This window comes from Fredinandcohnia quinoae, from assembly GCF_022427965.1.
GTDB classification, from domain to species: domain Bacteria; phylum Bacillota; class Bacilli; order Bacillales; family Bacillaceae_L; genus Ferdinandcohnia; species Ferdinandcohnia quinoae.
The window spans coordinates 1-89897 of record NZ_JAKTTI010000014.1 but is presented as its reverse complement, the minus strand read 5'-3'; the positions used below and the strand labels follow the sequence as shown (position 1 = coordinate 89897).

The 89897-nt window shown below is 37.3% G+C and carries 79 protein-coding genes, 1 tRNA gene and 1 other RNA gene; 66 read left to right on the top strand and 15 right to left on the bottom strand.

All coding sequences use genetic code 11. The annotated features are described in order from the left end of the window. Nucleotides 1-381: 381 nt before the first annotated feature. The 21 genes from uvrB to MJG50_RS10630 all read left to right on the top strand — a co-directional run bounded on the left by uvrB (nucleotide 382) and on the right by MJG50_RS10630 (nucleotide 23817). A complete protein-coding gene (gene uvrB, locus MJG50_RS10730) occupies nucleotides 382-2361 on the top strand; it encodes an excinuclease ABC subunit UvrB (protein WP_240255610.1) in 1980 nt (659 codons plus the stop codon). A gap of 7 nt (nucleotides 2362-2368) precedes the next feature. Then, nucleotides 2369-5242 (top strand): excinuclease ABC subunit UvrA, encoded by a 2874-nt coding sequence (gene uvrA, locus MJG50_RS10725; protein ID WP_240255608.1) that lies wholly within the window; start codon nucleotides 2369-2371, stop codon nucleotides 5240-5242. A 179-nt stretch (nucleotides 5243-5421) separates the two neighbouring features. Beyond that, nucleotides 5422-6528 (top strand): DUF4097 family beta strand repeat-containing protein, encoded by a 1107-nt coding sequence (locus tag MJG50_RS10720; protein WP_240255606.1) that lies wholly within the window; start codon nucleotides 5422-5424, stop codon nucleotides 6526-6528. Nucleotides 6529-6572: 44 nt separating this feature from the next. Then, entirely contained in the window at nucleotides 6573-6935 is a 363-nt protein-coding gene (locus MJG50_RS10715; RefSeq protein ID WP_240255604.1) for a phage holin family protein, read from the top strand. Nucleotides 6936-7059: 124 nt separating this feature from the next. After that, nucleotides 7060-7995 carry an HPr(Ser) kinase/phosphatase gene (hprK, locus tag MJG50_RS10710; protein WP_240255602.1) on the top strand — a complete coding sequence of 312 codons (936 nt, stop codon included), beginning with the start codon at nucleotides 7060-7062 and terminating at the stop codon, nucleotides 7993-7995. A gap of 50 nt (nucleotides 7996-8045) precedes the next feature. Next, nucleotides 8046-8858, top strand: a complete 813-nt coding sequence (lgt, locus tag MJG50_RS10705) for a prolipoprotein diacylglyceryl transferase (RefSeq protein WP_240255600.1) — start codon at nucleotides 8046-8048, stop codon at nucleotides 8856-8858. A 16-nt stretch (nucleotides 8859-8874) separates the two neighbouring features. Then, complete coding sequence (locus MJG50_RS10700) at nucleotides 8875-9819, top strand: nucleoside recognition domain-containing protein (RefSeq protein WP_240255598.1); 945 nt, start codon at nucleotides 8875-8877, stop codon at nucleotides 9817-9819. Continuing rightward, nucleotides 9809-10477: a pyrophosphatase PpaX gene (gene ppaX / locus MJG50_RS10695; protein WP_240255596.1), complete on the top strand. Its 669-nt coding sequence runs from the start codon at nucleotides 9809-9811 to the stop codon at nucleotides 10475-10477. The genes MJG50_RS10700 and ppaX overlap by 11 nt, the downstream gene beginning before the upstream one ends. Beyond that, complete coding sequence (locus MJG50_RS10690) at nucleotides 10474-10998, top strand: acyltransferase (protein WP_240255594.1); 525 nt, start codon at nucleotides 10474-10476, stop codon at nucleotides 10996-10998. The genes ppaX and MJG50_RS10690 overlap by 4 nt, the downstream gene beginning before the upstream one ends. A gap of 142 nt (nucleotides 10999-11140) precedes the next feature. Then, entirely contained in the window at nucleotides 11141-13171 is a 2031-nt protein-coding gene (locus tag MJG50_RS10685; protein WP_240255592.1) for a methyl-accepting chemotaxis protein, read from the top strand. 173 nt (nucleotides 13172-13344) lie between these two features. Further along, entirely contained in the window at nucleotides 13345-14517 is a 1173-nt protein-coding gene (locus tag MJG50_RS10680; RefSeq protein ID WP_240255590.1) for an ATP phosphoribosyltransferase regulatory subunit, read from the top strand. Next, nucleotides 14517-15146, top strand: coding sequence for an ATP phosphoribosyltransferase (gene hisG / locus MJG50_RS10675; protein ID WP_240255588.1), 630 nt, complete (start codon nucleotides 14517-14519; stop codon nucleotides 15144-15146). The genes MJG50_RS10680 and hisG overlap by 1 nt, the downstream gene beginning before the upstream one ends. A gap of 24 nt (nucleotides 15147-15170) precedes the next feature. Further along, nucleotides 15171-16442: a histidinol dehydrogenase gene (gene hisD, locus MJG50_RS10670; protein WP_240255586.1), complete on the top strand. Its 1272-nt coding sequence runs from the start codon at nucleotides 15171-15173 to the stop codon at nucleotides 16440-16442. 77 nt (nucleotides 16443-16519) lie between these two features. After that, nucleotides 16520-17104, top strand: coding sequence for an imidazoleglycerol-phosphate dehydratase HisB (hisB, locus tag MJG50_RS10665; RefSeq protein WP_240255584.1), 585 nt, complete (start codon nucleotides 16520-16522; stop codon nucleotides 17102-17104). Beyond that, entirely contained in the window at nucleotides 17105-17740 is a 636-nt protein-coding gene (hisH, locus tag MJG50_RS10660; RefSeq protein WP_240255582.1) for an imidazole glycerol phosphate synthase subunit HisH, read from the top strand. After that, entirely contained in the window at nucleotides 17737-18474 is a 738-nt protein-coding gene (hisA, locus tag MJG50_RS10655; RefSeq protein ID WP_240255580.1) for a 1-(5-phosphoribosyl)-5-[(5-phosphoribosylamino)methylideneamino]imidazole-4-carboxamide isomerase, read from the top strand. Before hisH ends, hisA begins: the two co-directional genes overlap by 4 nt. After that, entirely contained in the window at nucleotides 18471-19229 is a 759-nt protein-coding gene (gene hisF / locus MJG50_RS10650) for an imidazole glycerol phosphate synthase subunit HisF (protein ID WP_240255578.1), read from the top strand. The genes hisA and hisF overlap by 4 nt, the downstream gene beginning before the upstream one ends. Continuing rightward, on the top strand, nucleotides 19226-19846 hold the full coding sequence (gene hisIE / locus MJG50_RS10645; protein ID WP_240255576.1) for a bifunctional phosphoribosyl-AMP cyclohydrolase/phosphoribosyl-ATP diphosphatase HisIE: 621 nt from the start codon (nucleotides 19226-19228) through the stop codon (nucleotides 19844-19846). Before hisF ends, hisIE begins: the two co-directional genes overlap by 4 nt. A 208-nt stretch (nucleotides 19847-20054) precedes the next feature. Further along, complete coding sequence (locus MJG50_RS10640; RefSeq protein ID WP_240255574.1) at nucleotides 20055-21545, top strand: tetratricopeptide repeat protein; 1491 nt, start codon at nucleotides 20055-20057, stop codon at nucleotides 21543-21545. A 137-nt stretch (nucleotides 21546-21682) separates the two neighbouring features. Further along, nucleotides 21683-22627 (top strand): thioredoxin-disulfide reductase, encoded by a 945-nt coding sequence (trxB, locus tag MJG50_RS10635; protein ID WP_240255572.1) that lies wholly within the window; start codon nucleotides 21683-21685, stop codon nucleotides 22625-22627. 107 nt (nucleotides 22628-22734) lie between these two features. Continuing rightward, nucleotides 22735-23817: an ABC transporter ATP-binding protein gene (locus MJG50_RS10630; protein WP_240255570.1), complete on the top strand. Its 1083-nt coding sequence runs from the start codon at nucleotides 22735-22737 to the stop codon at nucleotides 23815-23817. Nucleotides 23818-23951: 134 nt separating this feature from the next. Here the strand turns inward: MJG50_RS10630 and MJG50_RS10625 are convergent, their stop codons facing one another. Both MJG50_RS10625 and potB read right to left on the bottom strand, forming a co-directional pair. After that, nucleotides 23952-24734 carry an ABC transporter permease gene (locus tag MJG50_RS10625; protein WP_240255568.1) on the bottom strand — a complete coding sequence of 261 codons (783 nt, stop codon included), beginning with the start codon at nucleotides 24732-24734 and terminating at the stop codon, nucleotides 23952-23954. Between the two features lies 1 nt (nucleotide 24735). Beyond that, nucleotides 24736-25563, bottom strand: a complete 828-nt coding sequence (gene potB / locus MJG50_RS10620; RefSeq protein ID WP_240255618.1) for a spermidine/putrescine ABC transporter permease PotB — start codon at nucleotides 25561-25563, stop codon at nucleotides 24736-24738. A 361-nt stretch (nucleotides 25564-25924) separates the two neighbouring features. On the opposite strand from potB, the gene MJG50_RS10615 reads away from it, so the two are divergent. The 7 genes from MJG50_RS10615 (at nucleotide 25925) to MJG50_RS10585 (ending at nucleotide 35868) form a co-directional block, all read left to right on the top strand. Then, entirely contained in the window at nucleotides 25925-27199 is a 1275-nt protein-coding gene (locus MJG50_RS10615; RefSeq protein WP_240255566.1) for an NAD(P)/FAD-dependent oxidoreductase, read from the top strand. Between the two features lie 139 nt (nucleotides 27200-27338). Next, complete coding sequence (locus MJG50_RS10610; RefSeq protein ID WP_240255564.1) at nucleotides 27339-28421, top strand: C45 family autoproteolytic acyltransferase/hydrolase; 1083 nt, start codon at nucleotides 27339-27341, stop codon at nucleotides 28419-28421. Nucleotides 28422-28483: 62 nt separating this feature from the next. Next, complete coding sequence (locus MJG50_RS10605; RefSeq protein WP_240255562.1) at nucleotides 28484-29908, top strand: NAD-dependent succinate-semialdehyde dehydrogenase; 1425 nt, start codon at nucleotides 28484-28486, stop codon at nucleotides 29906-29908. Between the two features lie 188 nt (nucleotides 29909-30096). Next, a complete protein-coding gene (locus tag MJG50_RS10600) occupies nucleotides 30097-31662 on the top strand; it encodes a GNAT family N-acetyltransferase (RefSeq protein WP_240255560.1) in 1566 nt (521 codons plus the stop codon). A gap of 65 nt (nucleotides 31663-31727) precedes the next feature. After that, entirely contained in the window at nucleotides 31728-32786 is a 1059-nt protein-coding gene (locus MJG50_RS10595) for an ABC transporter substrate-binding protein (RefSeq protein WP_240255558.1), read from the top strand. Between the two features lie 226 nt (nucleotides 32787-33012). Further along, nucleotides 33013-34470, top strand: a complete 1458-nt coding sequence (locus MJG50_RS10590; protein WP_431307272.1) for an aldehyde dehydrogenase family protein — start codon at nucleotides 33013-33015, stop codon at nucleotides 34468-34470. 18 nt (nucleotides 34471-34488) lie between these two features. After that, on the top strand, nucleotides 34489-35868 hold the full coding sequence (locus MJG50_RS10585) for a putrescine aminotransferase (protein WP_240255554.1): 1380 nt from the start codon (nucleotides 34489-34491) through the stop codon (nucleotides 35866-35868). Nucleotides 35869-36029: 161 nt separating this feature from the next. Here the strand turns inward: MJG50_RS10585 and speB are convergent, their stop codons facing one another. Next, nucleotides 36030-36971 (bottom strand): agmatinase, encoded by a 942-nt coding sequence (gene speB, locus MJG50_RS10580; protein ID WP_240255552.1) that lies wholly within the window; start codon nucleotides 36969-36971, stop codon nucleotides 36030-36032. A gap of 170 nt (nucleotides 36972-37141) precedes the next feature. On the opposite strand from speB, the gene MJG50_RS22325 reads away from it, so the two are divergent. From MJG50_RS22325 to MJG50_RS10535, 9 genes are all read left to right on the top strand, one after another. Continuing rightward, a complete protein-coding gene (locus tag MJG50_RS22325) occupies nucleotides 37142-37393 on the top strand; it encodes a biotin/lipoyl attachment domain-containing protein (protein ID WP_240255550.1) in 252 nt (83 codons plus the stop codon). A 337-nt stretch (nucleotides 37394-37730) separates the two neighbouring features. Further along, the gene (locus MJG50_RS10570; RefSeq protein WP_240255549.1) at nucleotides 37731-39869 is read left to right on the top strand and encodes a sigma 54-interacting transcriptional regulator; all 2139 of its coding nucleotides are present in this window, start codon (nucleotides 37731-37733) and stop codon (nucleotides 39867-39869) included. A gap of 114 nt (nucleotides 39870-39983) precedes the next feature. Beyond that, nucleotides 39984-41330: a 4-aminobutyrate--2-oxoglutarate transaminase gene (gene gabT, locus MJG50_RS10565; RefSeq protein ID WP_240255616.1), complete on the top strand. Its 1347-nt coding sequence runs from the start codon at nucleotides 39984-39986 to the stop codon at nucleotides 41328-41330. 213 nt (nucleotides 41331-41543) lie between these two features. Next, nucleotides 41544-42959, top strand: coding sequence for an NAD-dependent succinate-semialdehyde dehydrogenase (locus MJG50_RS10560; RefSeq protein WP_240255614.1), 1416 nt, complete (start codon nucleotides 41544-41546; stop codon nucleotides 42957-42959). Nucleotides 42960-43377: 418 nt separating this feature from the next. Next, a complete protein-coding gene (locus MJG50_RS10555) occupies nucleotides 43378-43836 on the top strand; it encodes an NUDIX hydrolase (protein ID WP_240255547.1) in 459 nt (152 codons plus the stop codon). 12 nt (nucleotides 43837-43848) lie between these two features. Beyond that, nucleotides 43849-44742 (top strand): RNase adapter RapZ, encoded by an 894-nt coding sequence (rapZ, locus tag MJG50_RS10550; protein ID WP_240255545.1) that lies wholly within the window; start codon nucleotides 43849-43851, stop codon nucleotides 44740-44742. Then, the gene (locus MJG50_RS10545) at nucleotides 44739-45704 is read left to right on the top strand and encodes a gluconeogenesis factor YvcK family protein (protein ID WP_240255543.1); all 966 of its coding nucleotides are present in this window, start codon (nucleotides 44739-44741) and stop codon (nucleotides 45702-45704) included. Before rapZ ends, MJG50_RS10545 begins: the two co-directional genes overlap by 4 nt. A gap of 28 nt (nucleotides 45705-45732) precedes the next feature. Continuing rightward, nucleotides 45733-46674, top strand: coding sequence for a DNA-binding protein WhiA (gene whiA, locus MJG50_RS10540; RefSeq protein ID WP_240255541.1), 942 nt, complete (start codon nucleotides 45733-45735; stop codon nucleotides 46672-46674). A gap of 180 nt (nucleotides 46675-46854) precedes the next feature. Beyond that, complete coding sequence (locus MJG50_RS10535; protein ID WP_240255539.1) at nucleotides 46855-47112, top strand: HPr family phosphocarrier protein; 258 nt, start codon at nucleotides 46855-46857, stop codon at nucleotides 47110-47112. Between the two features lie 40 nt (nucleotides 47113-47152). Here MJG50_RS10535 and clpP read toward each other — a convergent pair whose 3' ends face one another. Continuing rightward, nucleotides 47153-47740: an ATP-dependent Clp endopeptidase proteolytic subunit ClpP gene (clpP, locus tag MJG50_RS10530; RefSeq protein ID WP_240255537.1), complete on the bottom strand. Its 588-nt coding sequence runs from the start codon at nucleotides 47738-47740 to the stop codon at nucleotides 47153-47155. A gap of 226 nt (nucleotides 47741-47966) precedes the next feature. On the opposite strand from clpP, the gene MJG50_RS10525 reads away from it, so the two are divergent. Beyond that, nucleotides 47967-48038 (top strand) — tRNA-Arg (locus MJG50_RS10525). Nucleotides 48039-48107: 69 nt separating this feature from the next. On the opposite strand, the gene MJG50_RS10520 is transcribed toward MJG50_RS10525, so the two are convergent. Both MJG50_RS10520 and MJG50_RS10515 read right to left on the bottom strand, forming a co-directional pair. Beyond that, a complete protein-coding gene (locus MJG50_RS10520; protein ID WP_240255535.1) occupies nucleotides 48108-48731 on the bottom strand; it encodes a DUF4352 domain-containing protein in 624 nt (207 codons plus the stop codon). 34 nt (nucleotides 48732-48765) lie between these two features. Next, entirely contained in the window at nucleotides 48766-48945 is a 180-nt protein-coding gene (locus MJG50_RS10515) for a hypothetical protein (protein WP_240255533.1), read from the bottom strand. Between the two features lie 156 nt (nucleotides 48946-49101). Here MJG50_RS10515 and rpoN point away from each other — a divergent pair, with 156 nt between their 5' ends. The 8 genes from rpoN to eno all read left to right on the top strand — a co-directional run bounded on the left by rpoN (nucleotide 49102) and on the right by eno (nucleotide 57940). Beyond that, nucleotides 49102-50415, top strand: a complete 1314-nt coding sequence (rpoN, locus tag MJG50_RS10510) for an RNA polymerase factor sigma-54 (RefSeq protein WP_240255531.1) — start codon at nucleotides 49102-49104, stop codon at nucleotides 50413-50415. A 39-nt stretch (nucleotides 50416-50454) separates the two neighbouring features. Then, nucleotides 50455-50688 carry a glutaredoxin family protein gene (locus MJG50_RS10505; protein WP_240255612.1) on the top strand — a complete coding sequence of 78 codons (234 nt, stop codon included), beginning with the start codon at nucleotides 50455-50457 and terminating at the stop codon, nucleotides 50686-50688. Between the two features lie 158 nt (nucleotides 50689-50846). Next, nucleotides 50847-51866: a sugar-binding transcriptional regulator gene (locus MJG50_RS10500; protein ID WP_240255529.1), complete on the top strand. Its 1020-nt coding sequence runs from the start codon at nucleotides 50847-50849 to the stop codon at nucleotides 51864-51866. 43 nt (nucleotides 51867-51909) lie between these two features. Beyond that, nucleotides 51910-52917: a type I glyceraldehyde-3-phosphate dehydrogenase gene (gap, locus tag MJG50_RS10495; RefSeq protein ID WP_240255527.1), complete on the top strand. Its 1008-nt coding sequence runs from the start codon at nucleotides 51910-51912 to the stop codon at nucleotides 52915-52917. A gap of 107 nt (nucleotides 52918-53024) precedes the next feature. Then, nucleotides 53025-54209 carry a phosphoglycerate kinase gene (locus MJG50_RS10490; RefSeq protein ID WP_240255525.1) on the top strand — a complete coding sequence of 395 codons (1185 nt, stop codon included), beginning with the start codon at nucleotides 53025-53027 and terminating at the stop codon, nucleotides 54207-54209. A 49-nt stretch (nucleotides 54210-54258) separates the two neighbouring features. Continuing rightward, nucleotides 54259-55023 carry a triose-phosphate isomerase gene (gene tpiA / locus MJG50_RS10485; RefSeq protein WP_240255523.1) on the top strand — a complete coding sequence of 255 codons (765 nt, stop codon included), beginning with the start codon at nucleotides 54259-54261 and terminating at the stop codon, nucleotides 55021-55023. Beyond that, nucleotides 55016-56551, top strand: a complete 1536-nt coding sequence (gpmI, locus tag MJG50_RS10480; protein WP_240255521.1) for a 2,3-bisphosphoglycerate-independent phosphoglycerate mutase — start codon at nucleotides 55016-55018, stop codon at nucleotides 56549-56551. Before tpiA ends, gpmI begins: the two co-directional genes overlap by 8 nt. Nucleotides 56552-56647: 96 nt before the next feature. Beyond that, nucleotides 56648-57940 carry a phosphopyruvate hydratase gene (gene eno, locus MJG50_RS10475; RefSeq protein ID WP_240255520.1) on the top strand — a complete coding sequence of 431 codons (1293 nt, stop codon included), beginning with the start codon at nucleotides 56648-56650 and terminating at the stop codon, nucleotides 57938-57940. Nucleotides 57941-57997: 57 nt separating this feature from the next. On the opposite strand, the gene MJG50_RS22145 is transcribed toward eno, so the two are convergent. After that, nucleotides 57998-58132, bottom strand: a complete 135-nt coding sequence (locus MJG50_RS22145) for a hypothetical protein (protein ID WP_275695576.1) — start codon at nucleotides 58130-58132, stop codon at nucleotides 57998-58000. Between the two features lie 167 nt (nucleotides 58133-58299). Here MJG50_RS22145 and secG point away from each other — a divergent pair, with 167 nt between their 5' ends. From secG to ssrA, 6 genes are all read left to right on the top strand, one after another. Further along, nucleotides 58300-58533, top strand: coding sequence for a preprotein translocase subunit SecG (secG, locus tag MJG50_RS10470; protein ID WP_240255519.1), 234 nt, complete (start codon nucleotides 58300-58302; stop codon nucleotides 58531-58533). A 173-nt stretch (nucleotides 58534-58706) separates the two neighbouring features. Further along, complete coding sequence (locus MJG50_RS10465; protein ID WP_240255517.1) at nucleotides 58707-59447, top strand: alpha/beta hydrolase; 741 nt, start codon at nucleotides 58707-58709, stop codon at nucleotides 59445-59447. Nucleotides 59448-59459: 12 nt separating this feature from the next. After that, a complete protein-coding gene (gene rnr, locus MJG50_RS10460; protein WP_240255515.1) occupies nucleotides 59460-61853 on the top strand; it encodes a ribonuclease R in 2394 nt (797 codons plus the stop codon). A gap of 1270 nt (nucleotides 61854-63123) precedes the next feature. After that, complete coding sequence (locus tag MJG50_RS10455; protein ID WP_240255513.1) at nucleotides 63124-63576, top strand: HIT family protein; 453 nt, start codon at nucleotides 63124-63126, stop codon at nucleotides 63574-63576. A 122-nt stretch (nucleotides 63577-63698) separates the two neighbouring features. Continuing rightward, nucleotides 63699-64166 (top strand): SsrA-binding protein SmpB, encoded by a 468-nt coding sequence (gene smpB, locus MJG50_RS10450; protein WP_240255511.1) that lies wholly within the window; start codon nucleotides 63699-63701, stop codon nucleotides 64164-64166. Between the two features lie 341 nt (nucleotides 64167-64507). Then, nucleotides 64508-64846: a transfer-messenger RNA gene (ssrA, locus tag MJG50_RS10445) on the top strand. 370 nt (nucleotides 64847-65216) lie between these two features. On the opposite strand, the gene MJG50_RS10440 is transcribed toward ssrA, so the two are convergent. The 4 genes from MJG50_RS10440 to MJG50_RS10425 form a co-directional block, all read right to left on the bottom strand. Next, the gene (locus tag MJG50_RS10440) at nucleotides 65217-65624 is read right to left on the bottom strand and encodes an LAGLIDADG family homing endonuclease (RefSeq protein ID WP_240255509.1); all 408 of its coding nucleotides are present in this window, start codon (nucleotides 65622-65624) and stop codon (nucleotides 65217-65219) included. Between the two features lie 301 nt (nucleotides 65625-65925). Further along, complete coding sequence (locus MJG50_RS10435) at nucleotides 65926-67137, bottom strand: DUF2812 domain-containing protein (protein WP_240255508.1); 1212 nt, start codon at nucleotides 67135-67137, stop codon at nucleotides 65926-65928. Continuing rightward, complete coding sequence (locus tag MJG50_RS10430; RefSeq protein ID WP_240255506.1) at nucleotides 67121-67465, bottom strand: PadR family transcriptional regulator; 345 nt, start codon at nucleotides 67463-67465, stop codon at nucleotides 67121-67123. The genes MJG50_RS10435 and MJG50_RS10430 overlap by 17 nt, the downstream gene beginning before the upstream one ends. Before the next feature lie 152 nt (nucleotides 67466-67617). Next, a complete protein-coding gene (locus MJG50_RS10425) occupies nucleotides 67618-68880 on the bottom strand; it encodes a helix-turn-helix domain-containing protein (RefSeq protein WP_240255504.1) in 1263 nt (420 codons plus the stop codon). A 150-nt stretch (nucleotides 68881-69030) separates the two neighbouring features. Here MJG50_RS10425 and MJG50_RS10420 point away from each other — a divergent pair, with 150 nt between their 5' ends. Beyond that, a complete protein-coding gene (locus MJG50_RS10420) occupies nucleotides 69031-69789 on the top strand; it encodes an SDR family NAD(P)-dependent oxidoreductase (RefSeq protein ID WP_240255502.1) in 759 nt (252 codons plus the stop codon). 227 nt (nucleotides 69790-70016) lie between these two features. Here the strand turns inward: MJG50_RS10420 and MJG50_RS10415 are convergent, their stop codons facing one another. Continuing rightward, the gene (locus MJG50_RS10415) at nucleotides 70017-70832 is read right to left on the bottom strand and encodes a MurR/RpiR family transcriptional regulator (RefSeq protein WP_240255500.1); all 816 of its coding nucleotides are present in this window, start codon (nucleotides 70830-70832) and stop codon (nucleotides 70017-70019) included. Between the two features lie 158 nt (nucleotides 70833-70990). On the opposite strand from MJG50_RS10415, the gene MJG50_RS10410 reads away from it, so the two are divergent. The 4 genes from MJG50_RS10410 to MJG50_RS10395 all read left to right on the top strand — a co-directional run bounded on the left by MJG50_RS10410 (nucleotide 70991) and on the right by MJG50_RS10395 (nucleotide 74758). Continuing rightward, nucleotides 70991-71848, top strand: coding sequence for a DUF8171 family membrane protein (locus tag MJG50_RS10410; RefSeq protein ID WP_240255498.1), 858 nt, complete (start codon nucleotides 70991-70993; stop codon nucleotides 71846-71848). Then, a complete protein-coding gene (locus MJG50_RS10405; protein ID WP_240255497.1) occupies nucleotides 71845-73548 on the top strand; it encodes an ABC transporter ATP-binding protein in 1704 nt (567 codons plus the stop codon). The genes MJG50_RS10410 and MJG50_RS10405 overlap by 4 nt, the downstream gene beginning before the upstream one ends. Further along, entirely contained in the window at nucleotides 73536-74399 is an 864-nt protein-coding gene (locus MJG50_RS10400; protein WP_240255495.1) for an energy-coupling factor transporter transmembrane component T family protein, read from the top strand. Before MJG50_RS10405 ends, MJG50_RS10400 begins: the two co-directional genes overlap by 13 nt. A 158-nt stretch (nucleotides 74400-74557) precedes the next feature. Further along, nucleotides 74558-74758, top strand: coding sequence for a hypothetical protein (locus tag MJG50_RS10395; RefSeq protein ID WP_240255493.1), 201 nt, complete (start codon nucleotides 74558-74560; stop codon nucleotides 74756-74758). Nucleotides 74759-74772: 14 nt separating this feature from the next. Here the strand turns inward: MJG50_RS10395 and MJG50_RS10390 are convergent, their stop codons facing one another. Next, nucleotides 74773-75537 (bottom strand): protein kinase domain-containing protein, encoded by a 765-nt coding sequence (locus MJG50_RS10390; RefSeq protein WP_240255491.1) that lies wholly within the window; start codon nucleotides 75535-75537, stop codon nucleotides 74773-74775. A gap of 439 nt (nucleotides 75538-75976) precedes the next feature. Here MJG50_RS10390 and MJG50_RS10385 point away from each other — a divergent pair, with 439 nt between their 5' ends. The 7 genes from MJG50_RS10385 (at nucleotide 75977) to MJG50_RS10355 (ending at nucleotide 84259) form a co-directional block, all read left to right on the top strand. Next, the gene (locus MJG50_RS10385) at nucleotides 75977-76675 is read left to right on the top strand and encodes a response regulator transcription factor (protein ID WP_240255490.1); all 699 of its coding nucleotides are present in this window, start codon (nucleotides 75977-75979) and stop codon (nucleotides 76673-76675) included. Between the two features lie 29 nt (nucleotides 76676-76704). Next, on the top strand, nucleotides 76705-77685 hold the full coding sequence (locus MJG50_RS10380; protein ID WP_240255488.1) for a sensor histidine kinase: 981 nt from the start codon (nucleotides 76705-76707) through the stop codon (nucleotides 77683-77685). Nucleotides 77686-77804: 119 nt separating this feature from the next. Then, complete coding sequence (locus MJG50_RS10375) at nucleotides 77805-78569, top strand: ABC transporter ATP-binding protein (protein WP_240255486.1); 765 nt, start codon at nucleotides 77805-77807, stop codon at nucleotides 78567-78569. Continuing rightward, entirely contained in the window at nucleotides 78559-80523 is a 1965-nt protein-coding gene (locus tag MJG50_RS10370) for an FtsX-like permease family protein (RefSeq protein ID WP_240255484.1), read from the top strand. The genes MJG50_RS10375 and MJG50_RS10370 overlap by 11 nt, the downstream gene beginning before the upstream one ends. Nucleotides 80524-80678: 155 nt before the next feature. Beyond that, a complete protein-coding gene (locus tag MJG50_RS10365; protein WP_240255482.1) occupies nucleotides 80679-80957 on the top strand; it encodes a CD3324 family protein in 279 nt (92 codons plus the stop codon). A 251-nt stretch (nucleotides 80958-81208) separates the two neighbouring features. Continuing rightward, nucleotides 81209-82264: a serine hydrolase domain-containing protein gene (locus MJG50_RS10360; protein ID WP_240255480.1), complete on the top strand. Its 1056-nt coding sequence runs from the start codon at nucleotides 81209-81211 to the stop codon at nucleotides 82262-82264. A 36-nt stretch (nucleotides 82265-82300) separates the two neighbouring features. Beyond that, nucleotides 82301-84259, top strand: a complete 1959-nt coding sequence (locus MJG50_RS10355; RefSeq protein ID WP_240255478.1) for a S9 family peptidase — start codon at nucleotides 82301-82303, stop codon at nucleotides 84257-84259. Between the two features lie 145 nt (nucleotides 84260-84404). Here the strand turns inward: MJG50_RS10355 and MJG50_RS10350 are convergent, their stop codons facing one another. Beyond that, entirely contained in the window at nucleotides 84405-85622 is a 1218-nt protein-coding gene (locus MJG50_RS10350; RefSeq protein ID WP_240255476.1) for an MFS transporter, read from the bottom strand. Nucleotides 85623-85734: 112 nt separating this feature from the next. Here MJG50_RS10350 and MJG50_RS10345 point away from each other — a divergent pair, with 112 nt between their 5' ends. Further along, a complete protein-coding gene (locus tag MJG50_RS10345; RefSeq protein ID WP_240255474.1) occupies nucleotides 85735-87462 on the top strand; it encodes an ABC transporter substrate-binding protein in 1728 nt (575 codons plus the stop codon). A gap of 48 nt (nucleotides 87463-87510) precedes the next feature. On the opposite strand, the gene MJG50_RS10340 is transcribed toward MJG50_RS10345, so the two are convergent. After that, complete coding sequence (locus MJG50_RS10340) at nucleotides 87511-88518, bottom strand: ketoacyl-ACP synthase III (protein WP_240255472.1); 1008 nt, start codon at nucleotides 88516-88518, stop codon at nucleotides 87511-87513. 283 nt (nucleotides 88519-88801) lie between these two features. On the opposite strand from MJG50_RS10340, the gene MJG50_RS10335 reads away from it, so the two are divergent. Further along, nucleotides 88802-89782 carry a nuclease-related domain-containing protein gene (locus MJG50_RS10335; RefSeq protein ID WP_240255470.1) on the top strand — a complete coding sequence of 327 codons (981 nt, stop codon included), beginning with the start codon at nucleotides 88802-88804 and terminating at the stop codon, nucleotides 89780-89782. Nucleotides 89783-89897: the final 115 nt, after the last annotated feature.

Here is an 89897-nt window from a genome sequence, read left to right as displayed (position 1 = left end):
TAACGCCGAATTAATCTCGCTAACGCCGGATTAATTGCCGTAACGCCGAATTAATCTCGCTAACGCCGGATTAATTGCCGTAACGCCGAATTAATTACTGTAACGCCGAATTAATCTCGCTAACGCCGGATTAACTGCCGTAACGCCGAATTAATCTCGCTAACGCCGAATTAACTGCCGTAACGCCGAATTAATCTCGCTAACGCCGAATTAATTACACCAACGCCGAATTAATCTCGCTAACGCTGAATTAATTTCACCAATACTTAATCAATTCTGCAAAAAGTTAAAAAAATCGAATGCCAGTTCGTATTTTTGTTTGAATTTTGTTATTTTGTGGTACAATGTTTGTAGAAATCTATTTCTGAATGGAGGATTTGTGTGAAGGATCAATTTGAGTTAGTCTCAAAGTATTCACCACAAGGAGATCAGCCAAAAGCAATTGAGCAGTTATTAGAGGGTCTTAAGGAAGGAAAGAAGCACCAAACATTACTTGGTGCAACTGGCACTGGTAAAACCTTTACTATCTCTAATGTGATCAAGGAAGTCAATAGACCGACATTAATTATTGCACATAATAAGACACTAGCTGGACAGCTGTATAGTGAATTTAAAGAATTCTTTCCGAATAACGCGGTTGAATATTTTGTTAGTTATTATGATTATTTCCAGCCAGAGGCTTATGTTCCATCATCTGATACATTTATTGAAAAGGATTCAAGTGTTAATGATGAAATTGATAAGCTAAGGCATTCAGCTACATCAGCTTTATTTGAACGTCGTGATGTTATCATTATCGCCAGTGTTTCATGTATTTACGGATTAGGTTCTCCGGAAGAATATCGGGAAATGGTTGTGTCATTACGTTCGGGATTGGAAATGGATCGGAACCAACTTTTACATAAATTAGTTGATGTACAGTATGAACGAAATGACATCGATTTCCGTAGAGGTACATTCCGAGTGAGGGGCGATGTTGTTGAGATTTTCCCAGCATCTCGTGATGAACACTGTGTTCGAATCGAATTTTTCGGTGATGAAATCGACCGAATTCGAGAAGTAGACGCACTTACTGGAGAAATACTTGGAGAGCGTGAGCATATCGCGATTTTCCCGGCATCCCACTTCGTAACTCGACAAGAGAAAATGGAGATTGCGATTAAAAATATTGAAGCTGAATTAGAAGAGCAGCTAAAGGATTTACGGGATAACGGTCAACTACTCCAAGCACAGCGACTAGAACAACGAACAAACTATGATTTAGAAATGATGCGAGAAATGGGATTTTGTTCAGGGATTGAAAACTATTCAAGACATCTAACGTTGCGGGAAGCAGGATCAACCCCATATACATTAATGGACTATTTTCCTGAAGACCTCCTAATTGTTATCGATGAGTCACATGTTACACTTCCACAAATTCGTGGAATGTTTAATGGTGACCAAGCAAGAAAACAAGTGTTAGTTGAACATGGTTTTCGTTTGCCATCGGCATTAGACAATAGGCCTCTGAGATTTGAAGAATTCGAAAAACATATAAATCAAATTGTCTATGTATCAGCAACACCTGGCCCATATGAAATCGAGCATACACCGGAAATGGTTGAACAAATTATTCGCCCAACAGGATTATTAGATCCTCCAATTGATGTACGACCAATCCAAGGTCAGATTGATGATCTATTAGGTGAAATTCAATCCCGTGTTGCCCGTAATGAACGTGTTCTCATTACGACATTAACGAAAAAAATGTCAGAAGACCTGACCGATTACTTAAAAGAAATTGGTATTAAGGTAAATTACTTACATTCAGAAATAAAAACATTAGAACGGATAGAAATAATTCGAGATCTAAGAATGGGTAAATACGATGTTCTTGTCGGAATTAACCTACTTAGAGAAGGATTGGATATTCCTGAAGTATCACTTGTAGCTATTCTTGACGCTGACAAAGAAGGCTTCCTACGCTCTGAGCGCTCACTTATCCAAACGATTGGCCGTGCTGCAAGGAATGCAAATGGTCAAGTTATCATGTATGCAGATAAAATCACCAATTCAATGGAAATTGCAATTAATGAAACGAAGCGTCGTCGTGAAACCCAGGCTGCCTATAATAAAGAGCATGGTATTACACCACAAACGATTCAAAAAGATATACGCGATGTCATTCGTGCAACGCAAGCCGCTGAAGATACAGCTACATATGAAACGACACCTAAGCTTACTGGATTATCGAAGAAGGAAAGAGACAAAGTTATTTCAGAAATGGAAGTAGAAATGAAGGAAGCGGCGAAAGCACTGCATTTCGAGCGAGCTGCAGAATTGCGCGACCTCATACTCGAGTTAAAAGCGGAAGGATGACAAATAGATGGCTATGGAAAATATTATCGTCAAAGGAGCAAGAGCACATAATCTTAAAAACATTGATGTAACGATTCCAAGAGATAAGCTCGTTGTGATAACGGGCCTTTCTGGATCTGGTAAATCTTCGCTTGCCTTTGACACGATTTACGCTGAAGGACAAAGACGTTATGTAGAATCACTTTCAGCATATGCCCGTCAATTTTTAGGACAAATGGATAAGCCTGATGTTGATTCAATTGAAGGTCTTTCGCCAGCGATTTCAATTGATCAAAAGACAACTAGTAGAAATCCACGATCAACTGTCGGAACAGTTACCGAAATTTATGATTATTTACGTTTATTATTTGCCCGAGTAGGGCGCCCTGTCTGTCCAAACCATCATATTGAAATTACATCCCAAACAGTTGAACAAATGGTTGACCGGATATTGGAATACCCAGAACGTACAAAGCTTCAAGTGCTAGCTCCTGTTATATCAGGGAGGAAGGGTGCTCATGTTAAGGTTTTTGAAGATATTAAAAAGCAAGGCTATGTAAGGGTCAGAGTAGATGGCGAGATTATGGATCTATCCGATGAAATTGAGCTTGAAAAAAACAAAAAGCATTCAATCGAAGTTGTTATAGATAGAATCGTCGTTAAAGAAGGTGTGGCAGCACGACTCGCTGATTCATTGGAAGCAGCACTTAAGCTTGGTGAAGGGAGAGTATTGATCGATGTTATCGATCAAGAGGAGCTTATGTTTAGTGAGCTCCATGCTTGTCCACATTGTGGATTCTCGATTGGTGAATTAGAGCCTAGAATGTTCTCTTTTAATAGTCCGTTTGGAGCTTGTCCGGATTGTGATGGGCTAGGTTCTAAACTTGAGGTAGATGTAGACCTTGTAATTCCAAATTGGGATTTATCATTGAGGCAGCATGCAATTGCTCCGTGGGAACCAACGAGCTCACAATATTACCCGCAGCTCTTAGAAGCAGTCTGCAACCATTATGGAATTGATATGGATATGCCAGTAAAGGATGTTCCGAAGCATTTAATGGATAAGCTTTTATATGGAAGTGATGGAGAAGAGATCTTTTTCCATTATGAAAATGATTTTGGTCTGACTCGTGAGAATTATATTGTATTCGAAGGTGTTCTTCGTAATGTAGAAAGACGGTTTAAAGAAACGAGTTCAGATTATATTCGGGAACAAATGGAAAAATACATGGGACAACACGATTGTCCAAGTTGTAAAGGCTATCGTTTGAAAAAGGAAACTCTTGCTGTCCTCATTTCAGGTAAACATATTGGTCATGTTACAGAGTTTTCAATTAATGAGGCGTTTGAATTTTTTACAACGATTGAGCTGTCTGAAAAGGAAATGCAAATTGCGAACATGATATTTCAAGAGATAAAAGAAAGACTTGGTTTTCTTGTAAATGTCGGACTTGATTATTTAACATTAAGTCGCGCTGCAGGTTCATTATCAGGTGGTGAAGCACAACGGATTCGATTAGCGACTCAAATTGGTTCACGCTTAACAGGTGTGTTATATATTTTAGATGAACCATCAATTGGACTTCATCAACGTGACAATGATCGTCTTATTGATACTTTGAAAAAAATGAGAGATATTGGTAATACATTAATCGTTGTTGAACACGATGAGGATACGATGCTTGCTGCTGATTACTTAATTGATATTGGACCTGGTGCGGGTATACATGGTGGAGAAGTTATATCTGCCGGTACCCCAGAGAAAGTCATGTCAGATCCAAACTCATTGACAGGACAATATTTAGCAGGGGGAAAATTCATCCCTCTACCAATCGAGCGCCGAAAACCAGACGGGCGCTATATCGAAGTTATTGGTGCAAAGGAAAATAACTTAAAAAATATATCGGTCAAATTTCCACTTGGTACGTTTATTGCTGTAACCGGTGTTTCAGGGTCTGGTAAGAGTACACTTGTTAACGAAATTCTCCATAAGACACTAGCGCAAAAGCTTAATCGTGCAAAAAGTAAACCAGGTGAGCATAAGACAATCAAGGGTATCGAACACTTAGAAAAAGTAATTGATATTGATCAATCACCGATTGGTCGTACACCAAGATCAAATCCAGCAACATATACCGGAGTCTTCGATGATATTCGAGATGTATTTGCATCAACAAATGAGGCAAAGGTTCGAGGTTATAAAAAAGGACGTTTCAGCTTCAATGTGAAGGGCGGGCGATGTGAAGCTTGCCGTGGTGATGGGATTATCAAAATCGAAATGCACTTTTTACCTGATGTGTATGTTCCGTGTGAAGTATGTCATGGAAAAAGGTATAACCGTGAAACACTAGAGGTGAAGTATAAAGATAAAAGTATTTCTGATATTTTAGATATGACGGTGGAGGATGCAGTTACATTTTTTGAAAATCTACCAAAAATTAAACGTAAACTCCAGACAATCTTTGATGTTGGTTTAGGCTATGTTAAATTAGGTCAGCCCGCCACAACATTATCAGGAGGAGAGGCGCAACGGGTTAAGCTGGCGTCTGAGCTTCACCGAAGATCTGCCGGGAAATCTTTTTATATTTTGGATGAGCCAACAACAGGACTACATGTTGATGATATTTCAAGACTTTTAAAGGTGCTTCAGCGATTAGTGGAAAACGGAGATACAGTTCTTGTCATTGAACATAATTTGGATGTGATAAAAGCAGCTGATTATCTAGTTGATCTAGGGCCAGAAGGTGGGGACAAGGGTGGAACCATCATTGCGACTGGAACCCCTGAGGAAATTGTAAAGGTAGAGCAATCACATACTGGGCGTTATTTGAAGCCTGTCTTGGAAAGGGAACGCATTAGAATGAAGGACCTCATACATGAAAAGGAAACAGTAACAAAATAAGTGAAACAGAAATCTCGAGGTGTTAATGCTGCCTCGAGATTTTCTACGTCTTGAGGCGTATTTTTAAGATTGAGTGATGAAGAAGTGAAACCATTCCCTTGATTATTCGTATAAATAGTCATTAGGGAAATGAATGAATGCTGAAATAATAGTAAAGTAAAATAAGGGAGGAAATGTTAATGATAGAGGAACAAAAACGAATACTAAAATTGGTTGAAGATGGTAAGTTAACAGCGGAAGAAGCAATTTTATTAATTGAAAAGCTGTCCAATGTAGATTCTGGGATGAACCAAGCAGAAAAAGAAGCAGAAATAAGAACCGAGCTTTCAGCTAAGGTTGATTATGAGCATACAAGACAGGGCAGTTCCTTTGATCAGAAGGCGACATCTGTTAAAAATAAATTCATGGATTTTGTTGACAGTGCATTTAAGAAAATTAAGGATATGGATTTGGATTTTAACTTTGGCGATGCGATTGAAGTAAAACATATCTTTCAGCATTCAAATGTCAATCTTACTAAGATCGACTTAGATGTCGCTAATGGTAGTATTACAATCATTCCTTGGGGAGAAAAAGATGTTCGAATTGAATGTGACGCTAAAGTGTATAAGATTGAGAATCAAGTGCGTGCACGCAAAGCATTTTTAGAGGATGTTCGGTTTTCGATTGAAGACGGTAAGCTTCTTTTTTTAATCCAGCAAAAACAAATGAAAGTTAATGCTAAAATTTATGTTCCGAATGAAAATTATGAAAATGTAAAAGTTCGGATGTTTAATGGACCAATAAATGGGGAAAATTTAGTCGTACAGGATTTTAGAGCTAAAACTGCTAATGGTGCTGTTACTGTTACAAATTTTGTGACTACTTCAATGGAGGTTGAAACAGCAAATGGTCATATAAAGGCAGAAAATATTGAGAGCAAAGAATTTGAAGCAGAAACGATAAATGGTACGGTTACAGTAGGTGGCCGCTTTGAAAAAGTTGACCTTCAAAGCTTTAATGGGAATATTACTTGTTCTTTAGCAGAAGACAGCTGTCATACAGCATATATTAAGACAACTACAGGAACCATACATGTTTTTGTATCGGATGCATATGAAGTGGATGGAGAGTTGAAGTCAAACTTGGGAAGCTTTAAAGCTGAGCTACCTGTCATGTCAATCATTGAAGAAAAGAATGATATCGTTCAAAAATCTTTACGTTTCAAGGCAAATCAAGATAAGGGTAATAAGCTTTATCTATTTGCTGAAACGAAAACAGGCTCAATTGAGATTAAGCCAATTTAAGGTCTTATTGTTTCGGTTCCAGAAAAAGGGGATGTCTATCGTTAATGAAGTGGATTGCAAGCATTATCGTAAATAGCATAATTCTTATTGTGGTTGCAGGATATGTTGATACATTTCATTTAGAGGGTATCGGTGCTGCTGTAATCGCAAGCATTATCTTATCGGTTTTAAATGTAATTGTAAAACCAATCTTGATTATTTTTACGTTGCCTGTAACTGTTTTAACACTTGGTTTGTTTTTATTTGTAATTAATGCAATCACCTTAATGTTGACACAATCATTAATGGGCGATTCCTTCGTCATTGAGGGGTTTGGTACAGCAATTTTAGCTGCAGTGATTATCTCTATATTAAATTTACTTATCCAAAAAGTTATTATCGAACCACTACAAGAAAAGAAAAAATAAGACGGGGCCATAGTGCCTCGTTTTTATTTTTCAATAAGAAAAGTTTTGGAGTCGGACAGAATAATGCTAAAATATAGAGAATGCATCTAACAAGTAATGTACTTGCTTCAAAGGAGGAAAAAATGTGCCTAAAGTTCGCACAATTGATCTGATTGAAAAATTTAATCTTGAGCTCGTTAGTGGTGAAGAAGGGGTTAATCGTCCCATTTCGATGAGTGATATTTCAAGACCTGGAATTGAGTTAGCTGGCTTTTTTGCTTATTACCCAGCTGAACGAATCCAAATATTAGGGAAGACGGAATTGTCCTTTTTTGAAAAACTACCTCAAGATGAAAAAGAGATTCGAATGGAAAAGCTTTGCACTGATATTACACCAGCCATTATCATTTCGCGCGATTTAGAGGTTCCCGAGGAATTAATTATTGCTTCCGAACGCGAATCTGTTCCAGTCTTAAAATCACCGGTGAAAACAACGCGCTTATCTAGTCGTCTTACTAATTTTTTAGAAAGTAAGCTGGCTCCAACTACAGCCGTTCATGGTGTCCTTGTTGATATATATGGTGTCGGTGTTTTAATTATTGGAAAAAGTGGCGTCGGTAAAAGTGAGACCGCGCTTGAACTTGTGAAACGTGGCCATCGTCTCGTTGCAGATGATTGTGTAGAAATTCGTCAAGAGGATCAAGACACATTAGTCGGAAACGCACCAGAACTTATCGAACATTTATTGGAAATACGTGGGCTAGGGATTATTAATGTAATGACATTGTTTGGCGCGGGTGCAGTCCGAAGCAATAAGCGGATTACTCTTGTGATTAGTTTGGAACTATGGGATCAAAACAAACAATATGATCGACTTGGTCTTGAAGAAGAAAAAATGAAAATTATTGATACAAATTTAACGAAATATACGATTCCAGTAAGGCCAGGACGAAACTTAGCTGTTATCATTGAGGTGGCTGCAATGAACTATCGCTTGAAGCGAATGGGATTGAATGCGGCTGAACAATTCTCTAACCGTTTGACATCAGCAATCGAATATTCTGACCAAGAAGAATTGTAAGAAATAGAGGCTTTTTAATATAAAATACATAATTTGAGGGAGTTGAGAATGTGGAAAATATTGAACCTTTAAATCCGGTCTTTTTAAAGCTTGGGCCATTATCGATCCAATGGTATGGTCTAATCATTGGTCTTGGTACATTATTAGCACTATATTTGGCAATTAAAGAATCAAATCGTCGAGGAATGCATAAGGATACTTTTATGGATCTCGTATTATTCGCAGTACCGATTGCAATAATATGTGCGCGTATTTATTATGTTATTTTTAAATGGGACTATTACTCGCAAAATCCAGGAGAAATCATTGCAATTTGGCATGGTGGTATTGCGATACATGGGGCCCTCATTGGGTCTGTTGCAACAGCAATTGTATTTGCAAAGGTAAAAGGTTTGTCTTTTTGGAAAATCGCTGATATTGCAGCACCGAGTATTATTTTAGGGCAGGCAATCGGGCGTTGGGGAAATTTCATGAATCAAGAAGCTCATGGCGGTCCAATCGCAGAAAACAGTATTCAAACGTTCTATAATATTTTACCTGACTTTATAATGGATCAAATGTATATTGAAGGTACGTATTACCACCCAACATTCTTATATGAATCACTCTGGAGCATCGTTGGGTTTGTTATTTTGCTATTATTACGTAAAGTGAACTTAAGACGAGGAGAAATGTTCTTATCATATGTAATTTGGTATTCGATAGGACGTGCATTTGTTGAAATGCTGCGCACAGATAGCTTAATGCTAGGGGATTTTCGTGTAGCAGTTTTACTATCAATAGCTCTCATCGTTGGCTCGATTGCATTAATTATTTTTAGAAGAGCAAAAGGATATTCAAAGGAAAGATATTTAGACAACTAGAAGGGAGAGGGGAAGCTTGCTAGGGACAATCAAAAGGGGATTTTTTGTTGGACTAAAAACAACTTGGACGCTTGGGAAAATTATTTTTCCGGTAACATTACTTGTTACATTGCTTCAGTATACACCAGTTTTAGATTGGGTCATTCGCTGGATTTCTCCTCTTATGGGGTGGTTTGGACTATCAGGTGATGCAACGATACCACTCGTGTTAGGAAATTTTTTGAATTTATATGCTGGGATAGGCGCTATTTTAACATTGGATTTAACTGTTAAAGAAGTCTTTATTTTAGCTGTAATGCTATCATTCTCGCATAATATGTTTATCGAATCTACTGTAGCCGCCAAGGTTGGAATTAAAATGTGGATTATCGTTGTGGTACGGCTAGGGCTTGCACTTGTGTCTGCATTCGTTATCAATTTAGTATGGAGTGGTGGAGGAGAACTAGCGAAATATGGATTTGTACCATCTGCTGGTGAAAAAGCTTCGGGTTGGTTTAATATATTCGTAGAAGGGGTTGAAAAGGCCTCAATCGGAATTATTCAGCTTGCTGTAATTGTGATCCCTCTCATGATAGGGATTCAAATCTTAAAGGATTTAAAATGGTTGGATGTGTTTTCAAGGTGGATGTCGCCGATTACAAGAGCACTTGGGATGAAGGAAAATACGTCAACGACATTGGCAGCAGGAATTATGTTTGGCTTAGCTTTTGGAGCGGGTGTTATGATTCAGGCGGTTAAAGAGGATAATGTAAGTAAGAAGGATTTAACGCTTGCGTTCATTTTCTTAGTGGCATGTCATGCAGTGATTGAGGATACGCTTATTTTCATTCCATTGGGAATACCGGTTCTTCCATTATTACTTATCCGACTTGTGACAGCCACGGTACTAACAATGATTGTAGCATTCATCTGGAAGAGGGTAGAGCGAAATAGCAGAAAGGAACCTTTATATGGCAATTAATACACTTTTATTTGATTTAGACGGAACACTAATTGATACGAATGAGCTCATTATTGCGTCTTTTTTGCATACATTAAATGAATATTATCCTGAAAAGTATACACGGGAAGATGTGTTGCCATTCATTGGACCAACATTACGTGAGACATTCTCATCAATTGATTCTGATCGTGTTGATGAAATGATTACGAAATATCGTGAACATAACCATGCCCATCATGATGAGCTCGTTACTGAATTTGAAGGTGTATACGAGACGATGAAGGCTTTGACTGAAAAGGGCTACAAGCTGGGAATTGTAACAACAAAGATGAGAAATACAGTGGAAATGGGCTTGAAGCTTACGAAGCTCGATCAATTTTTTGAGGTAGTTGTTACACTTGATGATGTGAAAAATGCAAAACCTGATCCGGAACCAGTTCATCTAGCGTTAAACTTATTGGGAGCGCGTGCTGATGAAGCAATTATGGTCGGTGATAATTATCATGATATTCTTGCTGGGAAAAATGCTGGAACATTATCAGCGGGAGTGGCTTGGTCATTAAAGGGGAAAGAGTATTTGGCATCGTTTGAACCTGATTTTATGCTTGAGCATATGAGTGACTTGCTTGGGATTGTTGGTGGTGTAACCGATCAGAGTGAGGCTTCTGGGAAGTGAGAAGGACGAGTAGATATCCCGTTTCTGGTGCAAACTCACTTTGGCATGTATATAAAACGGTGCCATTCTGGAAGGTTGTTCGAAATTTCATTGTCATTCAACTTGCTAGGTATACGCCTTTTTTAGGATTGAAAAATTGGTTATATCGGACTTTTTTAAGAATGAAGATTGGGGATCAGACATCATTTGCACTAATGGTCATGCTTGATGTGATGTTCCCAGAGAAAATAAGTGTTGGGCGAAATACGGTTATTGGATATAATACAACAATATTAGCTCATGAATATCTTATTAAGGAGTATCGCTTAGGGGATGTGAAGATTGGTAGTGAAGTGATGATTGGAGCAAATTCAACCATCTTACCTGGAATTGAAATTGGTGATGGTGCGATTGTGTCAGCGGGTACACTTGTTCATAAAGATGTGCCGGCCGGAACCTTCGTTGGCGGTAACCCAATGCGGATTATCTATACAAAGGATGAAATGGATAGACGAATGAAAGAAGATGAAGGACATAACTGATGTGGTTGTGTCTTTTTTTATGTTTATGTGTTAAAAAAATAGTTGTTTTGTACGATATAACTCATGGGTAATTAGTAGTGGTTTGGAAATACATTGCGGAAATATTGGAAGTAGACAACTAGAATGAACAGGAGAGAAAAAGATGCAAAAAAAGAAATCTATGTCAAAGAATAATTTCTTTACAAGAACCTTACAGCGACAAATTGTATTGCCTTTTATGGCGACAATCATCATCGCAGGTGTGGTAATTGCAATGGTTAGCTACAATTTTAGTGTTTCAACAACTACAAAAGAACTAATAAAAAGTACAGAAAGTCAAGCGATTGGGTTAAATGATGCCTTTGATATATTTTTCGGAAATATTGATGGGATTATTGATAGTTTTTCAGAAAGATCTGAGCTGAAAACATATAAGGATTCAAAGTCCGAGATATTAACTTCATTTTCCGAAATCGTCGATACGACTGATTCAATTGCAAATATCTATATGGTTAGTGATGCGAACGGGGATGTAATTATCTATCCTGAAGCTGATCTCGGCGCAGATTTTAATCCGAGAGAACGTGATTGGTATAAAAATGCACTCGAAAATAAAGGAAATATAGTGTGGACCGAACCATATGTAGATGGAGCTACGAACGAAACGATTGTTACTGCGGCAAAAGTAGTAATGGATAATGGCGTGCTAAAAGGAGTAATTGCTGCAGATATAAAGGTTGATAAGTTAATCGAAATTGTTAAAAAGGTAAGAATTGCAGATACAGGATATGCTGCTCTTTTTGATGCTCACGGAAAGTTTCTTGCCCATCCTAAAAAGGAAATGGTAGGTGTAGATGCATCTAAAGAAACTTATTTTAAAAAGATGATTGAGTCAGATAAGGAACATGGAATTGTTGAGTATGAGTTTGAGGGTCAAGAGAAAACGATGGGATTTGTGAAAAATTCAGCAACAGGTTGGTTCATTGTTGGAGCTGTGTCGAATGATGAGTTCGCTGAAAAGGGTAAAGGTGTATTACTTCCGATAGCAATTACTTTACTCGTAGTTCTAGTATTAGTCGTCTGGATTTCATTCATCATTTCAAGAAGAATTACGAAACCGATCCAAAAGCTTCAAACATCAATGAGTGATGTTGAAAATGGGAACCTCTTAACAAATGTCATGATAGAAAGACAAGATGAGATTGGTCAATTATCAATAAGTTTTAATAATATGCTTTCACAAATACGTGGGATGATGCAAAAGGTCTCAAATGTTTCCTTAAAAGTAACAGATGCATCACAAACGCTTGTGGCAAGTGCAGAAGAGAATACGGCTGCATCCAATGAAGTTGCAACGACGATGGAACAAATTGCATCTGGAGCTGGCCAGCAGTCAGAACTATTAGAGGAAAATTCATCAGCAACAAATATTTTGGCTGAGGATATTAAAGTAGTGGAAGAACAAACATTGCAAGTGTTGGAGGAAGCAAAGTTGATGTTTTCAACTTCTGAACAAGGAGTAGAGAAAATTAAACTTCTAGAACGCCAATTTGAACGGACAACCGAAATGACTGAAGAAATGTCTGACGCGATTACTACATTAGATGTACGATCAAATGACATTAATGAAATCGTAAATACAATTACGGCAATAGCTTCTCAAACAAATTTATTAGCTCTTAATGCTGCGATTGAAGCGGCACGTGCAGGAGAGCATGGTCGAGGCTTTGCAGTTGTAGCTGATGAAGTTCGAAACTTAGCAGAACAAACAGAATCAGCATTAAAACAAGTGTCATCAATTATTACACATATGCAAACAGATACAAAGCAAACTGTTTCACTTATTAAACAAACAACAGATGTCATTCAGGAACAGGGACTTGCAGTTAAGGATACTGAAGAAGCATTTGGCTCAATAAAGGGAATCATAGAAAAAACAAGTGAGTTAATCATGCAAGTATATCTATCCATTCAAAAAATGGTTGAACAAAAGGATGTTATCTTGAAAAATGCTACTCACATTACATCCATCGGCCAGGAAACAGCGGCTGGTACGGAAGAGGTATCAGCATCTGTTGAAGAATCAACAGCTTCAATGGAACAATTAAGTCAACTTGCTTTTGAACTTGACTCCTTCTCACGAGAGCTTAGAGATGAGTTAGATAAATTTATAATTGAAGAGTCGAAAAAATAATAAGATCAAAGGGCCATTGTACATTCTTGTGCAATGGCCTTTTTTGATCTTCAACTTTTTATTGACGTTTATGAGGTAAAGTTGTAAGATAATTAAAACTTCATCTCACTAATATATTAGCGAACTAAAGTGTAACGAAATAAGTATGTAAAATTTTTAGGTGGTGAGAAGCCATGTTTATGTTTGAAAAGCCTTTAGGAATGAGGGATACACTCCCATCATTGTATGAAGCCAAGAAAGAGTTAAGAACAAGTATGTCTAGTGTAATGGAAAGTTGGGGCTACCAGTTTATTGAGACACCAACACTTGAATTTTATGAAACAGTTGGTAATGTATCTTCAATTCTTGATCAACAATTATTTAAGCTTCTTGATCAGCAAGGACACACACTTGTTTTAAGACCGGATGTAACATCGCCCATCGCGAGAGTAGCAGCTTCAAAACTATATCAAGAGGGCTGCCCATTACGATTAGCGTATTCTGCAAATGTCTTTCGTGCTCAGCAAAGAGAAGGCGGTAGACCTGCAGAATTTGAACAAATAGGTATTGAATTTATCGGTGATAAAACAATAAGTGCAGATGCAGAAGTTATTTCACTATTGATTGAAACCTTAAAGAAGGCAGGTTTATCAAAGTTTACGGTACCTATAGGGCATATTGGGTATGTAAATGCACTGTTTTTAGAAATCGTTGGGAACGAGGAACGGGCTAATGTTCTTCGTCGGTTTTTATATGATAAAAATTATGTAGGTTATAGGGAACATGTAAATAGCTTACAATTATCATCAATTGATAAACAAAGATTGTTATCACTTTTACAATTAAGAGGAGATATATCGAAAATAGGTCAGGCAAAAGAGTTAATTGAAGGTGAAGTTGGTCGAAAAGCCATTGATGAACTTGAGCAGTTATGGCATAGATTACAAGCAATGGGGGTAACAGATAATATTAAGATTGATTTTAATCTAGTTAGTCATATGAGCTATTACACCGGTATTTTATTTGAGGTATATGCTGAGAATATCGGCTATCTATTAGGGAATGGCGGCCGATATGATACATTACTTGGAAAATTTGAAAGACACGCACCGGCTACCGGTTTTGGGATTCGGCTTGATCATCTAATCGAAGCATTGAAGATACCTGAAAAAGAGATTAGTATTCACAGCGTTATTTTTAGTACTGAGCAAAGTGAAGAAGCAATTGATTTTGCAAAAGTAAAGAGAGAAAAAGGTGAAAAGGTCATCCTTCAAGATATTAACGGCATTGCAGATGTTGATAAGTATGTAAGAGCATGTAAAGAAGTTACATTTTTTATTGGAAATACAAGGAGGGTGGCAAAGTAATGAAGGATATACTAACCATTGCAATGCCAAAGGGGAGAATTTTCGAAGATGCAGTTGGGCTTTTAAGAAAGGCTGGTTATCAGCTTCCTCCCGAGTTTGTTGATTCGAGAAAACTAATTATTGAAGTGCCTGAAGAGTCTTTTCGATTTATTTTGGCGAAACCAATGGATGTGACTGCATATGTGGAACACGGAGTTGCTGATCTTGGAATTGCAGGAAAAGATGTGATGCTTGAGGAGGAACGGGAAGTATATGAAGTATTAGATTTACAGATTAGTAGATGCCATTTAGCAGTTGCTGGTTTACCCGGTGTAGAAATGAATGATATTGCACCTAAGATCGCTACTAAGTATCCAAACGTTGCTTCAAGCTATTTTCGTGAACAAGGGGAGCAGGTCGAGATTATTAAGCTCAATGGTTCTGTTGAACTTGCACCTTTAATTGGATTAGCTGACCGAATTGTTGATATCGTGTCCACTGGTCACACATTAAAAGAAAATGGACTTGTCGAGCTGGAACGTATCTTCGATATTACTTCTCGGTTAATTGTGAATCCTGTTAGCTACCGCCTTAAAGATAAGCCGATTGATGACATCGTGGAAAGATTGGCACATGTTGTTTCAACTTAAACATTATCGAAGGGAGTGGGCATCATGCGGATTGAGAGAGTATCAAATACAGTTTCATTAAAAAGAAATATTGAGAGTGGTACAGAGGAGCAGCAGAAAGTTGTTTTATCAATCATTTCTGACGTTCGAGAAAATGGCGATTCTGCACTTACGTTTTATACGGAGAAATTTGATGGTGTCACTCTCAATGATTTTAAGGTAGGTATAGCTGAAATTAAAGAGGCATATGCAAAAATAGATGAAAGCTTAATTCAAACTATACATGAAGCGGCTAACAATATTCGTGACTTTCACAGTCGACAGGTGAAACAATCATGGATCGATCTGAAAAATGATGGGACAATACTAGGTCAAAAAATTACGCCACTTGATGCTGTAGGGGTGTATGTACCAGGGGGGAAGGCTGCATATCCTTCCTCGGTGTTAATGAATGTTATTCCTGCACAAGTAGCTGGAGTTGAGCGGATTGTTATGGTAACACCTCCAGATCGTGATGGCAAGATTCCAGCAGGTGTATTAGTTGCAGCTGACGCTGTTGGGGTCGATGAAATTTATAAGGTTGGTGGTGCACAAGCAATAGCAGCATTAGCCTATGGCACGGAGACGATTAAGGGAGTCGATAAAATTGTCGGTCCTGGAAATATTTACGTGGCACTTGCTAAACGAGAAGTATTTGGTCATGTTGCAATTGATATGATTGCTGGACCGAGTGAAATCGTTGTACTTGCTGATGATACCGCATATGCAAATGAGATTGCTGCTGATTTACTTTCTCAGGCAGAGCATGATGAACGTGCTGCAAGTATTTTAGTAACTCATTCTATTAGACTAGCAGAAGAGGTTTCACAGGAAGTGGATCGACAATTGCAATTGTTACCAAGAAGGGAAATTGCTGAGGCATCAATTTCTGAATTCGGCTTCATATATGTATCTAAAGATATCGAGGAATCAGTCCGGGTTGTTAATGAACTCGCTCCGGAGCATTTAGAAATCTTGACACAAGAGCCAATGGAGCTTGTGGGAAAAATAAAGCATGCAGGGGCAATCTTTGTTGGGCGCTACAGTACAGAACCAGTAGGTGACTACTTTGCGGGACCTAATCATGTATTGCCGACAAATGGTACGGCTCGTTTTTCGAGTCCGCTAAATGTAGATGATTTTACGAAAAAATCTAGCATCATATCATATAGCAAGCAAGCTTTACTGGATAATGGGGCAAAAATTGCAGAGTTTGCAAGATTAGAAGGCTTAGATGCACATGCTATAGCGATTGAAGAACGACTAAAATCGATGTAAAAAAAGTGCTTTGCGCTAAATAGGATCATGTGTCCGTTATAGTTTCTGTGAAAAAATGATGTGGTGGTGTTGGTCTAATGAGACAGGCTGTAGTTGAGAGGAAAACGAATGAGACGAATATAAAGTTACATTTTTCAGTAGATGGTGAAGGGGAGACAAAGCTGGAGACTGGTGTGCCTTTTTTAACCCATATGCTTGATCTTTTTACGAAGCACGGTCAGTTTAATTTAATAGTTGATGCGAAAGGTGATACGGATATCGATGATCATCATACGACTGAGGATATTGGAATTTGCTTAGGTCAGGCACTAAGGGAAGCACTTGGTGATAAAAAGGGAATCAAACGTTATGGGAATGCCTTTGTACCAATGGATGAAGCGTTAGCCCAAGTTGTTGTTGATCTCAGTAATCGCCCTCATTTTGAACTAAAGGGTGATTTCCCAAGTTCTCGTGTCGGTACCTTTGATACAGAGTTAGTCCATGAATTTTTATGGAAGCTTGCACTTGAAGCGAGGATGAATCTACATGTTATTGTTCATTACGGTCAAAATACGCATCATATGATCGAAGCTGTTTTTAAAGCGTTAGGCCGTGCTTTGGATGAAGCAACAATGATTGACCCAAGAGTCAAGGGGGTTCCATCCACGAAAGGAATGTTATAAATGATCGGCATCATCGATTATGGCATGGGCAATTTGTATAGCGTCAGCAAGGCACTTGAACGAATGAATCAGGAACATATTGTTTCGAAGGATCAATCTGAACTAGAGAAAACATCAGGTTTAATTTTACCTGGAGTGGGTTCGTTCAAAGATGCAATGCAAATTTTACGAGAAACAGGGCTAGATACCCTTTTAAAAGAAAGCATACGAACAGGGAAACCTCTTTTAGGTATATGTCTTGGCATGCAGCTATTATTTGAACAAAGTGAAGAAAACGGGGTAACATCGGGCCTTGGATTTTTAAATGGAAGAATCATAAAAATTCCCAGTATAACGAGTCGAGGAGAAACCTATAAGGTCCCACATATGGGGTGGAATGAATTAAAAACATATCATAATTCGCGATTATTAAATCAAATCGAAAAAGGACATGTCTATTTCGTCCACTCCTATTATGCTGAACCATCAGATAACGATATTGTCCTAGCAAGTTGTACATACAATGTTGAAGTCCCTGCAGTAGTTGGTTGTGGGAATGTGTTTGGAACTCAATTTCATCCGGAGAAAAGTGGTGAAACAGGGCTCGCAATATTAAAAAATTTTGCTGCAATTGTAGAGGAGTGTGTGAAAGGATGAGTTCATTTTCAATTTATCCAGCGATTGATATGAGAGCAGGTAAATGTGTCAGGCTTTTACAAGGTGATTATCGTAAGGAAACAGTATATGGCGACTCTCCCTATGATATGGCAAAGGCTTTTGTAGATCAAGGCTCGGAATGGATTCATATGGTTGATCTAGATGGTGCCAAGATTGGAAGGCGAATTAATGATCAATACGTTTTACAAGTTGCTCAAAATCTAAAAGTGAAAGTTCAAATTGGTGGTGGCATCCGTACAGAAGAGGATGTTGCTTATTATGTTGAAAATGGTGTAGACCGAGTTATTTTAGGCAGTGCGGCAGTTTCGAATCCTTTATTTGTAAAAAAAATGCTCAAAACCTATCGTGAAAAAATCGCAATTGGTATTGATGCAAAAGATGGTTATGTTGCTATAGAAGGCTGGCTCAATACATCGTCGGTAAAAGCAATTGATCTTGGGGTTGAGCTTGCTAATGCTGGTGCAGAAACCTTCATTTTTACAGATATTGCTACAGATGGAATGCTTTCAGGTCCGAATATTGAGGCAGTGGTGGAGTTTGCATCCATCACTGGTAAAAATGTAATTGCATCTGGTGGAGTAAGTTCAATTGAGGATTTAAAAGCACTGAGACTGTTTGCTAATAAAGGGGTGTCAGGTGCAATTGTAGGAAAAGCATTGTATACCAATCAATTTTCTGTTTCAGAGGCGATATGTGGGGTGAATGCAATATGATTACGAAACGGATTATACCATGTCTTGATGTGAAGGATGGTCGGGTTGTTAAAGGGGTTCAATTTGTCGAGCTTCGAGATGCGGGAGACCCAGTTGAGTTAGCTAAATTTTATGATTCTGAAGGTGCAGATGAGCTGGTCTTTCTTGATATTTCAGCCGCACAAGAAGGTCGGAAAACAATGGTGGAGGTAGTGGAAAAAGTTGCAGCAGTGCTTGCGATCCCTTTTACAGTTGGGGGAGGAATTAATTCCCTTGAGGATATGAAGACAATCCTCAGAGCGGGAGCTGATAAAGTATCTTTGAACACTGCAGCAGTCTCTAATCCTGAACTTATTAAAGACGGTGCAGCCTTTTTCGGAACACAATGCATCGTTGTTGCGATAGACGCCAAATATGATGATGAACTAGGAAGCTGGAGAGTGTACACCCATGGTGGGCGTAATGCAACAGAGTGGGAAGTAGTTTCATGGGCACAAGAGGTTGTTCGACTTGGTGCTGGTGAAATATTGTTGACGAGTATGGATGGTGATGGAAGTAAGGATGGATTTGATGTGGAATTGACAAAGGCAGTTAGTACTGCGGTAACAGTACCTGTCATTGCTTCTGGAGGGGCGGGAAATGCAGCGCATTTTAAGGAAGTATTTGAGCTTGGAAATGCTGATGCGGCACTTGCAGCAAGTATTTTTCACTATAAAGAAACATCTGTAAATGAGGTTAAACAATATTTGAAGTCACAGGGGGTCAACATTCGATGAATATTCCATCAGTACGCTTTGATGAAAACGGACTTGTTCCAGCAATTGTCCAAGATGCAGCTAGTAAAGAAGTGTTGACACTCGCCTATATGAATGAAGAATCTTTGGCAAAGTCAATCGAGTCGAGGGAAACTTGGTTTTATAGTCGGTCCCGACAAGAACTTTGGAATAAAGGGGCAACATCAGGTAATAAACAACGAATCGTTAATATGAGATTTGATTGTGATCAAGATGCTATTCTAATCTTGGTGGAACCTTATGGTCCCGCATGCCATACTGGTAGCTATTCTTGCTTTGGTGAAGGTATTCTTGAGAAATCTTTGGGAGAGGGGAATGACCGATTCGCTATTATTAGTGAACTGGAAAGTTTGATTGCTGCTCGTGAAGCGGAACGACCAGAAGGTTCTTATACTACATATTTATTTGAAAAAGGTATAGATAAAATATTGAAGAAGGTCGGAGAGGAAGCAGCTGAGGTAATCATCGCAGCAAAAAATCGCGAGCCTGAAGAGCTGAAATGGGAAGTAGCAGATCTTCTTTATCACCTCATCGTCCTACTCCGTGAACAAAAACTACCACTAGATGATGTACTCACTGCACTCAAAAAAAGAAGATAAGCAACACTGAAAAACGAAATGTTTATAACACAACGGGACACTTATTGTATATGACAAGTGTCCTTCTTATCTCCGTATTTACCAAGACTATCCACATTGGTATGCCATCCTTCTTTTTAAACCAAGCTCCCCCTATGTGATTAGGTATATTTATGTTATACTACGTTCGGTAAGAAATATTTCATTCAACAAATTTTGGAGGATCCCGATGGAAGAACATCCAATAAAAAACAGACAGCCAAGTACGAAAATTATTCCGTTTATCCAGACGGGTGAATATTATTTTAAAAAAGGATTAAAAGCATATAGACAGCGTAATATAAATAAATCAAAAAAACATTTAGAGCGTGCCGTTCAGCTAGAACCAAAAGAGCCGATCTTCATTTGCCAATTGGCAGTTGTGCTAACCGAAATTGGCGATTATCAGTTATCGAATAAATACCTTTCATCAATAATTGAAGATGTTGAAGCAGATATGCCAGAGTGCTTTTATTTTATGGCGAATAATTATGCCCACTTAGGTTTATTCCAAGAGGCAGGTCGCTACGCAGATATGTATTTAGAACGTGAACCAGATGGTGATTTCGCTGAGGACACTGAAGAATTACTTGATCTATTAAGCTTTGAGGCGGATGAATTCGACGAATCCTTTGATCAAGATGAACTCATTGTTAAGCAAGAAGATGCTCGTGAACTACTTGAAACGGGTAGATTAGATGATGCGATTTCACTCTTAAAAGAAATAATTCAGGAGTACCCTGAGTTTTGGTCAGCATACAATAACCTAGCACTGGCATATTTTTACTCTGGTGATGTTGAAAAAGCATCAGAAATTTTAAATGAAGTGCTAGAGAAAAATCTAGGCAATCTACATGCTTTGTGTAATACACTTGTATTCCTTTACTACCAACGTCAAACACAAAAGGTGAAGGAACTTACGAGACGTCTTGAGTCAATACATCCAATTTTGGTCGAGCACCGCTATAAGCTAGGAGCTACATTCGGCTTAATTGGTAGATATGATCTCGCATATAAATGGCTAAGGAATCTACATCGTAATGGCTTTCAAGGTGATGAAACCTTCTATTATTGGTTATCATATTCTGCATATTTCACAAATCACCTTGAACTATCAAAAAATGCATGGAAAAAGGTTCTTGAGGAGAATCCGGATAAAAAGGGCTCAGAGCCATGGTTATCAACAGGTACAAAGCATTTAAGTGAAGTGTTAGATCGCTGGCTAACTGGTGACTTTATTGAAGAACGATTATATGGCTTATTTCTAGCTAGTAAAACGAATTCTTCTTTACTACGTAAGGATTTTAAGCATATTAAATTTCATGCTACACTTGAGCAGGAATTTGCAAATTATGTGCTATGTAAAAAGAAAACGAGGAATAAAGAATTCCCAGCATATATCATTGATGGCTACAGAATTACTGATTTATTATTTTTAAAAAATAAAAATGATGATTCAGCAAATGAAGAGCTTTATTTAACATGGCTGATGATTTATGATGAGGCCGTCAAACGTTCATATGATGTGTCAAACCTTTTGGCGTGGGCTGGGGCAACAGAGTATATTTGGAGAAACCATCAGTCTGACAAAATTACTCAGAAGCAGGTTTCAGAAAAATATAAGATTTCAAAGACAACATTAGCTAAATATGTAAAATTTGTGAAAGAACTCCTTCAATGAGCAAAAAGGTAGACGAAATGTAGAGTGGTTTTATACGATAGGATTAGGAAACACTATACGTATAATAGCTTGAAAGAATTTGGGCAAAAATACGCCGAGTCGCATTGATATGCAAACATTGTTAAGGAGTGACTAGAATGACTGAAGAAAAAATTTATGATGTCATTATCATTGGAGCAGGTCCAGCTGGAATGACAGCAGCTGTATATACATCTCGTGCAAATCTATCCACATTAATGATCGAACGCGGAATCCCAGGGGGTCAAATGGCGAATACTGAGGATGTTGAGAACTATCCTGGTTTTGATTCTATTTTGGGTCCTGACTTGTCTACAAAAATGTTCGAACATGCTAAGAAATTTGGTGCAGAATATGCATATGGAGACATCAAAGAAATTATTGATGGCGAAGATTATAAAAAAATCACCGCTGGAAGTAAAGAATATAAAGCACGTGCCGTAATCATTTCAACAGGAGCAGAGTATAAAAAAATCGGCGTTCCTGGTGAGAAGGAATTAGGTGGACGTGGCGTATCATATTGTGCTGTTTGTGATGGTGCATTTTTTAAAGGGAAAGAATTGGTTGTCATCGGTGGAGGGGACTCTGCTGTAGAAGAGGGAGTATACTTAACTCGCTTCGCATCTAAAGTAACAATCGTCCACCGTCGTGATGAATTACGTGCTCAAAAAATTCTTCAAAACCGTGCGTTTAATAACGAGAAAGTTGACTTCATTTGGAACCATACCTTAAAAGAAATCCATGAAAAGGATGGGAAAGTGGGCAGCTTGACACTTGTGAATACTCAAACTGGTGAAGAACAACAATTCCCTGCAGATGGTGTGTTTATCTATATCGGTATGAACCCACTTTCAAAACCTTTTGAAAGCCTTGGTATAACAAATGAAAATGGTTATATTGAAACAAATGAGCAGATGGAAACAAAAGTACCTGGTATTTTTGCAGCAGGGGACATTCGTGAAAAAACACTGCGTCAAATTGTTACAGCAACAGGTGACGGAAGCATCGCTGCTCAAGCAGCACAGCATTATATTGAAGAACTTCTTGAAAAAATTAACGCTTAATTATCAGCTCCCTTTTTGGGGGCTTTTTATTTTGCCTCCCTTTTTGGCATGTTTATTGCATTAAAATATGTAAATACAAGACATGGGTAAAGGGGGAAGATAATGTAATGACAACAAACATGGTTGAATTACAAAATGTATCAAAGCAGTTTGGTGATAACACAGTTGTTCAGGATGTTTCTCTACAGGTTAAGGAAGGGGAATTTCTAACATTATTAGGGCCGAGTGGTTGTGGAAAAACGACCACCCTTCGTATGATTGCCGGCTTTGAACAACCGACAGAGGGGACTATATTACTAGATGGAAGACGGGTTGACAATGTTCCAGCAAATAAGCGAAATGTGAATACTGTTTTTCAAAGCTATGCCCTCTTTCCGCATATGAATATATATGATAATATCGCGTTCGGGCTCAAAATGAGACGAGCAAATAAAAATAGTATTAAAGAAAAAGTAACAAAAATGCTAGAGCTTGTTCAGCTACAGGGATTTGAAAAAAGAATGCCTTCCCAACTAAGTGGTGGTCAAAAGCAACGAATTGCGATAGCAAGAGCACTCATTAATAATCCAAAGGTCATTTTATTGGATGAGCCACTAGGAGCACTAGACTTGAAGCTTAGAAAGCAAATGCAGGTTGAATTGAAGCATCTCCAAAAGCAGTTAAAAATCACCTTCATTTATGTCACACATGATCAGGAAGAAGCACTTACGATGTCTGATAGAATAGCTGTTATGAATAAAGGAATTGTTGAACAAATTGGCTTACCGGTTGATATATATGAAAAGCCACAAACAAAGTTTGTTGCAGATTTTATTGGTGAAACAAACTTATTTGAGGGTAATGTATCAAAGGTTAATGGGAGATATGCTTACTTAGACTTAGGTGTAAAGGAGATAGAAGTGAAGAATGAAGGTCTGCAAATTGGTGAAAAAGTCTATTTAACCATTAGACCTGAGCGAATTCATATTTTGGCTGATGGAAGTCAAGAGGCTGCCAATTCAGTACAATTAAAAGCACGCTTTAAAGAACGCATCTATGTGGGCTCTACATCAAAAATGGTTGTTCTGCTTGATAACGGAAAAGAAGTTGTAATCAATGAGCCAGCTGGACAAACCCAATATGGAGGTAAAATAGATCAGGAAATGATCCTAACCTGGGGCATTGATCATGGAGTTGTAATGAAGGATTAATTTTCTGATATCTCAAATACCTTCCGATTTACTTTCACTGCGCTAGTTATTCATTCGAATAAAATGCTTGTTCAAGTAAATTCGGAAGGTACATTTAATATGCCGCAAAAAAGGAGCTTGGGTAACCAGGCTCCTTACATATTTTTCTTCATAATCAATCTTTCTCCGATCACAACGGCAACAAGTGTAACAGCAAGCATTAATGTCGACAGCGCATTGATTTCTGGTGTTACTCCATATCGAACCATTGAGAAAATTTGGAGTGGCAATGTTGTGCTGCCAGGTCCCGCGACAAAAAAGCTAACGATCACATCATCTATCGATATTGTGAATGCAAGTAGTGCACTAGCAATAATGGCTGGTCCAATGATTGGTAATGTTATGAGCCTGAAAGTTTGCCACTCACTTGCCCCAAGATCCATCGCCGCTTCTTCAACAGATCGATCAAATCCTTTTAAGCGGGCACGAACCACAATGACCACAAATGGAATACTGAATGTAATATGTGAGATGATTAGTGACCATATTCCCAATGGCATTTTTACCATTGAAAAGAATGCAAGGAGTGAAATCCCCATCACAATTTCGGACATGACTAGTGGAATATATAACATGCCGTCAATTGCAGATTTTCCTTTGAAATGATATTTATACATACCAACCGATACAAGCGTTCCAAGAATTGTGGAGGCAATTGTTGAGACGATGGCAACTATGATTGTTATTTTCGCTGCTTCTAAAACTTCTGTGTTTGACCAAAGCTTTGCATACCAATCAAAGGTGAATCCAGTCCAAACAGCATTTAATTTTGACTTATTAAAGGAAAAGATAATTAAGATCAAGATGGGAATATATAGAAATGAATAAATGAATGCTCCATATATGATCGAAGACCATTTCATAAATTTTACGTTCATCCTACATTACCCCCAAATCTTCTTTGTCGCCCTTAGCGATTCGTAAGTAGACGAAGATGAGAACCATCGTTAAAATAACTAAAATAATGGAAGCTGCAGCCCCAAACGGCCAGTCCCTTGCAGTCAGGAATTGGTTTTTGATCAGGTTTCCAATCATCATTGTTTTTGCGCCACCCATTAAGTCGGGTATAAAAAATAAACCAAGTGTTGGAATGAAGACAAGTAGTGATCCTGCCACAATTCCCGGCATTGTCAATGGTAATGTGATTTTTATGAAGGTTTGCCATGCTTTTGCACCAAGATCACTTGCTGCTTCTAAATAGGATTTATCTAGTTTTTCAATGGAAGCGTAAAGTGGCAGTACCATAAATGGAAATAACGTATATACAAGTCCAACTAATATCGCCCCATTGTTATAAAGTAAGGTAAGTGGTTCTGAAATGATTCCAAGCCACATTAATAACTGGTTGAGCACACCTTCAGTTCGTAAAAGGATTATCCAAGCATACGTACGTATTAATGAATTTGTCCAAAAAGGAACAATGACTAAAAAGAGTAAAAGTGTACGATATTTTGGAGAAGAACGAGCAATTAAATAAGCGAAAGGATATCCGAATATCGCACAAATGAGTGTTGTGGCCCCTGCTATTAAAATTGACATGAGTAAAATATCTAAATACAATGAGTCGAAAAACCGCGCATAATTTTGTAATGTAAAAATGTATTCAATTCCACCATAAGTGCCTCTTGACATAAAACTAACAAATAGAATGAATAGAATAGGTACAAATAAAAATGCTAGCATCCATAATGTAACAGGAGATATCATCCAAATAGCACCTGTACTTTTTATTCTTCTCTTCTTCCTCTTTTCTGTAATTAAAATAGGACTACTTGTTGGCAAACTCCCTTTATTCATTACTTCCCCTCCCAGCAACTTCTACTAACTTATTAATGCAAGTTTCATTCCAAAATAAATAATTCAAATATTAGCAATACACTTAAAATGCAGATATGCACATGTGAATAAGTTATTCAAAAATGCATAATATCCACAGTGGGCAAAATGACATCCTCCTTCTATATGTAAAAAAATTCAATTAGGTTTTTAAGAAAACTTATTCTTGGTATGTATCTTGCATATATAAAAGATGAAGCGAACATAAACGCTTTTCAGAGGGGTGAATTCGGTGGAAAATAAATCAATGTGGGAGGCAACAGCTAATTCAAATAATGGCCGTCCACAACTACAAGGAAACCAAGAATGTGATGTAGTCATTATTGGAGGAGGTTTTACAGGGCTGTCAACGGCCTATCATTTACAACAAAAAAATGTCAGGACAATTGTACTTGAAAAAAACTATATAGGTAGCGGGGCAAGTGGTAGAAATGGAGGACAAATTTTAACGGGATTTATTGACTCCATGAGCTCATTAGCTAAAAAAAAAGGATTACAGACAGCGAGACAAATGCTGCAAATGTCGTTGGATTCAATCGATCTAATTGAAAAAATTATTCAGGAAAATGATATTTCTTGCTCCTTTCAACGATCTGGACATTTATATGCAGCCTATAAGCCAACACATTTAGAGTGGTTGAAAAAGGAACAAGAAGAACTAGAACGTGATTTCAATTATCGAGTTCAAGTAATAAATAAGGGAGCCATGCAGGCTGAATTAAAATCTGACTTCTATCACGGTGGTTGTATTGATGAGAATAGTGCTTCATATCACCCATTTAATTATGTTCTTGGTTTAGCAGATACCGTTGAAAAATGTGGTGGCACTGTTTATGAAAACTCCGAGGCGATTAGAATGACAAAAGACAAAAACCAAAAGATAATCATCGAAACAAGTACAGGAAAAATAGTTGCAGATCATGTAGTTATCGTTACAAATGCTTATTCAGGAGATCTACATAAAACGATAGCAAGGAGTGTTATCCCTGTAGAAAGCATCATGATTGCGACAGAACAACTTCCAGATGAGCTTGTCAGTTCATTAATACCAAAGGAGAGAGCCGTCTTTGATACGAAGCATATGCTTTACTATTTTAGAAGAACACCTGACAATCGGATTGCATTTGGAGGGTCAGGGAGATCGATAAAAAATGATACGACTAGACTTTTTGATAATCTGCAGAAAGGAATGAATACAGTTTTTCCAGAGCTAAAGAACCATAAGGTTGAATATTGTTGGAGCGGTAAGGTTGGTTTTACAAGGGAAATGCTCCCCTATATTGGTCAACTTGAAGATGGGACTCATTTTGCGTTTGGGTATGCAGGCCATGGGGCAGCGATGTCAACCTTAATGGGTAAGCTTCTTGCAGAAAATATCTTGCAAGAAAATCAAGGCGATAACCCTTTTGAGAAAAATGACCTTAAGCCAATTCCATTTTACAGTCAGCATGGAAAAGCAGTGGGTCTCATGAAATATTACTTCAAAGTGAAGGATGCAATTTCGTAAAGTAATATTCGTAAAATTTCGCTCCAAACTCTAAATGTAAAATGCCTTCCGATTTACTCTCACTGCGCTGGTTATTCGTGCCTCATAAAGGCTTGTTCAAGTAAATTCGGAAGACATATAAAGATAACAGAAAGGGATTATGAGCATGATAAAAAAACTTCAACTAACTGGATCACCAAGACAGATCGGTGAAATGCACGGCAGCCAAGGAAAGGAAGAGGTTATTCAAAGTCTTGAAACCTATGAATCTCTTTTCTATGGGTATAGTCAAATAAACTGGAAGGATGCAAGGGAAATTGCATTAGAACATCTTCCGGCAATTGAATCTTATAACCCTGACTTTATTGAAGAAATGGAAGGGGTTGCGAATGGAGCAGCTGTTGATTTTGAAGATATTTTAGTTCTTAATACGAGAAGTGAAATTGCTCTAACAGGTAGAAATATATTTTCAGATGGCTGTACAGCAATCGCGGTAACTCCCCCCACCTCTATGGATACGATTATCGGCCAAAATTGGGATTGGAAAATTGCACAAACAAAGAGCTTACTTTTACTTGAAATTGAACAAGAAAATAAACCCTCAATCAAAATGATTACTGAAGGCGGGATTATCGGAAAAATAGGCTTTAACTCTGCTGGAATTGGTGTTTGTTTGAATGCCCTTTTAACGAATCGAAAATCAAATCAAATCCCCATCCATTTAGGCCTGAGAAGTGTTCTAAATTCGTATACACTCCACGAAGCAGTTGCAAAAATCAATCATGGCCAGATGGCTTCTGCAGCCAATTTTCTGGTAGCTAGTCATGAAGGAGAAGGGCAAGCAATGGCGGCTAATATTGAGGTTTCACCTTTTGGAATTGATTTTTCGGCTAATCCTGAAGGTATGGTTGTTCATACGAATCATATCTGCTCAGCAGCATTGAAGAAGCACCTTACAGATATGAATGAATTTATATTTGAGGATTCAATGATTCGAAAAAGTCGAGCGGAGCAGCTTATCTATTCAAAGGTTCGGGCAAAAGAAATGATAGATGAACAATGTTTTAAAGCATGGCTTTCAGATCGGTTCAATTATCCAAATTCAATCAATTCCCATGTCAATATAGGGGCACCGGAGCATCGTCAAATGGAGACCGTTTTTTCAATTATTATGAATCTATCAAAGCAAGAAATGCTGCTATGTGTTGGTAAACCAACTGTGGATAATTATCTTGCAGTATAAAGAGAAACCTCAATCAATGGGGTTATACTGTCAGTTAATGAGGGATTAAAAGGAGTGATGACATGCTATACATGAATGGTGAATGGAGACCATCGACTTCTGGGAAGATGCTTCAAGTAAAAAATCCAGCAACAAATGAGTTAATCCAAGAAGTAGCATATGGTGGTGCGGAGGAGACAAGAGAAGCAATTCAAGCTGCAACAGATGCATTTTCAAGTTGGAAAAAAAGAACGGGAAAAGAACGTGGAAAATATCTTGAAAAAATTGCCGCATTATTACGAGAGCGTACAAATGAAATCGCGATAGTAATGACATCTGAGATGGGTAAGCCACTACCTGAAGCAATTCGTGAAATCGGAATCGCTATCGATTATGTCGATTGGTATGCGGAGGAGGCGAAGCGAGTGTATGGGGACACACTTACGCCATCCCATCCAGATAAGCACTTAATGGTATTAAAAGAGCCAGTCGGGGTAACGGCGGCAATTACACCTTGGAATTTTCCGATTGCAATGATTACAAGAAAGCTTGCACCAGCGCTTGCCGCAGGCTGTACTGTTATTTTAAAACCAGCATCGGCAACACCAATTACAGCAATTAAAGTATTTGAATGCTTCCATGAAGCGGAGCTCCCAAAAGGGGTTGCTAACTTAATCATCGGATCTGCATCTGAGATAGCGAATGAAATGACAAGCAACCCGGAGGTTAAAAAGATAACCTTCACAGGCTCAACCGAAGTTGGAAAAAAATTAATTCGTGATTCTGCACAAACGATGAAAAAGGTTTCAATGGAATTAGGGGGTCATGCTCCTTTTATCATTTTTGAAGATGCAGATTTAGACAAGGCAGTGGAAGGGATAATGCTTACGAAGTTTAAAAATTGTGGTCAAACCTGTATTAGCACAAACCGAATCTATGTCTCTGAAAAGGTGTCAGAGGAATGTGGAAAGAGACTTGCTGAAAGGGTTAAAAATCTCAAAATCGGTAATGGTTTAGAAGCTGGTATAGACGTTGGTCCAATGATTGATGAGAAAGCACTCGAAAAAGTAGAGGAACATGTACAAGATGCATTAGAGCTTAATGGGAAATTACTATGTGGCGGGAAACGAATGACATTGCCTGATTTACCAGGTAGTTTTTATGAGCCGACTGTTATCCATGGAGCCAATGAAAATATGAAAATTATCACGGAAGAAACTTTTGGACCGGTAGCTCCAATTATCCCTTTTTCAACAGAAGAGGAGGTGCTTACAAAGGTTAATCATAAGCAATATGGATTAGCTTCTTATTTATATACAAAGGATTTAAGTCGAGCCTTCCGCATCATGAGAGAACTTGACTATGGAATCATAGGCATTAATGACCCAACACCAATCGTCGCACAAGCCCCATTTGGTGGTGTCAAGGAAAGTGGAATCGGCCGCGAAGGAGGGAAATACGGCTTAGAAGAATATTTAGAAGAAAAATTTGTATCAATTCAAATTTAAGACTAAAACCTTATAAATAAAAGTTCAAAAAGGAGGACAAAAAGAGCCGAGAAGGTCGAGGCGGCGAAGCTATGAGCAGCGGAGTGTATGCAATTAATACATGAGCAGCGGAAGAGCGAGCCAACGAAGAGATTCGACTGCTATTTTTCCCGGACTTTTTGAACATCCTATAAGAAAGGGCGATATTTGTGTCAACCATCGATCTATCCAAGTTCGAGAAAAAAATTAATTTAAGAAATATTAAGCATGAGGATATTAATGAAATTATCAATCTATCTAAAATATGCTTTCCAAATATGGAACCATGGGAAAGGGACCAATTAGAAAGCCATTTATCCATTTTTCCAGAAGGGCAGTTTTGTGTAGAGTATGATGGGAAAATCATTGGTTCATGCTCAAGTCTAATTGTTGATTTTGACGAATATGATGACAAGCATACCTTTGATGAAATAACTGATAATTCCTATATTCGAAACCATGATCCAGAAGGTAAAAACCTATATGGAATTGATGTAATGGTACATCCTGACTATAGACGGATGAAAATTGGGCGCCGCTTATATGAGGCACGTCGCAAGCTCGCCCAGGCGAAAAATTTAGAAAGCATAATAATTGGTGGAAGAATATCAAACTATCATAAATATGCTGAACAAATGACTGCCAGAGAATATGTTGAACAGGTTATCCAGCAAAATCTATATGACCCTGCTTTAACATTTCAAATGATGAATGGATTCGTATTAAAACGTGTTAATTCAAATTATTTAACAGATAAAGACTCACTAAGTTATGCAACCTTGATGGAATGGAATAATCCAGATTATCTTCCAAAGTCAAGGCGAATCTATAGCCGAGCACTCCCAGTGCGAATATCAGTTATTCAATATATGCTGAAAAAAATTCAGTCATTTGATGACTTTGCCACTCAATGTGAATACTTCATAGATGCAAGCTCCAATTTTAGATCTGATTTTGCTGTATTTCCAGAAACCTTTACAATGCAGCTCGTATCCTTCCTTAATGAACAAGTACCAAGTAAACAAGTCAAAAAAATTGCAGAGTATACAGAAGAGTATATTAATCTATTTACAACACTTGCTGTTAAATACAATATTAACATTGTCGGTGGTTCACATTTCGTTGAAGAAGGGAACTGTATTTATAACGTTGCTTATCTTTTCAGGCGTGACGGAACGATTGACAAGCAATATAAGCTCCATATTACACCAGATGAAAGACGTTGGTGGGGTGTTCAACCAGGACATGGTGTGCATGTATTTGATACGGATTGCGGAAAAATTTCAATTTTAATTAGCTATGATATTCAGTTTCCTGAACTTGCAAGAATTGCAGTAGATAAAGGTGCACAACTGATTTTTACACCGTTCAGCTCTGAAGATCAACAAGGCTATTTGAGGGTAAGGTATTGCTCACAAGCAAGGGCTGTTGAAAACCAAGTCTATACAATTATAGCGGGAACGATAGGAAATTTAACACATGTTCCACATATGGATGTCCAATATGCACAATCAGGAATTTTTTCACCGTCTGATTTTACATTTTCAAGTAATGGTATTGTTGGGGAATGTAACCCTAATATCGAAACAATTGTTGTCGGTGAAGTTGATTTAGAGCTATTACGAAGAAATCGAAATGTTGGTACAGAAACCCCTCTTAAAGACCGTCGTACAGATTACTATCAAATCATTACAAAGGATACACAGCCAGTGAAAAAGAAAGCGGTAGCTGATTAAAAATTGGCATAAATATTGCAGAATAAAACAGCGAAAGCTTGTATACTAAAAAAGGGGGTTGCTAAATGACGAAAAAAAGAGTAGGAATGGGTTTTCTTGCATTCTTTTTATTGTTTGCTTTAGTGCTAACAGGTTGTGGTGATAAGGAAACAGGTGGAAAATCAGATGAAAAAGTTCTTAATGTCTTTAACTGGTCTGAGTACTTACCTCAAAGTGTGATCGATCAGTTCGAAGAAGAAACAGGGATAAAAGTTAATTATGACACCTATTCATCGAATGAAGAAATGCTTGCGAAATTATCTGCCGGAAATGCAGGTTATGATATTACGGTAGCTTCGACTTATTTTATTGAAATTATGATTAAACAAGAGATGCTAGCGAAAATAAATAAAGAGAATATACCAAACATCAAAAATATTGGGGAGGATTTCTTAGGTACAAGCGCTGACCCGAATGATGAATACTCGGTTCCATATATGTGGGGGAAGGCTGTAATTGCAGTTAATGAAGATCTTGTTGAGAAAGAGGTTACGAGTTATGCAGATTTGTTCGACCCCGAGTTTAAAAATAATTTAGTTGTATTAGATGATGTAAGAAGTATTGTAGGAACGATGTTGGCTATGCTTGGTTACTCTCAAAATTCAACAGATGAAAAAGAGCTAGAAGAAGCGAAACAGAAATTATTAGAGCTTAAGCCAAATATTAAAGCATTTGATAGTGACAGTCCAAAAACACTTCTCGTAAGTGGTGAGGTGAAAGCAGGAATTGTTTGGGGAGCAGAAGCTACCCTTGCAGCACAAGAAAACGCAGCGATTAAAACAGTCTTCCCAAGTGAAGGATTGAATTTATGGCAAGATAATTTTGTCATACCGAAGGACGCACCACATAAGGAAAATGCAGAGAAATTCATTGATTTTATTTTAAGACCAGAGATTAGTAAAGAGATATCGATGGACTATCCGTATGGAAATCCGAATGTTGAAGCAGTGAAGCTTTTGCCGGAGGATATTCGAAAGTCACTAGAAGTACCATCAGAGGTATTAGAAAAAGGGGAATATAATATAGATGTCGGGGAAGCTACCCAAATTTATGACCGAATCTGGTCGGAAGTAAAAAATAATTAATAGATTACAAACCCTGTTCTTGGCAAAAGTCAAGGGGAGGGTTTTTGTTTTCTTTAGGTAATTTTAAAAATTATGCACATGTGAATAATGTATTCACCTATGCATTACTATACGATATTCACATTCAATCCCCATATGAGGCCCTGAAAATATCTTGGCACAGAATTTGCAGTATGTAAATGATGAGAATACCAAAAGGGGAGGATTAAAATTGCAGAAATTAAACATGTTCATTAATGGTGAATGGGTCGAAGCGCAAAGTGGAAAAACCCGTTCAATTGTAAATCCTGCTAACGGGAAAATAATTGCTGAAGCAGCTGAGGGAGATATTGAGGATGCAAGAATTGCAATTGATGTAGCACGTCATGCATTCGATTCAGGAATTTGGTCAGATATTCCAGCAGCCGAACGGGCGTCGTATCTTTTTAAAATTGCCGATAAGCTTGAGGAACGTGCAGAGGAATTAAGTAAACTTGAGACAGAGGATAACGGAAAGCCTTTAAGGGAAACGGAATATGACGTTGCCGATGCAGCAGCATGTTTTCGATATTATGCTGGACTCGTCACAAAACCCGATGGCCAAACCTACCATGTAGGAGATCCGATGCAGGCGATGGTCATCCGCGAACCGGTTGGTGTTTGTGGGTTAATTGTTCCATGGAATTATCCGCTCCTTATGGGAGTATGGAAAATTGCCCCTGCACTTGCAGCAGGGAATACAATTGTTTTTAAACCATCAGAAGTAACACCGGTTACATCTATTAAATTATTTGAAATTATCCAGGAGGTTGGAATTCCAGCGGGTGTTGCCAATATGGTAATGGGGTCTGGTGCAACGGTTGGGAATGAAATTGCGGAAAGCCAAAAAGTTGATAAAATCTCATTCACAGGTGGAACTGCTACTGGTCGCAGCATTATGAAAGCGGCGGCTGGCAATATTAAAAAAATTTCCCTGGAGCTTGGCGGCAAGTCTCCGAATATTGTCTTTGCTGATGCTGATTTTGAGACTGCAGTTGATTATGCGTTGTTTGGTATTTTCTCCAATGCAGGTCAAGTATGTTCAGCGGGCTCGAGGCTTTTACTGGAAGAAAGCATTCACGATAAATTTATTGAGAGTTTAGTAGAAAGAGCGAAGAAAATTCGGGTTGGTGCTGGAGATGATCCAAATACAGAGATGGGTTCTCTCGTAAGTGTACAGCACTTGGAAAAGGTACTTAGCTATATTCAAATTGGAATAGACGAAGGTGCGACTTTAGCATGTGGAGGTAACAGAATTACTAGCAATGGACTTGGGAATGGATATTTTGTGGAACCCACTATTTTTGTTGATACAAAACCGGAAATGAGAATTGTGCAAGAGGAGATTTTTGGTCCTGTTCTTGTTGTTCAAAAATTTAAGGATGAAAAAGAAGCAATTGAATTAGCGAACAATACCGCTTATGGGCTTGCAGCTGGGGTGTTTACACAGGATGGAGCAAAAGCTCTTCGTGTTATTAAAAAGATTCGTGCAGGAATTACGTGGATTAACACCTATCACCCAACCTATAATGAGGCACCCTGGGGTGGGTATAAGCAAAGTGGGATCGGTCGCGGTCTAGGTACATTTGGCTTTGATGAATTTACCGAAGTGAAGCAAGTCAATATAAATCTACAAGTCGAACCAAGTGGTTGGTTTAAAAAATAAACATAAAGGAGCGAGAAAATGAGTGTAGAGACGACAAATAAGGATTTGGATAAAAAGGATTATACAGGGGTCAATGAATATATTAAAAAAGTTTTATCGATGATTGAAAAGGACGAAATTACAAAAGAGGATGCCGAGTGGATTACTCGTGAAACTGTCGATGGTTTCCGTGAACATGTTAATCCTGGGTTCCTGGATTATCGTAAATCCGTTACCAAAGACAAACAATTTGCAGCAGTAGAGTGGTCGGACTCTGGCTCTTGCTTTAAAGATGTAAACGGCAAGGAATATATCGATTGTCTTGGTGGATTCGGAATCTATAATGTTGGGCATCGCAATCCGAAGGTGATGAAGGCAGTGACAGACCAATTAAGTCGCCAAGCCCTTCATAGTCAAGATTTGCTTGATCCATTACGAGCAATGCTTGCGAAAATTTTAGCAGAAATTACTCCTGGTGATTTGAAATATTCATTTTTTGTCAATAGCGGTACAGAGAGTATAGAAGCTGCATTGAAACTAGCGAAAATGTATAGTGATCGCACAACATTTATCGCTACGACAAGGGCTTTTCACGGAAAAAGTCTTGGCTCCCTTTCAGCAACAGCAAAAGGAGTATTTAGAAAGCCGTTTCTTCCAATGATTCAAGGCTTCCGCCATATCCCATTTGGGGATATTGAGATGATGAGAAAAACGTTTGGATCGTGTGCACTCGTTGGAGAGGATGTCAATGCGGTTATTCTAGAACCAATCCAAGGAGAGGGTGGGGTTATGCTTCCACCTGATGGTTATTTAAAAGAAGTACGTGCGCTTTGTGATGAATTTGGGGCACTCCTTATTTTTGATGAAGTCCAAACGGGTATGGGGAGGACTGGTACCATGTTTGCGGCAGATGGCTATGATGTTGTTCCAGATATTCTCTGTTTGGCAAAAGCCTTCGGAGGAGGAATTATGCCAGCAGGAGCGGTTGTTGCGACTGAGGAGGTATTTAGAAGTCTATTCCCTAATCCCTTCATGCATACGACAACCTTTGGTGGAAATCCATTAGCATGTGCGGCAGCCATTGCGACCATCAATGTATTAATTGAAGAAAAACTTCCAGAGCGCTCAGCTGAGGTCGGTGAATACTTACTAGGAAAACTTAGAAATGTCGCTGAGAATTTTCCTGAACAAGTATTAGAAATTCGAGGAAAAGGACTTCTTATTGGAGTCGAATTCCATACAGATGAAATCGGCTATGAAGTTTCTAAAGGTCTATTCGATAACGGGGTATTAGTCGCAGGAACTTTAGTAAACTCAAAAACGTTCAGGATTGAGCCGCCATTAACAATAAGTATTGAGGAAGTCGATAAGGTGGTAGAAACATTTAAACTTGTGCTGGAAAAATTAAATACTAACTAATGTGGATAAGCGGTGGAGAATAGTACTCCACCGCTTTTTCATGCACACAGAATTACCAACATATCCACAATGGTATCGGAAGTCACCATTGTTATGCACAGGTGCAAAACTTATTCACGATTGAATAATATGAAACAAAAAAAGCGTTAAGGAATTGAACCTTAGCCGCTTGTTTGACGTAGCCTCATTGCTACTAAACTGGCAAAATCATGCACAATGGTTGCTGCTAGTAGTGATGTAATTTGTGTAGGGTCATAAGGAGGCAGTACTTCAACTAAATCAAATCCAATAAAATTAAAATTAGGCAAAGCTCGAATAATCTCCAGTGTCTCAAAACTTGTAAATCCTCCAACTTCGAGAGTGCCCGTACCAGGTGCAAAGGAAGGATCAACGAAATCAATATCAAAGCTTAAGAAACAAGGGGCATCTCTAATCGTTTTCTTCATTTCTTGAATGACATCGGAATAGCCACGTCTCTTAAGGTCTTGGGTGGTTATCACCTGATAGCCAAGCTTGTGGCTTGAATCAATATCACCTGGATGATTCAAAGTGCCTCGAATCCCGATTTGAAATACTTTGTCAGGCTGTAACAAGCCCTCCTCATATGCGCGAATAAAGGGAGAACCATGCCAATACTTTTCCTCATAATATGTATCCCAAGTGTCTGTATGGGAATCAAAATGAATTAAGGCAACAGGCCCATACACCTTGGCAGCTGCACGAAGATTTGCTAGTGTAATTGAATGATCACCACCAAGTCCAATTGGAATAATGCCACCCTTCATTAAATCTAACACTGCAGCTTCCATCCGTTCATAGCTCCGATGAATATTATGTGGAATAACTGACACATCCCCAATATCAATCGCATTTGTATCATCAAATGGATAAACCTTATTAATAGGATGGTAGGGGAATAATGTCATGGATGCTTGGCGAATCGCTTGTGGGGCGAATCTTGCTCCAACACGGAAAGAAGCGGCCGTATCAAATGGCATCCCTAATATTGCGAGTTTAGCATTTTCACGGCTAGCTGGTAATCTCATAAATGTTCCTGTCGTACAAAATTCCGGCTTTACATCAGGGGATAAAGGATATTGCATCAAATCAAACCTCCACTAAAAATCAATTTATCTATTAATGAAAATGCAATAAATATGCCAAAAACCGTTTAAGAAAGAGTACGATCCCTCACTGAATAAGCACAAAATTAATTTCTGGCACAGAATTTGCAAATATAACCTGTAAATAAAGTCTGAAAGGAAGTGAATGAGTGGAATACGATGAGATTGTTACTAGCCCATATCATGGCAAAATAAAAGCAATTCCGATACAAGAGGATTCTTTGATTACTGAATGGGAGCCATTATTCATTATTCAAAGCTTGGAAGGAGAAAATAAAACTATTGCGATCGGTATAAGTGGTAGGGTTCAATCGATTGAGGTACAGGAAGGTGATGAGGTCATTCCAGGAATGGTATTAGCATATTTACGGGAGGATTCCATACTAATTGGTGCTGACTAGTAAAGAAGTGAGAGGATGTAAATGTTCATCTTCTCTTTTTTTTGCTATTAAATAAGCTTTTTCGACAGGTGGGTAATGTTTTTCGACTTATTAAAATATTCCGTTATTTAATGATATAATAAGAGTATTAACTTTATTCAGCAGAAGCCTCCCACTTCTATAAGTGGTGAGATGAATGCAAATCAGTTTCCGATTCAGTGGGGTTCAAATCCCGACTGAATAAAGTTAAAGCCTCCGGCGGATGCCTCAGATTTTTAAAGGAAGCTTTTCGAGCAAGCTCGAAAAAATCTGGGCGCAAATACGCCAAGGCGCATTTGATAAAGGGGGATTGCATTTAATGTTTTCAATAGATCCAAATAAGATTAAGCCATTAATTGTCATTGAGATTGAACAACTTGAAAACAAGCGAGAATCGCTTTTACATAATGAAATCCAAGAGCCTTATCTATTTATTAAAAGAAAAAATCAAATTGAAGGATATGTTCCCATTAAAAATATACTTTCAAAAGGGAAAAATCAAATACCATCAATTGAGAGTCTTATAGATGAGATAATTCCATTAGATAATGTTTCATATTTTCATAAAAATATATCCCTTCCGGCAATTTTTCAAATTATTGGTGAACCCTTCTCATTAGTAAATAATGAAAATGGTGAACTCTTTGGTTATATTCCAAGAGAAGATGTTTTGGCTGAGTTATTTAGAAAGGGCGATCAAAACATTGACCTACTAAAAGTGATTTTAACATCAATTCCGATGGGGATATTTGTTGTTGATCGGGATAAAAAAATTGTATCCTACAACGAATCTGGTTTAAAAATGATTAAAAATAGTTCCGAGAATATCTTATATACAAAGGCGGAAGAAATTTTTAGAAAGGAACATATTGAAAGTGTTTATCAAACAGGATCAACCGTTCTGAATCAACTGCAAATAACAGGGAATATGGGGGTGTTAGTTGATTATAGTCCAATTTTCACTCATAACCATACTGTGGATGGGATGGTCATAATTGTTCAAGATTTACCAATGGTCGAAGAGATGGCAAATGAAATTGAATATATTAAGGACCTTAATAATGATTTAAATGCAATACTTACAAGTATTTATGATGAAATTCTTGTTGTGAATGAAAAGGGAGAGCTTATTCGTTATAGTGATACAGAAATTTCCCAATTTTGGGGTGTGGAGTTAAAGAGTCTTTTAGGGAAAAATATTATCGATTTGGAACGTCAAGGTTTATTTAGTCCATCTGTGACCAGACTTGTTTTAGAACAAAAGAAAAAAGTATCGGTTGTTCAAGAAACGAAATCAGGTAAAAAGATATTAGCTGTTGGAAAGCCAGTTTTTAACGAGGATGGTGTTCTTTCAAGAATTATCATTGCTTCAAGGGATATTACCGAAACATCAAAATTAAAAAAAGAACTAAGACATATGAAGGAAATGACTGATCAATATAAACGAGAATTAGACACGATTAAAACAAAAGACCTTTTTTATAAAAAGCTCATCTACTGTAGTACGAAGATGGAACAGATTATGACACAAGTAAAAAAAATCGCAGATTTCTCCTCTACAGTTTTGATCTATGGTGAATCAGGAGTTGGGAAGGAAGTTATTGCACAGGCAATTCATCAGCTAGGGAAGCGATCAAAGAAGCCATTTCTTAAATTAAACTGTGGGGCAATTCCTGAAACTTTACTTGAAAGTGAATTATTTGGTTACAGTAAAGGAGCCTTTACAGGTGCTGACCGGAATGGAAAGGATGGCTATTTTAAACAAGCAAATGAAGGAGTGTTATTCCTTGATGAAATCGGAGAAATGCCACTCCATCTTCAAGTGAAGCTTTTACGTGTTCTCCAGGAACAAGAGGTAATTCCAATTGGAAGCACTAAACCGATTAAGATAAATGTCCAAATTATTGCAGCAACAAATAAGAATTTAGAAAAAATGGTAGAGAGGCGTGAATTCCGTGAAGATCTCTTTTACCGTTTGAATGTCATTCCAATCCAAGTACCACCTCTACGAGACAGACCCGAAGATATTCCTTTATTAGCATTCCACTTTGTCCAACAAATGAATGAACGCTATGATAAAAACTTCCACTTAACTCCTGATGCACTCAATTTATTAGAAGTATATTCATGGCCAGGAAATATTAGGGAATTACAAAATATGATTGAACGCCTAATTGTTTCTGCAGATGATGAAGTCATTGATGCTGAATTTGTGAATCGTTTTCTACTGCTTGGCAATGATTCAAAGAAATCAAAACCAATTGTCACAAGAATTTTACCTCTCCAAGAAGCATTAGACTCAGTTGAGGAGCAACTGATTTTATTAGCAATGAAACAATATAAAACAACGACAAAAGCAGCAAAAGCTTTAGGAATCAGCCAATCTTCAGTCAGTCGAAAATACCAAAGAATTTTAGCTGATTTACAAGTGAGTAATGAAAATGTCTTCCTTCATTAAAAATATGAAACTACTGGGTATATACAACCGGTAGTTTTTATTCTTTCTCCCCCTCTTTTGGCATAAATATTGCATTACATATGTTAAGCATAAGCACAGGGGGGATGAGTGATGATGGGGTATGCATCAATTAAGACAAGTTTGCCAGGAGAAAAATCAAAGAATCTATTAGAAAGAAGACATCAAATTGTACCAAAAGGAGTTAGTTACGGGATACCAGCATTTGTTCAAGCAGCTGAGGGAGCACTCGTAACAGATGTAGATGGGAATCGCTTTATCGATTTTGTTGGAGCAATCGGCACGATTAATGTTGGCCATTGTCATCCAAAGGTAAAAAAAGCATTGCATGAACAAGTAGATCAGTTCATCCATACTGGTTTTAATATTATGATGTATGAATCATATATTGAATTAGCCGAAAAACTAGCAGAGCTAGCACCTGGAGACCATTCTAAAAAAGTACTTCTCCAAAATAGTGGAGCAGAAGCAGTTGAAAATGCGGTGAAAATCGCCCGTAAATATACGAAGCGACAAGGGGTTATCTCTTTTTCGAAAGGGTTCCATGGTCGAACATTACTTACGATGACAATGACAAGTAAGGTCAAGCCATATAAATATGAGTTTGGACCATTTGCCCCTGAAATCTATAAAGCACCATATCCGTACAATTATCGTAGGCCTGTAGGATTATCGGTCGAACAGTATGAGGAGTATGTGCTCGAGGAGTTCAGAAACTTTCTAATTACAGAGGTGGCTCCTGAAACAATTGCAGCTGTCGTCATGGAACCAGTTCAAGGGGAAGGAGGATTCATCATCCCTGGGAAGCGTTTTGTTCAAGGAGTCTATCAAATTTGTAAAGAGCATGGCATCCTGTTTGTTGCTGATGAGATCCAAACGGGGTTTGCTAGAACTGGTCGTTATTTTGCAGTTGATCATTTTGAGATTATTCCAGATTTAATAACTGTTTCAAAATCATTAGGTGCTGGAATGCCGATAAGTGGTGTAATTGGTCGAAGTGATGTCATGGATGTTGCAGAGCCGGGTGAACTTGGAGGTACTTATAGCGGAAGTCCGCTAGGGTGTCGAGCAGCTCTAGCTGTTCTTGATATTATAAAAGAAGAAAATTTAAATGATCGTGCCGAAGAAATTGGTAAAGTTGTCATGAAAAAATTTGTGGAACTATATGATAAATTTGAGTGTATCGGAGAAATACGTGGTCTTGGTGCAATGTGTGCAATGGAAATAGTTACTGATCGCGAATCAAAGGAACCAGCAAAAGGGCTAACAAATGATATTATTAAAGAGGCGAATCGTAGGGGACTTCTCCTACTTAGTGCGGGTGTATATGGAAATGTGCTTCGACTATTAATGCCATTGGTGATTACGGATGAACAGCTTGAGGAAGGATTGGCAATTTTGGAGCAATCAATCGGGACCGTGACTAGTGTTACGCGAAATTAACAGGTGTGGTTATTTGGTTTCTGAAGCTAACATGCATTTAATCGTGCTATCGAGCAAATAACCCGTTTATCGTGCAAATCATTATTTTAACGTGCATAAATCCGGATTAACATGCAATTATCAATTGAATTGTGCATTTAATCAGATTAACGTGCATTTAACCAATTACGAAGTCAATATGAGGAGGTTATTATCATAATGCCAACACATTTAATGTATATTAACGGACTACATGTAGAAAGTGACTCAAAAGAAATGATTGAGGTCATCAATCCAGCGACGAATAAGGTAATCGCATCCGTGCCGAAAGGTGGTGCATCAGAGGCGAAAAAAGCAGTCGATGCTGCTCATGCGGCGTTCAAAGCCTGGTCTTCAAAAACCGCAAATGAACGTAGCCTATACCTTATGAAATGGTTTCAACTTATTGATGAACATAAGGAAGAGCTCGGACGAATCATGACTGAGGAACAAGGGAAACCACTAAAAGAAGCAATTGGGGAAATCAATTATGCGAATAGCTTTATTTCATGGTATGCGGAGGAAGGAAAGCGCATCTATGGAGAAACAATCCCAGCCTCACATCCAAATAAAAGAATACTTGTTCAAAAACAACCAGTTGGAGTGATTGCTGCGATTACACCTTGGAATTTTCCGGCTGCAATGATCACTAGAAAAGTAGGGCCGGCACTTGCTGCCGGATGTACTGCAGTTGTTAAACCAGCTTCACAAACACCATTAACAGCACTTAGATTAGCTGAGCTTGCAGGCGAAGCGGGAATTCCCGATGGGGTCATTAATGTAGTCACGGGGAATGCCCGTGCAATAGGGGATGCTTGGCTTGAAGATCCACGAGTTCGCAAAATTACATTTACAGGGTCAACAGAGATTGGCAAATTATTAATGAAGGGTGCTGCAGATACCGTTAAGAAGATTTCCCTTGAACTTGGAGGCCATGCGCCATTTATCGTAATGGATGATGCTGACCTTGATAAAGCGATCGAAGGGGTAATTGGTTCGAAATTCAGAAATGCGGGTCAAACTTGTATTTGTACAAACCGAATTTATGTTCATGAATCCATTGTTGACCAGTTCAATGAAAAGTTTCAAAGTGCCGTGAACAATTTAAAAGTAGGCAATGGCATAGAGGAAGGTATTGATGTGGGGCCACTTATCGATGAGAATGCTCTTGAAAAAGTAGAAGAACATGTAAATGATGCTTTAGACAAAGGTGCAAAACTGATCCAAGGGGGGAAACGTACATCAACTGGTGGAGGATATTATTTTGAACCAACAATCATTTCGAGTGTAACAGATGAAATGATGTGTATGCATGAGGAAACGTTTGGACCACTTGCACCTGTTACGACATTCAAAACAGAGGAAGAAGTCATCGAACGTGCAAATCATTCACAATACGGATTAGCTGCTTATGTATTCACTGAAAATATTGGTCGTGCAATCCGAATAAGTGAACAACTGGAATATGGAATCGTCGGACTCAATGATGGACTTCCGTCGGTTGCCCAGGCCCCATTCGGCGGCTTTAAAGAAAGTGGCCTTGGTCGTGAGGGTGGTCATTACGGAATTGATGAATATGTTGAGGTGAAGTACATTTCAATCGCTTTTTAAAGACTGTATTAAAGTATTTCTTTTTCACTACAGACTTTTCACATAGCTATTGTGACAATCATGTAAAGTTTATAAATGTATTCGTAATTTGCTTTTAACTCTCCTGTAACACGGATGAAATATTTTTCTAGTATTATGAAAGTAGTAATTGACCCCCTTTTATAAAATAGATTTTGTTTGGGCACAGGACCATTCCTGTGCCCCCTTTTTTTAGCTTTTAATGATTTAGACAATACATAATAAATAATACAAATCTTGTTCGTTGTGACTATCTGTAAGAAATAGTATAATAATATAAATGTGGATGCTTACAAAATAGGTTTAGATTATATTCAAAAAGAGGCTATTAAGGTACCTGAATTTCCGATGCCTTTTTGGTATTCTCTTTTTGATCGAATAGACTTGAGGTGAAGTAATCGTGCAGAGAATTTCAAACTGCGTCTTGCTTAAGGATAACAAGGTTTTATTATTGCAAAAACCACGCCGAGGTTGGTGGGTGGCACCTGGTGGAAAGATGGAGACCGGTGAATCAATAAGAGAAGCATGCATCCGCGAATACCGTGAAGAAACGGGCATTTATTTAAAAAATCCTAACATAAAAGGGATATTTACGATAAATATTAAAGAAGGCGATAAAGTTACGTCTGAATGGATGATGTTCACCTTTCTAGCAACCGAATTCGAAGGTGAGAATGTAGATGAATGTGAAGAAGGAATCCTCACTTGGCATGAACAGCATGAAGTTGCGTCTTTACCAATGGCTCCTGGCGACTATCATATTTTAGACTATGTGCTAAAAGGGTCTGGGGTTATCTATGGTACATTTACATATACACCCAATTTTGAATTATTAGCGTATCGCTTAGATCCGAGTTGAGGAGGTCAATAGATGAGTATAGGTTCCACGAGTGAAATTCAATTAGTGATTATAACAGGTATGTCAGGGGCAGGGAAAACAGTCGCGATCCAGAGTTTTGAGGATTTAGGTTTTTTCTGTGTAGATAATTTACCTCCAACTTTACTTCCTAAGTTTTTGGAACTAATGAAAGAATCCGGAGGAAAGATGAATAAGGTAGCGCTTGTGATGGATTTACGAGGTCGTGAGTTTTTTGAAAGCTTATTTGAAGCTCTGGATGATTTGTCTGAGAAATCTTGGATTTCACCACAAATTTTGTTCCTTGACGCTAAAGATACGACTCTCGTTACAAGATATAAGGAAACAAGACGTTCACATCCTTTAGCTCCGACAGGCTCACCGCTTGAGGGAATAAAAAATGAAAGAGAAATATTAGATGAGTTAAAAGGAAGAGCACAGTATATTTATGATACATCAGATTTAAAGCCACGTGAGCTTCGCGAGAAAATATTAAAACAATTCTCTTCTCAATCGAGACCGACTTTTTCCGTAAATGTTATGTCATTTGGATTTAAATATGGGCTACCGATTGATGCAGATTTAGTTTTTGATGTACGCTTTCTTCCAAACCCGCATTATATCGATACGATGAGACCAAAAACAGGGTTAGATGAAGATGTATCATCATATGTATTAAAATGGACTGAGACACAGAAGTTTATTGAAAAAGTAACTGACCTCCTCTCTTTTATGCTTCCACAATACAAGCGAGAAGGGAAGAGCCAACTCGTAATTGCAATTGGTTGTACTGGTGGTCAGCATCGTTCAGTAACACTTGCTGAATACTTCGCACATTATTTCGAAAAAGAATATGAGACACATGTATCCCACCGTGATATCGAGAGGAGAAAGGAAAGAAGTAAATGACCAATCCAACACAACCTAAGATTGTCATCATTGGTGGAGGCACAGGGCTCTCAGTGCTTTTGCGAGGATTGAAATATCAACCAGTTGATATTACTGCGATTGTAACAGTAGCAGACGATGGAGGTAGCTCTGGACGTCTGCGGGATGAGATGGATATTCCACCACCAGGAGATATACGAAATGTGTTAGCTGCTCTATCAGATGTAGAGCCTTTAATAGAAGATTTATTTCAGCATCGATTTGCAGGTGGAAATGGCTTGTCAGGTCATTCACTTGGGAATTTAATTTTAGCTGCAATGACAACAATAACCGGTGATTTTGTTCACGCAATTGGTGAAATGAGTAAGGTGTTAAATGTAAGAGGGAAAGTGCTCCCGGCTTCTAATCGAAGTGTTATTTTACATGCAGAAATGGAAGACGGAACAGTCATTACTGGTGAATCTAAAATTCCATATTCAGGTAAAAAAATAAAACGTGTATTTTTAACACCTGATCATATAGAACCATTAAACGAAACGCTAACCACAATACGTGAAGCAGATATGATCATCATTGGGCCAGGTAGCTTGTTTACAAGTATTTTACCAAATCTCCTTGTACCTAAAATTGGTGAAGAGGTTCTTCGTGCAAAAGCGAAGAAAATCTATATCTGTAATGTGATGACTCAAGCAGGGGAGACATTGAATTTTACTGCTAGTGATCATGTGAAAGCATTATATGATCATATGGGTGAAAGCTTTATCGATACAATCTTAGTCAATGATGAAGAAATACCTGAACATATTCAAGAAAAGTATGCAGAAGAGCTTGCTCAGCCTGTCTTTTATGACACAGAAAAGCTATCTGCACTAGGTCTGAAAATTATCAATGATAAGATTATTTCTTATGAAGGCAATGTAATAAGACACGATACTAACAAAGTTGCATCCTTGTTATATGATATACTTGTTCAAGATAAATAGTTGTTAGTTTCTAAACGGGGGTGAAATTGTGTCATTTGCATCTGAGACGAAGAAAGAATTAACGAATTTACAAGTGAAGGATTGTTGTGCAAAAGCAGAGCTATCCGCTTTGATTCGTATGAATGGCGCACTTTCCTTCTCTAATCAAAAAATAGTTGTGGATATCCAAACGGAAAATGCTGCGATTGCTAGAAGAATATATACTTTATTGAAAAAAGGCTATGATGTTGGTGTAGAGCTTTTAGTACGAAAAAAAATGCGCTTGAAAAAAAACAATGTATATATTGTCCGATTAATTGAGGAAGCAAAGGCTATATTAGAAGATTTAAAGATTTTTGAAGGATTTTCACTGCGCCAAGAAATTTCTCCAGAATTGATTAGTAAAAAGTGTTGCAAGCGTTCCTATTTACGTGGGGCATTTCTAGCAGGGGGATCAGTTAATAATCCAGAAACCTCCTCGTATCATCTTGAAATTTTTTCACTCTATAAGGAACATAATGATTCTCTTTGTGAATTAATGAACGTATTTGATCTGAATGCGAAAACGTTAGAGCGAAAAAAAGGCCATATCACATATTTAAAGGAAGCCGAAAAAATAACTGAATTTCTTAACGTAATCGGTGCTCATAATGCATTACTTCGTTTTGAAGATGTTAGAATTGTTCGAGATATGAGAAATTCAGTCAATCGGTTAGTAAATTGCGAAACTGCAAATTTGAATAAAACGATTGGAGCTTCAATTAGACAGGTGGAGAATATTCGGTTCATTGAAGAAACAGTGGGACTGAGTATTTTACCAGTAAAGCTTCGTGAAATAGCTGAACTAAGGGTTGCCTATCAAGATGTAACATTAAAGGAATTAGGAGAAATGGTTACAACAGGAAAGATAAGTAAGTCGGGAATTAATCATCGCCTGCGAAAAATCGATGAAATCGCCGATAAAATTAGAGCCGGTCAAATTAATCACTAATAGTGTGAGTTTATACAACTCACTATCGAATCTTTTAACGGATAAGGAAGCATAACTTTCTTATCCGAATAAGTGCAACTAGCGCCTCTGTCTTCGCCTAAAGGCTTGCCAATCGGCGTGTTTTCTTTAAAAGCGCTATCATAATTATTTAAACAAAAAGTCAATTGAGGAGGAAATAACATGGTTGAGAAACAGGTTGAAATCGTATTGAAAACCGGATTGCAAGCACGTCCAGCCGCATTATTTGTACAGGAAGCAAATCGATTTGCAGCGGATATATTTTTAGAGAAGGATGGAAAAAAAGTGAATGCAAAGAGCATCATGGGATTAATGAGCTTAGCTTTAAGTTCAGGTTCATTAGTTAACCTAATAGCAGAAGGCCATGATGAAAAGGAAGCAGTTGAAGCACTGGCTACATTCGTCCAAAAAGAGTCATAATAAAAACCTCTCACTCATTTAAGTGAGAGGTTTTATTATTTTATTTATCTTGTGGTGTCATTACTTTGTCAATTAATCCATATTCAAGTGCTTTTTCAGCTGTCATGAAATTATCACGATCAGTGTCGCGTTCAATAACCTCTAATGGTTGACCTGTACGGTCAGCCAAAATTTTGTTGAGCTTATCACGTAAGAAAAGAATACGTTTTGCTGCAATTTCAATCTCAGTAGCTTGACCTTGAGCACCACCAAGTGGTTGGTGAATCATTACTTCACTATTCGGTAAAGCAAATCGTTTTCCTTTTTCACCAGCTGCTAGAAGGAAAGCTCCCATTGATGCAGCCATACCAATACAAATTGTAGAAACTTTAGGTTTGATGAATTGCATCGTATCGTAAATCGCCATTCCAGCTGTGATCGATCCTCCTGGGCTATTAATGTATAAAGAAATATCCTTTTCTGGATCTTCAGCTGCTAAAAATAATAATTGGGAAACGATTGAGTTTGCTACGTTATCATCAATTGCGCTGCCTAGCATAATAATACGGTCTTTTAACAGACGTGAGTAAATATCGTATGCGCGCTCACCGCGATTTGTTTGTTCAATTACTGTAGGGATTAAATTCATTCTATGTTCCTCCTTAATACGAATTGATTACCTAGTATTTATCATACAATTAAGGTCAATAAAGGTCAAACAAAAACACTCTGCTTAAAATATATTATATTTAAGCAATGATTATGTACGTTACCACCTAAACATCATACCCTTTTTTAATGATTTTAAACATAATAAGCTCTTGCATTCAGTAGTTTTCTCACATATAATGATAAATGCATTCAATTTTGACCATGCCCTCGTAGTGTAGTGGATAGCACAAGAGATTCCGGTTCTCTTATCGTGGGTTCAAATCCTGCCGAGGGCGTTAATAAATTCGATTAATGAAAAAACCAATATCCCCATTATATACGGGGATATTGGTTTTTTTAATACTTTATTGGAGATTTATGACTTCAGTTTCAGTACCAAAAAGTCCAGTTTGAACTTGTACTTGTAAATCAGTCGCATCTGCAACTTCTGGGGCGACATCGAACACTACCCTTCCTGAAAGTACTGAGTCAGGATTTAATTCTTGGAGCAAGAAACTGTTTTCAATTGTTCCATTCTCCCCTTGGTTTGCAGACATACTCGCCATCGAGTCTGACTCATATGTTTTTTCACCGCGCAATAATTTAAAAAAGCTCGAATCAACAGTAACTGCTTCATTTCCATTGTTTTTAAGTGTTACATCAAGAACGATAAATTTACCAGTTGCCTTTTCAGGGAGAGCGGATGGTCCAACCTGATCGGCAGTTGTTTTTTTGTTTATGGTATAAACCATATCTCCGACTTTTACTTCCTCACCAATACCGAATGCCTTTTTTTCTTCTTCTTTAGGTTCCTCTTTAGTTTTATCATTATCATTATTATTATTATTATCTGTAACTACATCATCATTTTTCTGCTCTACTTTTTCATCATCACCACCGCCAGTTGCTAACGCAATAATGATAATAATCACAATAAGCCAAAACCACCATCTTTTATAAAACGGTTTTTTTATTTTATCATTTGCCATCTTCATTCCCCCCATAATTTAAGCTCCATTAAGATTAATTATCCTTATACCCTAATGTCCCATCATAAACACTTTCATCTACCGGGTTAACGCTCCACATTTGCTGTATAGCTTCAAACTCCTGTGAATATTCCTCTGAAGAATTTGCCTTTTCCTTTGCTTCACTAAGTGTCCCCGTAAGCGGCCCCGTGTATTTAATTTCGTCTTTTTTCACATTACTCACCTCTTATATGTAGATTTCAATCAAATGGTAATTTATATGTATGCTAAATTTTACAAGAGAAAAAAGGACGATCTTTCCACCATTTTTTCATACAACAAAGCGAAAGGTTGTTGTAAAATAAGAAGAAAGGGGAAAGGAGGAGTCTAGATGAATCTCAATACAGGTTTATTTCAACAGCAAACATTAAAACTTGTAATGACAAAAGAATTAACCCAGGCAATCACGCTACTTCAATATTCATCGTTGGATTTGACAAAGTTTCTCGAAGAACAATCAGTAGAGAACCCCCTCATTGAGCTCAAACAAAATGAATTTAGTAGAACTCGAAAAATCTCAAAAGTTACAGGTGAATCATATACGAATCCAATCGACTATATCGAAAAAAATGATATTTCTTTATACCAACACTTACTTGCCCAACTAACATATGTTCAATTAAGTTCGAAAGATAAAGCAATAATTGAATATATGATCCAATTATTAGATGAAAATGGATATTTCTATTTTGCAGAAGAGGAAATTGCAGAAGAACTAAATGTTGACGTAAGCATCATTGAAAAATCACTTTCATTTATTCAAAAGCTTGACCCGATTGGTGTAGGGGCTAGAAGTTTACAGGAATGTTTACTGTTACAATTAAAGAATCTATCTGAGCGCAATGTATTGGCTGAGGAAATTATTGGACAGCATTTCCTGTTATTTGCTGATAAGTCATGGAAAGAAATCAGTCGAATAGTGGATGTGAAATTGAGTGATATACAGCATGTGTACGACCTCATCCAAACATTACAACCAAGACCAGGTGCATTATTTCAAGGAAATGAGCCTTCTTATATTATTCCTGAAATTGAAATTCAGGTTGAAAATGGTACTGTCCAGATTTTGCTTCAGGATGATTATTTACCAAAGGTTTCATTGAATCTTCAGTATTATAACCATTTTATCAATGAACAGGATCCAGGTATTAAGTCTTATTTACAGGAAAAGGTTGAACAATGTCAGTGGATAATGAAAAGCATTGATCAACGAAAACAAACTTTAAAAAATGTCATGAATGAGATTGTATTAAAGCAGCTTGATTTTTTTCTCAAAGGACCCAATTTTTTGAAACCGTTAACAATGAGTGAAGTGGCGGATACATTGGGAATCCACGAATCAACGGTTAGTAGGGCTACAAAAGATAAATTTGTTCAAACTCCTTTTGGAATATTTGAAATGAAGCATTTTTTCAGTCGAAATATCCAAACAACAGGGGATTCAGATATGTCGTCTTTGCAAGTTAGAACCATTTTAAAACAACTAATTGACGAGGAAAATAAACATAAGCCTTTGTCAGACCAGGAGATTGTCGGTATAATGCAACTGAATCATGGTATCCTTGTATCAAGACGTACAATTGCAAAATATCGTGATCAATTAAAAATACCTTCATCTTCTAAGCGTAAAAGGTATGAAAAATAGATAGGAAGTGCTTTTTGTTTGGATAAGGTAAATGTAATTATGTATTCAAAGCTTGATTGCCCACTATGTATGAAGGCAAAAAAAGTGTTGGAAGAAATTAATGATGAAATTCCTTTAGAAATCAGAGAAGTAGATATTTATAAAGATGATCAGCTATTAGAAAAATATCAAATCATGATCCCTGTCATCGAAATTGATGGGGAAGAGGTACAGTATGGAATAATTGAAAAAGAAACGTTAAGAAAGCGTTTGCTTGAAAAAATAGGCGGTTAAATGATTGATTAAATGAACTACTCCTGTTAAAATAGATGTGTAACGTGACGTAACAACACCATTTTTAACGGAGTTTGTTTTTTTTTACTATGAGTGGGACACAATATGTCACAGCGGGACGATAAAAGTCCCTTATGGTAAAAAAAGGGGAAATGTTGATGAAATCATTAATTCAAGCTCAACGAAAATTATTACCTGATCTACTTGAGGTTATGCAAAAGCGGCATGATATTTTGAAATATATAAGACTCATGCAGCCAATTGGTCGACGAAGCTTGTCAACTAGTCTTGGACATAGTGAAAGGGTTCTAAGAAGCGAGGTTCAATTTTTAAAAGAACAGAATCTTGTAGATTTTAGTACAGCCGGCATGTCTTTAACGAAAGAGGGGCAGCAGCTTTTAGTTGAGTTAGAGGAAATCATGAAGGAAGTTTCAGGGTTACGTGTCATCGAAGAAAAGCTTAAGAAAAAGTTAAACTTAAAAGATGTAATCGTAGTATCAGGGGATAGTGACATTTTTCCGTGGGTTAAAAAGGAAATGGGACGTGCTTGTGTTTCTTGTATAAAGGAAAGACTTTCTGGTGAAAATATCGTCGCAGTTACAGGTGGAACAACATTAGCATCAGTCGCAGAAATGATGTCGCCTGATTCAAAGGATCGCGAAATTTTATTCGTTCCAGCTCGAGGTGGATTGGGTGAAAGAGTAGAGAATCAAGCGAATACAATCTGTGCAAAAATGGCAGAGAAGGCATCAGGTGATTACAGGCTATTACATGTACCAGATGTTGTAAGTGTCGATGCTTACCAATCAATTGTTGCTGAACCTTCTATCAAAGCAGTCCTTCATTTAATCAAGTCTTCGAGTATGGTTGTTCATGGAATAGGGGACGCTAAAACTATGGCTGAACGACGTAAAACCGATGAAGAGGATATGAAAAAAATTATCCACTCCAATGCAGTCGCTGAGGCATTTGGGTACTATTTTAATGAAGATGGATCTGTCGTTCATAAGGTGAAAACAATTGGCATTCATTTAGATGATTTAGAAGGCATTCATGATGTAATTGCCGTTGCAGGTGGTGCATCAAAGGCAAAGGCGATTCAAGCCTATTTTAAGCAAGCACGTGATACGTTATTAATAACGGATGAGGGTGCTGCGAAAGAGTTAGTAAAGGGCTAGACCCTTATATAAAAAGCTTTACATAAAAAAGGAGGAAACTAAAATGACAGTAAAAATGGGTATTAATGGATTTGGACGAATTGGACGTAATGTATTCCGTGCAGCATTGAAAAATGACAATGTTGAGATTGTAGCAGTAAATGACTTAACAGATGCAAGCATGCTTGCTCATCTATTAAAGTATGATACTGTACATGGTGTACTTGATGCAGAAGTTTCTGTAAATGGTAATAACCTTGTAGTTAATGGAAAAGAAATCATCGTAAAAGCAGAGCGTGACCCAGCACAATTAGGATGGGGCGATCTTGGTGTAGATATCGTTGTTGAATCAACTGGCCGCTTTACTAAGCGTTCTGATGCTGCGAAGCACTTAGAAGCTGGTGCGAAAAAGGTAATTATTTCAGCTCCTGCATCTGATGAAGATATTACAATTGTTATGGGTGTTAACGAAGACAAATATGATGCAGCAAATCATAGTGTTATTTCAAATGCTTCTTGTACAACTAACTGCTTGGCTCCATTTGCAAAAGTTTTACATGAAAACTTTGGAATTCGTCGTGGTATGATGACTACAATTCACTCATATACAAATGATCAACAAATTCTTGATTTACCACATAAAGATTATCGTCGTGCACGTGCAGCTGCTGAAAACATGATTCCTACATCAACAGGTGCTGCTAAAGCAGTTTCATTAGTTTTACCTGAATTAAAAGGGAAACTAAATGGTGGCGCAGTTCGTGTTCCAACTCCAAATGTATCACTTGTTGATCTTGTTGCTGAGCTTGATAAAGAAGTAACTGCAGAAGAAATTAATGCAGCATTCAAAGCAGCTTCTGAAGGTGAATTAAAAGGAATTTTAGGTTACAGTGAAGAGCCACTTGTATCTAGTGACTACAATGGTAACCCAGATTCATCTACTATTGATGCTCTTTCAACTATGATTATGGAAGGCAATATGGTAAAAGTTATTTCTTGGTATGACAATGAAAGCGGCTATTCACACCGTGTAGTAGACTTAGCTGCATATATTGCAGGTAAAGGTCTTTAATAGATAACAGAAAAAGTGGGGAAGGGAGTTTTCCCTTCCTTTTTACATAGAATGGTGACAGACACCATTGTGGATAACAAATTATTTAGTGAATGGAGGCCTTTTCAATGAATAAGAAGTCAGTGAAGGATATTGATGTGAAAGGCAAGCGAGTTTTTTGTCGAGTTGATTTTAATGTGCCAATGCAAGGTGGGCAAGTAACAGATGATACTCGTATTCGTGCAGCATTACCAACGATCCAATATTTATGTGAGCAAGGTGCAAAAGTCATATTAGCTAGCCATCTAGGACGACCAAAAGGTCAAGCTGTTGAAGAGCTTCGCTTAGATCCTGTTGCGAAACGTTTAGGCGAACATCTAGGAAAAGAAGTTCAAAAAACAAATGAAGCATATGGCAGCGATGTAGAGCAGGCAATCGCAAAAATGTCTAATGGTGATGTCCTTCTTCTAGAAAATGTTCGTTTCTACCCTGGAGAAGAGAAAAATGATGCTGAACTATCACGAAAGTTTGCAGATTTAGCAGATATTTATGTGAATGATGCTTTCGGAGCTGCACACCGTGCACATGCTTCTACAGCAGGTATCGCAGAGCATATCCCAGCTGTAGCTGGCTTTTTAATGGAGAAGGAACTCGAAGTTTTAGGAAAGGCACTTTCGAATCCAGAACGTCCATTCACTGCAATAATTGGTGGTGCAAAGGTAAAAGACAAGATTGGTGTTATCGAGAATCTACTAGAAAAAGTGGATAACCTAATTATTGGTGGTGGTCTTGCTTATACATTTGTAAAAGCACAAGGTCATGAGGTTGGAAAATCCCTTTTAGAGGAAGATAAAATTGATCTTGCGAATCAATTCATGAACAAAGCAAAAGAAAAGGGCGTTAATTTCTATATGCCTGTTGATGTTATGGTTGCAGATGATTTTTCAAATGATGCAAATAAGAAGGTTGTTTCAATAGAAGAAATTCCAAGCGATTGGGAAGCACTTGATATTGGTCCGAAGACAGCAGAAATGTACAGAGATGTAATATTAAATTCAAAATTGGTTATCTGGAATGGACCAATGGGTGTATTTGAATTAGATGCATTCGCAAATGGTACAAAAGCTGTAGCTGAAGCCCTAGCTGATGCGAAGGATACTTATTCAGTTATCGGTGGAGGAGATTCTGCAGCTGCAGTTGAGAAATTTGGCTTAGCTGAAAAAATGAGTCATATCTCAACTGGTGGAGGAGCATCACTTGAGTTTATGGAAGGTAAGGAATTACCTGGAGTAGTAGCTTTAAACAATAAATAAGTTCTAGTATGTATATCATAGATGTTGAAAAAAGTTAGGATGGTGTAGGATGAGAAAGCCAATTATTGCTGGAAACTGGAAAATGAACAAGACGTTGTCAGAGGCAACAAGTTTTGTAGAAGAGGTTAATGGACTTATTCCTTCAACTGATAAGGTTGATGCAGTGGTTTGCGCGCCTGCCATTTTTCTAGAGCGTTTAGTCGCAAGTGTGAAAGACCGTTATGATTTAAAAATCGGTGCGCAAAATATGCACTTTGAAGAAAACGGTGCATTTACAGGTGAAATTAGCCCGGTTTCTTTAAAAGACCTTGGTGTAGATTATGTAATTTTAGGTCATTCAGAACGTCGTGAAATGTTCGCTGAAACCGATGAAACTGTAAATAAAAAAACATTAGCAGCTTTTAAACATAGATTGAATCCAATTGTTTGTTGTGGTGAAACATTAGAAGAACGTGAAGCCGGCCAAACAAATGAATTAGTATCAAGCCAAATTAAGAAAGCATTAGCTGGCTTAACAGCTGATCAGGCAAAACAAGTTGTAATTGCATATGAACCAATTTGGGCGATTGGAACAGGAAAATCTTCATCCTCTGCTGATGCAAATGAAGTATGTGCTGTCATCCGTAACGTTGTTGCAGAACAATTCTCTTCAGATGTTGCTGAAGCAGTTCGTATTCAATATGGTGGTAGTGTAAAACCTGAGAATATCGCTGAATATATGGCTCAACCTGACATTGACGGTGCTCTTGTCGGTGGTGCAAGCTTAGATGCTTCTTCCTTCTTAAAGCTTTTGGAGGCTGGAAGTAATGAGTAAGCAACCTGTTGCATTAATTATTCTTGATGGTTTCGGGCTTCGTAGTGAAACAAAAGGAAATGCAGTTACTCAAGCGAAGAAACCAAATTTTGATCGTTATTGGAATCAATTTCCTCATGCTACACTTCAGGCTTCAGGTGAGGCGGTTGGATTACCAGATGGTCAAATGGGGAATTCTGAGGTAGGGCACCTAAATATCGGTGCGGGCCGAATTGTATACCAAAGTTTGACCCGTGTGAATGTGGCGATTCGTGAAGGCGAATTCCAACGCAATGCAACGTTTCTAGAAGCAATCCATCATGTGAAAGAAAAAGGAACGAATCTTCATTTATTTGGCTTACTATCTGATGGAGGCGTTCATAGCCATATTAATCACCTCTTTGCATTATTGAAGTTGGCAGCAGATGAGGGTGTGAAAAATGTCTATATCCACGGGTTTTTAGATGGGCGAGATGTAGGGCCTCAGACAGCAAGAGGCTATATCGAACAATTAAATGAAAAAATGAAAGAATATGGTGTAGGTGAGATTGCCACAATTTCAGGACGTTACTACTCAATGGACCGTGATAAACGTTGGGAACGTGTTGAAAAATCATACCGTTCAATGGTCTATGGTGAAGGACCGTCATATAATAGTGCGATTGACTGTGTGAATGATTCATATGAAAATGGCATCTATGATGAGTTCGTATTACCATCAGTTATTTTAAAAGAAGATGGATTACCAGTTGCTACGATTAAGGATGATGATGCGGTTATTTTCTATAACTTCCGTCCGGATCGTGCCATTCAGATATCAAATACATTTACAAATGAAGATTTCCGTTCATTTGACCGTGGTCCAAAGCATCCGAAGCATTTGTTCTTTGTTTGCTTAACTCATTTCAGCGAATCAGTTGATGGCTATGTTGCCTTTAAACCAACGAATTTGGATAACACACTTGGTGAAGTTTTATCCCAAAACGGATTGAAGCAGCTGCGTATCGCTGAAACGGAGAAATACCCTCATGTAACATTCTTCATGAGTGGCGGTCGTGAGCAGGAATTCCCTGGTGAAACAAGAATTTTGATTAATTCACCTAAGGTTGCAACATATGACCTTAAGCCAGAAATGAGTGCATATGAAGTAAGAGATGCACTATTAAAAGAAATCGAAGAAGACAAACAGGATGCGATTATTTTAAACTTTGCAAATCCTGATATGGTTGGTCACTCTGGTATGCTAGAACCAACTATTAAAGCAATTGAAACTGTTGATGAATGTCTTGGCGAAATTGTAGATGCAATTTTAGCAAAGGGCGGCGCAGCTATCATTACCGCTGATCACGGTAATGCTGATGAAGTCGTTACACTTGAAGGCAACCCAATGACAGCTCATACAACAAATCCTGTTCCAGTCATTGTTACAAAAGAAGGCTTGGAGCTTCGTGAGGACGGAATATTAGGTGATCTTGCACCAACCGTGCTAGATTTACTTAATGTCCAAAAATCAGCTGAAATGACAGGTTCAAGTCTAATCAAAAAATAAAACGTGCTCCAATTATGAAAGTTTTAGGTTTTAACTAACAATTAAACTCGAAAATGTGAAATAATATATAAAGTGTGAAAAAAAGGAGAGATACAAATGTCAATTATCGTAGATGTTTATGCTCGTGAAGTATTAGATTCCCGTGGAAATCCAACAGTTGAAGTAGAAGTATATACTGAATCAGGTGCTTTTGGCCGTGCGTTAGTTCCAAGTGGTGCGTCAACTGGTGAATACGAAGCTGTAGAACTTCGTGATGGTGATAAAAGCCGTTACCTAGGTAAAGGTGTTCAAAATGCTGTTAACAATGTGAATGAAATCATTGCAGCTGAAATCATTGGGTTCGATGTAACTGACCAAGTTGCAGTTGACCAAGCATTAATCGAATTAGATGGAACTGAAAATAAAGGAAAGCTAGGCGCAAACGCTATTCTTGGTGTATCAATGGCAGTTGCTCGTGCTGCATCAGACTTCCTTGAGCTTCCTTTATATCAATATCTTGGCGGATTCAACGCAAAAACATTACCAACTCCAATGATGAACATCATCAATGGTGGTGAGCATGCGGATAATAACGTTGATATTCAAGAATTCATGATTATGCCTGTTGGTGCTGAAAACTTCAAAGAGGCACTACGTATGGGTGCTGAAATCTTCCATAACCTTAAAGCAGTACTAAAAGAAAAAGGTTTGAATACAGCTGTTGGTGATGAAGGTGGTTTCGCTCCAAACTTAGGTTCAAACGAAGAGGCTCTACAAACTATTGTTGAAGCAATTGAAAAAGCTGGCTACAAACCAGGTGAACAAGTGAAACTTGCTATGGATGCTGCTTCATCTGAGTTTTATAACAAAGAAGACGGTAAATACCATCTTAAAGGTGAAGGTAAAGTATTATCTTCTGAAGAAATGGTTTCTTTCTACGAAGACCTTGTTAATAAATATCCAATCATCTCAATTGAAGATGGATTAGATGAGAACGACTGGGAAGGTCACAAGCTATTAACTGAACGTCTTGGTAAAAAAGTTCAATTAGTTGGTGACGACTTATTCGTTACGAATACTAAAAAGCTTTCTGAAGGAATTGAAAAAGGAATTTCAAACTCAATCCTTATTAAAGTTAACCAAATCGGTACATTAACTGAAACATTTGATGCAATCGAAATGGCAAAGCGCGCTGGCTATACAGCAGTTATTTCTCACCGTTCTGGTGAAACTGAAGACAGCACAATCGCTGACATTGCGGTAGCTACAAATGCAGGTCAAATTAAGACTGGTGCACCATCACGTACAGACCGTGTTGCAAAATACAACCAATTACTACGTATTGAAGACCAATTAGCTAGCATGTCTCAATATGCTGGTAAATCTGCATTCTATAACCTAAGAGGTTAATTATACACATGAGAAAGCGACAAGCCTAAGGGCCTGTCGCTTTTTGCGTTCCTTACACTATTCACGTTTGGACTTATCTACATCTTTTTTTGATGCATTTTTTGTTTGGCTGTTGTTACCGAGGTAGATTGGTTTGTGTTTTTTTTGCTCTTTTACAAATGTATCGAAATCCCAGTTGATCAGTTGTTTCATCCCCTTCATTCATACTTCATCATTAATATGTTCATTTCCTTCCTAAAATAGATGTAAGAATGTTTGGAAATTGGATGATTGTATATGTGAACGAGGTATTGTCCTGATTTTCTTTTTGTGTTACATTTATACTAACGTTATTTGTGTTTATTCAGGAGGTGTCGTTCATGCATATATTTCTTGTAACATTATTAGTGATTGTGAGTATCGGCTTAATTGTTATAGTACTTCTACAATCAGGTAAAAGTGCTGGACTATCAGGAGCAATCTCAGGTGGTGCTGAACAGTTATTCGGTAAGCAAAAGGCACGCGGACTTGATGCAGTGTTGCATCGTATTACAATTGTACTTTCAGTATTATTTTTTATCCTTACAATAGCAGTATCTTATTTTTCACTATAAAAATAATGGCAAGGGCTAGACACTTGATTGTCTAGCTCTTTATTTATTTTTAGATTGGTACCGAGGATGAATAAAGAGCACACTAAGAGTAAAGCTAGAACTTTGTAACAATAGCAATGTTTGTATAAAATAAAATAAGCAAATAATGATAGAGATTAAAGGAGTTTTACATCATGAAGATAAGCAATCCAAAACCTTTTACATTTGAAGGTGGGGAAAGGGCAGTCTTATTATTACATGGGTTTACAGGAAATTCTGCTGATGTGAGAATGCTTGGACGATTTTTAGAAAAGAAAGGATACACATGTCATGCTCCGCATTATAAGGGACATGGGGTTCCACCAGAGGAGCTTGTTCATACAGGTCCAGAGGACTGGTGGCAGGATGTTATGAACGGGTATCAGTTTTTAAAGGACAGAGGACATCAGGAAATCGCGGTTGCTGGTTTGTCCCTTGGTGGGGTATTTTCCCTGAAATTAGGATACACTGTACCTATAAAAGGGATTGTACCGATGTGTGCGCCAATGTATATAAAAAGTGAAGAAGTCATGTATCAAGGTATTCTCGATTATGCGAGAGAATATAAAAAACACGAAGGTAAAACACCAGAGCAAATTGAACAAGAAATGGTAGACTTTCAAAAGACACCGATGAAGACGCTAAAAGCTCTTCAAGGTTTAATTGCTGATGTTAGGGAAAACGTGGATATGATCTATTCACCTACTTTTGTTGTTCAGGCTCGACATGACAAAATGATTAATACTGAAAGTGCCAATATTATCTATAATGAAGTTGAATCTGATATGAAAAAAATTAAATGGTATGAAGAATCAGGACATGTCATTACATTGGATAAAGAACGCGAACAATTACACGAGGATATTTTTGAATTTCTAGAGCAATTAGATTGGTAAGGAGGGAAGTAAATGGAGCAAGAAATCCAAGGAAATATAGAGAAGTTATTAGCTTTTATGAAGGAAGAAGCTTATAAACCATTAACGGTACAGGAACTTGAGGATGTTTTTGAAATATCGGATTCGGTGGAGTTTAAAGAGTTTGTGAAGGCTCTCGTTATTATGGAGGAACAAGGTTTAGTCGTTCGTACCCGTAGTAACCGCTATGGGTTGCCTGAAAAAATGAATTTAGTTCGCGGTAAGCTTACGGGGCATGCAAAAGGGTTTGCGTTTGTCATACCTGAGGATAAAGAGCAGGAAGATGTTTTTATCCCACCAAATGAAATGAAAAATGCGATGCATGGTGACATTGTACTCGTTCGGCTAAGTAGTGAATCTGCTGGTCAACGTAAGGAAGGGACCATCGTCCGAATTATCGAACGTGGGGTTAAAAATGTTGTGGGTACTTATACCGAAAGCAAAAACTTTGGCTTCGTCATTCCCGATGATAAAAAGATTGTCAATGACATTTTTATTCCAAAGAATGCTTCAAACGGTGCTGTTGAAGGACATAAGGTAGTTGTAAAACTCGTTACATATCCAGAGGGACGCATGAGTGCAGAAGGGGAAGTCGTTGAAATCCTTGGTCATAAAAATGATCCAGGTATTGATATTCTATCTGTTATTCATAAGCACAGCCTTCCACAAGAATTCCCTAAAGAGGTTCTTGATCAAGCAAATAGCACACCTGAAACAATTGATCCGAATGACCTTCAAGACCGTAAAGATTTACGCAATGAAGTCATTGTCACAATTGATGGTGCAGATGCGAAGGACCTGGATGATGCTGTTACAGTCACGAAATTAGAAAATGGAAACTACAAGTTAGGAGTACATATTGCGGATGTTACTCACTATGTAACAGAGAGTTCACCGATTGATAAGGAAGCTGCAGACCGTGGAACGAGTATTTATCTTGTAGACAGAGTTATTCCAATGATTCCACATCGTCTTTCAAATGGAATCTGTTCGTTAAATCCGAAAGTGGATCGACTCACATTATCATGTGAAATGGAGATTGACCGTGCTGGAGTCGTTGTGAAGCATGAAATCTTCCAAAGTGTAATTAAGACTACAGAACGAATGACATACTCTGATGTTAATAGTATTCTCGTTGAAAAGGACGATGAACTTAGAAATCGCTATGAACCACTTGTTCCAATGTTTGAAGAAATGGAAAGGCTCGCTGAAATTCTTCGTGAAAAAAGGATGAAGCGTGGGGCAATCGATTTTGATTTCAAAGAAGCAAAGGTACTTGTTGATGAAGAGGGTAAACCAGTTGACGTTGTTCTGCGCGAGCGTTCAGTTGCTGAAAAGCTAATTGAGGAATTTATGCTTGTAGCAAATGAAACGGTTGCCGAGCATTTTCATTGGATGAATGTACCGTTCATCTACCGAATTCACGAAGACCCGAATGAAGAGAAGCTAAGAAGATTTTTAGAATTCATCACGAACTTTGGTTATCTTGTGAGAGGGACTGGCAATTCAATTCATCCACGCTCGTTGCAGGAAATTATTGAAGCAGTCCAAGGGAAACCAGAGGAAATGGTCGTATCAACGGTCATGCTTCGTTCAATGAAACAGGCAAAATATGATCCTGAAAGCGTTGGTCACTTTGGGTTATCAACAGATTTTTATACACACTTCACTTCACCTATTCGTCGATACCCAGATCTAATCGTACATCGCTTAATCCGTACATATTTGATTCAAGGGAAAGTCGATAATAGCACATTAAGCAAATGGAAGGAAATGCTTCCTAACATTGCCGAGCACTCTTCCAATATGGAAAGACGTGCTGTTGAAGCTGAACGCGAAACAGACAGCATGAAAAAGGCTGAATACATGGTTGATAAAATCGGCGAAGAATACGATGGCATTATCAGCTCAGTCACGAATTTTGGAATGTTCGTTGAGCTTCCAAATACAATCGAGGGCCTTGTCCATGTCAGCTACTTAACCGATGATTATTACCGCTATGATGAACGCCATTATGCGATGATTGGTGAGCGTACAGGGAATGTGTTCCGAATCGGCGATGAAATCACAGTTCGAGTTGTCAAAGTAAATAAAGATGAACGTTCTGTCGATTTCGAGGTTGTCGGTATGAAGGGAAGCCGCCGCAAACTTTCGAAAGATCAACCAAAAATCATTCGTGCTGAAAAAGGCCGCCGTCGTAAAAAAGATGATAATGGTCAAAAAAGTCGGGGCGGGGATAAAAAAGGTAGTACTACTGTCGACCAGAAGAACCATGATCCGAATGAAGGCGAATGGTCAACCCGAAAACCTCGTAAGAAAAAGAAGAAATATGACAATGCACCAAAGCAAAAGAACAAGAAAAAGAATCGAAATAAGAGAAATCGATAATGAGATGGCGCATGGTTTCCCGAGAGGAGATCATGCGCTTTTTGTGTTGTGGAAGGGGTTTTCGTGCCCGGGGGAATGGAATTAAGGGGGGGAGCGGTAAGGTGAGGTGAGCGGGGTGTAGGGGAATTTCGAGGTAAATGGTAACGCAAGGAGCTCTTGCATGCCCGCGCGAAGAGAAAAAAAGGGATAGCGGTAACGCGAGGAGTTGTCGCATACCCTCGTGAAGAGTATTAAGAGGTTAGTGGTAACGCGAGAAGCTGTCGCGTGCCCGGGCGGAGATAAATAAGGGGTTAGCGGAAACGTGAGGGGCTGTCGCGTACCCGCGCGAAGAGAATAAAGGAGTAAGTGGTAACGCAAGAAGTTTTCGCGTTCCCGCGTGAAGATAAATAAGAGGTTAATGGTAACGTGACGAGCTGCCGCGTGCATCTGTAATTAGAATAGACCAATGGATCCCGTCGAAGCGTAAAAAGCGCCCCACCGGTAACCATAGAACCCGAATGGATCCCGTCTAAACAAAAAAAGAGCTTCACCGGAAACTATAGAGCCCGAATGGATCCCGTCGAAGCAAAAAAAGAGCTTCATCGGTAACCATAGAGCCCGAATGGATCCCGCTGAAGCAAAAAAAATGCCTCGACGGTAACCATAGACTCCGAATGGAACCCGTCGAAGCGTAAAAAGCGCCCCACCGGTAACCATAGAACCCGAATGCATCCCATCTAAGCAAAAAAAGAGCTACACCGGTAACCATAGAACCTGAATGGATCCCGTCGAAGCGTAAAAAGCACCCCACCGGTAACCAAAGAACCGGAAAGGAACTTATTAAAAGTAGAAATTAAGACGTGACAGTATTGCAAGGGATTATAAGCGAGCACATGCGGTCGATTTTAGAAACTTATTCTCTTTTCAAATCGTTTACACATATTTTCATTATTAAAAGGTATTTTTCTGAAGGTTATAGAATTATCTTATGAAGGCAAATTAATGTAATAAAAAGTTGGTGAGTTGGGTATGCGGAAATACATCATTCTTTTTTGTTCATTTTTTTCAATGTCCTTACCATTTTTTGTATTCTATGAAATGAAGAGACCTAGAGTGGGGCCGATAGGTGAGGGCAAGATACCATTTATATATTGGGTTACTACTTTTTGTCAGATAGGGGCGGGTTTATGCTTTTTAATAATAAGCACTCTCATGTTTATTGAGGATAATAAGAAAAAAAGAACATATTACAGGGATGTTTAAAAGGAAAAATAAAAGGGGGAAGCTCAAAATGAATGATTGTTTTATTTGCAATAAACATGCAGGTACGATTCAAACTGCTGGAATTACGATATATGAGGATGAATATGTATATGTTGGTCATATCGATAATAACGGTGAACCAAGCTATCTGGGGCATATTATGATTGATCTTAAGAGGCATGCACCTACACTTGGTGATATGAACATGGATGAAGCTAAGGCTTTTGGAATAATCATGGCGAGAGTGAGTAAGGCTCTGATTGAAACTGAACAGGCTGAACATATTTATTCTTTAGTTTCAGGAAACTCTGTTCCACATCTTCATATGCATATCGTTGCACGTTACCCGAATACACCAGAAGAATATTGGGGTCCATTTGCAGTGTATAACTGGTCAGATGCACCTATGGGGGATAATGAAGAAGTAATCAAGCTATGTAATCGAATAAAGGAACACATCGCGAAAAACAGTTATGAATGATTCACATGAATTGACAGTCACAACTCTTTCTTCAGTGCAGCTGTTTAATAAAGTAGTCAGTCTTGTGAAAGACACTATCTTTTGTTAAAATGATAGGTACCGTTTAATAAGGGGATGTAAGTATGCCAAAAGGAATCGGCAAAGTGATTGCACAAAATAAAAAAGCAAATCATGATTATTTTATCGAAGAAACATATGAAACCGGGATTGTATTACAAGGTACGGAAATCAAGTCCCTTCGTAATGGTCGTGCGAATCTAAAGGATTCATATGCGCGTGTTCACAACGGAGAAATGTTTCTGTATAATCTGCATATCAGCCCTTATGAACAAGGTAATCGCTATAATCATGATCCACTGCGTACTAGAAAATTACTAATGCACAAAAAAGAAATCAGTAAATTAATTGGGCTTACAAAAGAAGAAGGTTATGCTTTAGTACCAATTAAAATTTACTTAAAAAATGGCTATGCAAAGCTATTATTAGGACTTGGTAAAGGTAAGAAGAAATATGATAAACGCCAAGATCTCAAGGAAAAGGAAGCAAAACGCGATATCGAACGTGCTTTCAGAGATCGTCAAAAAGAGTAGTTTACAATAACTTACAATTGAAAACTTCAGTACATGTGTTATAATAAGTTTTGTAAGAGACAACTGAATAGCCAACAAAAGCTAGAAAAACACTTCATCCGAACACCCAGATAATTAGTGATTAACTTCGCTACTTATCATTTATGAATGGATGGCGAATTAGAAGCAAGAAGGTCAAGGAAGCGACAGAAGTGAGAACCGGAACGTATTATAATACGTGAGGATTCGAGCGACCAAGCTGACGCAGTCCGGCTAAAAGCAGCCACGTCCTGTGGCAACGCCCGGATCAGCACATCCTGCGCAAGTAGATTCGCCGCTTATCATTCGACATATGGGGACGCTACGGATTCGACAGGGGTAGTTCGAGCTTAAGTTGCGAGTCGAGGGGATCGGCCTCGTTAAAACGTCAACGCCTATAACTGGCAAAGAAAACAACAACTTCGCTTTCGCTGCTTAATAACAGACGATAGCGGTTCCTCCCTCCATCGCCCATGTGGTAGGGTAAGGGACTCACTCTAAGTGGGCTACGCCGGAGTTCGCCGTCTGAGGACAAAGGAAGAGAACAATCAGACTAGCTGCTTGGAAGCCTGTCGATAGGCTGAAGAGTTAGCGAATCACTAATATATCGACTACACTCGTAGATGCTTAAGTAGCGATATCTTTGGACGTGGGTTCGATTAGTAATTAGTCGCCTTATGTGGTAACACATAAGTGAAAATCCGGCTTTATCGGTGAAACCTAAGTCGCAATTCAATTGTGGTAAGGCAATGCCGAGCGGTATGTAGAGCAATCTAACAGCCGTGTATCGACTTATAGGCTGCCATTAAAAGGTAGTACTAGGATGCGAAATCCTACCTGAACAGGTACAAATTATGTTTCGCATAATACGCCGGAAGGCCTGAAGGATTACAGGTCTAAGATATAGTCAGTGCCATGACGAAAGCATGGAAGAGCACGTCCCACCGTCTCCACCAAATACATAATTTGGTGGTTAATACTATCATTACACAGACTCACTAATATCGGTGGGTCTGTTTTTATGTTTTTCCACTACATTTCAAAAAAGTACTCCTCAAATAAAACTTTACTATTTAATAATTCTGGGCTATATTTTCCGTTTCTAGGAGTAACTCTTTCATAGTTTTCCAGTATCCAAATGGCTCTATTTCGCTTTTTATTTACCCTTAAGAATGGGACTATCTGTTGTAAGGTATAAAAAACTTCTTCCTTCTTTTTGATTGACAAAGTGTAAGAATCCTTATGTATATTTGGTCTATAATTTCTCTTATTATTAATATACCCTCCGGTTAATCTATGAATATATGTGAGGAGCTCCAAGTCAGTTGATGCGATTGAAATGCAAGGACGTCGATGCTCCTTTTTATGCATTCTAGTTAATGAAATGCTTCCTTCTCCGTCAATAATTCCTGCAATATAAGCTGCCTCCCAAATCTGCACTATGGTATCCTCCTTTGCAATAAATAGGAACGTATGTTTTATATATTATATTTTTTCTACAACTTTTTAGCAACGTCTATGAAAGAATTTCTTAAATAAATTATTTATCGTGACATGAATCTTGTAGGAATAGATTACCTTGATATTTGTAAGTTTATAGAGAAATGTACATGAAATATTGGGTGCAATACTTAAAGTAAGGATTGCACCCCGGTACAATTACAAAGTCGATGGGTTAAAAAAGAGTCGATATTCTTGACTGGAACTGTAAGGCTTCATCTATTATCCTCAATCATTCTACTTAATACTCATATTTCTTCTTCACCCGATAATAATATCTTAAACACTGAAAAGTAGAGGTAGACAAAATTAAAAAGCATAGGGTAAACAAAATAAGATAAAAATCGTTAAGCAGTTTGAGAATTCCAGTACTATTAAGATTCCAGTTTATCTTTTTGATAATGAAAAAGGTAAAAAGTGCTATCAATGGTACGTCAATTATTAGATATGGGAAGGGAATTTTCCATGCAGCTTTTAAATGAATTTCCTTTTCACTATAAATCTGTGGTTTTTCTTCTTCATCATATTCTTTTGCCCAAATTGAATATATTTGCCAAAGGGATCTTGCGGAAAAAATATGTTTCCAACCATTGTCTTTATGGAAAAAATAGGCAGTTTCATCCGGTACATTTTGAAACAAGACACAATAGCTGAGTTTCCTTTTGTCACCTTTCAAAAAATAAAAAGTAGTCCCGCGATTCACATGGAGTAAATTGAATCCTTTCGCCTCCATCTTCTCAAGCCAATCCTCCAGTTTATCAGGTTGGTTCATCCAAGTGAAATTTCGTTTCTTCAGTAATAATCCTGCTTTTCTTAGTTTCTGTTCCTCTTCAAATTCAAATGGAAGATATTCACTTAGCTCCTCACCCATTTCAAATGCAGGACTATTAAAATGGCACTTGACCAATTGTTTATTGCTTTTTCGAATTTTGTTGAAGGAACTGATGGAAACCATAAAAGCAAATATGGTAAATGCTGCTATGATGTAAGAAATTATTCTAAGTGGACTGCCCAAAATAGTGCCAGTTAAGAATGTTGGTAAAAATACCAGCAAAGATAAATCAAGGAAATTGAGGAGTATCTGATGTACGCAATAAATAAGATATCCACAATATATAAAATAATGAACTCGATTTTTTAATATGATGTTTTCCCGTGCTGATGTAACTTTAATATCTTCCCTTGGCTTTTCATTTCTCATCACATACCAATTGCTATTTTGATACTGTTTTTGCCAGCCGTCTGCACTGAGCGCGTTTGGTAATTGATAATCTTTCATTCTTTCAAAGCCAATTTGATACGAGTAAGTCTTCGGTTCGCTTTTTTGAAAATAAAATACTCTCGTAAAACGGTTGAATTTTACTAGCTGCCAACCTTGTTCAGCCAACTCAGCTAACCACTCTTCAGTTCCGAGTATATTGTAGCTCCAAAATGGTCTAAACACCCTTTTCATCATGAAAATCTCCTCCAAACTTCAAGATATTCTCATAAACCTCTTTAACCCGTTCCATTTCTGCAAATAATACTTCTTTTCCTAATGCTGTAATTTCATAAACGGTTTTTCTTTCTTCATCTGCGTACACGGTAATTAGTCCATCTTTTTGCATTTTAGATAATGTTCCATAGACAGTCCCTGATCCTAAAACAATTCTTGAATGGGTGATTTCCTCTACGTGCTTTACAATCCCATAGCCGTGCTTTGGCTTGTGCAAGGAAAAAAGAATATAAAAAGCGGTCTCTGTCATTGGCACGTATTTTTTAATTGCCTTCTTAAGTTCCAATTTATTCACCACCTATATCACATCAAAATACATCTTACTGTGACTATATCGCACTGTGACATATAAATGCAAGTATTTTCTGAATTTTAATTTAGAAAACATAAAAAGACCCTCGTGTTATGGAGAGTCTATACTAATTAGTAGTTTTGTGTTTAATCTATTTCATCAATCGATTTATGATCTGAGTAATGATTATTTCTAAACTGCTTAGGAGTTAAGCCGCTGTATTTTTTAAAGACTTTTATAAAATAGCTTTGATCGTTGAAATTTAGCCATGTTCCGATGTCTGAAATCGAATAATTTGTTAAACGCAAGAGCTTTTTTGCTTCATTCACTCGTTGCAGTTGAATGTACTCACTTATGGGTGTTCCAACTTCTTTTCTAAAAAGTGAGGATAAGTAATTTGGGCTTAAATGACACAGTTGTGCAAGTTGATCTAGTGTGATTTCTTCATAAATATGATTATAAATATAATGTTGACAAGCTGTGATTGTTGCAGAATATTTTTCTTCATTTAATTGATGCACACGATTGGTAAAATCCATTATGGCTTCTTCCGTAAATTTTAATATTTCATTTAAGCTTCCTAATTCCTCAAGTTGTTGAATATAGAAATCACTTAAGGTAAAGGCTGTTTCTTCATTTAAACCACCTTCAATAGCCGCTCTGCAAACGAGTGCAATTCCAGTTATCATTAAATTCTTTTCACTTCTTAGGCGATTACGTTTCGACAATAATCCTAATTCTGCCTCACCCAAAATAGAGTAATCAAAGATATCCTTTAATTTATCTAACCTTCCATTTTTTACGCAATCTAATAAAACCTGTTCGTATGATAGATTGGAATGAAAAATGAAATTCCTTCTTCCTTTTGAAATTTCAAGGTCGGGATTCTCTGATTCATTCATATTAAGGGTTAATTCTTTATTATTTTTGATGACCATCTCCTTATCTAGTTTTTTATGATACATCAAAAAATAAACCAATAAACTTAGCGATAGGAATTGTTGACTATCAATAATGGGGATTGAATGATAATATTCAATGATCTTCCTTTTATTCAGGTTTCCTTTAAAAGCGTCCAGGATCTTGCTAATACTTTCTTCAGATACTTCTGACTCGAGGGTAGGATCTAAAATAACGGTTCCTAAATATAGATTTGCTCTTTTTAAATTGACAAAGAAAAATTTCAAATTTGAATTAGAAAAGAAGATTGGAAAATCCATTGGATTATCTTCGAAAGTATATATACTAATCTGCTCTATGAACGGGCTGTAATATGGATTATCCCGTAGTTCTCTACTTGCAAATTCGTGTTCAATCTCTCCTGATTGATTGACATAAAAAACAGGGATGTTATGCACTTTATATATAAGCTCACATATATATTGTAAATCTTGTATGGCCATTTCCATCAATTCTATAAACTCCATTCATATTTTTTTATATTCGATAGCTATTTAGAATGGTTAAATAAATACTATTATTCGTAAGATAATACAATATTTATTCTTAAGCAAGGAATAAAATTATGGGTGTAAGAATTAAGTAGGGAGGAATTGAACATGGAATTATCTAATAAAATTGCTGTAATTACTGGTGCAGGAAGTGGAATCGGAAGAGCAAGTAGTTTGAAACTTGCTAGTGACGGTGCAACAGTTGTAGTAGTGGATTTCAATAAGGAAACAGGGGAAGAAACATTAAAGCTTGTGAAAGAACAAGGTGGAGAAGGTATCTTCATTCAAGCGGATGTCTCAAAAACTGAAGATGTGCAAAACTATGTAAATAAAGCAGTTGAAACATATGGTCGTATTGATATATTCTTCAATAATGCAGGTGTTATCCAAAAGTTCGCACCATTCACTGAAGTAGAGGAATCTGAATTTGACCGTATTATGTCTGTCAATGTGAAGGGGATCTTCCTTGGAATGAAATATGTATTGAAAGTGATGGAAGCGCAAGGATTCGGATCCGTTATAAACACTGCTTCTACTGCAGGAGTTCGCGCAGAACATAGCGTTGCTGTGTACTCTGCAAGTAAACATGCGGTTGTAGCCTTAACTAAGGGTGCTGCATTAGAATATGCAAAAAAAGGAATTCGAATTAATGCCCTTTGTCCAGGAGGAGTTGAAACGGCATTAACAGCTAGTGTTACTGAGCAGTTTGAAAAAGGTGGGTACATTCCGGAAGAACTACCGAATATGCGTATGGGCCGATATGCTGCTCCTAAAGAACTTGCAGAAATGGTTGCTTATTTAGCATCAGAAAAAGCAAGCTATATGACTGGTTCAATTGTTCTTGTTGATGGCGGTTTAACTTTATAATCAAAAAATCATCGAGAGGTGTAGCCTGTTAAAAGGCAACATCTCTCTAATAATGATATAAAAAATTGGAGGAAATAATATGAAGAAATCTATTATAATATTATGTATGGCAAGCATCACCTAGTTGCAGCATGTCAATCAGAACGAAAATGAACTCGAAATTTGAATAATCTTTATTCTTCTCTTGTAATCCCCACAATAAAACAAGGGATGCTCACTGTCCTCAATTAGCGAGGAATATCTTCTTTGTACGTTTTTCGAAGTCTGTCAAGGAACTCCATATAAGTGAGAGAACCTTCATCTCTTCCAATTTCCACAATTAAATTCTCCAATAAAAATAACGGTGCAATCATAGAATGAAATTCATCTTTCTCTCCTCGGTCTGCGTACAGAAGAATATCAAAGGGAGAAGTGGTATCCAACACAGACTGGTCACTGATTACAATTGTTTTGCACATTGTTTCGTTGGCATGCTTTAATAGCACTTTTCCTTCCTTTAACAGTCTTCCAAAGCAAAACAGGAAAACGACACATGACTCATTAATATGTATGAGTTCCTCCAGCATTTCGCTGCCCATCCACCTGATTAGACGTACGTCCAGTCCATAGCGCCTGAGCCGATAGCTTAAAAGCTCTCCAAGACTGAGTGATGGACCTGGTGCGTAAATAAACAGACGGCTTGCCTTACGAATAAGAGTGATTGCTTCCTCAAACTGTTCTCTTTGAAAATGATCCAATGTCGCTTGAAGATGATGGATACTGCGATTTAAATGATGACTTTGCACGTCCCCATATTCCAAATCAATGACAGTTTTTAGGATTTTCTTTGCAGGTGTAATATCACGTTTTTCTTTCAACTGCTGTTTATATGCTTTTAAGTTTTGGTATCCTGCTGCTTTCCAAAAACGCGATACAGAAGCAACGCTTACTCCAACAGCCTTCGCTATATCCTGTTCTGTACAGATCATCACACTCGATTCATTATGTAAAATCCACTGCCCAATCTTCAATTGACTGGGAGACAACTCATTCAAATTAAACATATGCTTCACCCTTTTTTCATTATCATAGCACTATATGATAAAAAAATATCAAATTGAAAGAAAATGATAATAGTTTTACGCAATCTTTACATGGATACTAAGTTGCGTTCATATTCCTTCCTTAGAATAAAGATGAAATGATTAAAGGAGGCAATCCAATGAAAAATAATTTTAAGTTGACTCAGTCACAGAAAATGATGGTTTTTATTTTGTCTATGTCCCTTTATGGTTTATCGAACATGATTACCGAACTTGTTCCATCTGTTTACTTAGGCCCAGTTGAGTTTTCCATCGAGTACTTCGCATTTATTCCATTGACTCTTTGTATCTTATTCAATCCTCTTTATGCAGCACTGGGAGCTTCACTTGGGGAAGTTGTTTTCGGTGAATTAATGCTTGGCCAATTCGGTGGTTTTGGAGAACTTGAAAAATTTATTTCATTTTCGTTAGCGATGTATATTGCTGGAATAATGGTCACTGATCCTAAAAACAAGCGTCAAGTTGGAATTGCAGCTATGTCGGGAGTTATCATTCATCAATTAATCAGCATGATGGTGGATATTACGAAAGTTTGGATTGGTGTCGATGACTTTGAAGCTCTTCCAGGTCTTGCGGAAAGTGTTGTTGTAGTCGAAGGTTTCTCATTCCTTAATGATGTTTTCTTTTCAGGTATCTTGTTTGCTCTACTTCCTACATTATATCTTGTACCAAGGTTGTACGGGAAAATAGAGCCATTGCTAGGAATGAAGCCTCGTACGAGAGAAGATGCTTGGTCTATTCGGGGGATTTTACATCCGAAACTAGTAATTATGGCGGTGATTCTAGCCTTTTCAGCATTCGGATTTGAGTTCTTATCTGAGACGGATTTTAACATTTTTGAATGGGAAGCTTCTTTCGCCGAAGACTCTGAATCTATGTTAACTTGGATAAGCCTTGGAATTGCTGGAATTATTTCAGCTTCCATCGTGTATGCATTGCTTTCACGTTCCAAAAAAGGGAGGAAAAATGCAGCATGAATCCAGTGATTAACATTAATAATGTAACATTTACATACCCAAATGAAGAAGAACCTATTTTACACAACATGAATGTGAATGTTAAGAAAGGGGAATTTCTTGCTATCATCGGTGGAAATGGCAGCGGGAAATCAACATTATGCAAGCTGATGAATGGCTTAATTCCTCATTATTACTCAGGTGATTTTGAGGGGTCAGCTTCAGTCAATGGATTAGACGTCGCAACTAGTTCAGTAGCAGAGCTTTCAGCGCATATCGGTTATGTATATCAAGATTTTGAAAACCAACTTGTTCAAGCAAGAGTATTGGAAGATGCTGCGTTTGCACCACTTCACTTCGGTCTTAAAGATTATAAAGAGCGTGCTCGAGAGGCACTACGACTAGTGGAACTTGATAATTATGAAAACGAATTTGTCTGGCAACTAAGCGGCGGTCAGAAACACTTACTGGCACTGGCTGGCTGTCTGGCACTCAATCCGGATATTATTGTTTTGGATGAACCGATAGCACAGCTGGATCCATATCATGCAAGAAAAATGTATGATGTACTGAAAAAACTACATGAACAGCACCAAAAAACGATTATTGTAATAGAGCACCATACCGAATTTATCGCTGATTATTGTTCCGAGGTTTTATTGCTTGATAAGGGAAAATCAGTATGGAAAAGACCCGTTAAGGAAGCCCTCACAGCTATTGATGAATTAGTAAAATGCCATATTTACCCTCCACAAGTCACACTCGCTGCATATAAGCTTGGTGAAAGGGCTTCTCTTCCAATTACTCTGGAGGAAGCAGAGGATTATTTTACAGATCAAATACGTCAAAAAGAACCACAGTTTTATCAATCAGAATTAAGTTTTCAGAAAGAGCCAGTTGCTTCGTTTCACGATGTAGAGTTTTCTTACAAAACTGTTGATCGTTCCTACAACCATATATTAAAAAACATAAATGTGACTTTATATAAAGGTGAAAAGATTGCTCTTGTCGGCAATAATGGGGCTGGCAAATCAACTTTGATGCGGCTTTTAACAGGCTTTCGTAAACCTGCTTTTGGGACAGTAGATGTATTGGGGCACTCCACTAGCAATCAGTCACCAGAACAGCTTGCAGATTGTGTGACTTATATTTATCAAAACCCTGAACAGATGTTTATTGAAGATACTGTTCGCAGGGATGTGGAGTTTTTCTTAAAAGCGAGGAAAAGAGATGGGTATGAAAAGAAAGTGAATGAAATCCTTGAGCTGTTCAATTTAACCGACTTACAGGATAAGGACAGCCGTCTTATGAGCGGTGGCCAGCAGAGAAGAGCCTCCCTCGCAATCGGAGCAGCGATGGACCCGACGATTATTTTACTAGATGAGCCCACTGCCAATCTCGATATCGGCACACGTAAACAGCTGACTAAATTTATCAATCAGCTTGAGCATCACACAGAACTAGTTTTGATTGCCACGCATGATATGCAATTGGTTAGTGAATGGTCCACACGTGTGATCGTAATGAACGAAGGACAAATTATTTATGATGGGGACAAAGAAGGGTTGTTTTCCAATGTACCATTAATGAAAAAAGCAGGCATTATCCCTCCCCAGATTGTCGAACTTAGCCATAGACTGCGTCTTTCACCGGCTGCTTATTCCATCGAATCATTTATTGACTTATATCATAAGGAGGAAGAAGTCGCATGGATTACGTAAAAAGTATGATTGATAAGCTTAATGTCGAACAAATTAAAATTGAACTGATGAACACCGCTTATGCAAATGACTACACATTTATTGCAAGACTTGATCCGCGTATTTTATTCATCTGGTATGGTTTTTTCGGTATCGTCCCGTGGTTTATACATGACGAAGTTGTATTATTCGGTATGTTGGCTGCTACGGTATTGACAACAATTATGACAAGAGTAAGCAAGCTAATTTTATTTATCCTAATTCTTGGCTTGCTAGGTCAAGGCGGTTATTTATTGATTGCTTCCCTCGTTTTTGGGGGTGATATGGCTGTTCTTCAACCGTTATTGATGCTGACGGTGAAGCTCGCTGTTATATCACTAGCGAGTATTACTGTTTTTAGCTCAATGGGTCCGGAAAAACTAAGTATTGGATTACTTAGTATTGGCGTACCAGGGCAAGTCTCATTTTCTATTTCATATGGTTATCGGATGCTTCCTTTGCTACTAGAGGAATACAATCATGTATTCATGTCTTACAGGTTAAGAGGAAGGGCACCAGATAAAAAGGGAATCCTCTACTGGCGATATGCAGCATATTTTATTAAACTAGCTGTCTTGTCTTTTTATCCTTTACTGCTGAGCACAGCAAAAAGGGCACGTACAACAATTGAAGCACTAGAGACAAAAGGGAGTAAAAATGCTTTTAAAAATCCTGCTGTAAAGACAATCTCAGAATTAAAAGCAACTATTGAGAACAAGGCTTACAGTATTCAGATCTCGCCTGATCTGGATTTCAGAGTTCGTTCTGCTTCATTAACGAAAAAATTAGTTAAGCAAATTCTAGCTACAAAAAGAGATCTATTTGTCAGCTAGATGCTGCATTTGTTATGGGATCTTTTTCACAAGGATCCCATTCTTGATTATGTGTACTTATAAACATTGAAGAGTACTAATTATTAAATTTTGTCCATAGATTATGTTAGAATAAACAAAACAGTAACAAAGATAAAAAAGCTGAAAGGAGGAAAACAATGTTTAAAAAAATAATGAAGCAAATCAAGCATCTCTCCCAAGGCAGCAGTGAGCGAAGACATGGTCATTATCGTCGTGGCAGTAGCAGTGATCGAAGAAAAGGGTATTATCACCGAGGTAGCAGCAGTAACCGTGGGTACAAACGATCTCCATTTGGTGGTAGTAATTATTACAAACGAAAAGGGCGAAGCAGCAGCTAACCTCCTCTTTGTCGTTAATCTACTTTTTCATTCGCCTTTAATGCAGCATGAAGATCGTCTGAAATGTCTTTGATAGTTGAATAAGGTTCATTAATTTGTAATAGTCTTTTCAGCAAATGAACGGTTTCATTTTCTAAAGAAAGTTCTTCTGTCCAAGGGAGGGCTTTTTTATATTTGGAAGTGTATGTCGTATAAAGCAAATATAAAAGGATTTCTCCTAGATCATAATAGTCCTGCTGCTTCATTTTTAGGGAATGAGCTGATTCTACCGCTTTTCCTAGCTTAGACAAACCAAAATCAATCAAAAACAGCTCATTATTTTTAAGCAAAATATTAGGAATACGTAAATCTTGATGGTAAATGTTCTTTTGATGAAGATAATCGACTAATTCAAGCAGCTGTTCAAGAATTTGCAGTGACTCTTTTTCGTTAAATGTTTTTTTAGTATAAAAAATTTGGTCTTCCAAATTATCCCCTTCGATATAACTCATTACATAAAAAAAGTCTTCGTTATTTGTGAAAGTTTCGTATAATATTGGCATTTTTTTGTGATTCAGTGTACGCAAAAAAGAGGTTTCAATTTCAAAGAGCTCAACCTCCTTTTTGCTCCGATGTTTACTTGGACGAAGCTGTTTAATCACTCGATTCTTCTGTGACCTCAAGTCCTTACAAAGATAAACAATGCCATAGCTTCCAGTCCCAATAACCCTTACAACCTCATAGTGATTATTAATAATCGTTCCTTCTTTAAAAGGTTTATCTACAAAAAATTGATACATTTTTCGAATTGAACGTAAAATTGAAACTTCCCTCACCTCTTCGTTTTAAATTTAAAACAAACACTAGCTTAAAACCCTTAAATTATCAAACTAATGAGTGTCTTTAGTAGTAGATATCTTAATTATAGAAATTATATCAAATTAAAGAACTGAATCTACTATTTTCATCCGGACTTTTTCTGAAAAATGATAGCAGACAGACCTTACTAATGAAGTTACGGTCGTTATTTTGAAAATACGGTCATTATTTTGAAAATACGGCTGTTATTTCAAAAATACGGTCGTTATTCAAAATTTACGGTCGTTAGCAATTAAAATTCAAATTATACCGTAATATGAAATCTCCCAATATTTCATAAACCTATCTAGTAAAAATGTTATTATTAAAAAGAATATACACCAAATAAATTAACCCAAAGTTTAAAAGGGAGAATCAACAATGTATAGTCTGATGCTGATTGAAGATGATCCACAGTTAAGTGAGCTTATCAAAGACAATTTGGAGCGCTACGGGTATGTTGTACATAGACCTGAGAATTTTACAAATATAATCGAGGAATTCGCACGTATCAAACCAGATCTAGTATTGCTAGATATTAATTTACCGTATTATGATGGCTATTTTTTATGTAGAAGTTTTCGTAAGCAATCCAATGTCCCAATCATGATTATTTCTGCACGCAGTCAAGAGCTAGACCAGATTATGGCGATTGAGCTTGGGGCGGATGATTATATTACAAAACCGTTTACCTTTGAAATGCTACAATCAAAAGTGAAAGCGACATTAAGGAGAGTTTACGGAGAATATGCAGCAAAGGAGTCAAGCAACACCTGTGTTGGCCCCCTATGTATTGATGCAAATACACTTTCTTTATCCTGTGATGGGGAAAAGCTAGAGTTAACGAAAAATGAATATAAATTGCTGAAAAAATTAATGGACCATCAGAGCACTTTTGTCGCACGAGAAGAGTTAATTGAGGAAGTATGGGATTCGATCACTTTCGTGGACGATAATACATTAACCGTAAACATGACTAGACTTAAGGGCATCCTTTCAAAGCTTGGGTATGATCAAGCGATAAAAAGTAAAAGAGGGGTAGGGTATATGTTCCACATACCTACTTTAACGGAGAAATAACAATGTTTATAAACGTGTTAATAAAATTTTTGAAAGATCGATTTCTTCTTATTGGATTTTACTTGATAAGCATGGCATGTATGATTACCTTTTTCTATCTAACAGTCCCTGTAGACATAGAGTTCTTCTATCCATCCTTAATTGGATTATTTTTATTAATAGTATATTTAGTAATAGACTTGCTACGCTATTATCCAGCAAATCGGGCCATTGAGCGGTTGTTAAACAATCAAGATGGTGAGCTCCAAGCACATACAGGGGAACAGAAAGCATTTCAGCAATTGTTGAATAAAACAATTAGTGAACATAGTAGTAAATACAATGAAATGAAAGAGCAGAATAAAGAGAGATTATATTTCTTATCTCATTGGATGCATTATTTAAAAACACCTGTTTCTGTGATTGAATTAATCATTAACAAAGAAGAATCATCTGAGACATTTGAAAAAATTCAGCAAGAAAACAAACGGCTACATACATCTATCGAACAAGCTCTCACGATGATTAGAATGGATAGCTTTGAAAATGACCTGGAGGTAAAGTCTGTTGACTTACTAATCTCATTAAGAAAACTAATAAATGGACGTAAAAAGGAATGTATTTATCAATCTATTTTTCCATCCATCGAATATGAGGGAAAGACTGCCTATATTGTCACCGATTCAAAGTGGAACGAAATTTTAATAGATCAAATCATCTCCAATGCGATTAAATATTCTAGTACTAAAAGCGGGAATAAAAAACTACTATTTCGTATTAATGAATTAGGGAATTATACTACTTTATCAATAATAGACGAAGGTGTCGGAATTCCTTCCTATGATCTTGAAAGAGTTTTTCAACCATTTTTCACAGGTGAAAATGGCAGGAGGTTTCCTAATTCCACTGGCATTGGACTCTATCTAAGCAAAAAAATAGCCGACAAATTAGGTCAAACTATTACTATTGAATCCACCCTTTCAGAAGGTACAACCGTAACGATCCGTTGGTTAACAGGGAAAGGCCATTAACTAATTATCCAAAATACCTTACAAAAATGTAAGGTATTTTTAGCATATGCGATGGTTGAGATTTTTTGGGTACCTTACAATTAGTACAGAGTTTACAATTGCGTTGGGGAGGAAATACAATGGTTATTTTAGATGCTAGTAAAATAGTGAAAATTTACGGAAAGCAAAGTGGGGCAGGCTCAACAACTGCTTTAAACGGAATAAGCCTTACCATACATAAAGGGGAATTTATTGCGATTATGGGACCATCTGGTAGTGGGAAGACTACATTGCTTAACGTAATGAGTGGGATTGATAAGCCCACTTCAGGTGAAGTCAAAATCTCTGATAAAGAAATAAGTGAGATGGCAGGGGAACAACTAGCTCTGTTTCGTCGAAAGCAATTAGGCTTCGTGTTCCAAGAGTTCAATCTTTTAGATAGCCTAACGGTAAAAGAAAATATCATTCTACCAATGATTCTTGAAAAGAAAACAGCAAACGAAATGGAACAAAAGGTGCTAGAACTAGCCAGACTTTTTGAAATTGAATCGATCTTACATAAATACCCATATAATATTTCCGGGGGGCAACAGCAGAGAACGGCAGTTAGTAGAGCATTAGTGAATGAGCCAAGTATCATTTTTGCCGACGAGCCAACTGGAAACTTGGATTCTAAATCTTCAGCGGTAATCATGGAATGCTTTGAAAAAATCGTTCAGGAGCTTTCGACGACTGTTCTTCTTGTGACACATGATGTTTTTGCTGCTAGCTATTGCCAGAAAGTAATCTTTATAAAAGACGGTCTAATCCATTCCTACATCGTAAAAAAAGGTAGTAGGAAGGAGTTCTTAAATCAAATTATGGATAACCTCGCCGTACTAGGAGGAAGAACCCATGACATTTAATCAGATCGTTTTGAAAATGGCAAAGGTTCAATATAAGAAATATATCGTTTATTATGTATGCAATAGCTTTGCAGTAATGTTCTTCTTTATGTTTTTGAGCGTGTATTTCAATGACCAAGTAGTCCAAGCGAAAAAGCTAGAAGGGATCCAAGAGGTTCTAACAGTTCCAGTTGTTGCCCTTGTTGTTTTTACAGTTTTTTTCATTAATTACGCACATACGATTTTTATCAAAAGGAGAAAAAGTGAGTTCGGACTTTTCATGACATTAGGAATGTCAGGGCGGGATATAAGCAAATTATTATTACTGGAGAATGGTGTCATTGCTCTCGCTTCAATCATATCCGGTATTCTCTCAGGTACAATCTTTTCTAGATTATTTTTTTTACTCTTAATGAAGAGTGTCGGTTTAGAAGATATCCCATTTCATCTGAATGCTAAAATGTTCATGTACTCAATTGGTATCTTCTTAGCTGTATTTTCAATAGTAGTTGGAAAATCGCTCTTCCTTACTCTTAACCGAAATCTTCTTCAAAGCTTGAAGAGTGATAGGGTGCGAGAGACGATAAAGTTGAGAAGCCCACTATTTGGAGCTGTTGGACTAGCGATGATGGTTGGTTCGGCCCTGATGCTTTATTTTACATTTTCTGAAATAACGGGTGGGTTACTATTACTTTGGACAATTGCAATATTATTGGGTTTATACATAAGCCTCAATCAGTTTATGAGTTTCTTTATCGAAATTGCGAAGAAAAATAAACCATTTTATTTTAAAAGACTATTATCTTTATCAAGCTTGGATTATAAATTTAAACAACTAACATCCATTTTAATGCTTGTGACTGTCATGATTATGGTAACAATCTTTTATAGTTCGCTAGTGTTAACCTTTTATCAATCATCAGAAAAGCAAGCGATTGATAACAATCCTTATGATCTTGCATTTGTCCAAACAGAAACAAAAAATAATCTACCTTTGGATGAAATTTATTCAGTCATTGACAAGAAGGAACATCCAGTAAAAGAGCATCTAATGATCCCGACCTTTACCTATTATCAGTACAATCCGAACACGGATTGGCAATATAGCTATGTCTTTATGTCAGTGGATGATTTTAATCAATTAACTTCCAGTCCGAAAAGCTTGCAAAATGGGGAATATATGTACTATGAAAATAGTGAGCCGGAATATGCATCTGAAAATAACGCTTATGCTCACGGTCTTGCCTTCCCAATTGGTAATGATGATCTTTCCTTGAAAATGAAGGAATCAATTACTGAAAAGAACATTAATTTATTGAGTAATGCTTATGAATTTATTATTGTTAGTCATTCCGAATTCGAGCTCCTAAAACGCAACTTGGAAGGATTTGAATCAACCATTCAATTATTTAACGTAGCCAATTGGAAGGAAACAACCGATGCGGTTGAGGAATTAGAGGAGCGGCTTCATCGGTATAATCAATCTAATCCACCTATTGAAGATATTCGAACGGAGCTTACATCTGAAGAAGATTTAGTTCGGGTTGAGTCTAAAATAGCCGATTATAATTACAACAAAAATACGAATGGAATCATGTTCTTTGTTATCACATTTTTAAGTGTCTCCTTCTTTTTTGGAACATTTATTCTATTATACTTAAATCTCTTTTCCGATATTGATCGGGAAAAGGAAAAATACCGGAAACTATATAAAATAGGAATTACGGTAAAAGAAGTTAAAAGAATCATTTCTAAGGAATTAATAACCCTTTTCTTTATACCAATTATTCTTGGCACTACTTTAGCCTACACCTACATCGTTGTATTAGCTACGGATGTTGGTGGAATCATGAAAAATCCAGAATTACTCGTTCACTTCGGTCTCGTTGCAGGCATCTATTTACTCATCCAGGTCGGATATTTCTTATATGCAAGAAGAAAAATGGTAAATCAACTAACTGAAAATAATTTTTAAATCAATTGGTGTTATAATAGAGAAAATTATGTGAATTTACGAGGTGATATAGATGATCATGTTTGTATGAATGGTATGAAAGATAACTAGTATACTTTCGCGGTAATTTTTGCTCCATACTCTAAAATTTTTTCTAAAAATGGAGGGAGCAGGACATGAGTTATATTAACGCGGAAAGTGTTTTACCAGAAGAAATCATTAAAATCATTCAACAATATGTAGATGGAAAGCCGTTATACATCCCCAGAAAAAATGAAAATAAAAAATCCTGGGGTGAGAAGAGCGGATCACGTGAGGCTCTAAAAAAGAGAAATCGTGAAATTTATAAAAGCTATCTGAATGGCGCTACTATATCGGAATTAACAACCATCTATTATCTTTCTGAAAAAAGTTTGCAGAGGATCATTAGGCAAGAAAGAGTACAAAGTTCATAACACTAAATCGGGATGTGAATAATCACATCCTTTTTTCTTGCTCGACATAAATAGCACAATGGTGATGTGATATTCCTTCCGGTCGCTGGTTATACGTACCGTATAAAGGCTCCTACAGGAAATCACATCACCACTATTGTGTTAATTGTACCACCGGTTTTCTTTAGATCATATTCTATTCCTACATGTTTTTGAGCGTCTATTATGATACCTTTCATGTTACGTTTAAAATAGCGAGGAGGAGAAACGTGATGATTACAAACCAAATAGAAAATATCTTTAAAAAGTATGCAGATCGTGAAAATTTTTCTGGAGTAGGCTATGTGAAAAAAGGAGAGACAACTGTTTTCCATAGAGCATATGGATTTGCTCATCAAGGCTGGCAGGTTCCAAACCAATTAGATACAAAATTTGATACAGCATCGATAACAAAAATATTTACCTCGGTTGCCATTTTCAAATTAATTGATGAACAATTACTAAGTTTGGAAGATAGAGTCCTTAGCATTCTAGATCTTGGAGAATCGGCCATTAGTAAGGACGTATCGATCTATCATTTACTTACGCATACATCGGGCATTGCGGATGATGCAGATGAAGAAGCGGGAGAAAGCTATGAAGAACTATGGAAGCTGATACCAAATTATTCCGTAACTGAAACGGTAGATTATTTACCTCAATTTATTCATAAAGAGTCAAATTTCAAGCCTGGAGAAGGCTGCAGATATAATAATTGTGCTTTTATTTTATTAGGTTTAATTATTGAAAAAATAAGTGGAATGAGCTATCGAGAATATGTAAAGAAACATATTTTTGATGTGGTTGGGATGAAGCACACAGGGTTCTATTCAATGGATCAAGTTGTTGAACATGCTGCAGAACACTATGCTTCCATTCTAGATGACAATGAAAATATCATTTGGTATCGAAAAAATATTTATTCCTATCCATCAATAGGTTCGGCGGATGCTGGTGCTCTAACTACTGTCACGGATTTGGACTTATTTTTACGAAGTCTTAAAGCTGGAAAATTACTATCTGATGAACTGACGAATGAAATTTTTACCCCGAAAGAAAGCTATCGAATACATGAAAAGGTTACTGAAGTAATGGGATACGGATTTCAATTTTTAATTAAAAATGACACAGAGGAGATCAAATACATTCAAAAGGATGGAATCAATCCAGGTGTATGCAGTATTATGAATTACTATCCTAAAACGAATACAACCATTATCATACTGGCCAATCAAGATACAAATGTGTGGGATTTAGCATGGGAAGTACAAGAACTACTAGGCGAGTAAAATAATACGCTGTGATTATCGAGTATGGGGGGAATAATGAAAATGAATGAAAAAACATATCTACGTATAGAAGAAATTATTTCAATCCCAAGCTTATCAGATACAAATATAAGTAATGATGGCAAAAACGTAGCATTCGTCAAGAAGACAGCTGACTGGAAAGACAATACATATAGGAATCATGTATGGATATATGAAAAAGATAAGGGGCAGTGTTCCCCCTTAATAACTAAAGACATAGATAGTACATTCCTATTATGGTCTCCAGATTCTAGAGATATCGCATACCTTAGTCCAGTTGGTGACGGGGATCATAAGAAAAAACAAATTTTCGTTAAGTCAATAGATGATTATTCAGAGGTTCAAATGACTGATGAGAAAGAAGGGGTCAGTAGATTCAAATGGGGGTCTTCTGGCAAGGGTATTTATTATGTTGCACAGTCAAAAGAATCAGAGGCGATAATGAAACGTAAGGAACTATATGGAGATTTTCACCATATAGGTAAGGAATATCAGAATAATAGTTTATATTACATTGAAAAAAATGATAAATATGAATTCGAAAATAGCGTTGTTAATCAACTAACTGATGGTCAGGATTTTCATATCCATGAATTTGATATTTCAAATGATGGGAATAAGGCTGTATTTATGGCTACACCCAGTTCAAAGATGGAAGATTTTATGAATGGAGATCTATACATACTAGATATTAGAGCTGGAGAGCTACAAAAGTTGAATATAGATAAGTTGTTAGGGGGTAGCGTTTGCTTTTCTCCGGATGGCAGCAAAATATGTTATTCAGCAAGCATACGGGAGAAGGATTACTATAAGACCCAAATACAAGACAGTACTCTAGAAATATATGATCTAAATAATGGCGAGCACATTCAACCTTTAATAGATTTTGATAGTACGGTTATTCCATTACGGTGGACAGCAAAAGGAATATTAATTAAATGGCAGAATAAAACGAATTACCATATTGGGTTGTTATCTGAGAATGGCTCTGTGAAAATGTTAAGCCAAAAAGAAGATTGCTTTATAATGGATGCTTCGATAACAATAGATGGAAATCATATATCCTATAATATGGCCATAACAAATGAAACCTTTGAAATCTATTTAGACGATAAAAAAATAACGGATGAAAATAGCTTCTTCAAAGGAAAGCTTAAAAGTAACAGGGAGATAATCTCATGGCAAAGTAGTGATGGTCTTGATATAGAGGGAGTTTTAACAACTCCAGTAGAGTTTGACGCAAATAAAAAATATCCCTTATTAGTGATCATCCATGGTGGTCCAGCTTGGGCATCCTTTCCAATATTTTCTGGCTGTTTTAATGAGAAATATCCGATTGAGCAGTTTATCGAAAAAGGCTTTATTGTTTTAGAACCAAACTACAGGGGAAGTTCTGGTTATGGTAATGAATTCCTAAAAGCTAACTATCGAAAACTGGGGATTGCTAACTACGATGATGTTATATGTGGAGTAGATAGTCTAGTTAACAAAGGGATTGCAGATAAAGATCGAGTAGGGGTTATGGGATGGAGCTATGGAGGATATATTTCAGCCTTTTGTTCTACATGTAGTAGTAGATTTAAAGCTATTTCAGTTGGAGGGGGAATTACGAATTGGAGTACCCATTATGTAAATACAGATATCCCTTATTTTATTAGGATGTATTTAGGAAATACTCCATGGAATGATCCTGAGATATATACTAAAACATCACCAGTGACATATACTAAATCAGCCTGTACTCCCACTTTAATCCAGCATGGCGAAAAGGATGAAAGAGTCCCAACTCCAAATGCATACGAGCTATATCAAGGATTAAGGGATATGGAAGTTGAAACAGAATTAATTATATTTAAAGGAATGGCATATAGTCCTGACCAACCAGGAATTAATGTAGCTATAATGAAGCAGAATTTGATGTGGTTTTCACATTATATTCTTGGAGACAGTATGGAGGGTTTTGTGGTTTTGTGAGTTTTCAATGGATATCCTGTGATTGAAGCACTATGATATTTCTATGTAATTTCCACTTTGTAGTACTCTAGCAAGAAAAACAGACTCACTGATTGTGGTGGGTCTGTTTTTCTCTTCGTCCTGTAAAAAGAGCTTCACCCTCCCTCTACATCACCTCTTCTTCCTTAATATTTATTCTAGTTAACCTTGTAAAACGTAATGGTGCAAATAAAGAAATGAGTCCGAGGGAAAAGAATATAATTCGAATGTCGATGACTTCAGCTAATATTCCTGTAAGAAACCCTGCTAATGGCAATGTTCCTAAGCCAAGCATCATGATTAATCCATTTACTCGACCAAATATATGGGATGGAACTAAGCTCTGGCGCATCGTTTTAAATAGAACATTAAACATAATCACAGGTGCACTTTGAATAGCGACTGCAAGTAATAATGTTTGCCAATTCCAACTAAACGCAACCGTTATGATTCCGATTGCACATATAAATAGATTAATTAACATGAGTCGAATATGGTTTCCTTTATTCCCTTGGAAGTTCACGATAATTATCGCTGCAATTTGGGCAACGGCTGCACCGGCATAAACCCACCCGACCTCCTCAGAAGTTAATAATAATTTTTCACGAGAAAAGTATACAAGCATACTAATTAATGCTCCATTGGCTATATTTACGATTAAGACAAGTAATGTAAATGGTCCTAACACTGGATGGTTCACTAAAAAGTTAGCTCCTTCACGAAGCTGCTCAAAAGAATTCGATTTGCTCTTTTTAGGTGATTCCTCTGTTATAAAAATTAAAAATAGAATTGAAATAGCAATTGGAATATATGAAAACGCATCAAGAAAAAGAACATTATACACGTTGATTTTTGATATTAATATTCCTGCAATCATACTTCCAAACAAAACAGAGGAAGTATCAATGAACTGATGGAGGGCATTGACTTTTATTAAGCTTTCTTTTTTAAATAATTGCGGAACGACTGTAGAATTTACTACTGAAAAAACTGCCCCTATGCATGCAATTAAAAAACCGAGTATATAAATATGCCAAATATGCAGGATCTGTAAATGATGTAATATTGGAATAATAGATACTAATGCACCTTGAAGAAGTGCACTTATGAACAATAGTATTCTACGTGGCAAACGATCTGCCAGTACGCCTGCAATGGGTGAAATAAAAATAAATGGCAATGTCTGAAATAGAAACATCATCCCCATACTTGCAGCAGACTGTGTTAATTCAAAAATGAGCCATGGTATCGCAATGATATATAACTTATCCCCTAATTTAGATAATGCTGTTCCAGAAAAATAAAGAATTGCATTTCGTTCTCGTAATACTGAATATGTATGCATTTTATTCATCCTTTCATTTTTACAATTTGCTTAACATTATTATGAACTTTCTAAAAAGGGGGAAAAAGGGTACTATTATGTTAAATATGTCCCCTTTTAGGAGGTGTCAATCTTGAAAGAACGTTATTTCACTTTGCGGTCTTATTTAATGCATTTTGAAAAAGACAAACAGTACGATTTGAAATTAGAGGATGTTGATGCACTATGGTTTTGCTCTAGAAAGAATACGAAGCGTATTTTAAAGCAGCTCGTATCAGAGAGACTCCTTGCGTATCAGCCTGGAAGAGGAAGAGGGAATGTATCTAAAATTAGTTATTTTACTTCATTTCAAGAAGAGATGGAAACCTTAATTAACGATTATGTTGAAGAGGGTAAACTTGATAAGATTGCTGAAATTCTTCGTCTTCCGATTCCTAAGGGATGGGTTGCCAATTCGTCAAAAGAAATTAGTGAGTTACTAGGACTCAAGCATGATTACTCAGAGTCGAGAGATATACTCCATACTTTTAAAGTTCGAGAAATTACTACACTGGATCCATTACGTGTTTCATTGGCTCTAGAAACACATCTTATCGAGTATTTAGGGGATACACTCGTACGCTATGATAAGGAAAGGGATTGTTTTATCCCGCATATTGCCCATCATTTTTATGTAGACCCAACTGAACGAATTTGGACGTTTTATTTAAGGAAAGGTGTATATTTTCATAATCGGGAAAATGTTACGAGCTATGATGTGGCTTCCACGATTGAACGAATTAAGAAGGGGAATCCCTCATATTCATGGCTTGCTGGAAATATTGAAAAAGTGGAATGTCCTCATTCACATAAAATAGAAATTCATCTTGTTGAGCCGAATCCGTTTTTTTTACGGTATCTTTCTGCACCTATTTTTTGTATTTTACCAGCTAATGTGGAGTTTAATGAGTTCGAATGGATTGGTACTGGGCCTTTTAAATTGAAAGAAAGAACGGAATATAAGATGGTTTTACAAGCGAATGATTATTATTTCAAAGAACGGCCTTTGATCGATGAAATCCATTTTTACCATGTCACTAAAGAAGCTGCAAGAATGATTTATCTTGCCGGCAAGGAGAGTACAACCGATATTGAACCAAGCAAGTATAGAATAAACGATTCAGGGGTATACCTATTGTCTTTTAATTTACAACGTAAAAATATCATTCAACAGCATGATTTTAGAGAGGCAATCTATCATGTATTTAATGTACAAAAGATGGAAAATGACTTACAGATGGATATTTTCGAAGCAAGTAGTCTTGACATCGAACGTTCTAGGTCAGAGACAAGATCGCCCCAAAAAGTAGCTGCTCTCATTGAATCTTCTGGGTATAAAGGAGAAACTCTGAATCTATTTTGCTTTAATAAATATCCCGTATTGAGAGAGGCTCAGTGGTTGCAAAATGAAGCAAGTAAATTTGGGATATCACTCAATATTTGTCCCATTTCATACTCTGAGTTTATAAAAGAAGGGGTAGAGAAAGAGATTGATATCCTGATGATGGGATTGTCACTTTCATTCGATAAACACCTTGCATTCTCATATGCTTTTAAAAATAAAGTATTACTTTTTAATAGATTGTTTTCAAAAGAAATAGAAGAGTACGTACAGAGAAAGTTATATTTATTTGAACTTGAAGAAGAAAAGGATAAAAGAACAATCATAATGGAGGAAATCGAGCAGTATTTAAAAAAGGAGCTTGCCATGTTCTTTTTGTATCATCCTATTGTTACTAGATTCATGGATCCGAATATTAAGGACGTAGAATCTCACTCATTCGGCCATATTGACTATACGAAGTTATGGATTCCTAGCTAGAAGGATTGGTTCTCCAGTTTACAAAACTGGAGAACATAATATACGTTATTAAAAAGGTGTTGGAGCATTGATTTGTTCATCAAAATTTATTTTTAGCAATTGTCCCGCATGGACCAAACCAGATCCAAAGCCATACATCAGTACCTTGTCTCCATTTTTTACTTTTCCTTCACGAATACCAAGATCAAGTGCTAAAGGAATCGTGGCAGCAGATGTATTTCCGAAATACTCTAAGCTATAAAGTGTTTTTTCTAGCGGATATTCAAGCTTTTCACATATTGGCTCAATCAAACGTAGGTTGGCGCTATGTGGGATAAACCAATCAATCTGTTTTGAGCTGGAGTTCGTTTTTTCTAAGAGCTGCTTAATACAATCAGGTACATTTCTGACAACCCACCGAAAAACTTCTCTCCCATTTTGCACGAGATATTGAGTATCGAGTAACTCAATCCCGTTTACTTTTTTCGAGATGCCAGTCCGGTACACATGCTGTGCCCCGCTGCCGTCACTGCCAAGGTGAAAACCATTGAAATGTTCATATTCGTCATCTCTTTCTACTAGTACAGCTCCAGCACCATCACCAAATAAAATACATGTGCTTCGATCAGTGTAATCCGTGATTTTTGAAAGAGCATCCGCTCCAATTACTAATATCTTTCTATGAAGCCCAGAGGTAATAAAGCTATGTGCAGTATGCAACCCATATACAAATCCTGCACATGCTGCACTAAGATCGATGGCTCCAGCTTGTGAGATATTTAATCGATTCTGGATAATACTTGCAACAGATGGGAAAGGGAAATCGGGTGTACTAGTTGCGACAATAATCATATCAACATCTTCAACGGTTTTATTATATCTTTGCATTAAATCATTTACTGCCGCCACACATAAATCACTTGTAAATTCATCTGAATGACTAATTCTTCTTTCTTGTATGCCTGTTCTTTGGATAATCCACTCGTTATTCGTTTCAACCATTTGCTCAAGCTCATGATTTGTTAGCTTTTTCTCGGGCACATAAGTCCCAATAGCGGTGATTCTTGCACCTATCATCCTTTTACACCTCATTATGGTTAGTATCTGATATTAGTACTTGGTGCTAATTATATGGTTAAATGTATGAAAAATCAAATTTTTATGTGGTGAATTTGCTAACGGCCGTATTTTTCAAATAATGACCGTATTTCGAGAATAACGTCCGTATTTTTCAAATAATGACCGTATTTCAAAAATAACGCCCGTAAATTAAAAAAAGTACAAAATCCCGATCAAATTTCCGCAGGATTTCTGCAATTTTTGTAGAAATATGACGTATCAGCTAAAAGGAGTTGACCAAATGAACAAAAAAGAGTTGGAAATACCACTCAGAGTTAGAAAGTTAGAAGCGCTTCTTAGAAGACTAGCAGAAAATCATCCTAGATATACCGATATTAGCAGTGAATACGCAAGAAGAATGTCTGGTTACAGGGGCGAGCAATCCTTAAAGTATTATCTTAGTTTTCTAAAAGAAAAAGAGTACCTCATTTTTCATAATCTCCGCCTTCCTGATACCTCCGGCGAACACTTCTTCGAAATTGATCTTCTCATCGTTACCCCAACATTTACGCTCATTATTGATGCGAAAAATTACCGTGGAGAACTGTTGTTTGATGGTAAATTTAATCAGCTAATTCAAACATATAAAGAAGAGAAAAAAGTATACCCTTGCCCAATTGCCCAGATTAATAGACAACAGCAGCAACTGAAAAAATTATTAACAACTAATAAGTTTTCACCTCTACCGATTGAAAGTCTTGCAGTTTTTACAAATCCTTCTGCGCTTCTCACAGCAACCCCCAACCATAAACAAATCCAAAAAGTGATTAAAAGTACTAAGTTCCTCGATATGGTTGAAACTTTTGAAAAAAGCCATTATAAAGAGGTTTTGGAAAAGAAGCAGTTGCAAAAGATTTCTAGATTTTTAATGAAGAAACATACACCGCACAAACAAAATATTTTTGAGCAGTTCGGAATTCAAGAGGATGAATTAATTAAGGGGGTATGCTGCTCAAATTGTAACAATCTACCGATGGAACGAGCACAAAGATTGTGGCGCTGCTTGAAATGTGGCTTTTCATCCCAAACTGCATACCTAGGGGCGATTAATGATTATCTACTTCTTATAGGAAATGAGGTTACAAATCGAAACCTCCGTGATTTTTTAAACCTTCAGTCCAGTTCTGCAGCTAAAACCATTCTGAAATCATTGAATCTATCGCATAACGGAGGTCAAAAGAATAGAATCTATTATTTTCCTCCAGATTTTTCTATAAAATAAGTTGCCGATAGATCATAAATTGGAAATACGGTCGTTATTTTGAAAATACGGTCATTAAATTGCTATTGTACCTATATAGTAGACAGTTTTAGAGAAACAACCACTCTCAAATTAA

Excerpts from the sequence above, each read along its gene's own strand:
- MJG50_RS10395 (WP_240255493.1), top strand. The coding sequence starts at position 74,558 with ATGTTTAAAAAAATAATGAAGCAAATCAAGCATCTCTCCCAAGGCAGC.
- MJG50_RS10385 (WP_240255490.1), top strand. The coding sequence starts at position 75,977 with ATGTATAGTCTGATGCTGATTGAAGATGATCCACAGTTAAGTGAGCTT.
- MJG50_RS10630 (WP_240255570.1), top strand. The coding sequence starts at position 22,735 with ATGACAACAAACATGGTTGAATTACAAAATGTATCAAAGCAGTTTGGT.
- MJG50_RS10505 (WP_240255612.1), top strand. The coding sequence starts at position 50,455 with ATGTATTCAAAGCTTGATTGCCCACTATGTATGAAGGCAAAAAAAGTG.
- secG (WP_240255519.1), top strand. The coding sequence starts at position 58,300 with ATGCATATATTTCTTGTAACATTATTAGTGATTGTGAGTATCGGCTTA.
- rapZ (WP_240255545.1), top strand. The coding sequence starts at position 43,849 with ATGAGTATAGGTTCCACGAGTGAAATTCAATTAGTGATTATAACAGGT.
- hisG (WP_240255588.1), top strand. The coding sequence starts at position 14,517 with ATGAAGGATATACTAACCATTGCAATGCCAAAGGGGAGAATTTTCGAA.
- MJG50_RS22145 (WP_275695576.1), bottom strand. The coding sequence starts at position 58,132 with ATGAAACAACTGATCAACTGGGATTTCGATACATTTGTAAAAGAGCAA.
- MJG50_RS10355 (WP_240255478.1), top strand. The coding sequence starts at position 82,301 with ATGAAAATGAATGAAAAAACATATCTACGTATAGAAGAAATTATTTCA.
- hisD (WP_240255586.1), top strand. The coding sequence starts at position 15,171 with ATGCGGATTGAGAGAGTATCAAATACAGTTTCATTAAAAAGAAATATT.
- trxB (WP_240255572.1), top strand. The coding sequence starts at position 21,683 with ATGACTGAAGAAAAAATTTATGATGTCATTATCATTGGAGCAGGTCCA.
- MJG50_RS10435 (WP_240255508.1), bottom strand. The coding sequence starts at position 67,137 with ATGAAAAGGGTGTTTAGACCATTTTGGAGCTACAATATACTCGGAACT.
- MJG50_RS10360 (WP_240255480.1), top strand. The coding sequence starts at position 81,209 with ATGATTACAAACCAAATAGAAAATATCTTTAAAAAGTATGCAGATCGT.
- MJG50_RS10425 (WP_240255504.1), bottom strand. The coding sequence starts at position 68,880 with ATGGAAATGGCCATACAAGATTTACAATATATATGTGAGCTTATATAT.
- MJG50_RS10535 (WP_240255539.1), top strand. The coding sequence starts at position 46,855 with ATGGTTGAGAAACAGGTTGAAATCGTATTGAAAACCGGATTGCAAGCA.
- MJG50_RS10455 (WP_240255513.1), top strand. The coding sequence starts at position 63,124 with ATGAATGATTGTTTTATTTGCAATAAACATGCAGGTACGATTCAAACT.
- MJG50_RS10610 (WP_240255564.1), top strand. The coding sequence starts at position 27,339 with ATGAGCATGATAAAAAAACTTCAACTAACTGGATCACCAAGACAGATC.
- gap (WP_240255527.1), top strand. The coding sequence starts at position 51,910 with ATGACAGTAAAAATGGGTATTAATGGATTTGGACGAATTGGACGTAAT.
- MJG50_RS10685 (WP_240255592.1), top strand. The coding sequence starts at position 11,141 with ATGCAAAAAAAGAAATCTATGTCAAAGAATAATTTCTTTACAAGAACC.
- smpB (WP_240255511.1), top strand. The coding sequence starts at position 63,699 with ATGCCAAAAGGAATCGGCAAAGTGATTGCACAAAATAAAAAAGCAAAT.
- MJG50_RS10605 (WP_240255562.1), top strand. The coding sequence starts at position 28,484 with ATGCTATACATGAATGGTGAATGGAGACCATCGACTTCTGGGAAGATG.
- MJG50_RS10520 (WP_240255535.1), bottom strand. The coding sequence starts at position 48,731 with ATGGCAAATGATAAAATAAAAAAACCGTTTTATAAAAGATGGTGGTTT.
- MJG50_RS10545 (WP_240255543.1), top strand. The coding sequence starts at position 44,739 with ATGACCAATCCAACACAACCTAAGATTGTCATCATTGGTGGAGGCACA.
- MJG50_RS10715 (WP_240255604.1), top strand. The coding sequence starts at position 6,573 with ATGAAGTGGATTGCAAGCATTATCGTAAATAGCATAATTCTTATTGTG.
- MJG50_RS10595 (WP_240255558.1), top strand. The coding sequence starts at position 31,728 with ATGACGAAAAAAAGAGTAGGAATGGGTTTTCTTGCATTCTTTTTATTG.
- MJG50_RS10720 (WP_240255606.1), top strand. The coding sequence starts at position 5,422 with ATGATAGAGGAACAAAAACGAATACTAAAATTGGTTGAAGATGGTAAG.
- tpiA (WP_240255523.1), top strand. The coding sequence starts at position 54,259 with ATGAGAAAGCCAATTATTGCTGGAAACTGGAAAATGAACAAGACGTTG.
- potB (WP_240255618.1), bottom strand. The coding sequence starts at position 25,563 with ATGATATCTCCTGTTACATTATGGATGCTAGCATTTTTATTTGTACCT.
- MJG50_RS10370 (WP_240255484.1), top strand. The coding sequence starts at position 78,559 with ATGACATTTAATCAGATCGTTTTGAAAATGGCAAAGGTTCAATATAAG.
- MJG50_RS10335 (WP_240255470.1), top strand. The coding sequence starts at position 88,802 with ATGAACAAAAAAGAGTTGGAAATACCACTCAGAGTTAGAAAGTTAGAA.
- ppaX (WP_240255596.1), top strand. The coding sequence starts at position 9,809 with ATGGCAATTAATACACTTTTATTTGATTTAGACGGAACACTAATTGAT.
- hisB (WP_240255584.1), top strand. The coding sequence starts at position 16,520 with ATGAGACAGGCTGTAGTTGAGAGGAAAACGAATGAGACGAATATAAAG.
- MJG50_RS10415 (WP_240255500.1), bottom strand. The coding sequence starts at position 70,832 with ATGTTTAATTTGAATGAGTTGTCTCCCAGTCAATTGAAGATTGGGCAG.
- MJG50_RS10390 (WP_240255491.1), bottom strand. The coding sequence starts at position 75,537 with ATGTATCAATTTTTTGTAGATAAACCTTTTAAAGAAGGAACGATTATT.
- MJG50_RS10680 (WP_240255590.1), top strand. The coding sequence starts at position 13,345 with ATGTTTATGTTTGAAAAGCCTTTAGGAATGAGGGATACACTCCCATCA.
- rnr (WP_240255515.1), top strand. The coding sequence starts at position 59,460 with ATGGAGCAAGAAATCCAAGGAAATATAGAGAAGTTATTAGCTTTTATG.
- MJG50_RS10365 (WP_240255482.1), top strand. The coding sequence starts at position 80,679 with ATGAGTTATATTAACGCGGAAAGTGTTTTACCAGAAGAAATCATTAAA.
- MJG50_RS10585 (WP_240255554.1), top strand. The coding sequence starts at position 34,489 with ATGAGTGTAGAGACGACAAATAAGGATTTGGATAAAAAGGATTATACA.
- MJG50_RS10340 (WP_240255472.1), bottom strand. The coding sequence starts at position 88,518 with ATGATAGGTGCAAGAATCACCGCTATTGGGACTTATGTGCCCGAGAAA.
- MJG50_RS10465 (WP_240255517.1), top strand. The coding sequence starts at position 58,707 with ATGAAGATAAGCAATCCAAAACCTTTTACATTTGAAGGTGGGGAAAGG.
- MJG50_RS10560 (WP_240255614.1), top strand. The coding sequence starts at position 41,544 with ATGTATATTAACGGACTACATGTAGAAAGTGACTCAAAAGAAATGATT.
- MJG50_RS10640 (WP_240255574.1), top strand. The coding sequence starts at position 20,055 with ATGGAAGAACATCCAATAAAAAACAGACAGCCAAGTACGAAAATTATT.
- hisA (WP_240255580.1), top strand. The coding sequence starts at position 17,737 with ATGAGTTCATTTTCAATTTATCCAGCGATTGATATGAGAGCAGGTAAA.
- MJG50_RS10410 (WP_240255498.1), top strand. The coding sequence starts at position 70,991 with ATGAAAAATAATTTTAAGTTGACTCAGTCACAGAAAATGATGGTTTTT.
- hisIE (WP_240255576.1), top strand. The coding sequence starts at position 19,226 with ATGAATATTCCATCAGTACGCTTTGATGAAAACGGACTTGTTCCAGCA.
- gabT (WP_240255616.1), top strand. The coding sequence starts at position 39,984 with ATGGGGTATGCATCAATTAAGACAAGTTTGCCAGGAGAAAAATCAAAG.
- hisH (WP_240255582.1), top strand. The coding sequence starts at position 17,105 with ATGATCGGCATCATCGATTATGGCATGGGCAATTTGTATAGCGTCAGC.
- clpP (WP_240255537.1), bottom strand. The coding sequence starts at position 47,740 with ATGAATTTAATCCCTACAGTAATTGAACAAACAAATCGCGGTGAGCGC.
- MJG50_RS10490 (WP_240255525.1), top strand. The coding sequence starts at position 53,025 with ATGAATAAGAAGTCAGTGAAGGATATTGATGTGAAAGGCAAGCGAGTT.
- uvrA (WP_240255608.1), top strand. The coding sequence starts at position 2,369 with ATGGCTATGGAAAATATTATCGTCAAAGGAGCAAGAGCACATAATCTT.
- eno (WP_240255520.1), top strand. The coding sequence starts at position 56,648 with ATGTCAATTATCGTAGATGTTTATGCTCGTGAAGTATTAGATTCCCGT.
- MJG50_RS10625 (WP_240255568.1), bottom strand. The coding sequence starts at position 24,734 with ATGAACGTAAAATTTATGAAATGGTCTTCGATCATATATGGAGCATTC.
- MJG50_RS10570 (WP_240255549.1), top strand. The coding sequence starts at position 37,731 with ATGTTTTCAATAGATCCAAATAAGATTAAGCCATTAATTGTCATTGAG.
- MJG50_RS10420 (WP_240255502.1), top strand. The coding sequence starts at position 69,031 with ATGGAATTATCTAATAAAATTGCTGTAATTACTGGTGCAGGAAGTGGA.
- MJG50_RS10590 (WP_431307272.1), top strand. The coding sequence starts at position 33,013 with ATGTTCATTAATGGTGAATGGGTCGAAGCGCAAAGTGGAAAAACCCGT.
- hisF (WP_240255578.1), top strand. The coding sequence starts at position 18,471 with ATGATTACGAAACGGATTATACCATGTCTTGATGTGAAGGATGGTCGG.
- rpoN (WP_240255531.1), top strand. The coding sequence starts at position 49,102 with ATGAATCTCAATACAGGTTTATTTCAACAGCAAACATTAAAACTTGTA.
- speB (WP_240255552.1), bottom strand. The coding sequence starts at position 36,971 with ATGCAATATCCTTTATCCCCTGATGTAAAGCCGGAATTTTGTACGACA.
- MJG50_RS10375 (WP_240255486.1), top strand. The coding sequence starts at position 77,805 with ATGGTTATTTTAGATGCTAGTAAAATAGTGAAAATTTACGGAAAGCAA.
- MJG50_RS10350 (WP_240255476.1), bottom strand. The coding sequence starts at position 85,622 with ATGCATACATATTCAGTATTACGAGAACGAAATGCAATTCTTTATTTT.
- MJG50_RS10500 (WP_240255529.1), top strand. The coding sequence starts at position 50,847 with ATGAAATCATTAATTCAAGCTCAACGAAAATTATTACCTGATCTACTT.
- gpmI (WP_240255521.1), top strand. The coding sequence starts at position 55,016 with ATGAGTAAGCAACCTGTTGCATTAATTATTCTTGATGGTTTCGGGCTT.
- MJG50_RS10400 (WP_240255495.1), top strand. The coding sequence starts at position 73,536 with ATGGATTACGTAAAAAGTATGATTGATAAGCTTAATGTCGAACAAATT.
- MJG50_RS10405 (WP_240255497.1), top strand. The coding sequence starts at position 71,845 with ATGAATCCAGTGATTAACATTAATAATGTAACATTTACATACCCAAAT.